The sequence below is a fragment of the Neorhizobium sp. 05N33 genome, from assembly GCF_056397445.1.
On record NZ_JBFTNK010000003.1, the window covers coordinates 112,987 to 224,345 of the forward strand.

Sequence of the window (111,359 nt, forward strand, 5' to 3'; positions counted from 1 at the left end):
GCTACGCGCAGATCACCGGCTGGACATGGAAGGCCATCGTCTGGGGACCGATCGATGCGGCCCAGGCGAGTATCCTGACGACGTGGCGGCAGTTGATTGCCGGCGGCGCGATCTTCCTTGCCGTCGGAATGCTGATTGCATGGCTTGTCGGCCGCCAGCTTCGCATCCCGATCCGGCAGATCGCCGAAATGGCCGAGCGGATCGGCAAGGGCGAGATCGTCTCTCCGGTGGAGACGAAGATCCGCGAAGCCAACCAGGTCGCGGTGGCACTTTCGAATGCCTCGTTCGACCGCAGCGAGGCGGAAGACCGTATTCACCTCATCCTGCATGAACTGGTGCACCGGACCAAGAACATCCTGACGCTGATCCAGGCGATGATGCGCCAGCTGGCGCGCCAGGACACTACGATGGAGGAGTTCCAGAAGGCAATCAGCACGCGTCTACAGGGTCTGGGCAAATCTATCGAGGCGCTGGCGAAGGAGCAATGGGCGGGGGTCTCGATCCGGCGGGTCATCGAAATCCACATGAGCACGTTCGCGGACGCGGCCGACCGGGTCGAGCTGCAGGGCACAGATTTTATCCTGAAGGCCGAAGCGGTCCAGAACCTTGGCCTCATCCTCCATGAGCTTGCGACCAATTCGGTGAAATACGGCGCGCTCTCGGTGCCGCAGGGCAAGGTGCTCATCGCCTGGAAGGATCTGGCCGAGGAGGATGACGGTGAAAGCCGGCTGGAGCTCGTCTGGGAGGAGAGAAATGGCCCCGCGGTCCATGAGCCTTCCCGCACCGGGTTCGGCACGACGATCATCAAGCGCCATGCGGCGGCGGCTTTTGCGGGCCGTGTCGAGATCGACTTCCGCACCGAGGGGCTTTGCTGGACCTTGAACGCACCACGCTCCGCCTTCGAACGAGGCGAGGGCGCCGAAAATCTCAAGGACATCGCTATCTAGCTGCTTATCGTAGCGAGTACCGGAACGAAGGCGCGGGCCTCGCCGTTTGATCGGCCATGGACGCTATGCTCACCACGATCGACATCGATCAAGACTCCCTCAGGACAATCGGCCTTACTTATGTCAGCGATACGGAGCCCGGCATCCGACGGCTCAAGCGCGGCAAGGGCTTCACCTACCGCCTGCCGGACGGCACCTTGCTTGCCGATCCGGAACATCGCCTGCGGATCGCGTCGCTCGGCCTGCCGCCTGCCTATGTGAATGTCTGGATCTGCCTTGATCCGCGCGGACATCTGCAGGCGACGGGCTACGATTCGCGCGGCCGCAAGCAGTATCGCTACCATCCCGACTGGCAGAGTTTCCGCAGCGAACGCAAGTTCGATCAGCTCGTCCGGTTCGGCGAGGCCTTGCCGCGCATCCGCCGCAAGGTGAAACGCGATCTGGAACTTGGCCTCGACACGTCCGATGCGGTGATCGCCGCGCTGGTGGCCCTGATGGATGCGACCCATCTGCGGGTCGGCAACCGTCTCTACGCCAAGAAAAACAAGACCTACGGCGCGACTACGCTCCTGAAGCGCCACATGACGCTGTCGGGCGAGTCGATCATGCTGCGCTTTGTCGCCAAGGGCGGCAGACGCGTCCAGCACACGCTGAAGCATCCCCGTCTGCAGCGCATCCTGGAAGAGATCGCCGACCTGCCGGGCCGGCAGCTGTTTTCCTGGCCGGACGAGCAGGGTGTGCCGCATCCGATCGATTCGGGCCGGCTCAACGCCTATCTCGCCGAGGTCGCGGGGTTCGCCGTCTCGGCCAAGACGTTCCGCACCTGGGGTGGCAGTCTCTCCGCCTTGATGGCAGCCTGGGAGGTGGCGGAGGAGGGCGGGCGCCCGAAGATCAAGGCGATGTGCAAGGCGGCGGCGGAAGTTCTGCACAATACGCCGGCGGTCTGCCGCTCAAGTTACATCCACCCGAGCATTCTCGCACTCTCGGAGGATGTCTCGCCGCTGGAAAAGGTGATGAGGGATAAGGCCGCGCTGACGCGGCCGAAGGAGTTGCGCGTCAACGAACGGCGGCTTCTCGCTTTTCTAAAGGAAGTCTAGGCTTCCGCGTCGGCCGCCCGCGAGGAGGTTGCGGGCGGCCGGAGCCGAGCTGACGTCAATTTACGCTGCCCGGCGATTGTGGCGCCCTTCCTGGACCTCCTCGACAATCTTCGCCACGAATTGCGGCAGATCTTCGGGTGAGCGCGAGGTGATGATGCCGTTGTCGACCACCACCGCCTCATCCTTCCAGGATGCGCCGGCATTGCGGACGTCGGTGCGGATCGAATGATAGGACGTCGCCTTGCGGCCGCGAAGTGCATCGGCCTCCACCAGCAACCATGGGCCGTGGCAGATCGCCGCGACTGGCTTGCCGCTTTTCACGAAGTCGCGCACGACCTTCATCGCATCTTCATTGTCACGCAGGATGTCGGGGTTGATCTGGCCGCCCGGCAGCACGAGGGCATCGAAATCCTCCGCCTTGACGTTCTTGGCCTGCAGATCGACCGAGACGCTATCGCCCCAGTCCTTTCTGTCCCAGCTTTTGATCTCTCCCGCCTTGATGGACGCGATCTTGACAGCGGCGCCGCGGTTTTTCAGTTCCTCCAGCGGGACGCGCAGTTCCGATCGCTCATAGCCGTCTGCCGCGAGAATCAGGATGTTGGCGGACTCGATGGTGGTCATACTGGTCTCCTTTGGTGGACAGTTCTGTTGTTCGCAAAGTCTCGACCGGGTTTAAAGCCGGCCGGTCGAGAGATCCCGGCCGTTGATGGAGGCGGGGACGCTGATTTCTTCTCGGGGCGATTTGGGTAGCGGAAGGACGACGGCCTCGGGTACGACGACCTGCAGTTCTTCCGGATGGGCCACGGCGAAAGTTTTCTTCTGCTGAGTGCCGGTGAGCCTGTTTCTGAGCATTTTTAGAAAGTGTCTCATGGTTTTCTCCCGTCGCGAATGCTGGGCTATTGCCCGTTCACACGGGAGCAAACCCGTCGTCCAAGGATTCGTTCCATCTTTTTCACAGCCGGTTACACAAAGTTATCACGGGGCCGGAACAAATTTCGGGATGGTACGTTTGGTGCCGAATTTTTCGCCCGCTCCTCTCCCGAAGTGGTCGACCTCTCCTGACGGTGCTGCGGGACGTGCTGCTTTCCCTTTCTCCCCATCCGTTTTACGGTGACGGCCGAGACGAGCCGCCTCGCCGTGGACGCTTGCGCCGTTGCGAACACAGGGGCTGTCGCCCTGCATGCCGGACGGCGCCGCGCTGGGGGCCTTTGTGGAGGAGTGGCCGATGACGATCCGCTGGAAATATCTCGCGATCCTGGTGATCGTGGCGCCGCTGCTGGGGCTCGGGTTCGCCTGGTCCGGCCTGATGAGCGTCAAGGCGAGCACCGGTCATTGGGGAATGACCGACTGGTTCCTACACTGGGTGATGCGCAATTCGATCCGGACTGCGGCTCTCTCCATCGAAGCGCCGCCGCTCGACAATCCGGCATTGCTGCCGCCGGCGGCCGGGCATTTCGAGACCGGCTGCGCGATCTGTCATGGCTCACCGGCGCAGGGGCGCTCCGGCGCCGTGCTCGCCATGCTGCCACCGCCGCCGGACCTGAAGACAGTGGTTTCCACCTGGAGCGATACGCAGCTCTTCGAGATCGTCAAGCACGGCGTACGTTTCACCGGCATGCCGGCCTGGCCCGCGCAGGTGCGCGACGACGAAGTCTGGGATATGGTAGCGTTTCTGCGAAAGCTGCCGGGCATGGACAGCGGTGCCTATCTGCAGGCATCCGGCCTTCACGGTATCGGGACCGCGGGCGAAGTCTCACCGTTGCCGATCACCTGCGAAAGCTGCCATGCGGAAAAGCGGCTCAACGGCAACAGCATCATTCCGCGACTGACTGGCCAGTCGGAAGCCTACCTGCTCAACAGCCTGCGCGCCTATGCGCACGGTGAAAGGGCGAGCGGCATCATGAAGGTTGCGATCGGGACTTTGCCCGACGAGAGCCTGCCGGAGCTTGCAAGCTATTATGCCAAGCAGGCGAGGCCGCCGCGACCCGCTGCGCCTTTGGACGCACAGCTCGTGGAAAAGGGCCGCGAGATTGCGGAAAGGGGAAGAGCGGCAGACAAAATTCCCGCCTGCCTCAGTTGCCACGAAAAGCCCGGCGGCAATCCTGCCTATCCGCGCATCTCAGGTCAAAACGCCCCTTATCTGGAGCGCCAGCTCCGCCTCTTCCACGCAGGTGTCCGAGGCGGGTCTTCCTTCAGCCACCTGATGACGGAGGTGGCAAAAAAATTGAATGAAGAAGATTTTGCTGCTCTCGCGGCCTTCTTTGCCAGCCGCGAGAGCAGTGGGCCCTGACCTCAAGGCCGCTCTCCTCCCCAGGAGTTCAAAAAAACTCAGACCGGGATGACCATCATGTAACAGGCGGCGATCACCAGCACAAAGCCTGCCGCTTCTACCCATTCTCTGACCATCGTCGCCTCCATCGCTTCGGTCGTGAATGAACGAGAAAGTCGTATTGTAGTTCCACGAAATGGCCATAAACGTGGCGGGATCGCCCTAAATGTGAAATCGCTTGGTTAACAGGGCGTTGTCATTTGTCCGCTTCCGCTCGGGCGCGGGCAGCGTCGAGGATCGAACGAACCTCGCGGGCAGCGGCATTCTCGATCGCGAAGGCTCCTTCCGGCAACAGGCCCGGGTCCTCCTCATTGTCCTTGAAGGTGGCGTCATCGCGCAGCCGTCTGAGGAACGAGGTGATGGTCACTTCGCCGCCGATCATGGCGGACAAGAGCTCGATGAGCACTTCGCGATGCGCATTTAATCGCCCTTCCAGTTCCTGGGGTGTCAGCGTCGACATGGTTTCCTCTCCTTATCCGTACCTCGCCTCTTCAAGGAGATAGTGGAACCTTTCGCAGAGGGAACAATCGCTGTGACCGAAAGTTCATCCTTCAGCGAGAACACGGAGGAAGACCATGGCAGAATTTGCCAGATCGGACGGTAATCAGGATCGGCGCGATGTACGCGACCGGCTGATCCTTGCCCTTTACGCCCAGCTGAAGGCCGAACGGCAGACCCGCGAGGCATTGGAATATGTCATCCGCAATGGGGCTCTGGCGCCTGAAGTGCTCGAAGCCATTGCCGGCGACCCTATTCCGGCTGCAACCGCCGAGGATGTCGCCGCAGTCGAAAAGGTGATCGCGCTCGATGCGCATCGCCGGCAGGCCGCATTCCGAAAGTCCCATGGAGAAGACAAGACATGAAGCGCTTCGTTGTGGCGCTGTCGGCTGTCGCGCTTTTGAGCGCCTGTAGCGACAGTGGCGAAAAACAGAGCGATCCGATCAACAACACGCCGCCGTCGGAACCCAATAACACGGCGCCCACGGATCGCAGCCCTTCACCGCAGACCGGTACAGGTGGCCAAAGTCCGGCGACGTCGCCATCCGGCACCACCAATACGACGCCAGGAAGCCCGCCGCCGGCACCCGGATCGGGCAATCCATAGTTTTCCCGGAGCCGAAGGAACGAAATGCTGTGTCGCACCATTATGACGCCAGTCTTTCAATTGGGTGCGACATGGATACGAAATCGAACCATTTTGTCATCGAGCCCGGCTCCTGGCTTCAGCTCGGCGCCAACTTTGACGGCGAGGGCGTCAATTTCGCGATTTTCTCGGCCCATGCGGAGCGCGTCGAGCTGTGTCTCTACGACCCAAGCGGCAAGATAGAGATCGCCAGGCTGGAGCTCCCGGAATACACTCATGAGATCTGGCACGGTTATGTGCCGGGACTGAAGCCGGGCGCCCTCTACGGCTTCCGTGTCCACGGCCCCTACGATCCGGAAAACGGTCATCGCTTCAACCCGAACAAGCTGCTGATCGACCCCTATGCACGCGAACTCGTCGGCAAGGTCGATTGGAACGAGGCACATTTCGCCTACGATCTTTTGCACGAAGACAAAGATCTCACTTTCGACGAGCGCGACAGTGCGCCGTTCATGCCGAAATGCCGGGTCATCGATCCGAACGAATTCGATTGGAAGGACCAGAACCGGCCGAACATCGCTTGGCCGGCAACGACCGTCTATGAAGCCCACGTGAAGGGCTTCACCCAGCTCAACCCAGGCATTCCGAAGGACCTGCGCGGCACATTCGAGGGCATGGGGCACAAGGCCTCGGTGGATTACATCAAGAGCCTCGGCATCACATCGGTCGAACTGATGCCGGTCCATTATTTCCCCGACGATCAGCATCTCCTCGACAAGGGCCTGCATAATTTCTGGGGCTATAACACGCTTGGCTTCTTCGCGCCGGCATCGCGCTATTATGGCCCCAGAGGCATCCAGGGGTTCCGCGACATGGTGCGGTCGTTTCACGACGCGGGCATTGAGGTCATCCTCGACGTGGTCTACAACCACACGGCGGAAGGCAACGAGCTCGGGCCAACGCTGGCGTTCAAGGGGATCGACAACTTCTCCTACTACCGGACCATGCCCGACCAGCACCGCTATTACATCAACGACACCGGCACCGGGAACACGGTGAATACCTCGCACCCGCGCGTGCTGCAGCTGATCATGGATTCCCTGCGCTACTGGACCGAGAGCATGCATGTCGACGGGTTCCGTTTCGATCTCGGTACGATCCTCGGCCGCGAACCGGAGGGTTTCGACGAGCGCGGCGGGTTCTTCGATGCGATCAGTCAGGATCCGGTGCTCTCCAGGGTAAAACTGATCGGCGAGCCGTGGGATATCGGCCCCGGCGGTTACCAGGTCGGCGGTTTCCCGCCTGGCTGGGCGGAGTGGAACGACAAGTACCGCGATACGGTGCGTGAATACTGGAAGGGCACTAATGTCTCGACGGATTTTGCCGCCCGTCTGCTCGGCTCCGGCGATCTCTACGACCAGCGCGGCCGTCGGCCGTGGGCGAGCGTCAACTTCATCGCCGCCCATGACGGTTTCACCCTGAACGATCTCGTCTCCTACAACGACAAGCACAATGAAGCGAATGGCGAGGACAATAACGACGGCCACAACGACAACCGCAGCTACAATTATGGCGCCGAGGGTCCGACCGAGGATGAGGGCATCAATGCGGTGCGCGATCGCCAGAAGCGGAATTTCCTCGCCACCCTGTTCTTCTCGCACGGCACGCCGATGCTGCTCGCCGGCGACGAATTCGGCCGCAGCCAGATGGGCAATAACAACGGCTATTGCCAGGACAGTGAAATCTCCTGGGTTCATTGGGAGGACCTGCCGGAGACCTGCGAAGAGCTTCGCGAGTTCACCCGCCAGATCATCAGGCTGCGCCGCGAACAGCCCTTGCTGCGTCGGGAAAACTGGCGCGACGGCCTGGACATCAAATGGTTCAACGCCGGCGGCGGTTTTCAGACGCCGGAGCAGTGGGACGAGGGCTCCACGCTCGGCCTCCATATCGGCCGGACCGATCTTCGGGAAGAGGAGGGCATCTGGCACGACGTCCTGCTGCTCTTCAACCCGTTCGAGGGCAATGTGCCCTTCCGCATCCCGCAGTTCGGCGAGGGCGGCTGGGTGCTTGAACTCACCACCTCCGACCTTTCCAAGCGCGGCCTGGTGATCACCAAGGAGAAGGATTTCGAGCTCGAAGGCCGCAGCCTGGCGCTGTTCCGGAGACCGTAACGCCTTCAACTTGCTCCCATAGACAAGAAGAACCCGGCTCTCAGGCCGGTTTCTTCTTGTCAGCTGGTTGGTTGGGACCTTAAAGCGTCGCGCGGCGGATATCCGAGCTTGTCGAGACAACATGTCCGGATTTCAGCACAAGATTGGCATAAACGGCGGCATATTGCTGGGCGCTACGTTCCCAGGAGAATTTCGCCTTCATGCCCTGGTTCTGCAGGCGCGCCCACATTTTCGGATCGGCATAGGCGTGCAGCGCGCGGCGAAGCGCCAGCCGCAATCCATCGGTCGTCACCGGATGGAACTGAAATCCGGTCGCAACGCGGGCGGACATCGCCGCGTCATTGGCATCTATGATGGTCTCGGAGAGCCCGCCGGTGCGGGAGACGACCGGTACGCAGCCGTAGCGAAGCGCATAGAGCTGCGTCAGGCCGCAGGGTTCAAAGCGTGAGGGCTGGACGATCGCGTCCGATCCGCCGTGGATCAAATGCGCCGTTGGCTCGTCATAGCCGAAATGAACCGCCATCCGGCCCGGAAAACGCGCGGCGGTGTCGGCGAGCGCCCGCTCGATTTCCCGATCACCCTGCCCGAAGACGATCACCTGACCTCCGTGGCGAATGATCTCGTCCGCCGTATCGGCAAACATGTCGAAGCCCTTCTGCCATGTCAGCCGACTGACGGCGGAAAAGAGAGGGCCTTCCCGACCGGCATCCAGCCCGAATCTTTCGAGCAGAACGGCGCGGTTCTCGCGCTTGCGGCGCAGTGTGCCGACGTCGTAATTGCGCGGCAGGTGCGGGTCGGTCGACGGATCCCAGATATCGAGGTCGATGCCGTTGACGATGCCGCGCAGGTCGGAGACGCGGGCGTTCAGGACCCCGTCCATGCCCATGCCGAAGCGTGGCGTGAGTATTTCGCGCGCATAGGTCGGGCTGACGGTGGTGATCGCATCGACTGTCTGCAGCCCACCCTTCAGGAAGCTGATATCGCCGAAATATTCCATGCGGTTCATGGAATAGGCCTCCGGCGGCAGGCCGATGCTCATCAGTACGCCGGCAGGATACTGCCCTTGGAAGGCAAGGTTGTGGATGGTTAGCACCACGGGCGTCCTGCAGCCGCGCTCGCGCATGTAGACCGAGGTCAGCGCCGACTGCCAGTCATGGGTGTGAACGAGGTCCGGAACCCATCCGGGGAGCACTCCATCGGCGATTTCCGCCGCGGCAAGGGAAAGTGCGGCGAAACGTCTCCAGTTGTCCGGATGGTCGACGCCGTCTTCGTCGACATAGGGGCCGCCCGGCCGATCGTAGAGAGCTGGCGCATCGAGCACGAAGAGGCTGAGGCCTTCGACCCGGGTGTGGAGGAGCGAGGCTTTTTCGCCCAGCAGATTTTCGAAGGTGACGAGCGGCATGGCGCTCTTCAGCTGCTGCATGACCTGCGGATAACCGGGGATCAGAGACGTCGTCTCGATGCCGAGGGGAGCAAGTGCCTTGGGCAGGGAACCTGTCACATCTGCAAGCCCACCTGTCTTCACAAGAGGAAAGATTTCGGACGTGACCGAAAGAATCCTCATTCCCGGAAGCCCCCGCTTTCCATAACCTGTCTTGATCCCCTGATCCATTGCGCTCCGCTCATCTCGACGGGGTTCGTCGAATGGGACGTAAGCGTTCATCATGCGTGCCTCAGCCATCTGCCAGTCTCACCCTCAAGAACGTTTCGGCCTTGGCCAACGTTCCCCGACAGAGTCGAGCCACGGCCAAGTTCAGACGCAAAAGCCATTTCGATTTTTCCAGGGTAAATAAGTCTGCGGCCGCGATGATGTCAGTCGCCGCGACCAATAACGATAGTGATGAAGTTGGGTGACGGGCGGCGTCAAGCGCCAGCCGGAACCTTCTTGGAGCGCTTCTTGGCCGGTTCGACGGCTTCCGGCATGGCAACGGCCGGTGCCTTGGACGTTGTCTTCGCCGGAGAAGCCTTGGCTGCGGCCGTTTTCACGGCCGGTTTCGGAGTTGCAGCCTTCGCCGCCGCTTTCGGCGACTTCGCGGCGGTGGCTGACTTGCCGCGCGACCCTGCCGCAGGCTTCTTAGAAGCGGTCGGCCCGAGCGTCGCATATTCCAGCTTGGCCCGCTCCCAATGCTCCCTATCCTTGCCTGAGGGATAGCCTTCTTCTTCCCACAAAATGTAGGCCCGCTTTCTGATCCAGACTTCTTCGGATTCCGCCATTCTTGTCTCCATTCGCCCAAGCGCCGAAACGTGTGCGGCGCAGAAAAGTTCCCTGGTAAAAACGAAAAATCGCAACCCGGCCGAGACGCGGCCAACACTTGAAAAAAACTTCCCCGGAGGCGGAACTTTTGGCTGTCAAATATACTTATGGCCGCCGGGAAGGAGACACATCCAATGGGAAAGTACTGCGATATCGTCCCACACGCAACCGGCTGGGTCTATGTCATCGACGGCGTTCAGTCTGCGTCCTATTATCACACCTATGAGCTCGCCATGGAGGCTGCCAAAGCACATGTGGCACGCGACCGAAGCGGGCGGGTGGAGATTTTCCGGCGGCAGGCGCTGAACGGCGAAATGTTGCCGGTTCCCCCAATGCAAGGGAACCCGGACCCGTCGGCACTAAGGCGATCTTTCCCGGCTTGAGAAGGCCGGAAGGGAGGAAAAGCCCCGGATCGTCTCCGGGGCTTTTTTCGGGTCGATGAAAAGGCGCGGCCGGCGCCGCGCCTCTCATGGGATCGCGAATGTCACGCAGCTTTCTGGGCCGCGGTGTTCACTGCGGTCTTGGCGAGAGCCGTCAGGGCCTCGTCGGTCTTGCTTTCCTCGGCGAGCGTCTGTTCGAGAAGCGTTACGGCGTCCCGGTGACCGAGCTGCTGGGCCCAGGCACGCAGGGTGCCGTAGCGGCTGATCTCGTAATGTTCGACGGCTTGCGCTGCGGCGAGCAGCCCGGCGTCGAGAGCTGGCGTGCCCTTGAACTCGTCAAGGATCTCCTCGCCTTCTTCGATGATGCCGTCGATCGCGGGGCAGGTCTTGCCCTGGGCCCGCTTACCTATAATCTCGAAGACCTGCTTCAGGCGATCGATCTGACCTTCGGTTTCGTCCCTGTGTTTCTCGAATGCTGCCTTCAGCTTCGGATCCTGGGCGCCGCGTGCCATTTTCGGCAGCGCTTTCACGATCTGGCGCTCGGCGTAATAGATATCCTTCAGGGTTTCATGAAAAAGGTCGTCGAGGGTCTTACTGGCCATGGGTCTCTCTCCTTGTTGATGGGTGTTCTTATGGGGGGATTGCGAGACACCTAACGAGCGGAGCGCCTCGCGGGTTCCACGGAAATCAATGCCTTTCGGGGGCAATTCGAAGATTATTGCGGCAGCCGACGACACCCTCGATGTCGAGAACGACGTCTTCGGCACGGGTTTTGTCGGCAAGCTGAGCGACGTATCCCTCCAGCGTCACCTCGCCGTTCTCCACCGAGACCATCATGTTGGTCGGGTCGAGAAAGGCATCCTGGGTCAGGTGCTCATTGACGTCCTGTGCGATCAGATCGTCGGGTCGGTCGTAACCGTTCGGTGCCTTGCCGATCTGCTTTTCCTGTTCCGATCCCTCGGCGAAGATATTGGCTTCGCCCTGAAGATAACGGCTCGGGCGGCTTTCTGCCGGGCCCTCCCATCGAGGCCATTGCGAGGTCTCGCCGGGACGGCCAGCTTTCGGCTGCTCATTCTTCATCGGCTTTCTCCTTTTCAGGGGCATGATCGCCCGCAGCGGAGGAACCCACGGTTGCCGGAAAAGTTCCATGCGACTTGATGGAACCGGAACGCCCGAAACGCGTTTGGACCGTCAACTAGAAAAATGTTTACGACGGGAGAGACACATGCAGGACAGGCTGAAGATCTATCGGCTGGTGCCGACTGCTGCGCCACATGATCCGAACTGGCAGAACTCGCCACCGCATGGCGAGGTGGTGGTCAGGGCAAAGACCGCTGGCGATGCGCGCCTCGTGGCGAGCCAGGCGGAACTTGATTTCATGGAAATCGACGCTTCCCCCAGCGAAGGCAATTCGACGGAGATGGCGAGCGCCTTCCGTAGCGACAAGCTCTATACGGTGATCGAAGACAGCAGCGGGCGGTTTGCGCCGAATGGGCCGCGGTGCGTCATTGGCGGCCGTGTGCGCACGGACAACCTGATTTCCACCCAGCTCTGATGCTTGGGGCAGAAGTGCCCAAGAGGAAAAATAAAAAAATATCAGTCGGTACGATCGTCGATCTTTTCGGTGAGGGCCTTCTGCAGCGCTCGTGCCAGGTCAAGCAGCCGATCAGGAACCTCTTCCTTCTCGATCTCGGTCAGAAGGACCGAAACCTTGCGGCTGACCCGCCGTCCCATCCTGATGTCCTGTTCCGCAACCGGAGTGTCTTGTTTCGCCATCCCGACCTCTGACGTAATCACTACCGGCATCCGTTGCCGAAACAATAGGCGCCCGCCATAACGCTACATTAGCCTTCCATACATCAGGAAGGCTAACTTCGGATATCCCGAAAAAGTCACAGAGGACAAATGAAATAAGACGACTCCCTATCCAGGAAGCCGCCCAATTTGTTCCATAAGTTTTTCAGAAAGATCAGTGCCGGGGCGGTTTCGGCGTGCCGGAGGGGATCGATGTCACCGTGCTCGACACCGGATCGCTTGCCGGAAAGGTATTTTCCAGGCCTTCGTTGAGCTGTTCATCCAACTCCTTCTTTTCGCCGCGCTCGCGAGCCGACTGCTCGGCTTTTTTGTGCGAGTCTTTCTGCGCGGGGTTCGGGGTGCTGCTGGTGCTCATCTCGTTTGTCTCCTTGGCCTGTTTCGTCATGAAAACGGTTTGGTGCGAAAGTTTGTTCCGGAACCAAGCGGAGGCAGCGCGGGTTATCGGGCAAACGAAGGAGTTTTGTCGTGGCCCCGCGCGTATTCTGGAAAGGTTATCTGAAGCTCTCGCTCGTCACCTGCCGGGTGACGATGACGCCGGCGGTCTCCGAAGGCGCCAAGGTGCGGTTCCACAATATCAACCGCAAGACCAATAACCGCGTCCTCAGCCAGTATGTCGATGCGCAGACAGGCGAGGCGGTCGAGGATGACGATCAGGTCAAAGGGTATCCGAAAGGCGAGGACGACTACGTTCTTCTCGAAGACGAAGAGATCGAGGATGTCGGGCTCGAAAGCACCCGCACGATCGATATCGAGACTTTCGTGCCGGCCAGCTCGATCGGCTGGATCTGGTATGATCGACCGCATTATCTGGCGCCCGACGACGAGGTGAGCGCCGAAGCCTTCGCGGTGATCCGGGAGGCTATGGCGAAGACCAATACTGGCGGCATTGCCCGGCTCGTCATGTATCGTCGCGAGCGGGCGGTTTTGCTGTTGCCGAAGGACAAGGGGATCGTCGTCTGGACGTTGCGTTACGGCGACGAAGTCCGCGACGCCGACGAATACGCGGCCGAGAAACCGAAGGGGAGCGCCGGTTCCGAACATCTGGCGATGATGAAGAAGATCATCGACGAGCGCACCCAAGCCTGGAAGCCTTCAATGGCGGACGACCCGGTCCAGGATAGGCTGCTCGAAATCATCGCCGAGCGCAAGAAGAGCCGGAAATCCAGGAAGAAAGTCGAGGAGAAGGGACCCGAGCGCAGCAGCAATGTGATCGATATCACCGCGGCGCTGAAGAAGAGCCTGGAAGCGGAGCGGAAAGCGCCGAGGAAGTGAGGCGTCTCATCCCCGCTTCTACCGTTTCTTTGCCCTGAACTCGATCGGGGCTTCCGCCTTGCGAAAATCTCCCCACGGATCGCTCGTCTGCTGGGCGATGCGCGCCGGGGCGTTGATGACCGTGAAATAGTTGGGGCCGATCGCGCCGCCGAGTTCGTCCCACTCGACCGGCATGGAAACCGGTGCGCCGGGGCGGGCACGGGTGGAATAGGGGGCGACGGCAGTATTGCCGCGACCGTTGCGCAGGTAATCGATGAGGATCTTACCGCTTCGCTTCGACTTGGTGATCGTCGAGACATATTTGGCGGGATCGTCGCCGGCCATGCCGTCGGCGAGCGCCTTCATCGCCGCCTTCACTTCCGGCCATTCTGCCTTTGGTTTGACCGGTGCGACGACATGCAGGCCCTTGCCGCCCGAGGTCTTGACGAAGGCCACCAGCCCCATGTCCTCGAAACGACGCTTCACCTCATGAGCGGCAGCGATGATATCGGTCCAGGAGACGCCTTCGCCCGGATCGAGGTCGATATTGACCATGTCCGGCTTTTCCCAGTCGTCGAGGGTCGAGCCCCAGGGGTGGATTTCCAGCGTCGCCCCCTGGACGAGGCCGAGCAACCCGTCGAGGTTGCGGATGGTGATATCCTCTTCCGCCGGATCGGTGGGGTCCTTCACAAGCACGGCGTTCTTGGTCATGCCCTTCCAGCCATGTTTCTGGAAGAAGAGCGGTTTACCGATCCCATCCGGCCCACGCACCAGCGCCAGCGGGCGGTTGACGACGAAGGGCGCCATCAGCCGCCAGACTTCGGTGTAATAATCTGCAAGCCCGGCCTTGGTCACACCGGCATCTGGCCAGTAGACCCGGTCCGGATGGGTAAGATTGACTGTCCGTTTCGGTGGCTTCGGTTGTTCCGCTGCATTCACAGGTCCGCCCTCCCGGACGATATCCTTCGGATCCTTGTCTTCGCGCAGGCCCCGGAAGGCCGCGTGACGGATATGCGCATCCGCCGTCCAGCCGCGAAACTCCACTTCCGCCACCAGTTCGGGCCGCACGAAAACGACGTCCTTCTTTTCCACCGCTGCGAGCTTTTCGTCAAACGGGCTTTCGCCAGTCTGGATCTCCTGGAGGCGCTTGAAGAGCGATTGCGCCATGGCATTCGAATAACCGGTGCCGACGCGACCGGCATGCCGCAGTTTTCCCTTGTCGTAATATCCCATGACCAGCGATCCGATCGCCGTCCTCGAAACGGAGGAGGGGACAAATCCGGCGATCACGAATTCCTGTCGAGCCGAACATTTCGACTTCACCCAGTCGCGGCCGCGGCCAGGGCGATAGGGCGCATCCGATATCTTGGAAATGATGCCTTCCAGGCTCAGCCGGCAGGCATGTTTCAGAACCAGACCGCCTTCGTCGCTAAAATGCTCGCTGAAGCGCAAGGCCGGGCCGGTGCCGATCAGCAATGTTTCCAGCGCCTCCTTGCGCTTCAGAAGCGTCGCGCCGGTCAGGTCGTAACCGTCGAGATGCAACAGGTCGAATGCGTAGAAGGTGAACCGGTCGTCCCGGCCTTCGCTCAGGTCCTGCTGGAGCAGGGAGAAATCGGTGGCGCCGGAACCGGCCTCGACCGCTACTTCCCCATCGATAATCGCATCGGCCGGGCTAAGCTTTCCGAATTCCGCGATGATCTCGTCTCCGAACTTATGCGTCCAATCGAGCCCGGTGCGCGTCAACAGCTTTACCTTGCCATTTTCGATACGGGCCTGCAGGCGATAACCGTCGAGCTTAATCTCGTGGACCCAGCGTTTGCCGGAGGGCGCGCTCTTCACCAGGGTCGCAAGCTGCGGTTCGACGAAATCCGGGAGTTCGGCTTTCCTGGCGCCCTTAATCTTCGAGGCAGCGATGTCGGATTTTTCCGGTCCGGGATCGGATTTCGTCTTCGTCTTCGGTTTGGCCGTACTCTTTCCCGCCGGCGCCTTGCGGCCCCAGATTTCGTCCAGCGTCTTGCCCGATTTCACCGAAAGTGGCATCTCGTCGAGAATGTCCTTGTCGCCCTCGGCGCGGGCGAATTCGTCCTCGCCTTTCACCAGCAGCCAGTTCTCGCGTTTTTCGCCCTCTCTGCGGGCCATGCGGATCAGGTGCCAGCGGCCCTCCAGCTTCTCGCCCTTCAACTCGAATTCCATATGGCCTTTCTTATAACCCTTGTGTGGATCGCCGATCGGATCCCAGGTGCCGCGGTCCCACAGCAGCACCGCACCGGCGCCGTAATTGCCTTTGGGGATCATGCCTTCGAAACCACCGTAATCGAGCGGATGGTCTTCCACATGCACTGCCAGCCGCTTTTCGCCGGGAACGAAACTTGGGCCCCGGGTCACGGCCCAGCTTTTCAGCACGCCGTCCAGTTCCAGCCGGAAATCGTAATGCAGCCGGGTGGCGTCGTGCTTCTGGATCACGAAACTGTTGCCGGATGCCTTGGCCTTGCGGCCGCCGGAGACTTTTCCTTGAGGCTCCGGGGACACCTTGAAATTCCGCTTCTGATTATAGGTTTCGAGCGCCATGATCAGCTCGCCTTTCTCTGCGGGGCGGCAGTCTTACGAGGTACGGTTTTCTTGGCTGACTTCTTCGGTGCGGTCTTCTTGCCGCCGCCGGCGCTCTGTCGCAGTGCGTCGAGCAGGCTGGAAACCTTCTTCGGTTCCGGCTTCGGCTGCTTCCTGAGCTTGCGGCCCTCGATCTTCGCCTTGATCAGCTCGGCAAGTGCTGCCTCATAGCGGTCGTCGAACTCGCTCGGGTCGAACTCACCGCGTTTGGTGTCAATGATGTGTTCGGCAAGATCGAGCATCTCGCCCTCGATCTTGAAGCTCTTGATATCGGAGAAGATTTCCTTCGCCGGCCGGACCTCGTAGTCGTAGTTCAGTGTGCTGGCGATCAGGCCTTTTTCGCTGGGGCGGATCAGCAGTGTCCGCAGCCGCCGGAAGAGCACGGTGCGGGCGAGTGCAGCGACGTTCTTCTCCTTCAGCCCCTTGCGGATCAGCTCGAAGACTTCCGCGGCCGGTTTGTCGGCCGGCGCCAGGTAATAGGGTCGATCAATGAAGATGGTGTCGACGCCGTCGCAGGGAATGAAGGTTTCGAGCTCCAGCGTCTTGTCGCTCTCGGGTACTGCGGCCTTCACCTCGTCGGGCTCCAGAAAGACATATTGCCCGCTTGAAACCTCGTAGCCTTTGACGATGTCCTCGCTTTCGACCTGCCTGCCGGTGTCGGCATCGACCATCTGGCGGTGGACGCGGTTGCCCGTCTCCCGATTGATGATGTGAAAGCTGACACGGTCGGATGTCGAGGCGGCGGTATAAAGCGCCACCGGGCAGCTTAGTTCGCCGACCTTCAGATAGCCTTTCCAGTTTGCACGCGGTGCCATTCCGAACTCCCGGCAGAACTCCGTGAAAGCCCTATCAACAGGCCTGCCGGCCCGTTTGTTCCCTTGAGCGGTGCGCGGTTTTCGTCAGGAAGATGAACAGGGCGTCCATCTTGGCGGAACCAAATACGCGAGGCGTGCGTTTGCCCCCGTCATTCCAGCCATGAAGACTTCGGAGAGGTAGGCAACGGTGTCTGAATCACAGTTGAATGGTGATCCTGCACGTGCAGACATAGTAAGGCTTATCCCGGCTCTCCGCGCATTTGCCCGTACTTTCTGCCGCAATCCCAGCGATGCAGACGACCTGGTGCAGGAGACGTTGATGAAGGCGCTCGCCAATCTCGACAAGTTCGAGCCGGGCACCAAGTTGAAAAGCTGGCTTTTCACCATCATGCGCAACACCTTTTATTCGCGGGCCAAGGTACTTGGTCGCGAGGCGCCGGGGATCGAGGAGAACATTTCCGGCGATACGCCGGTCGCAGCGAGCCAGGAGGTTGCTGCTCGGGCGCAGGAAGTTCAGCGGGCGCTCCAGAAATTGCCTCCGCATTATCGCGAAGTGCTGACGCTGGTGGCGATCCTGGGCGAAAGTTACGAGGCGACGGCGGAGATATGCGATTGTGCGGTGGGCACGGTGAAAAGCCGCCTCAACCGGGCACGGCATCAAATTCTGCAGGAATTGGGAGAAGAAACGAACTGAGCTGCCTCATCCGGCAGCTTTTATGCTTTGGAGGTCGCCGTGAAGTTCACTTTGATCGCGGCGGCGATCGTTCTTGTGACGATCGCCCCGGTTTTCGCATTCATCTAGCAGATCAGGCCGGATCCTGGTCGAGATCCGGGTAATGCCGGAATATGCCCGACTCGTTGAAGGCGAGCCGGCGTTTCGACTTCAGATAGGCCACGATATTCGGACGCTCGGCGACCGCGTCGCGTAGTTTGGCGACATGGGGGTAATCATTATCGAAATTTTTCATCGCACGCGGGAAGGCATAGGCGAGACCTTTGGCGAGCTGGAAGAGCGACAGGTCGGCGTAAGTCAGGGTGTCGCCCACCGCATGGCCGCTCTTGGTAGGGTTTGCGGCGATGATACGGTCGAAATAGCCGATGAATTTCGGCACCCGGTGTTTCAGGAAGGCCTTGGAACGCGCCTTGGCCTCCTGCCTCTGATCCTCGTAGTAGTCGGCGGTGCTGATCGGGTGGTGCGTATCATGCACTTCCGCGAGGAAATCGGTGACCGTCAGCTGGAGGCCGTGGGCGAAGAGGCGGGATTTCTCGTCTTCCGGCACCAGATTCAGCTTCGGCCCGAGGTAATTGAGGATGTTGGCGACATGGGAGACGATCAGGTCGCCATCCTTGAGAAAGGGCGGTGCGAACGGCATGTCGTAACCGTGCTTGCCGTGCATATAATCCATCATTTTCGCAGTGCCGCGTTCGCCGCGGACTACGTCCACATAGTCGGCTCCAGCCTCTTCCAGCGCCAGCCGCACGAATTCACCGCGGCCCTGAAGGCCGTCCCAGTAATAAAGTTCGTAAGTCATAGTCACTCCAGAAATTCTGCGATCTTCTTCAAGTCTTCGACGAAGCAGGCCCGGTTGAGCTCTGCGTCCGGCTGATCCAGCGTCCTCAGCAGCGCCGAAGGATGGATGGTCACCAGTACCGGCAGGCCGTCCGGCGATCTCAACATCGTGCCGCGATCACGGGTCACTTTCGCCTGTCTTCCCAGCAAGGCATAAAGCGCTGTCGCGCCGAGCGCTACGGCAAGTTTCGGTTTGACCAGGCGCAGCTCCGCTGCCAGCCACCAGGCGCAGGCCTGGACCTCGCCGGTATTGGGTTTGGCATGGATGCGGCGCTTGCCGCGTGGAGTGAACTTGAAATGCTTCACCGCATTGGTGACGTAGCAGATATCGCGTTCGACGCCGGCTTCCTCCAGACAGCGATCGAGGAGCTTTCCCGCCGGCCCGACGAACGGCTTGCCCGCCTGATCCTCCTTGTCTCCCGGCTGCTCGCCGACAAAGAGCACCTTGGCCTTGGGCGGCCCCTCTCCGAACACGAGATGGGTGGCGTTCCTATAGAGGTCGCAACGCGTGCAGCTTTCCGCATCCTGCTCGACGTCCGGCAGTTTTTCGCCCTCCGCGCCCGATGTCTCGAAGGCTGGGCCTTTGCGCGATGTCAGCATGTTCGCACTCCTTGTAGACGGTTTAGAACCGGCTCGCCCGTCTGACTGTTCCTTTAAATTTGCATGGCGCGAATATGGGTTGGAACTTTTGCACAAAGGTTGGGTTGAAGGCTCGTCTGGTTTGGCAACGTTTTTCGCTCGAGATTTTCAAGTTTGGCAGGATTTTGAACATGGCTATCAGGATTACCGCGATCGTTTTTATTTTGATCGGTTTGGCGTTGGCCGTCGGCGGCGGACAACTGGTACTGCTCGGAGGCAGCGCCTATTACATTATCTGCGGTCTCGGCTTCGTGGTGACCGCCATCCTGCTTTTCCTCCGGAATGCCATGGCGCTCAGGGTCTATGCAGTTGTCGTGCTCGCTTCGCTCGCCTGGGCGATCTGGGAGGTCGGGCTCGACTGGTGGCAGCTCGGCCCGCGTGGCGGACTGATCATCCTCTTCGGTCTCTGGCTCCTGACACCCTGGGTTCGCACCCCGCTCGGCTTTTCGAGCCCGACCGGCATGCGCTACGGCGCCAGTGCCCTGCCGCTCGGTATTTCGCTGATGATCGCGATCGTCGTCGCCATAGTTTCGATGTTCCTCGATCCGCTCGACCGGAGCGGCGAGCTGCCGCAACAGTCGGTCGCTGCCGCTCCGCCGATGGGCGGCAACGTGCCGCCCGGCGAATGGCATCAGTATGGACGGACGCCCTATGGGCAGCGTTATTCGCCGCTCGACCAGATCAAGGTCGACAACGTCGCCAAGCTCACGGAAGTCTGGCGCTACCAGGCCGGGGACGTGAAACGGCCGGACGATGTGGGCGAGACCACTTATCAGGTGACGCCGCTCAAAGTCGGCAATTCGCTCTATCTCTGCACCCCACACAATCTTGCGATCGCGCTCGATGCGACGACCGGCAAGGAGAAGTGGAAATACGATCCGAATTCCGGCATGAACCCGGATCGCCAGCACCAGACCTGCCGCGGCGTCAGCTATTACAAGGATGCCGCCGCAGCGGCCGGCAGCCCGTGTGCGGAACGGGTCTATCTGCCGACCTCGGATGCGCGGTTGATCGCCCTCGATGCCGCGAACGGCCAGGTCTGCACCTCCTTTGCCGACAACGGAACGCTGCAGCTCACCAGCGGCATGCGGTACAATCCGGCCGGCTACTATTATTCGACCTCTCCACCAGCGATCGCCGGCAACAAGATCATCATCGGTGGTGCGGTCAACGACAACTATTCCACCCAGTCGCAATCCGGCGTCATCCGCGCCTTCGACGTCAATACGGGACAGCTGATCTGGAACTGGGATTCGGGCAATCCGAGCCAGACCCAGCCGCTGCCGCCGGGTCAGACCTACACGACCAATTCGCCCAACAGCTGGTCGGTGTTCAGCGTCGACGAGGAGTTGGGGCTTGTCTATGTGCCGCTCGGCAACCAGGTGCCGGATCAGCTCGGCATGGGCCGCAGCGAGAGCGTGGAGAAATATTCCTCCTCGATCGTCGCGCTCGATCTCAATACCGGTGCCGACCGCTGGGTGCGCCAGACGGTGCATCACGATCTCTGGGACATGGACGTGCCTGCCCAGCCGGTCCTCCTCAACATCTCGAGGCCGGACAATACGGTCGTGCCGGCTCTGGTCGGCCCGACCAAGCAGGGCGACATATACGTGCTCGACCGCCGCAGCGGCGAGCCGATCATCCCGGTCACCGAGGAACCGGCACCGGGAGGTGCGATCCCGGAAGATCGTACTGCGCCGACGCAGCCCACCTCAGCCTTGTCCTTCAAGCCGAGACCGCTCGAAGAACGGGACATGTGGGGCGTCACCATGTTCGACCAGATGGTCTGCCGCATCTGGTACCATCAGTACAATTATCTTGGCCGCTACACGCCGCCGTCGCTGAAGGGCTCGATCATCTATCCGGGCAATTTCGGCACATTCAACTGGGGCAGCGTCGCGGTCGATCCGGAACGGCAGGTGATGTTCGGCATGCCGACCTATCTCGCCTTCACCTCAAGGCTGGTGCCGCGTGCGGATATCCCGCCGAAGGCACAGGATCAGAAGGGCAGCGAACAGGGCCTCAACCGCAATGACGGCGCACCTTACGGCGTCTACATGGGTCCGTTCCTCGGGCCGCTGCAGATCCCCTGTCAGGCGCCGCCCTGGGGTTACGTCTCCGGCGTCGACCTGCGCACCGGCCAGATCGCCTACAAGCACCGCAACGGCACGGTCTATGACATGACGCCGCTGCCGCTGCCCTTCAAGGTCGGGGTGCCCGGCATCGGCGGGCCGATGATCACCAAGGGTGGCGTGGCGTTCCTTGGCGCTGCCGTCGACAACTATCTGCGCGCCTACAACCTCACCAACGGCCGCGAGCTCTGGAAGGCGCGGCTGCCGGCCGGCGGCCAGGCGACGCCGATGACCTATGCGGTCGACGACGGCCGACAGTTCGTGGTGATGGTGGCCGGCGGACACGGTTCGGTCGGCACCAAGCCCGGCGACTACGTGATCGCCTATGCGCTGCCGCGATAGACGCAGCCAAACGAAAGGCCCGGCCGTCCGACGCCCGGGCCTTTCCATTCACCATTTATCGGGAGTTTACATCGGGCGGTTGAAACGGAGTTCGTTGCGCACGGTGGTCACGCCGGCGACGTTCAGGGCCACTTCCTCGGCTCGTGCGATCTCGCTTTCCAACTGGACCGTCCCGCTCAGCGTTATCTCGGAACCGCGGGCGATGACGGCGACGTCGCTTGCATCGACGCCGCCAGCGGAAGCCAGGGCATCGGAAACCGCCCCTTCGAGCGTCGCGCTTGGAGGAAATTCTACTTCGACCTCAGGGGGCGTCTCGTGAAAATGCTGATGCTTCAAGACCATTGTCGTACTCCGTTCTGACACGGCACGACAACGCGCGGCGAGGGCGATTGGTTCAGCGTCCGCCGGCGAGAACCGTGACGATGATCTCCTGAAGCTGGTTCTGCGAGAAGGGTTTGGGCAATCGCGGCAGCCGATTGTCGCCGCCTGTCGGCAATTCCGCGTAACCGGTCGCCAGCACCACCGGCAGGCCCGGTCTCTCTTCGCGGATGACGGCGGCCAGTTCGGAGCCGGTCATACGCGGCATCGAATGATCGGTGATGACAAGATCGATGTCATGGGCGCCGCTTCTCAGCTCCTTCAGGGCGTCGGTGCCGCTATAGGCCTCGATCACGGTGTGGCCGAGATCTTCCAGCATCAGCGTCGTGTTCATCAGGACCAGGGCATCGTCATCGACGGCGAGAATTGTCAAGCGTCCTCTGGGAGTTGCGGCGGGCGAGGGCATGGTCTGCTCCGAAGACTGCGGACAGTCGTTTGCATCGGCCACAGGCAGATAGAGCGAAACCGTCGTGCCCTTGCCTTTTTGGCTTTCGATTTCGAGTTTGCCGCCTGACTGTTCGGTCAGGCCCTGCACCATGGAAAGTCCGAGCCCTGTCCCCTTGCCGACACCCTTGGTGGTGAAGAAGGGTGTCGTTGCGCGGATGAGGGTTTCCTCGTCCATGCCTTCGCCGCTGTCGGCGACAGCCAACCGCACATAACGGCCGGGTTTCAGCCTCTCGGTATTCTTGTCGGCGAAATACTCCTCGGCGCTGATGACGATCATGCCACCGCCCGCCATCGCGTCTCGGGCGTTGACGACGAGGTTCAGAAGCGCGGTCTCGAGCTGAACCGGGTCGCTCGTGACATGCGGCAGGTTTTTGGCAAACCGGGTTTCGACGGATGCGGAGGCGCTGAGTGAGCGCTGAACGAAATCCATCATGCCGCTCACGAGTGCCGGCACGTTGATGGCTTGCATATTCAATTCCTGGCGCCGGGAGAACGCGAGCATGCGCTGGGTCAGGGCAGCACCCCGTTCGGCGCCCTGAATGGCATTGTCCAGCAGTGGCGTCAGCGCCGGATCGTCGGGCAGGCGTTTTTTCAGAATTTCCAGGCTGCCCAGCACGGCCATCAGCAGATTGTTGAAGTCGTGGGCGACACCACCGGTCAACTGGCCGATCGCTTCCATCTTCTGGGATTGGAAAAGTTCCTCACGTGCCTGGGTAAGAGCCTTCTGCGCCTCGACTTTTTCGGTGATGTCGCGCGTGATCTTGGCGAAGCCGAGGAGCGTGCCTTCCTCGTTGCGGATCGCATCGATGATCACATGTGCCCAGAAACGCGTGCCATCCTTGCGCTGCCGCCAACCTTCCTTCTCGAGTCGTCCCTCGCGCCGCGCGGTCTCCAGGCTTCGGTTTGGTTCGCCGCGCTCGCGGTCCTCCGGAGTATAGAACTGCGAAAAATGCTGGCCGACGATCTCGTCCGCCGTATAGCCCTTGATGCGCGTGGCACCGGAGTTCCAGTTGCTGACGCGGCCATCCGGGTCGAGCATGTAGAGAGCATAGTCCGTGACACCCTGGACGAGGATCTGGAATTTCTCTTCGCTCAATCGGAGTTCCGTCTCGGCCCGTTTCCGTTCCGTCAGATCGCGGGTCACCTTGGCGAAGCCGAGAAGTTCGCCGGACCTACTCCAGATCGGGTCGATGATGACGTGGGCCCAGAAGCGGCTGCCGTCCTTGCGGACGCGCCATGCTTCCTTTTCGAAGCGGCCTTCTGTCGCAGCCGTCCGCAACGCGTGTTCGGGCGCCCGCGCCAATCTGTCTTCAGGCGTATAGAAGCGGGAAAAATGCTCGCCCAGGATTTCCCATGCCTCGTATCCCTTGACGCGCTGGGCGCCGGGATTCCAACTCGCGATCTTGCCCTCCGGGTCAATCATGTAAATCGCGTAGTCGGTGATGGAGTCGACGAGCAGACGGTAACGTTCCTCGTCAAGCAACGAAACGTCATAACTTTGCGGCACGCTCATTAATTATCCCCGTCCCACGACGTTTTTGCCCCTGGCGTGATGCAACAACGAACTTCGTAGCTCTGCAGCACGCTCATCGCTGGTCCCTGGTCCACGAAGCTTATGATCTAACGCGACTTAATGCCTAAATCCCATTTTGGTTCCCTGTTTCGCAGATTTTTATCCGGCGTCGAATGGGGCGGTCGTGTGGCAGGGGTTGACTGATGACGGATTTCCGTTTACGAATGACGAAAGATGAAAATCGTCACACATAAAACGAAAGCCATCAGCGGTATGGATACCAACGAAAATACCCTGGACACGTCGCGCCAAGACAATGTCGGCCGTATTCTCGACGCGGCGGAACGGCTGTTCAAGCATTACGGCTATACGAAGACGAATGTGGCGGATATCGCGCGCGATCTCGGTATGTCGCCCGCCAATATCTACCGCTTTTTCTCGTCCAAGGCGGATATCCATCAGGCCTTGGCAAGCCGTATGCTGGACGGCAGCTATCAGGCGGCACTCGCCAATGCGAAGCGGCCAGTGAGCGCCACGGAACGGCTGCGCAATCACGTCCTGCAGCAGCACCGCTTCACGCTCGAGACCATGCTCGACGAAAAGAAGGTGCATGAGATGGTGGTGATCGCCATCGAGCAGCAATGGCCGGTCATCGAACAGCATCTCGAACGCATCCGTGTCGTCATTGCGGGTCTCATCAAAGATGGCATCGAAGCCGGTGAGTTCCGCGAACAGGATCACCAGCTCGCATCCGAATGCTTCATGTCGTCCATGGTCGTGCTTTGTCATCCGCAGCTCATCGCGGATTGCCTTCTGGAGAGCCGGATCGGCAAGCCCGAGGACCTCGTGGAATTCGGCCTCAGGGCCCTCAGATAATTCGCCTGAAATAGTTCCGGGGCGCCAAGGGGGCGTCTTGATCGAAAACCCGCCACCAGGAGTGCGGAACCATGTTTTTCGTAAAGACCAGACGTAATGTCTCGTTTCTCGTCAAAGGCCTTTTAGTCGCGACCGCGTTCGGCGCGCTGACGGCCTGCTCGCAAGAGAAGAAAGTCGAAGCTCCGGAAATCGTCCGCCCGGTGAAGGTGACCGAGGTTGCCGCCGCCGATCACGGCCGCAAGCTTCAATATTCCGGCTCAGTCAAGGCGCGCACCGAAATGAACCTCGGCTTCCGCGTCGCCGGCAAGATCACCGAGCGGCTCGTCGATGTCGGTCAGCGTGTTCGCCCCGGCGACGTGCTCGCAAAGCTTGACGCCGTCGATTACCAGCTCGCGGTGCGCCGCGCCGAGGCCGATCTCGCCTCCGCCCAGAAGCAGGTGGAAATCTCCGGCCTCGCCCGTCGGCGGGCCGAGACGCTTGCCGAAAAGAGCATTTCTTCCCAATCGCAGCTCGAACAGGCGCAACTGGCCAATGACCAGGCCGTTTCGCAAAAGGAATCGGCCCAGTCGGCACTCGACCAGGCCCGCAACCAGGTCGCCTATACGGAATTGAAGTCCGACCAGAACGGCATCGTCACCGCGGTCAGCGCCGATATCGGCCAGGTGGTCGCGTCCGGCACCCCGGTCCTCTCCGTTGCGGTCGAGGGCAGCAAGGAAGTGCAGATCGCCGTTCCGGAAATGGACGTCGCTCAGTTCAAGCCGGGCAAGACGGTGAAGGCCCGTTTCTGGTCGGCCACCGATCTCGTGCTCGACGGTAAGGTCCGCGAAGTGGCCGGCAGTGCCGATGCCCAATCGCGCACTTTCGCGGTTCGCGTCAGCCTGCCTGCGGATACACGGGTGCTGCTCGGCATGACTGCGACGATCGAGGCGGACGAAGACAATGCTGTCGCCACCTATGCCGTTCCGCTTGCCGCGCTTTCCAAGAAGGACGGCCAGTCCGTCGTCTGGATCGTCGACCGCGGCAAGGGCACCGTCAGTTCGCGTGCCGTTAAGGTCGCCGATTTCTCCGATGACGGCGTTCGTGTCGCCGACGGCGTTGCCAAGGGCGACCTCGTCGTCTCGGCCGGCACGCAGTTCATGAAGGAAGACATGAAGGTCAAGCTGCCGGAAAACGTCGCCTCACGCTTCGGCAGCGTCAGCAGCCTTACCACCGCTTCGCTCGCGCCCTGATCGCCCGGCTTAAAGGACCCAAGACCATGAGCTCCTCTCATCAGGCCAATCCCCCGGAAAAGGCCCGGTTCAACCTGTCCCGCTGGGCGATTGCCCATCCGAGCATCGCCCGTTTTCTCTTCGGCCTCATCATCGTCATGGGCGCACTCGGCGTCATGAACATGGGGCAGAAGGAAGACCCGGACTTCACCTTCCGCGTCATGGTCGTGCAGACCGTCTGGCCCGGCGCCTCCATTCAGGAGATGCAGGACCAGGTCGTCAACAAGATCGAGCGAAAGCTGCAGGAAACCCCGCATCTCGACTGGGTCAAGTCCTACACCCGCGCCGGCGTGGCGATCACCACGATACAGATCAAGGGCGACACCAATACCGCCCAGGTCAACGACGCCTTCTATCAGGTTCGCAAGAAGGTCGGGGACATCGCCCAGGATCTGCCGGCCGGCCTGCTCGGTCCCTATTTCAACGACGAGTTCGGCGATACCTACATCACCCTCAACTCGATCAGCGGTGAAGGCTACAGCTATCCTGAACTGAAGCAGTTCGCGATTCAGGCCCGCGACATGCTGCTCGCCACACCCGGCGTCGAAAAGGCGGTCATCCTCGGCGACCAGCCGCAGAAGATCTTCATCGACGTTTCGTCGAAGGCGCTCGCCGAGCGCGGCCTCACTGTCCTCAACATCCGCGATGCGTTGTCCGGCCAGAACAATATCGATCCCGCCGGCAACGTTCAGACCGCCGATCGGTCGGTGCGGATCGCGGTCGAAGGCGGCGTCACCACGCCGGAAGACATCCGCGAACTACGCCTCAAGGCCGGCAGCCAGGTGATCCGGCTCGGCGATATCGCCACCGTCACCGCCGGCCTCGAGAACCCCTACCAGCGCAAGTTCCGCTTCAACGGCCACGACAGCGTCCAGCTTGGCGTCGTCATGGCCAAGGGCTTCAAGGTCACCGATGTCGGCCATCAGGTCGAGGCGACCTATGAGCGCTTCGAACAGACGCTGCCGGTTGGCGTATCTGTCCAGCAGGTCTCCAACCAGCCGGAAGTCGTCACCGAAGCGGTCGGCGAATTCACCCAGGCCCTGCTGGAAGCTCTCGTCATCGTCCTCATCGTCTCGCTGATCTCGATCGGCTGGCGTTCGGGCATCGTCATCGCCATCACCATTCCGCTGGTTCTGTCAGCTACGTTCGCGATCATGTTCTACATGGGCATCGAGCTGCAGCGCATCTCGCTCGGCGCGCTGATCATCGCGCTCGGCCTGCTCGTCGACGATGCGATGATCGTCGTCGAGATGATGGAACGGAAGCTGGAGGAGGGGCTCGCACGCCTCGATGCCGCCACCTTCGCCTATTCATCCACCGCCTTTCCGATGCTCACCGGCACATTGATCACCACTGCCGGCTTCATCCCGGTCGGGTTCGCCGATTCCACCGCCGGCGAATACGTGCGCACGCTGTTCTACGTGGTGGGCATCGCGCTCGTCGTGTCGTGGTTCGTGGCCGTCTATTTCACTCCCTGGCTCGGCTACATGATCCTCAAGCAGCGGGCGCACGCAGGCACCCATCACGATGCTTACGACACACGGATGTATCGTGGTGTCCGACGTGCGGTCGGCTGGTCCGTGCGTCACAGGGCGATCGTGCTGCTCCTCACCCTCGGTGTCTTCGCGGGCAGTCTCTGGTCCTTCCAGTTCATCCCGCAGAGCTTCTTCCCGCAGTCCTCGCGGCCGGAAATCCTCGTCGATCTGTGGCTGCCGGAAGGCACGGCCATCGAGGAAGTGGAACGCCAGGCAAAAGCCCTTGAAGACAAGATCCTGCCCGACCAGGACAAGACCTTCGTCGCGACCTATATCGGCGAAGGCGCCCCGCGCTTCTTCCTGCCGCTCGACCAGCAGCTCCGCAACCCGAACTACGCGCAGCTCCTCATCATGTCGAAGGACGTGGATGCCCGTGAACGGCTGATCGTCAAGCTCAGGGGTATCCTCGCACAGGACTTCCCGACCGTACGCGGCAAGGTCGATCGTCTGTTCCTCGGCCCGCCGGTCGGCTGGCCCGTCCAGATGCGTGTCACCGGTCCCGACGCGGCGGAAGTCCGCCGGATCGCCGACCAGGTCAAGGAACGTTACCAGCAGCAGCCGCTGTTCGGCGCCATCCACGACGACTGGATGGAACCGGTGACGGCAATGAAACTGGTCATCGACCAGGATCGCGCCCGCGCTCTCGGCGTCACCTCCCAGCGCGTCCGCCAGATGCTGCAATCGGCTACCGCCGGTGCGCCGATCAGCGACTTCCGCGATGGCGAAGAGACGGTCTCGATCGTTGTCCGCGAGCCGGATGCCACCCGCAACCTGCTCTCGGCCGTCCAGTCGGTCTACGTGCCGACGGATTTCGGCGGCTTCGTGCCGGTCTCGCAGATCGCCAAGGTCGTGCCGGTTCTCGAACAGGGTATCGAGTGGCGCCGCGACCGCCTGCCGACGATTACCGTCAAGGCGACGCTGCCAGACGGCGTCGAACCGACCCAGGTGTCGCTCAACCTCTACAACAGCATGGCCGATCTGCGCGCTAGCCTGCCCGCCGGCTACCATGTCGACATCCAGGGCGGTGCGGAGGATGCAGCCGAAAGCCAGAACTCGATCGCTGCCAAGGCCCCGATCATGCTTCTGGTCATCCTCGTGCTGCTGATGATCCAGCTGCAGCATTTCGGCAAGGCGATGATGGTGCTGGCAACCGGTCCGCTCGGCATCATCGGCGCCGCCATGGCGCTGCTTCTGACCGGCGCGCCGTTCGGCTTTGTGGCGATTCTCGGGGTCATCGCGCTGCTCGGCATCATCATCCGCAATTCGATCATCCTGGTCGACCAGATCGACCAGGACATCGCAGCCGGTATGGAGCGGATGGAGGCGATCGTCGGCGCGGCCGTGCGTCGTTTCCGGCCGATCATGCTGACGGCGCTGACAGCCGTGCTGGCGCTGTACCCGATCTCGCGCGGCGTGTTCTGGGGGCCGCTCGCTTATGCGATGATGGGCGGCATCCTGGTTGCCACCGTGCTGACCATCTTGGTCCTCCCGGCCGCCTATGCGCTGTTCTTCGGCCGCGAGCCGAAGAAGGCCAAAACCGACGACAGGACGCCCGCCAATCAGGGCGACCTTTTCGACAGCCGCGACGACGACCTGCCGATGGCAGCGGAGTGACGGCGAGCGCCTTCCTCGGGAGCCTGGTAACTCCTGAGGAAGGCGTGCTGATTGGCCCGGACGGACTGGAAGATATAGTCCGTCACCATCCGCACGCGCGGGATCTGGCTCAGGTCTCGATGGCACATCAGCCAGTAGCCGCGTCTCAGCTCCACCTCTTCCGGTAGCACGATTTCGAGGTCGGGCTGGACGCGGGTGATGAAATGCGGCAGCACGCAGAGGCCGAGCCCGTTCAGCGTCGCGGTCAATTGCGCAAAAATGCTGGAGCTCTGGAAGCGCGCCTTGATGCCCGGATGGACGTCGCCGAGATAGTCTAGCCCTGGCGCGAAGATCATGTCCTCGATATAGCCGATGAACGGATGCGACAGCAGATCCTGCCGGCTGCGGATCGGACCCACCTTGGACAGGTAGGATTTCGCCCCATAGACGTTGAGGCTGTAGTCGGTAAGCTTTTCCGTAAGATAAGGCCCTTCCTTCGGCGGATCGAGCGAGACGGCGATATCGGCTTCTTTGCGCGACAGCGACATGATCTGCTGGATCGTCACCAGTTCCAGCGAGATGTTCGGGTGGCTTTCGCAGAAGCTGCGGATCTTGTCGGCGAAGAAGAAATTCGCAAACCCTTCCGGGGTGCTTAAGCGCACCACGCCGCGCTGTGCCGTGGTGCCCGAGGCGACATCCGCCTGCAGCCGGTCCGCCTCGGTCTCGATCCGTTCCGCGGTCTCGATGAACCGCTGGCCCATGCTGGTCAGGACATAACCACGTGGATTGCGCTCGAACAGCTTGACCTTGAGTGCGAATTCCAGCCGGTCGATACGCCGGGACACGGTGGCGTGGCTGGTGCGCAATTGGCGGGCTGCGGTGGACAGCTGGCCGCTGCGCGCCACTGCCAGAAAATATTGAAGATCGTCCCAGGTGAAGTTCTGATTGTTGCTCAATACGTTCCCGTCTGTTCAAAAATGCACAGATGCTGTTTGCAATTAATTACAGAGACCTGCTTGCGTCAACGGCGGTTTTCCTGAACCATGCAATCCGGAGCAGCCGCTTTGAGGAGAACGGCTCACCAATTTTGAACAGACCTCTGGCCAAATTTTCTGGGCACATTCTCTGGGAGGAGAAATCATGCACAAGACAATTCTGACATCATTTGTAACATCCCTGGCAGTGCTTCTCGCAAGCAGCGCGGCACTCGCGCAGAGCGCGCCCGGGGGCGTGTCCGACAACAAGGTCAAGATCGGCATCCTGAACGACCAGTCGGGCGTCTATTCCGAGTTCGGCGGCAAGTCGTCGGTCGAGGCGGCCAAGATGGCGGTCGAGGATTTCGGCGGCAAGGTTCTGGGGCAGCCGATCGAGATCGTCGATGCCGACCATCAGAACAAGCCGGACATCGCCTCCAACATCGCCCGCCAGTGGTACGACACGCAGCAGGTCGATGCGATCATGGAACTGACGACCTCGTCTGTCGCGCTCGCCGTGCAGGCGATCGGCAAGGAAAAGAAGAAGATCGACATCGTCACGGGCGCGGCGACCACCGATCTGACCGGCAAGGCCTGCACCCCGTATGGCTTCCACTGGGCCTATGACACGCATGCGCTCGCGGTCGGCACCGGCGGCGCGCTCGTCAAGCAGGGCGGCGACAGCTGGTTCTTCCTCACCGCCGATTACGCCTTCGGTTATTCGCTGGAACAGCAGACCGGCGATTTCGTGAAGTCTTCCGGCGGCAAGATCGTCGGCGCGGTCCGCCATCCGCTTGCCACCACCGATTTCTCGTCCTTCCTGCTGCAGGCCCAGTCTTCCGGTGCCAAGGTCATCGGTCTTGCCAATGCCGGTCTCGACACGGCGAACGCCATCAAGCAGGCGGCGGAGTTCGGCATCACCGCCGGCGGCCAGCGGCTTGCGGCACTGCTCTTCACACTCGCCGAAGTGCACGGCCTCGGCCTGCAGGCGGCACAGGGCCTGACCCTGACGGAAGGTTATTACTGGAACCTCGACGACAAGAGCCGGGAGTTTGCGAAAAAGTTCTTCGCCCGCACCAAGAAGATGCCGAACATGGTCCATAGCGGCACCTATTCGGCGGTCACGCAGTATCTGAAGGCAGTCCAGAAAGCCGGCACCGACGATGCGGATGCCGTTTCCAAGGCGCTGCACGAAATGCCGGTGGACGATTTCTACGCCCGCGGCGGTACGGTCGCCAAGAACGGTCGGATGATCCACGACATGTACCTGCTGCAGGTCAAGAAGCCGGGCGAAAGCAAGGAGCCCTGGGATTATTTCACGGTGCTGGCCACCATCCCCGGCAAAGAGGCCTACATGGATCCCGCCAAGAGCGGCTGCGATCTGGTGAAGTAATGGCGGTCGCCGCGACATCAAGACAAGAAGAGCCGCGGGTGGTGTTATCCGCCCGCGGCCTCTCGAAGAGCTTCGGCGCCTTCATGGCGGTGAAGAACGTCGATCTCGACGTCCGTCACGCGCGTGTCCACGCCTTGATCGGCCCGAACGGCGCCGGCAAGACCACGGTCTTCAACCTGCTCACCAAGTTCCTGCAGCCGACGGCGGGTTCGATCACGCTTCTGGGCACGGACATCACCAGAACGCAGCCGGACAGGATCGCGCGGATGGGGCTGGTGCGGTCCTTCCAGATTTCGGCGGTCTTTCCGCATCTGACGGTGCTCGACAACGTGCGCGTCGCGCTGCAGCGGCCGAACGGTCTTTCGACACAGTTCTGGCTGCCCGTCTCCTCGCTCGATCGGCTGAATGCGCGGGCCGACGAATTGATCGAGTCGGTCGGCCTGAAGCGCGAACGCAATGCGCTCGCCGCCGACCTTTCCTATGGCCGCAAGCGCGTGCTGGAGATCGCCACGACGCTGGCGCTCGATCCCAAGGTGCTGCTGCTCGACGAGCCGATGGCCGGCATGGGGCAGGAGGATATCGGCACCGTCTCCAACATCATTCGCGAGGTGGCAAAGACCCGTGCGGTGCTGATGGTCGAACACAATCTCTCCGTCGTCGCCGACATCTGTCACCATGTGACGGTGCTCCAGCGCGGCGAAATCCTTGCCGAGGGCGACTATGCCACCGTTAGCCAGGACCCGCGGGTCCGCACCGCCTATATGGGCACGGAGGAGGCTTGATGGCACCGTTGTTGCAAGTTTCCAACCTCAATGCCTGGTACGGCGAAAGCCATGTCCTGCACGGCGTCGACATGACCGTCGGGGAGGGCGAGACGATCACCATTCTCGGTCGCAACGGCGTCGGCAAGACGACGACGCTCAGGACCATTGTCGGCATCATCCGCGAGCGGAAGGGCGAAATCCGTTTTGCCGGCAAGGACATGCTCGGCGTGCCGCTGCATCGCACGGCGCATAACGGCATCGGCTTCGTACCGGAGGAGCGCGGTATCTTTTCGACGCTGACCGTCGAGGAAAACCTGATGCTGCCGCCGGTGGTGGCCGAAGGCGGCATGTCGCTCGAGGAGATCTACGAGCTCTTCCCCAACCTCCAGGAGCGTCGCTCCAGCCCCGGCACCAAGCTCTCCGGTGGCGAGCAGCAGATGCTGGCGATCGCCCGCATCCTGCGCACCGGCGTCAAGCTGCTGATCCTCGACGAACCGACCGAAGGCCTGGCGCCGGTCATCGTGCAGCGGATCGGCGAGGTGCTGAAGACGCTGAAGGAACGCGGCATGACGGTGCTTCTGGTGGAGCAGAATTTCCGCTTCGCGAGCCGCGTCGCCGACCGGTTCTATCTGATGGATCACGGGCGGATGGTCGCGAATTTCCCGGTGGCTGAGCTGCCGGGCAAGATGGACATGCTGCATAAAGTGCTGGGAGTGTGACGTTATGACGATGATCTTCGGCATACCGCTTCAGGCCTTTCTCGGGCAGCTCCTGATCGGCCTGATCAACGGGTCCTTCTACGCGCTTCTGAGCCTCGGCCTTGCGGTCATCTTCGGTCTTCTGCGCGTCATCAACTTCGCCCATGGCGCGCAATACATGCTCGGCGCCTTTGCGGCGATGCTGATGCTGGAATATTTCGGCATCAACTATTGGGTCGCGCTGATCCTCGGGCCGATCGTCGTCGGTCTGTTCGGAGCCGTCATCGAACGGACGATGTTGTCGCGGCTCTACAATCTCGATCCGCTTTATGGCCTGCTCTTCACGTTCGGCCTGGCGCTGGCCATCGAGGGCACGTTCCGGTATCTCTATGGTGCGGCGGGCCAGCCTTATTCGGTGCCGGCGCAGTTGGCCGGCGGCACCAACCTCGGCTTCATGTTCCTGCCCATCTATCGCGGCTGGGTGGTCGTCGTGTCGCTGGTCGCCTGCATCGGCACATGGCTGCTGATCGAGAAGACCAAGCTCGGCGCCTATCTGCGCGCCGCTACGGAAAACCCGGTCCTGGTCCAGGCCTTCGGCGTCAACGTGCCGGTGCTCCTGACGCTTACCTACGGGCTGGGGGCAGCACTCGCCGCCTTTGCCGGCGTGCTGGCTGCGCCGATCTACCAGGTCTCGCCGCTGATGGGATCGAACATCATCATCGTCGTTTTCGCGGTGGTCGTGGTCGGCGGCATGGGCTCGATCATGGGCGCCATCCTCACCGGCTACATGCTGGGCATTGCAGAAGGCCTCACCAAGGTGTTCTATCCGGAAGCATCCAATATCGTGATCTTCGTGATCATGGCGATCGTGCTTCTACTCCGGCCAGCCGGCCTTTTCGGACGGGATGCGTGAGATGAGCGAGATGACCCAAACCGCTGCCAAGCCGCGTATCGAACGGTCGGCCACCGCTTCCAGAACCTATGCGATCTTCCTGATTATCGGTCTCGTGGCCCTGATCCTCGCGCCGATGTTCTTCTACCCGATCTTCCTGATGAAGCTCTTGTGCTTCGCGCTGTTTGCCTGCGCCTTCAACCTGCTGCTCGGTTATACCGGGCTGCTCTCCTTCGGTCATGCGACCTTCTTCGGGGGCGCGGCCTATTTCACTGCCCATGTGGTCAAGGAATGGGGCTTTCCGCCGGAACTCGGCATTCTGACCGGCGTCGCGGGCGCTGCGTTGCTCGGCCTGATCATGGGGTTCTTCGCGATCCGCCGGCAGGGCATCTATTTCGCGATGATCACGCTGGCTCTGTCGCAGATGTTCTTTTTCTTCTGCCTGCAGGCGAAGTTTACCGAGGGCGAGGACGGCATCCAGTCGGTGCCGCGGGGCCATCTGTTCGGCTTCATCGATCTCTCGGGCTCAACCAACATGTATTACTTCGTGCTTGGTGTGTTCCTGATCGGCATGGTGATCATCTGGCGGTTCATCAACTCGCCCTTCGGCATGATCCTCCGGTCGATCCGCGAGAACGAGCCGCGCGCGATCTCGCTCGGCTACTCTGTCGCCCGCTATAAGCTCGGCGCCTTCGTGATGTCGGCGGCGCTGGCCGGCCTTGCGGGTGGACTGAAGGCGCTGGTCTTCCAGTTCGCGACGCTGACGGATGTCGCCTGGCAGATGTCCGGCGAAGTGATCCTGATGACGCTGCTTGGCGGGATAGGCACGCTGATCGGGCCGATCTTCGGAGCCGGCCTGGTGGTCACGCTGCAGAACTATCTGGCGACGTCGCAATTTCCGGTAACGATTGTCACCGGCGTGATCTTCATGGTCTGCGTCCTCGTCTTCCGGCGGGGCATTATCGGAGAATTCTACGCCTCCCGGCTCGGCCGGAAGCTCGGTTTCGAGCATAGACGATAAGATAGAGGGAGGGCGCAGGGATGCGGCTGCGGACATGGTTCGCGGGGCGCATTTCCCTGGAGCATGAAGCATGGAAAATTACGACTACATTGTCATCGGGGCGGGCAGCGCCGGCTGCGTCCTCGCCAATCGGCTATCGAAGGATCCCGGCAACCGTGTACTGATCCTCGAAGCGGGCGGCAACGATAACTATCACTGGGTGCATATTCCGGTCGGTTACCTCTACTGCATCAACAATCCGCGCACCGACTGGTGTTTCACGACCGAGAAGGAAGAGGGGCTGAACGGCCGATCGCTCTCCTACCCGCGCGGAAAAATCCTCGGCGGCTGCTCGTCGATCAACGGCATGATCTACATGCGCGGACAGGCTTACGACTACGACATGTGGCGGCAGATGGGCTGCACCGGCTGGGGCTGGGACGACGTCCTGCCGATCTTCAAGAAATCCCAGGATTTCTACAAGGGTGCCGACGACATGCACGGCGCCGGCGGCGAATGGCGCATCGAAAAGCAGCGTCTTCGCTGGGCGGTGCTCGACAGTTTCCAGAAGGCGGCGGAAGAGGCTGGAATCCCGATCGTCGACGATTTCAATCGGGGCAACAACGAAGGCTCCAGCTATTTCGACGTCAACCAGCGCTCCGGCATCCGCTGGAACACCTCGAAGGCCTTCCTGCGCCCGGCGATGAAGCGGCCGAACCTCACCGTGCTGACCAAGGCGCATGTCCGGAGGCTGATCATCGAAAACGGCGAGGTGAGGGGCGTAGAGTTCCAGCACGATGGGGTGGCGAAGAAGGCCTATGCGAAACGGGAAACCGTGCTCAGCGCCGGCGCGATCGGCACGCCGCATATCCTCGAACTCTCCGGGATCGGCCGCGGCGATGTCCTGCAAAACGCGGGCGTCGAGGTGGTCAAGGAAGTGAAGGGCGTCGGCGAGAACCTGCAGGACCACCTGCAGCTCCGCCTTGTCTACAAGGTGACCGGCGTTCCGACGCTCAACGAAAAGGCGTCGAGCCTGATCGGCAAGGCCTCGATCGGGCTGGAATACGCCTTCCGGCGCTCCGGGCCGATGTCGATGGCGCCGAGCCAACTCGGCATCTTCACCAAATCCGGGCCGGACAAGGAGACGCCGGACCTCGAATACCACGTCCAGCCGGTGTCGCTCGACAAGTTCGGCGAACCGGTCCACTCCTTCCCGGCAATGACCGCGAGCGTGTGCAATCTTCGTCCCGAGAGCCGCGGGTCGGTGCATCTGAAAAGCCCGGATTTCGCCGCAGCACCCGGCATCCATCCAAATTACCTGTCGACCGCCGCCGATCGCGACGTCGCCGTCAAATCAATTAGGATCACCCGCGAGATCGTCAAAAAGCCGGCCTTCGCCCGCTACCACCCGGAAGAGTATAAACCCGGCCCGTCCTACGAGACCGATGCGGACCTCGAAAAGGCGGCCGGCGACATCGGCACGACGATCTTCCACCCGGTCGGCACCGCGCGTATGGGATCCGATCCGGACAGCGTCGTCGATCCCCGGCTGAAAATGCGCGCAGTCGGAAGGCTGCGTATCGCCGATGCCTCGATCATGCCCAATATAGTCTCCGGCAACACTAACTCGCCGACGATCATGATCGCCGAAAAGGCGGCCGAGATGATCCTGGCGGACAATCGGTAGACCGGAGAAACGCATGTCCGACACACCTGTCCAGAGCGACGAAGTCCTCATCGACCGTATCGGTTCGGCCGCCATCATTCGGCTCAACCGGCCGAGGGCGCTGAACAGTCTGAACTTCGCCATGGTGCGGGCGATGAAGCAGGCGCTGGAGGAATTTGCCGGCAATCCGGAAACCTCCTGCGTCGTCGTCAAGGGCGAGGGGGAGCGCGGCCTCTGCGCTGGCGGTGACATCCGTGTCATCTACGAGAGCGGCAAATCGGACGATCCGGAGGTCACCCGGTTCTGGCGGGAGGAGTTTCCCCTCAACTACATGATCTCTCGTTACGAGAAGCCGTATGTGGTGCTGATGGACGGCATCGTCATGGGCGGCGGCGTGGGGATCGCGTCGCATGGGAAACACCGGATCGTCACGGAACGCACCCGTCTCGCGATGCCGGAAACCGGCATCGGCTACGTGCCGGATGTCGGCGCCACCTGGCTGCTTCCCCGCGCGCCCGGGGAGACGGGCACCTGGATGGCGCTGACGGGCGAGGTGATCGGCGCGGCGGACGCCATCTATACCAGTCTTGCCGATGTGAACGTGCCCTCGGAGGGGCTTGCCCCGCTTGTCGAGGCGTTGGGAGAACTGAAGGGCGGGGCATCCGACGAGCAGGTGAGGGCTGTGATCGATCGCTTTGCCGTCATGCCCGGCGAAAGCCAACTCGAAACCCATCGAGACCTGATCGACCGGGGTTTTCGCTTCGACACGGTCGAGGAGGTTGTGGAAGCCTTGAATAGGGAGGATGATGAATTCTCCATCAGGACGCGCGACATCATCGCCAAGCGATCGCCGACCAGCCTCAAGCTCGCGCTTCGGCTCATCAGGCGCGGCCGCGAAAGTTCGAGCCTCGTCGAATGCCTGGAGCGGGAATTCACCGCCGGCGCCGAAATCCTGCGTAACCACGATTTTTACGAGGGCGTGCGCGCCGCGATCATCGACAAGGATCGCAATCCGAAATGGTCTCCGGCAACGCTGGAGGAGGTCGGCGATACGGATCTCGACCGCTATTTTGCTGCGCGGCATCCGGTGCTGTTTCCGGATCACAGACTTTAAAGCAACAATGAGGAGGGGAGGAAGACATGAGCAAGATCGCTTTCGTGGGACTTGGCAATATGGGCGGGCCGATGGCCGCCAATCTTGTGAAAGCCGGCCATGAGGTGCGCGGCTTCGACCTGTCGGAAGCGTCGGTAAAGGCAGCCGCCGAGACGGGCGTGAAGGCCTCTGGCGCGCTGGCGGAAGCCGTCAGCGATGCGGAATGTGTCATCACCATGCTGCCCAAGGGCCAGCATGTGGTCGCCGTCTGGACCGATCTCACCACGCTCATCCCCGAGGGTACCTTGGTCATCGACTGCTCGACCATCGACGTGGAAAGCGCCCGAAAGGCACATGAACTGGCGAATGTGATGAACTGCATCTCGCTCGATGCACCCGTCTCCGGCGGCACCGGCGGTGCGGCCGCCGGCACGCTGACCTTCATGGTCGGCGGTTCGGAAAAGGCGTTCGCCCTGGGCAAGCCGATCCTCGAGGCGATGGGAAAGAAGATCGTCCATTGCGGCGACGCCGGCGCCGGCCAGGCGGCGAAAATCTGCAACAACATGATATTGGGCATATCGATGATCGGCGTCTGCGAGGCATTTGGCCTGGCGGAAAAGCTCGGTCTTTCGCACCAGGCGCTGTTCGACGTCGCCTCCACCTCGTCCGGCCAGTGCTGGTCGCTCACCACCTATTGCCCGGTGCCGGGCCCGGTGTCGACCTCGCCGGCGAATAACGACTACAGGCCGGGTTTTGCGGCAGCGCTGATGCTGAAGGACCTGACGCTGTCGCAGGAGGCCGCAAGACAGTCTGGTGCAGCCACGCCGCTCGGTGCCCACGCGGCCGAGCTTTATGCCGAGTTTGAGCGGACCGGGCACGGCGCGGACGATTTTTCCGCCATCATCCAGATGCTGCGGGGTAAGGCGGGCGGGACGAGCTAGGCCGATTGATCAGTCCGGCGATGTTTGTTTCCTCTGCGCAAAGAGAGTAGATTCCCGTCCTCTGGCCAATCGGTTCAGGGCTTGTGATGGAGGCAGACATGGGACGCCAATACATCGATTGCCGCGAATTTCCGAGCGAGATGAAATGCACCGTTGCGATCTCGGCGGACAACGCGGATGAACTCGTCAATGCAGCCGTGCAGCATGCCATTTCCGTGCATGGTCACCACGACACTCCTGAATTCCGCACGGAGATTAGGAAGGCTATCCACGAGATGGATGTCCCGCACGTCGTCGCCTGATGATGCTGCGACAGGGCTTGCCGATACTTCCGGTGCTGCCTCTTTCAATGAAGCGGCACCGGTCCGGATGACGCGCGAAAAGCTCCGCCGTTCATGGCGAATAATGGACAAAATTTCTAACGCCGTACCAAAGGAAAGTCCGCGGTTCCTCGCCGTTTGCTGGGCGTACCGGTAGTTTCACCGGCACAATCCAACACCGGAGACTTGTATGAACCGCCTCTTGATCCTCGGCACCGCATTTATTGCGCCCTTGGCGGCGCTTTTTGTTACCCCCGCGCTGGCCCAGTCTCCGACGAAGCTGCTCAACGCCTCCTACGACGTTTCGCGCGAGCTGTTCGTCGCCGAGAACGAAGCCTTCATCAAGAGTCATCCGGGCGTCACCATCGACCAGTCGCATGCAGGCACCTCGAAGCAGGCCCGTTCGATCGCCGAAGGCCTTGAAGCCGACGTCGTGACCTTCAACCAGTCGACCGACATCGATTTCCTTGCCAAACAAGGTTTCGTTGCCAAGGACTGGACCAAGGCATTCCCGAACAATGCCTCGCCCTTCTATTCCTTCCCGTCGTTCCTGGTGCGCGCGGGCAATCCGAAGAACATCAAGGATTGGGGCGATTTGGCTCGCGCCGACGTGCACGCCGTTTTCCCGAACCCGAAGACCTCGGGCAACGCGCGCTACACCTATCTCGCCGCCTACGCCTGGGCCAAGGAAGCCTATAAGGGCGACGAAGAGAAGATCGATGCCTATATCACCAAGATCTTCGACAACGTGCCGGTCTTCGATACCGGCGGCCGCGCCTCCACCACGACCTTCGTCGAGCGCGAAACCGGTGATGTGCTGATCACCTTCGAGGCCGAGACCCGCGGCATCGTCAAGCAGTACGGCGCCGACAAGGTCCAGAGCATCATCCCGTCGGTCAGCCTTCTCGCCGAGTTCCCGGTTGCGGTCGTCGACAAGGTTGCCAAGAAGCACGGCACGGAAGCCCTCGCCAAATCCTATCTCGACTTCCTCTATACGGAAGAAGGCCAGCGGATCGCTGCCCAGTTCGGCCATCGCGTCCAGAACGAAAAGGTCGCCGCCGAGTTCAAGGACCAGTTCCCGGCGATACGCCTCGTCAAGGTCGATGACGTCTTCGGCGGCTGGGACAAGATCCAGAAGGATCACTTCGCCTCCGGCGGCACTCTCGACAAGCTGTACGGCAGCCGCTAAGCGCAGACTGGACTTCAACCAAGCCTCGCCCGGCGAACGAAAGTTCGCCGGGCTTTGCCGTGAAAAGAGGATACGACCGCTTGAGACGCAATGTCCTGCCCGGGTTACGCCTGTCGCTGGGGGTGACGCTGTTTTATGTCGGGCTGATCGTGGTCCTGCCGCTGGCAGCTCTGGTCTTCAAGGCCGCGAGCCTCGGCCCCGAGGACTATTGGCGGATCGTCTCCTCGTCGCGGGCGCTTGCGAGCTACCGCGTTACCGTGCTCTCGGCGCTCGGCGCCACTGTCTTCAACCTGTTCTTCGGCCTGGCGCTCGCCTGGGTGCTGACGCGTTATCGGTTCCCGGGCTGGCGGATCGTCGATGCCATGGTCGATCTGCCCTTCGCGCTGCCGACGGCGGTGGCCGGCATTGCCCTGACGGCACTTTTCACCACCAACGGCTGGTTCGGTTCCATCCTCGCCGACCTCGGCATCAAGGTCGCCTATACGCCGCTCGGGATCATGATCGCGATGTGCTTCACCTCGCTGCCGTTCATCGTGCGCACCGTGCAGCCGGTGCTGGAAGATCTCGATCCGGCGCTGGAAGAGGCGGCGCAGTCGCTTGGCGGCTCAGACTGGCAGATTTTCCGCAAGGTCATCCTGCCGCTTCTGACCCCGGCGCTGCTCGCCGGCGTGTCGCTGTCCTTTGCCCGCTCGCTCGGTGAGTTTGGTGCGATCATCTTCATCGCCGGCAACCAGCCGATGTCGACGGAGATCACCGCGCTTCTCGTCTTCATCCGGCTGGAGGAATACGATTACCAGGCCGCCGCCGCCATCGCCTCGGTGCTGCTGATTGCGGCCTTCGTCATGCTCGCGCTCACCAACTGGATGCAGTCGCGGGCGCTTCGCTACACGGTGAGGGGGTGACCATGGGTGCGACCCGTACAGGCAGGAAGCCGCCGCGCGTCGGCGACCAGCCGCTCTTCCGCCGGATGCTGATCGGCATCGTTCTGGTGATCGTCGCCCTACTGATCATCGCGCCGCTGGTGGTCATCGGGGTAGAGGCTTTCTCAAAGGGGTGGGCTGTCTATCGCGACACGATCCTCCATCCCGACACGCTGCATGCGATCGGGCTGACGGTGTTTGCCGCGATCGTCGCCGTGCCGGTCAATACCGCTTTCGGTGTCGCGGCCGCCTGGTCGATCACCAAGTTTGATTTCTGGGGCCGGCGTTTCCTGCTGGTCGTCATCGAGATCCCGTTTTCGGTCTCGCCGATCGTCGCGGGTGTCGCCTATCTCTTCGTCTACGGCCTGCAGGGCGTCTTCGGTCCGACACTGGATGAATACGGGGTCAAGATCCTGTTCGCGATCCCCGGTATCATTCTCGCTTCGATGTTCGTCACCGCACCCTTCGTCGCCCGCGAGCTGATCCCGCTGATGCAGGCGCAGGGCCGCGATCTCGAGGAAGCCGCGACCTCGCTCGGCGCGTCCGGCTGGCGGACCTTCTTCTCGGTGACGCTGCCGAACATTAAATGGGCGCTGCTTTACGGCGTCGTGCTCTGCAACGCCCGCGTCATGGGCGAGTTCGGGGCGGTCTCGGTGGTCTCCGGCAATATTCGCGGGCAGACCAATACGCTGCCGCTGCATATCGAGCTGCTCTATCACGACTACCAGGCGGCAGGCGCCTTTGCCGCGGCCTCCATCCTGGCGCTCATCGCCGTCCTCACCATCATCGCCAAGGTGGCGCTGGAGCGCCAGGGAGCCGGCCGCGCCCGTCGCCCGGCTCTGGTCGCCAGTCCCGCGGAGAAAACCTCATGAAAATCCGCCTCGAAAACGTCGTCAAAACCTTCGAGACTTTTCGCGCCGTGCGGGATGTCTCACTCACGATCGAAAGCGGCGAACTCGTCGCTCTGCTCGGCCCGTCCGGTTCCGGCAAGACGACCATCCTGCGCATGGTCGCCGGCCTAGAATATGCCGATGGCGGCCACATCTATTTCGGCGATCAGGACGCCACCGACATTCCCGTGCGCGATCGCGGCGTCGGTTTCGTCTTCCAGCATTACGCGCTGTTTCCGCATATGACGGTGGCGGAAAACATTGCCTTCGGCATGAAGGTCTCGAAAGTAAAGCGCGAGAAGGCGGCGATCGAGGCGCGTGTCGTTGAATTGCTGAGATTGGTGCGCCTGGAAGGCCTCGGCGACCGGTTCCCGGCGCAGATTTCCGGCGGCCAGCGGCAGCGCGTGGCACTGGCCCGGGCGCTGTCGGTCGATCCCAAGGTGCTGCTGCTCGACGAGCCGTTCGGCGCCCTCGATGCCAATGTGCGCCACGACCTGCGCCGCTGGTTGCGCGAAATCCACCGCGAGCTCGGCATCACCACGATCTTCGTCACCCACGACCAGGAGGAGGCGCTGGATCTCGCAGATCGCGTCGTCATCCTGAAAGACGGCCACATCATCCAGCAGGGAACGGCGGAAGAAGTCTGCCGCAATCCGCAATCCGCCTTTGTGATGAAGTTCCTCGGCGATGCCAACGTACTCGCCGCAGAAGTCCGCGACGGCAGGGCCTATGCCAGCGGTGCTGCGATCGACGTGTCCGGCATGGCGGACGGCAAGGCGGAACTCTATGCCCGCCCCGCCGATCTCGACTGGTCCGCGCAGGGACCGGGCATTCCGGCCAGCATCACCCGCGTGCTCGACCGCCCGGACGGGCGGCGGGTGCTGGCGACCACGGAGACCGGCGATCAGCTGGAATTCGACGTCGAGCCGGAGCGGGCAGTCAAGGCGGGCGAGGGTGGTTTTGTGACTTTGCGCAGGGCGAAGGTGTTTGCGCTGGGTTGATGGGTTTCTTCGACAAGCAGTAGATTTTGGCGACATACGTCTGCGCCACCCCCTCATCCGACCCTTCGGGCCACCTTCTCCCCGCTGGGGAGAAGAGGTTATGAGGCACTGTCTCTGGCTCTCTCTCTATCGAAGAGGGAAAAGGCGCTGACGCCCCCGTTCATCCTCTCCCCTCGGGGAGAGGTCCACCGAGCGAAGCGGAGGCGGGGTGAGGGGGCCGCACCCGCCAACCTGGCCGAAAAAGCTTAAGCCAGAAGCTCGAACGCATCCTCGGCCAGCACCTCGCCATTGACCACCAGCTCGACCGGATGCCGGCCGGCATAATGGACGCGTGTGGTGAAGTCGCGGATGGCGCGGCTGATCGTGAGTTCACAGCTCTCGCCGGCACCCAGCGTGATCTCCTTCCACTTGAAGACCTTCTTTGAGGTGCCGCCTGCCTTCTTCACGTAGTGGACCGCATAATCGATGACGAGCTTCTGCGGCGCCGACGCGGTCGACACCACCCTGGCCGATATCTTCACCGCGCCCCCGAGTTTCAGCGACGATGGTGTCACCGCGAGACTCTCGATCTTCACCTCTGCCTTGTGACCGGCGCCGAAGACGTGGAGCGCTCGGGCGTCGCCCTTCTTGATCAGCGTGCGCAGCGCCTGTTTGATGATCCAGGCCGTTCGCGGGTCGTCCTTCGGCCAGTCGGTGATCCTGTCGAACACCCAGGCAGGATGGTCCTTGGTGATGTCGTTCAGATGGTTGGCGACGGATTTGCGGACGTAAAGGCTCGGGTCGCTCTTCAGGTTTTCGAGGATCGGCGCGACAGGCGAGGGGTCAGCAATCAGTTCTTTCAGCTGGAACGACCAGGGCAGGCGCGGCCGGCAGCCTTCGCTCGAAAGCCGGCGCACGTGTTCGTTGTCGTCCCGCGACCAGCGCTCCATCACTTTCAGCGTCCGGCCGAGGTCCTTCAGGAGGAAATGTCGGATGGCGAATTCCGACGAGCCGAAGCGGGTGAAGAAGGCGAGCGCATCCATCGACAGGTCGAAATGGTCATGGCCGTGGAGCGCCACATATTCCGGCAGCACAATCGAGGCGAAGCCGTGGTTGATGCGGGGTGCCAGTGCCCGCAGGATGTCGATATTCTTTTCGATCCCGCCGGGCAGGACTGCGTGGTAGGCGACGGCGATCTGACGCAGGCGCTGCATGATGCTCAGATCGTCGAGACCGGTGGAAGTGAGCGTCAGAAAGCGCTCCCCGTCGAAGCCGGGATGGATGGCCTTGGTCTCGGCCGCAAAATGCTGGAGGCGATCGCGGTTAAAGATTTCCTTCAGGAGCGGTGCTGCTTCAGTCTCGGCCATGGCGCTTCATCCGATGTTCACTGTTTGTTTTTGGTATTCGACTCGAATGACGCGGGCAAGCGCAAAAGAAAACGCGGGTCGATGCATCAGCACCGACCGGCGTCGAGAACGCGGGTCTAAAAAACCTTCAGGTCAGCTCATCTGGCTGACGAAGCGGGTTTCGAGATAGGCTTCGGTGGCTTCCGAGCCGCCTTCCGTGCCGTAGCCAGAGTCCTTGATGCCGCCGAACGGCACTTCCGGCAGGGCCAGACCGTTGTGGTTGATGGTCAGCATGCCGGCTTCCACCTGGCGGCTGAGCGCGTGGGCGGTCTTCACCGAGCCGGTGAAGGCGTAGGAGGCGAGGCCGAAGGGCAGCCGGTTGGCTTCCGCGATCGCGTCGTCGTAATGCGAGAAGCGGTTGATGATCGCGATCGGGCCGAAGGGCTCGTCGTTCATGATCTTCGCCGATGTCGGGACTTCGGAGAGGACCGTCGGCTCGAAGAAGTGGCCCTTGTTGCCGATGCGGTGGCCGCCGGTCTTCAACTCGCCGCCATGGGTGATGGCGTCCTGAATCAAAGCCTCCATGGCCGGGATGCGGCGCTCGTTGGCGAGCGGACCCATGGTCACGCCGTCTTCCAGGCCGTTGCCGACCTTGATCGCCTGTGCCGCCTTGACGAAACCGGCGGTGAACTTGTCGGCGATGCTGTCCTGCACGAGGAAGCGGGTCGGGGCGACGCAGACCTGGCCGGCATTGCGGAATTTTGACATGGCGGTGACTTCGATCGCCTTTTCGAGATCGGCATCGTCGAAGATCATCACCGGCGCATGGCCGCCGAGTTCCATCGTGGCACGCTTCATGTGCTTGCCGGCGAGGGCTGCCAGATGTTTGCCGATCGGGGTGGAGCCGGTGAACGAGATCTTGCGGATGACCGGATGCGGGATCAGGTATTCGGAAATCTCGGCCGGAATGCCGTAAACGAGGTTCACGACGCCTGCGGGCACGCCGGCATCGATGAAGGCTCGGATCAGCTCGGCCGGCGAAGCGGGCGTTTCTTCAGGCGCCTTGACGATGATCGAGCAACCGGTCGCAAGAGCTGCGGAGAGCTTGCGGACCACCTGGTTGAGCGGGAAATTCCAGGGCGTGAAGGCGGCGACTGGGCCGACCGGCAGCTTGATCGCCATCTGCGAGACGCCGCTCATGCGGGCCGGGATGATCTGGCCATAGGTGCGGCGGGCCTCTTCGGCGAACCAGTCGATCGTATCGGCGGCCCCCATGACTTCCATCTTCGACTGGGCGAGCGGCTTGCCCTGTTCGCGGGTCATGTAATAGGCAATCTGGTCTACGCGCTGGCGCAGCAGATCGGCGGCCTTGCGCATCAGTTTCGAACGGTCGAAGGGCGAGGTATCGCGCCAGATCCTGAAACCCTTTTCGGCGGCTTCCAGCGCCAGGTCCAGGTCCGCCTTGCGGGCATGGGCTATTTTCCCGATCACTTCTTCCGTCGCGGGATCGGAAACATCGATGGTTTCGCCGCCGATGGCATCGCGCCATTCGCCGTTGATGAAAAGCTTGACGTCGGGATAGCTGTGCATGGTGTCCACTTTCATTTCAAGGCTGAAAACGCCCTTTTGGGGCGTGGGAGAAGGTGCGGGGATGTCGGCCTGTGACCTAAAATAATTGACAGGAACAATCAACGTTCATATGGCAACATTCATAGGGAGCCGGATGAAATCTGGGCTTCTCTTTTCCTAAAGATAGGGTGGCGTGCAGGCACTTACCACCTCGCAGCGCTCGGTTCCGACGTTACGATATCGGTGCGGCTGACGGCTGTCGAAGAGGAAGGCGTCGCCCTTTTTGAGGATGCGCGTCTGGCTGCCGACGGTCAGTTCCAATTCGCCGGCGACGACCACGCCGCCTTCTTCGGCATCATGCTGCAGCATGGTCTCGCCGGTATCTGCGCCGGGCTCGTAGAACTCGTGGAAAATCTGGATGCTGTGGGATTTGGCGTCGCCGACCTGTAGCAGCGTCAAAGCGCCGGTCGAAAGCGGCGTCAGTTCCTCGGCACGGTAGAACACCTGGTCGACCGGCGGCAGCGTCAGCGCGAAAAAGTCGGTCAGCGGATAGTTGATTGCTTCGAGGATCTTCTTCAGCGAGGCGACCGAAGGGCTCACCTTGTTCTTCTCGATCAGCGACACGAGGGAATGTGTGACGCCCGCCTTGACCGCCAGCGCCCGCTGCGACAGGCCGTGCTGCTTGCGCACCAGACAAAGACGCTCGCCGACATTGAAACCGCCACCGGCCCCTTCCGCCGCATTTTCCATGGCGTGCATTCTTCAAAACGACCTTTGTTTCATTTCCTCGCCGCCGATCACGGCAGCGTTTCACTGATACACCGAAGGCGGGAATTTCTCCAATGACGAAAAACGGCGCGGTTGGTGAGGGATGCAACTTTTTTCGGCTGGATGTCGGATTACCGAAAGCACGTACGTCTTTGAGTTATGGTCGCCATCGACGGCCGCTTAACCAGGATTGAAAGGGAGAAATGCAATGGCGAAGAACACGATCTGCTTATGGTTTGACAAGGACGCCGAGGAGGCTGCCCGCTTCTATGCCGAGACTTTTCCGGACAGCAAGGTCGGCGCCGTAACCCGCGCGCCCGGCGATTACCCGGACGGCAAGCAGGGGGATGTGCTGGTGGTAGAATTCACCGTTGCCGGAGTGGCATGCATCGGCCTGAACGGCGGCCCGATCTTCAAGCACAACGAAGCGTTTTCCTTCCAAATCTCGACCGAAGACCAGGAAGAGACCGATCGCTACTGGAACGCCATCGTCGGTAACGGCGGCCAGGAAAGCGAATGCGGCTGGTGCAAGGACAGATGGGGCGTCTCCTGGCAGATCACGCCACGTGTCCTCATCGAAGCCCTTGCTGTCGGCGGCGGCGAGGCGAAACGTGCCTTCGAGGCGATGATGACCATGAAGAAGATCGACGTCGCGGCAATCGAAGCTGCCCGGCGGGGCTAAGGGAGACAACCAATGGACAAAAATGTGAGCGTTCGCCGCACAGCGGTCGAACGGAGGTCCGAGCGTGAACTCGTCGTGACGCGCAGCTTCGACGCCCCGGTCCGCCTCGTATTCGATGCATGGACGAAGCCCGAATTGTTCAAGCAGTGGTGGGCGCCGAAATCCAGCGGCGTCCCGCTTCTTGCCTGCGAGATGGATGTCCAAGCCGGAAGAGGCTATAGCGTCACGTTCGGACCGGACGCCGCAAACTCCATGACCTTCTTCGGAAAATATCTCGAAGTATCGCCGCCCTCGCGCCTCGTCTGGACCAATGACGAAAATGAAAACGGCTCCGTCACCACGGTCACTTTCGAGGAGGAGGAGGACGGCAGGACGCTGCTGGTCCTGCATGAACTTTATCCTTCCAAGGAAGCGGCCGACGAGTCTTGTGCCGGCATGGAAGGCGCGCTGCCCGAACAGTTCGGGCAGCTGGATGAACTTCTCGTCACCCTGGACGCGCGCGTGTGAACCCGCGACCGCCATTCGGCTGAGACGCCGAGATATAAAAGCCCGGCGCGCTAGGAGCGGCCGGGCTGATTGTCGAAGCGTAGCTTCCGCTTAGAAAAACGCCTGGATGCCCGTCTGGGCGCGGCCCAGGATCAGCGCGTGGACGTCGTGCGTGCCTTCGTAGGTGTTCACCGTCTCCAGGTTTTGCGAATGGCGCATGACGTGATACTCGATCTGGATGCCGTTGCCGCCGTGCATGTCGCGGGCTTGCCTCGCGATATCCAGCGCCTTGCCGCAATTGTTGCGCTTGACGATGGAGATCATTTCCGGGGCCATCTTGTGCTGGTCCATCAGCTGGCCGACGCGGAGCGAAGCCTGCAGGCCAAGGGTGATTTCGGTCTGCATGTCGGCGAGCTTCTTCTGGTAGAGCTGCATGCCGGCGAGCGGCTTGCCGAACTGCTTGCGGTCAAGACCGTACTGGCGGGCGCGGAACCAGCAGTCTTCGGCGGCTCCCATAACGCCCCAGGAAATGCCGTAGCGGGCACGGTTGAGGCAGCCGAAAGGACCCTTGAGACCGGAAACGTTCGGCAGGATTGCATCGTCGCCGACTTCGACGCTGTCCATGACGATCTCGCCGGTGATCGAGGCGCGCAGCGACAGCTTGCCGCCGATCTTCGGCGCCGACAGGCCCTTCATGCCCTTTTCGAGCACGAAGCCGCGGATCTCGTTGTTGTGGGCTTCCGACTTCGCCCAGACGACGAAGACGTCGGCGATCGGTGCGTTGGAGATCCACATCTTCGAGCCGCGCAGGCGGTAACCGCCTTCGATCTTTTCGGCGCGGGTCTTCATGCCGCCCGGATCGGAGCCGGCATCCGGTTCGGTCAGACCGAAACAGCCGATCAGCTCGCCGGAGACGAGGCCCGGCAGATATTTCTTCTTCTGCTCGTCGGAGCCGTAGGCGAAGATCGGATAGATGACCAGCGAGGACTGCACGCTCATCATCGAGCGGTAGCCGCTGTCGATACGCTCGATCTCGCGGGCAACGAGGCCGTAGGCGACGTAGGAGGCATTGGCGGCGCCATATTCTTCCGGCAGGGTCACGCCGAGCAGGCCGGTCTGGCCCATCAGCTTGAAGAGGCCCTTGTCGGTCGTCTCGTCGAGATAGGCCTCCTGGACGCGCGGCAGGAGTTCAGCCTTGGCGAAGGCGGCAGCCGCGTCACGGATCATCCGCTCCTCGTCGGTCAGCTGCTCTTCGAGAAGAAAGGGATCGTTCCAGGAAAAAGCCAAGGGTCTGCCTCCGGTTTGAAATCTGGCAAATTGAAGTTTAAAGAATTATCGCCAGCACGGCGCCCGAGAGCAAGCACCGTTTACTCATCAGGCCATGATCTATAGTAATAGGCAATGGTCAGCCTCTCGCGAAAATTATTGCCTTCCACCTCCGCGCTCGCGGCCTTCGATTCCGTCGCCCGGCTCGGTAGTTTCTCAGGTGCGGCGGAAGAGCTGTCGCTGACGCAAGGGGCGATCAGCCGGCAGGTTTCCGGCCTGGAGGAGCAGCTGGGGATCCAGCTTTTCGACCGTACCAGCCGCGGCGTCAGCCTCACTTCGGCGGGGGCGGATTATGCCAAGGTGGTGGCGAACGCACTGTCGCAGATCCGCTCCGCCTCGCTGCAGGTCATGACCAAACGGCATAGCGATCAGCTCAACCTCGCGATCCTGCCGACTTTCGGTACCCGTTGGCTGATGCCGCGCATCCCGCAATTCGTTGCAAGGCATCCGGAGATCACCCTCAATTTCGCCACCCGCATCGGGGTCTTCGATTTCGACCGCGACGGCATCGACATGGCGATCCATATCGGCCAACCGGACTGGCCGGGCGCGGAATGCACCTTCCTGATGGAGGAAATGGTGGCGCCGGTCTCATCGCCGGCATTCCTCGCTTCGCACCCGATCAAAAAGGCCGAGGACCTGATGCGCCTGCCGCTGCTGCACATGGCCTCGCGGCCAGGTGCCTGGAGCCACTGGTTCGAAAGCCTTGGCATCACCGGAACGCCGTCACAGGGCATGCGCTTCGAGCAGTTCGGCAACGTCGCTCAGGCCTGTATCGCGGGCCTCGGCGTTGCGCTGATGCCGCTTTTCCTGATCGACTCGGAACTGGCGAGCGGCCAGCTTGTGGAAGCGTACCCCCACCAGGTGACGAGCCCCAGCGCCTACTATGCGGTGGCGCCTGTGAGCAAGAGGGATTTCCGGCCGGTGGTGGCGTTTCGGGCGTGGCTGATCGAGGAAGTTGGTCGGTATCGGGAAGAAGTCGTGGGGTGGTAGGGGCAGCGCGTGGAGCCCCTCCCCCTTGTGGGGAGGGGTTGGGGAGGGGACTTCGCTCCGTATTCAGGCCCCTCCCGCCTGCCGGCCACCCTCCCCACAAGGGGGAGGGTTAAAAACGCCGCGCCGCCTCGGTTAAAGCTTCGGCCGCTTATCCAACCAATCCGTGGCCGCTTCATAAGCCAGCGCAATCTCCAGCACCGCCTTGTCGGCGCGCGGGCGGCCGATGATCTGGATGCCGGCGGGCAGGCCGTCTGCGCCGAAGCCGGCGGGCATGGCGGCGACCGGAAGGCCGGCCATCGAGGCCGGGACCACCACTTCCATCCAGCGGTGATAGGTGTCCATCGTCCGGCCGCCGATCTCCTTCGGCCAATGGGTTTCAGCGTCGAAGGGGAAGGCCTGGGCAGACGGCAGGATCAGGTAATCGTACCGGTCGAACACGGTCAGCAGGTATTGATACCAGGCACTGCGGCGTTTCGAGGCGAAATGCACCTCGCGCGCCGTCATGTCGAGCCCGCGCTCGATTTCCCAGATGATCTCGGGCTTCATTTGGGCGCGCTTTTCCGGATCGTCGTAGTTGTCGCGCATGCCGCTCGCGGTCAGCCAGCTGCGCAGCGTCGTCCAGGAGCGCCAGAGGTTGTCCATGTCGAAGTCCGGAACGAATTCGTCCACCGCGCAGCCGATTCGTTCGAAGACCGGAAGCGTCGCCCGGCAGAGTTCAAGCACGCCGGGTTCGAAAGGCAGGTAACCGCCGAGATCGCCGAGCCAGGCGACGCGGGCGCCTGAAAAGTCGCGGCTGTCATCTGGCGTCAGGTCCTCGGTCGGCAGGGATAGCGGATCGCGCGGATCGTAACCGGCCTGGGTCGAAAGCAGGGCGGCGATATCGCGCACCGTGCGGCCCATGGGACCCAGAACGGAGAGCTGGCCCATGAAGTTTTCCAGCTTCAGGGAGGAGGGGACGCGACCGAAACTCGGGCGGAAACCGACGACATTGTTGAAGGCTGCGGGGTTGCGCAGCGAGCCCATCATGTCCCCGCCATCCGCGACCGGTAGGAGATGTGCCGAAAGGGCCGCCGCCGCGCCGCCGCTCGAGCCACCGACGGTTTTGGTCAGGTCGTAGGGGTTCCTGGTGATCCCATGCACCGGATTATAGCTCTGCGAGCCAAGCCCCTGTTCCGGCGTGTTGGTCTTGCCGATGATGATCGCGCCGGCCGCGCGAATGCGCTCGACCATCACCTCGTCCTTCTCAGGCACGAAATCGGCAAAGATCGGCGAGCCATAGGTGCAGCGGATGCCCTTCACTTCGCAGAGATCCTTGATGGCGATCGGCATGCCATGCATCCAGCCGCGCGATTTACCTGAAGCAAGTTCGGCGTCACATTCAGTGGCTTCCGCCATAAGCTCGTGCCGGCTGCGCAGGCTGACGATCGCGTTGATTGCGGGATTGAGCCTGTCGATCCGTTCGAGATAGGCCGTCATCACTTCGGCGCAGGAGGCCCGGCCGTCATGGATTGCTGCCGAAAGCGCTGTGGCGGAAAGGCCGATTATCTCGTCGTCCTGCATCATTGTTTCCTCATGAATACTAAAGGATTTCCACAGGTCGGGGCGGGGAAGTCAAGGCCGCATGTGGGGATGTTGGGCTGACATTTACAAACGACTCGACAAAGGCCTTTGAGCAAAGTATGCGTGCTTAAACGTTTAATCAGAGCATGATATGGCTTCACCCCGTCCCGGACCGAACATGAGCGCCATCGCTGCCGCCCTCGGCGTGTCGGCGGCGACCGTGTCGAATGCGCTTTCCGGCAAGGGACGCGTGTCGCCGGAGCTTATCGAGAAGGTTCGGGCCAAGGCAAGCGAGCTCGGTTATGTGCCGAGCCTGACCGCCCGGGCGCTGCGCACCGGGCGCACCGGCGTGCTCGGGCTTGTCCTCCCGGATATCGCCAACCCGCTCTTCCCGCAGATTGCCCAGGCGATCGAGAACGCCGCCTCGAATGCCGGCTACGGCGTGCTCATCGCCGACTCCCGCGGCGATATCGCGGCGCAGACCGAGGCGATCGGCAGGCTTCTGGAACGTGGCGTCGACGGCATGGTCATCGTTCCCCGGCGCGGCACGTGGATCGCCGATGTCGGCTGCCCCGTTGCCGTGATCGATACGCCCTCCACGCCCGGCAATACCGTTTCGGCCGACCATTGGGACGGCGGCAGCCAGATGGGCCGCCACCTTGCGGAGCTTGGCCACCGCAAGGTGCTGCTGATCGGCACCAGCGCCTCCTCGAACGTGCAGAACGACCGTATCGGCGGGCTGAAGGCCGGCCTCGGCGCGCGGGTCGAATGCGATACGCTGTGGATCGAGAAACTCGAGGCGGTTTCGGGCGAAGGCTGTCCACTGGGTTTGGCGGACAAGGCCAGGGCGGGTTTTACGGCTTTTGCGGCTGTCTCCGATCTTTCGGCGCTTCGGGCGCTGACGGAACTGCAGCGCGCCGGCATCGGTGTACCGGAAACGGTCAGCGTCACCGGTTTCGACGACCTCATCTGGTCGGCGGTCGTCACGCCGGCCCTTACCACCGTGCGTATGGACATGGTGACGATCGCCGACCTGGCGATTGCCGCGCTCATTCGTGCGATCGAGCCCGAAGGAGAGGCCGAAAACGGAGCCGAGGAGGTTTCGACCGGCAACGTCACCTCCGAGACCGACCGGGTCCCGATGCAGCTCATCGTGCGCCAGTCGGCGGCCGTCCCGCAGGCCGGTGGCATTTCGAATTTGCATGCCCAAACCCCCAACAAGCCGACGGCAGGAGAAATCACATCATGAACAAGGTCATTCTTGCGTCGGGCGCCGCCCTGATGCTTACCATGGGTGCCGCGCAAACCCCGGCCCTCGCCCAGGAAAAGACGCTGACGATTTCCGTCTATGCGCTGGCCCAAGACGAATACAAGCAGATCGTCTACGATCCCTTCCAGAAGATCTGCGGCTGCAAGCTGGTCGTCGAGACCGGCAACAGCGTCGAGCGCCTCGCCAAGATGGAGGCCAACAAGGCCAACCCGGTCGTCGACATGGCCGTCATCTCGATGGCGGATGCGCTCGCTGCCTCGCGCGCCGGCCTGATCGACAAGGTCGACACCTCCAAGCTTTCGAATTTCGGCAAGCTCTATGACATTGCCAAGGATCCGAACGGCGACGGCATGAGCGTCGGTTACACGTTCTATGCCACCTCGATCGCCTACCGTTCGGACAAGATGAAGATCGACAGCTGGGCCGATCTGCTGAAGCCGGAATATGCAAGCCATGTCGCATGGCCGAATGTCACCACCAACCAGGGCCCGCCGGCGCTCTACATGCTGGGCCTGTCGCTTGCCAAGGACACCCCGGACCTGAAGGCTCCGATCGAAGCGGTTGGCGCCAAGAAGGGCGAGATCGTCACCTTCTACGAAAAGTCGTCGCAGCTGGTGCAGCTGATGCAGCAGGAAGAAATCTGGGCAGCGCCGATCGGCCGCTTCACCTGGGCTCCCTTCACCAAGCTCGGCTTCCCGATCGCCTGGGCCATGCCGAAGGAAGGCCAGACGGGCGGCATGAACGTCATGACCGTCACCAAGGGCTCCAAGAACCGCGATCTCGCGCTGCAGTTCATGGATTTCTGGCTCTCGACCGAAGTCCAGACCAAGCTCGCCGAAAAGCTGATCGACAGCCCGTCCAACAAGGACGTCAAGCTTTCCGAAGCGGTCGCCAACAACCTCACCTATGGCGAGGAAACGGCAAAGAGCCTGAAGCTGATCCCGTCCGCCGTCGCGCTCGACAACCGTGCCGGCTGGATCAAGACCTGGAACGAGAAGGTCGGCCAGTAAGGGCCAACGCAACCACGGAATAGCCTCCCAAGGCTGAGGGATACGGGCAGCGCGCGAATGCCTGTCCGTATCCCGACTAGTTGAACAGGATCGAACCACCATGTTCCAGAACAGGGCTGAAGCGCTGGCACTTGCGCTGCCGGCCGCGATTTTCACGGCGGCGGTGTTTCTCGTGCCTGTCGTGATCCTGCTATCGGATGGATTTCGCGTGCCGACCGGCGGCTGGACGATTTCCGCCTATACGGACTTCTTCTCCAATTCGCTGAACCAGACGGTCTTCCTGCGCACGCTCCGGCTCGGCGCCCTCGTTACCATCGCCTCGGCCGCGATCGGTTATGCGGCGGCGTTCGCGATCGTCAGCCTGGAACCCGGCGCCAAGGGCAAGGTCACAGGCCTTGTGGTGCTGCCGCTGATGATCTCGCCGGTCGCCCGCACCTATGCCTGGATCGTCATCCTCGGCCGCACCGGCATCGTCAACCAGGCTTTCCAGGCGCTTGGCATCACCGAGGCGCCGCTGCGCATCCTGTTCTCGGAGACGGCTATTTTCATCGGCCTCTTACAGCTCTTCCTGCCGCTGATGATCATCTCGCTGATCTCCGCGCTCGAAAACATGCCCAAGGATGCCATTCCGGCGGCACGCGTACTCGGCGCCAACTGGTTCCAGGTGTTCTGGAAGGTCGTGCTGCCGCTCACCAAGGAAGGCCTCGTGATCGGCGGCACGCTGGTCTTCACCGGCTCGCTGACCGCCTATATCACTCCCGCGATCCTCGGCGGTTCCAAGGTCCTGATGCTCGAAACGCTGCTCTACCAGCAGGTCGCGGTCTCCAACAATTTCGTCGCGGCGAGCGTCATCGCCTTCATCCTGATCGTCATGAGCTTTGCCGCCAACATCCTCCTCAAGCGGGTCGCCACGGCGCGCAACAAGCAGAGGAGCCAGGCATGACGCTGCGCAGCCTCTTCATCCCGATCACGCTTCTCCTCGTGATCGCCTTCCTGATCGGGCCGTTCCTGATCATCGTCGCCGCTTCCTTCTCGGCCGGCGAAACGCTCGCCTTCCCGCCGCAGGGATTTTCGCTGCGCTGGATCGCCAAGGTGTTCACGGTCGAGAGTTTCCGCGCCTCGTTCGGCATGTCGCTGTTTTTGGCGATCGGCGGCACGGCGGCGGCGCTTGTCCTCGGCATTCTGGCCTCCTATGCGCTGTCGCGCTACAAGCTGCCGGGAGCGGAGATCGTCCGCACCATCGTCTCCGCGCCGATCATCGTGCCGGGCATCATCGTTGGCCTGGCGCTGCTACGCTACATCGTCGTGCCGTTCCAAGTCGGAATCACGCTGGCGCTGTTCCTCGCCCACACGGCGCTGGTCCTGCCTTATGCGGTGCGCGTGGTCTCCGCCAGCCTCGACAACCTGCGCTCCGACATCGAGGAAGCGGCCGTGCTGCTCGGGTCCTCGCGGCTCGGCGCCTTCTTCCGGGTGGTGATGCCGAACATCCGCGGCGGCATCATGTCGGCCTTCATCCTCGGCTTCGTCACCAGCTTCAACCAGGTGCCGGTATCGCTGTTCCTCTCAGGGCCGGGCGTACGCACCCTGCCGGTCGACATGATCGCCTATATGGAAATCGTCTTCGATCCTTCCGTCGCAGCGCTCTCCTCGCTGCTCGCCTTCCTCTCCATCGGCATCGTTTTTATTGCCGAACGTTTCCTGGGGTTCTCCCGCTATGTCTGATGCGTCCTATCTCTCGCTCGAAAAGCTGACGCTCGCCTATGGCGATTCCGTCGCCGTCGCGAACCTCGATCTCGATATCCGCAAGGGCGAGCTGATCGCGCTGCTCGGCCCTTCCGGCTGCGGCAAGACGACGACGATGCGGGCGATCGCCGGCCTGCTGCCGGTCAAAAGCGGCCATGTGCGCCTCGACGGCACCGACATTACCCGGGTGCCGGCCAACAAACGCGCCGTCGGCCTGATGTTCCAGTCCTACGCGCTCTTCCCGCATCTCTCGGTCTACGAGAACGTCGCCTTCGGGCTGAAGCTCAAGGACATGCGCGGGACCGAACTCGATACCAAGGTCCAGTCCGGCCTGAAGTCCGTCGGTCTGTCGGCCTTCGCCAACCGCAAGCCGGCCGAGCTTTCCGGCGGCCAGCAGCAGCGCGTGGCGCTCGCCCGTTCGATGGTGATGGAACCGAAGGTGCTGCTGCTCGACGAGCCGCTGTCGAACCTCGACGCCCGCCTGCGTCTGGAAATGCGCACCGAACTGCAGCGCGTCCAGAAGGAGACGGGCGTGACGATGATTTTCGTCACCCACGACCAGGCCGAAGCTTTGGCGCTCGCCGACCGCATTGTGGTCATGAAGAGCGGTAAGATAGAGCAGATCGGTTCGCCGGAAGACATCTACAACCGCCCGACATCGTCCTTCGTGGCGGACTTCGTCGGGTTCGAAAACATTTTCCCGCTCGAAAATGGAAAGATGAAGACCAGTGCGGGTCTCATCGATCTCTCGGGTAAGGCCCCTTCAGCGGCGGGTCTTGCCTGGCGGCCGCGTATGGTGACCCTGGGGACAGGTCCTTTCCAGGGCACCGTGCGCGGTACATCCTTTGCCGGCGACGCACGCGAATACCTGCTCGACACCTCCTTTGGCCCGATCAAGGCGGAGGTGGAGGCGAGCCAGCCAGCGCATGCGCTGGGTGATGCTCTTGCCTTCGACCTGCCGGCCGAAAAGGCCGCGCCGCTCTCGCGATTCGTGTAGGATCCGCCGACATGGGTATCTGGATCGACACGGACATGGGTTTCGACGACATCGCTGCGATCATGGTCGCAGCGCATGCGGGGCTCGGCGTCGACGGCGTTTCGCTGGTCTTCGGCAACGCGCCCATCGAGCATGTCCGCCGTAATGCAGCCGGCGCGGCCTCCGCTTTCGTCTGGCCCTTCCCGGTCCATGCCGGACGCGCTGCACCGGTGCTGGCAAAAATGGAGACCGCGACAGGGATATTAGGCCAGACCGGTATCCCGACCGCGGGCCGGGCCTTACCCGAAGCGCCGGATGCATTTCATACAGATGCCTTCGAAGCGCTCTGTTCCTGGCTCGAAAAGGGCAAAGGTGATGGTGAAGAGGGGGGCAAACGCCGCATCATGGCGCTTGGACCGCTCACCAATATCGCGGCAGTGGCGCTTGCCCGGCCGGATCTTGCAGCCAAGATCACCGATCTCACCTGGATGGGCGGCGGGGTCACCACCGGCAATCATACCGCATCCGCCGAGTTCAACGCCTTTGCCGATCCGGAAGCGCTGGCGATCGTGCTCGCTCACAAGATCCCGTTGCGGATGGTCGATCTCGATCTCTGCCGCAAGGTGCTCTGCGCGCCGGACGACGTCGCGCCGATCCGGGCTGCCGGCGGGCGCAATGCGGAACTGGTTGCCGATCTGCTCGCCGGGTTCGTGGCGATCGCTACCAGCCGTGGTCGCCCGGCCATGGCGCTTTACGACGCGGTCGCGGCCGTCGCCTTTGCCTTTCCGGAACATGTCACCTGGCGCGAAGCGCGCATCGATGTCGAACTGTCCGGCACGCTGACGCGCGGCCGCACCGTGGTCGAGACGCGCACCGGCCGAGGCGAATTCAACGCGGTCTATGGCGTCGAGATCGACGTCGGGAAGGCGAGAGCCATCATTCTTGAAACACTGCGGGCAGAGGCAAGCTGGTGAAGAGTATCATCTCGAGCGTACAGGAATTTACCGAACCGGGCTTGCGTGACCGTGCCGTCACCGCGGCACGCGGCGATGCGCCGTTCGACATCCTGATATCGGGCGGCACGCTGGTCGACATGGTGACGGGCGAGCTGCGCCCGGCCGATATCGGCCTCGTCGGGCCGGTAATCGCCAGCGTCCATGAGACCGGCTCCCGCTCGGATGCGGCCGAGATCATCGACGCTGCGGGCATGTTCATCTCGCCCGGTCTCATCGATACGCATATGCATATCGAAAGTTCGATGGTGACGCCGGCGACCTATGCGGGCGCCGTGCTGCCGCGCGGGGTGACGACCGTCGTCTGGGACCCGCATGAATTCGGCAATGTCCACGGGACCGAAGGTGTGGCCTGGGCACTGGAGGCGGCGAAGCCGCTGCCGCTGCGTGCCGTCGTTCTGGCGCCGTCCTGCGTGCCGTCGGCGCCCGGTTTGGAAATGGCCGGGGCCGATTTCGACGCGGCGACGATCGAGGAAATGCTGTTCTGGCCGAAGATCGGCGGGCTTGCCGAGGTCATGAACATGCGCGGCGTCATCGACCGCGATCCGCGTATGAGCGGCATCGTGCAGGCGGCGCTGGTGTCCGAAAAGCTGGTCTGCGGCCATGCCCGCGGCCTGGCTGGGCCGGACCTTGCGGCCTTCATGGCGTCGGGCATCACCTCCGACCACGAGCTCGTCTCCGCTGCCGACCTGATGGCCAAGCTGCGTGCGGGGCTGACGATCGAGATGCGCGGATCCCACGATCATCTGCTGCCGGAATTCGTCGAGGCGCTCAACACCCTTGGTCGCCTGCCGCAGACGGTGACGCTCTGCACCGACGACGTCTTTCCGGACGATCTCGTTCAGGGCGGCGGCCTCGACGACGTCGTGCGCCGGCTGGTGCGTTATGGCATGAAACCGGAATGGGCGCTGCAGGCAGCCACGCTTAATGCTTCAGTCCGTATCGGCCGCGCCGACCTCGGCCTGATCGCCGCCGGTCGCCGCGCCGATATCGTCCTCTTCGAGGATCTCACGGATTTCCGTGCCCGCCACGTCTTTGCCAGCGGCACGCTGATTGCGCGTGACGGCGTCATGACGGTCGAACTCCATGACGCCGACCCCTGCATTCTGCAGGATTCGGTGAAGCTCAAGCCGCTTCAGACGCAAGATTTCAAATTGCCCGCAACGGGCCGCAAAGTCAGGCTCGCGACGATCGATCGTCCGCGCTTCACGAACTGGGGGCAGACGGATGCGGATGTCGTCGATGGTTACGTGGTACCCCCGGAGGGCACGACGTTGATCGCCGTGACCCACCGCCACGGCCGGGCCGACAGCCGCACCCGTCTTGGGTTCTTGACCGGCTGGGGCACTTGGAAGGGCGCATTCGCCACCACGCTTGCCCATGACAGCCATAACCTCACCGTCTTCGGGTCCGACCCGGCCGACATGGCGGCCGCCGCCAATGCGGTGATCGAGGCCGGCGGCGGTATGGCGGTGGCAACCGGCGGCAAGGTCGAAGTGCTGTTGCCGCTGCCGCTTTCGGGCCTCGTCTCGGAGGCGCCGATGGCGGAGGTGGCCGAAGGTTTCCAGAAAATCCGCACCACCATGGACGGTCTCGTCGATTGGCAGCCGCCTTATCTCGTGTTCAAGGCCTGTTTCGGCGCGACCCTTGCCTGCAATCCCGGCCCGCACCAGACCGATCGCGGCATTGCCGACGTCGCCACCGGCACGCTATTGGAATCGCCGATCCTCGAAATTCTCGAATAGGAAAAGCGAATGCAGCCGCATGATTTCTGGCAGGACGTCCATCCGGCAGGTTCGTTCGACCGGGCAGGGCCGTTTTCCGGCTTCTTCCCGGCAACGCTCGGTGACGGCAGCCAGATCAGGCTGCCGATCCGGCCGCTTGCAGACGGGGAGCACGCGCTCGCCTCTTTGATCATCAACCAGGCAAGTTTCGATGTGCAGGACGCGCTTGCCGCCGACCTTGCGCCGAAGATCGCGGCCTTTCGCCCGGAAGTGATCGTCGGCCTGCCGACTTTGGGCCTGACGCTTGCGGCGGCCGTCGCCCGCGCGCTCGGCCACTTGCGCTACGTGCCGCTCGGGACCTCGCGAAAGTTCTGGTACGACGAAAACCTGTCGGTGCCGCTCTCTTCGATCACCACACCCGAACAGCAGAAGCGCCTCTATGCCGATCCCCGCATGCTGCCGCTGATCAAGGGCAGGCGCGTGGCGCTGATCGACGACGTGATTTCCAGCGGCACCTCGATCGTCTCCGGGCTGACGCTGATGGCCTCGCTCGGCATCGAGCCGGTGGTCATCGGTGCGGCCATGCTGCAATCGGAGCGCTGGCGCGACAAGCTCGATGCGTTCGGCGCAGAATGGCGGCCGCGTGTGACAAGCGTTTTCAGGACGCCGCTGCTGAAGAAGGCGAGCGAGGGAAGCTGGACGGCCTGACGCGTTTTCCGGCTTGCGAAAGAGGAGCGGCTGGCTAGGATCGGCGCATTGCTCACCTTGGAACTTTCACAAGAAAATCGGGAATAGACTTCATGGAACTGGTGTTCGACGGCCATAACGACGTGCTCCTGCGGCTCTGGCGGAACATGAAGGCGGGTGGCAACCCGATTGCCGAATTTACAAACGGCACCCCGAACGGCCATATCGACGGGCCGCGTGCCAAGGCCGGCGGTCTCGCCGGCGGCCTCTGCGCCATCTATATCCCGTCCGGCGAACTGGTTCTGAAGGAACCCGATCAGAACGGTCACTACGTCACGCCGCTGTCCGTCCCGCTCGATCATCTCCCGTCGCTGACGACCGCGCTCGAAATGGCGTCGATCGCGCTTCGCCTCGACCGCGCCGGCGCCTGGCAGCTCTGCCGTTCGACCTCCCACATCCGCAAGGCGATGGACGCCGGCCGTTTCGCCGCCGTCATGCATATGGAAGGCTGCGAGGCGATCGATGCGGATCTCGACAATCTCGAAGTCTTCTACGCCGCCGGCCTGCGTTCGCTTGGGCCCGTCTGGAGCCGCCACAACATCTTCGGCCATGGCGTGCCCTTCGCCTTTCCGATGTCGCCCGACACCGGTCCCGGCCTGACCGACCACGGCTTCGAACTGGTCAAGGCCTGCAACACGCTCGGCATCCTGATCGATCTCGCCCACATCACCGAAAAGGGGTTTTGGGATGTCGCCCGGACTTCCGACCAGCCGCTGATCGCCAGCCATTCGAACGCGCATGCGCTGACGCCGGTCGCCCGCAACCTCACCGACAAACAGCTTGATGCCGTCAAGGAGAGCGGCGGCCTCGTCGGTCTCAACTACGCCGTGACCATGCTGCGCCGCGACGGGCGCGACAATGTCGCCACGCCGCTTTCGGACATGGTGCGCCATATCGACCACCTGGTGCAACGCATGGGCATCGATCACGTGGCGCTTGGATCGGACTTCGACGGCGCCTCGATTCCCGAAGAAATACATGATGCTGCGGGCAATCAAAATCTGGTTGCGGCGCTCAAGGGAGCGGGCTACGCTGACGCAGAGCTGAAAAAGCTATGCCGGGAAAACTGGCTCAGAGTTTTGGGGAAGGCCTGGCACGAATAGGCTTCTTTCCAAAGGTCCAACGAACAAAAACAGGGGAATACAGAATTATGATCAATACACTCAACAAGCGGCTCCGCGTGTTGTCCACGAGCGCGGCGCTGTCGCTGATGCTGCTCGCCGCACCGCAGGCCTTCGCGGTGACGCCGAAGGACACTCTCGTCATCGGGCTTGCCTTCGACGACATCATCACGCTCGATCCGGGCCAGGCTTTCGAATTTTCGGCCGGCGAAGTTGGCGGCAATTCTTACGACCGCCTCGTCCGTCTCGACATCAACGACACGTCGAAGATCACTCCCGACCTCGCGGAAAGCTGGACCGTTTCCGACGACGGCCTGACCTATACGTTCAAGATCAAGTCGGGCCTGAAGTTTGCTTCGGGTAACCCGATCACCGCCGAAGACGTTGCTTATTCCTTCGAGCGCTCGGTCATGATCGACGGCCCGCCGGCCTTCATCCTTAACCAGTTCGGCCTCAAGAAGGATACCGTCAAGCAGAAGGCGGTTGCCAAGGACGCGAATACCTTCGTGCTCACCGTCGACCAGTCTTATGCGCCATCCTTCGTGCTGAACTGCCTGACCGCGACCGTCGCCGCCGTTGTCGACAAGAAGGTCGTCATGGAGCACGTCAAGGATAACGACTACGGCAATGCCTGGCTGAAGACCAATTTCGCCGGCTCCGGCCCGTATAAGGTTCGCGAATGGCGCGCCAACGAAGTCGTCGTGATGGAGCGCAATGATAATTACTGGGGTGAGAAGGCCAAGCTCGCCCGGGTCATCTATCGCCACATGAAGGAAAGCGCGGCCCAACGTCTGGCGCTTGAGAACAACGACATCGACGTCGCCCGCAATCTTGAGCCGAACGATATCGACGCCGTCACCAAGAAGGGCACGACGGTCACCAGCGCCCCGAAGGGCTCGGTCTTCTATTTCAGCCTCAACCAGAAGAACCCGAACCTCAAGAAGCCTGAAGTCGTCGAAGCGATGAAATATCTCGTCGACTACGACGCGATCGGCGCGACGCTGATCAAGGGCGTCGGGGAGATCCACCAGACCTTCCTGCCGAAGGGCATTCTCGGTTCGATCGACGATAAGCCCTACAAGCTCGACGTCGCCAAGGCCAAGGAACTGCTTGCCAAGGCAGGCCTGAAGGATGGCTTCACGGTCACCATGGACGTGCGCAATACGCAGCCGACCACCGGTATCGCCGAATCGATTCAACAGACCTTCGCCCAGGCCGGCATCAAGATGGAAATCATTCCCGGCGACGGCAAGCAGACGCTGACCAAGTACCGCGCCCGCACCCACGACATCTATATCGGCCTGTGGGGCGTCGACTATTGGGATCCGAATTCCAATGCCGAGACCTTCACGTCGAACCCGAACAACGCTGACGATGGTACCTCGAAGACGCTCGCATGGCGCAACGCCTGGGATATTCCGGAACTGACCAAGGAGACCAAATCGGGCTTCGTGGAACGTGATTCCGCCAAGCGTGCGGCAATTTATGCGGACCTGCAGAAGAAGGTGCTGGCGACCGGTCCCTTCGTGCTCGTCTACCAGCAGACGGAAGTCGCCGGCGTCGGCAAGGGTGTGAAGAACTTCAAGCTCGGCCCGACATTCGATACCAACTACGTGTTCTCGGTTTCCAAGGATTAAGCCTGAGAGGCCAGTTCCTTGACCTTACCCGAAACATCCGTGGCGACACGGCGCAATAGGCGCCGTGCATCGTCTGCCCTGGCCTCCGTCCTGCGTTTCGTGGTGACGGTGGTCACCACCATATTCGGCCTCCTGGTCGTCACCTTCTTCATCGGCCGGGTCATCCCCATCGACCCGGTGTTGGCGATCGTCGGCGACCGGGCGCCGGCCCATCTCGTCGAGCGAACCCGGATCGAGCTGGGGCTCAACCTGCCGCTCTACCAACAGTTCGTCATCTATACAAAACAGGCGCTTTCCGGGAATCTCGGCACCTCGGTGCTGACCAGCAATCCGGTGCTCGAAGATATCAAGCGAGTTTTCCCCGCCACCATGGAGCTTGCGACGATCGGTACGCTGATCGGTGCGATCCTCGGCATTCCGCTCGGTGTCCTGGCGGCTGTCCGGCGCGGCAGCATCGCGGACCAGATCGTCCGTGTCATCGGCCTGATCGGTTATTCAGTGCCGATCTTCTGGCTGGGTCTTCTGTCGCTCTTGCTCTTTTACGCGCAGCTCAGATGGGCGGCTTTCCCCGGCCGCGTCGACATCGTCTACGAATACAGTTTTACGCCGCAGACAGGCTTCTACCTTCTCGATGCTGCCATGCAGGGCCAGTGGGAGGTGGTGTGGGACCTGTTCCGGCATATCGCGCTGCCCGGGGCGCTGCTCGGCTATTTCTCGCTCGCCTATATCAGCCGCATGACCCGCTCCTTCATGCTGAACGAACTCAGCCAGGAATATGTGGTGGCGGCGCGGGCGAAGGGTCTGTCGGAAACCCGGATCATCTGGTTCCACGCGCTGCGCAATGCCGCGGTGCCGCTGGTGACGGTGATTGCGCTGTCCTACGCAAACCTGCTCGAAGGTTCGGTGCTGACCGAGACCATCTTCTCATGGCCGGGGCTTGGCCTCTACATCACCAACTCGCTGCAGAATGCCGACATGAATGCGGTGCTCGGCGGTACGCTGGTGATCGGTTCGGTCTTCGTTGGCATCAACATTTTCTCCGATCTTCTCTATCGGACTTTGGACCCGAGGACGCGTAGCCGATGAGTGCCACCGGAACCTCTCTTAAACCCTATAGCCGCGAATGGCTGCTCTCCGACCGGCCGACATCGCGCAAGCAGGCGCGTTTCGGTCGGGCATACATCGTCTGGCGCCGGTTTGCCGAAAACCGGCTGGCGCTGGTCGGGCTGGCCATCATCCTGGTGCTTATATTTGTTGCCGCATTGGCGGGCGTTCTGGCCCCGCACAATCCCGTTGTCGGCGACCTGCGCAATTCCCGCCTCTTGCCGCTCGGTTCGGCGGGTTATCTGCTCGGCACCGACGACCAGGGCCGCGATATCCTCTCGCGCCTCATCTACGGGTCGCGACTGACGCTGCTGGTCGTCGTGCTGGTGGCGATCATCGCAGCCCCGATCGGGCTGATCGTCGGTACGGTCTCGGGTTATGCCAGCGGCTGGGTTGATGCGGTGCTGATGCGGATCACCGATATCTTCCTCGCTTTCCCGAAACTCGTGCTGGCGCTGGCGCTGGTGGCAGCCCTCGGTCCAGGCATCGAGAACGCCATTCTCGCGATCGCCGTCACCTCCTGGCCGCCCTATGCCCGCATCGCACGGGCAGAAACGATGACCTTCCGCAATTCGGAATTCATCTCGGCGGTGAAGCTGATGGGCGCTTCGCCCTTCCGCATCGTGCTGCGCCACGTCATGCCGCTCTGCGTCTCATCGCTGATCGTGCGTGTCACGCTCGACATGGCCGGCATTATCCTCACCGCCGCAGGCCTCGGCTTCCTCGGTCTCGGCGCCCAGCCGCCGCTTCCCGAATGGGGCGCGATGATTGCCTCGGGCCGCCGCTTCATCCTCGATCAATGGTGGGTCGCCGCCATGCCGGGTTTTGCGATCCTGATCGTCAGCCTCGGCTTCAACCTGCTCGGCGACGGCCTGCGCGATGCGCTCGATCCGAAGGAGGCAGGCCAATGACGGTGTCAGTCAAGCCGCTCCTGACGGTCGAGGATCTGCGTGTCACCTTCCCGACCCGTACCGGCGACGTACAGGCGGTGCGGGGCGTGTCCTTCGCGCTCGGCCGCGAACGGCTCGGCATCGTCGGCGAATCCGGCTCCGGCAAGTCGCAGACCGGGCGCGCGATCATGGGCCTGACCCCCGGCCACGCCAGGATCAGCGCACGAAAGCTGGCTTTCGGCGACCGGGATCTCCTGACCATGCCGGCCCGCGAGAGGCGCGACCTGCGCGGCAAAAAGGTGGCGATGATCCTGCAGGATCCGAAATATTCGCTGAATCCGGTAATGACGATCGGCCGGCAGATCGTCGAGACGCTGAAGACACACGAGAAGATCTCAAGCTCGGCGGCCAAGGCGCGGGCGCTCGCCATGCTGGAGGCGGTGCAGATCAGCGATCCGAAGCGGGTCTTCTCGCTCTATCCGCACGAGGTTTCCGGCGGCATGGGGCAGCGGGCGATGATCGCCATGATGCTGGTCTGCGGTCCGGAACTGCTGATCGCCGACGAGCCGACATCGGCGCTCGACGTCACCGTGCAGCTCGAAGTGCTGGATATCCTCGACAAGCTGGTGGCCGATCGCGGCATGGGGCTGATCTTCATCTCCCACGATCTCAGGCTCGTCTCTTCCTTCTGCGACCGCGTCATCGTGATGTATGCCGGCCGGATCGTCGAGGAACTGCCGGCTGCCAATCTCGCCGATGCGCAGCATCCCTATACGCGCGGGCTCTTGAACTGCCTGCCGACCATCGGTTCCGACCGGCATCCGCTGCCCGTCCTCGACCGCAAGCCGGAGTGGGCGCTATGACATCGGCTCTTTCCATCCGCGACATGGTCGTCACATATGATGAGTTTGCGGCACTCGATCATGTGAACTTCGATATCGGCACCGGCGAATCCTTCGGCATCGTCGGCGAATCCGGTTCCGGTAAATCGACGCTTTTGCGTGCAGTCTCGGGTCTTGCGTCGTTCGACCAGGGCACGCTCAGCGTCAACGGCCGCCCCTATTCCGGACGCAGGCGTGACAAGGAATTCTACCGCACCGTCCAGATGGTGTTCCAGGACCCTTATGGCTCGTTGCACCCGCGCCAGACGGTCGACCGGCTGCTGCTGGAACCGCTGGTCATCCACGGTTTCACCGATATCGAGACGCGCATCAACCGGGCGCTGGACGAGGTGGGTCTCGGGTCTGGCTTCCGGTTCCGTTATTCGCATCAGCTTTCCGGCGGCCAGCGACAGCGCATCGCGATCGCCCGGGCGCTGATCCTGGAGCCGAAGATCCTACTGCTCGATGAGCCGACCTCGGCGCTGGATGCCTCGATCCAGGCGGAAATCCTCAATCTGCTCGAACAGGCGCGCCGCGACCGCAACCTCACCTTCGTGATGGTCAGCCACGATCTCGGCGTCATCAGCCACATGTGCGAGAGGCTGGCCGTGATGAAAAACGGCAAGGTGGTCGAGACGGTGCCGCGGAAAGCGCTGGAAAACCGCGAATTTTCCGCCGATTATACCCGCCAGCTGCTCGTCGCCAGCGAAGGTTTTCGTCGCGGCTGACGAGCGTCGTGATTTTATATATGTCAGTGTCCCGGAACCGCTCTCCGATTTCGGGCGACATGTTTCAGCCGGCAGGATCGCATGCAGCTTCGGGCGCTTATGTATTTCGACGAACTGGTCCGCACCAATTCGATGCGGGCGGCGGCCGAGAATCTCAACGTCGCTGCCACCGCCGTCTCCCGGCAGATCGAGAACCTCGAGCACTATTTCGGCACGCCGCTCGTCGAGCGCAGCAATCGCGGCATCAAGCTGACCGCCGCCGGCGAACTGCTGGCGGCGCGGGCAGGGCGGACGTTGCGCGAACTCGAACATGTCCACCAGCTGATCGACGACTTGCAGGGCCTGCAGCGCGGTAAGGTGGTGATCTATGCGAACGGCGCGACGGTCGCCAACCTGATCGCGCCGGTGCTTGCGGAATTCAGCCTGCGTTATCCGAAGCTGCGGTTCGAGGTGGCGATCACCAGCGCTCGCGAGGCGGTCGAGGCGCTCGCCGCCGCCGAGGCAGATCTGGTGGTGACGCTGTTTGCACCAAAGATATCCGGGGTGAAGGTGCGACTGCGCTCCGAGATCACCTATGACGTCATCATGGCCGCCGACCATCCGTCCGCCGGTGCCAGGGAACTGACATTGCGCGATCTTGTCCACATGCCGCTCGCTCTTCCCGACAAGAATTTCGGCGCGCGACAGGCCTTTGAGGAACTGTTCGCCAAGGACGGGCTGGAGCTCGATCCGGTCTTCGTCACCGGTTCACTGGAGATGCTGAAGGAACTGGTGTTGCGCCGCGCGGCGGTCACACTGCTGCCGGCGCTTGCGGTGCAGCGCGAAATCGATGCCGGCCAGCTTGCGGCGGTGCCGATCGCCGCCGGCAAGGCGGTGCGCACGCCGATCGATCTCTGCGTCGCGCCGGACCGCCAGCTCTCGTTCGCGGCGAGCAAGCTCGTCGATTTCATCGAGCGCTTCATGCGCGGCGCCGATACGCGCAAATCGGCACCCAAAAGGGCAAGCGCCTAATTGCTTCCTGTGTAGCGTTTTCGGCTACACAGAGAACACAAAATTCTGCATTGTGTGTGCACCTGCGAAATGACACACTTTTGGCAATCGACGATCCCGCAGGTGCCGATCAGGCGGGTCTCGTTCCAAAAAGGGGATGACGGATGGGCAGGATGACGTTTCTGGGCTCTGCGACCATATTGAAGAGTGCAGCTTTTGGCCTTGCGATAAGCGCGGGCCTGCTTCTGGGCCAGACAGGCGCCGAGGCGGCGGCAAAGACCGCGATCACAGTCGGCATGGCGATCGAGCCGGCTGGGCTCGACCCGACGGTCGCAGCACCCGTCGCGATCGGCCAGGTGACCTGGCAGAACATTTTTGAAGGGCTGACGACCATCGACAAGGACGGCAAGATCAAGCCGCAGCTTGCCGAAAGCTGGCAGATCTCGCCGGATGGCTTGACCTATACGTTCAAACTCCGCCAGGGCGTCAAGTTCCATAACGGCGTTGCATTCGACAGCGCGGTTGCCAAGTTCTCCATCGATCGCGCTCGCGGCGCAGACTCGGTCAATCCCCAGAAGCGCTATTTCGCCTCGATCGACACGGTCGAAACACCGGATGCGGCGACGCTGGTGCTGAAGCTCAAGCAGCCGGCTGGCAGCCTGCTTTACTGGCTCGGCTGGCCGTCCTCGACCATCGTCGAACCGAAATCGGCCGCCGACAACAAGACGACCCCGATCGGCACCGGCCCGTTCAAGTTCGTCAGCTGGTCGAAAGGCTCCAGGGTCGATCTCGCCCGGAATGCCGACTACTGGAACAAGGCCGTCTCCCTGAAGCTCGATACAGCGGCCTTCCGTTTCATCAGCGATCCGCAAGCCCAGGCCGCGGCGCTGAAGGCCGGCGACGTCGATGCCTTCCCGGAATTCGGTGCGCCCGAACTGATCAAGTCCTTCGAGGGCGACAAGCGGCTGACGACCGTGATCGGCAATACCGAGCTCAAGGTCGTCGCCGGCATGAACAACACCCGCAAGCCGTTCAGCGACAAAAAGGTGCGCCAGGCTCTGATGATGGCGGTCGACCGCGCCACCGTCGTCGAGGGCGCCTGGTCCGGTTTCGGCACGCCGATCGGCAGCCATTACACGCCGAACGACCGCGGCTACCAGGACCTGACCGGCGTCTATCCCTATGATACGGCCAAGGCGAAGGCGCTGCTTGCCGAGGCAGGCTTCCCGAACGGCTTCACCTTCACCATCAAGGCGCCGCAGATGGCCTATGCGCAGCGCACCTCGCAGGTGCTGCAGGCGATGTTTGCAGAAATCGGCGTGACAATGAATATCGAGACCACCGAATTCCCGGCGAAATGGGTGGCCGACGTGCTGAAGGCCGCCGATTACGACATGACCATCGTCGCCCATGCGGAGCCGATGGACATCGACATTTATTCCCGCGATCCCTACTACTTCAACTACAAGAACCCAGCCTTCAACGACGTGCTGAAAAAGGTCGAGATGACTTCCGATGCCGCCGGACAGGAAAAGCTCTACGGCGAGGCGCAAAGCATCCTCGCCAACGACGTGCCGGCGCTCTTCCTGTTCGTCATGCCGAAGCTCGGCGTATGGGACGGCAAGGTGAAGGGCCTGTGGGAAAACGAACCGATCCCTTCGAACGTCCTGACGGATGTTCATTGGGTAGAGTGAAGTTTCACGCGATGAATTGGAGTAGGGTGCGTGGGGCATACCGATCTCCCCCCTTGAGGGGGAGATGCCCGGCAGGGCAGAGGGGGGTGACCTCCTGGCATATTCTTGAGCCATTGGGTTTGCCGCATCGTCGCCACCCCCCTCTGTCACCTTTGGTGACATCTCCCCCTCAAGGGGGGAGATCAGCGGGAGCGTGCGGCACCGGCATGGGGACCCGCCGATGATCTCCATCCTCTTCCGCCGTATTCTCAGCCTTGCCGTCACGCTGCTGATCGTCTCGTTGCTGATCTTCACCGTCATGGACCTGCTGCCCGGCGATCCGGCGGCGATTATGCTCGGCACGTCGGCAAGCCCGGAAACGCTCGCGGCGCTGCAGAAACAGCTGGGTCTCGACCAGCCGCTCCCCGTGYGTTACCTCGCCTGGCTCGCCGGGGTCTTCCGGGGCGATCTCGGGCAGTCCTATACCTATGGCGTGCCGGTCGCGGGGCTGATCGGCGAGCGGCTCATCGTCACCTTGCCGTTGGCGCTGATCGCAATCGTGCTCTCGGTCTCGATCGCCATTCCACTCGGCGTTCAGGCAGCGCGCAAGCACAACGGCGCCTTTGATTTCGTCGCCGGCCTGTTCTCCTATATCAGCATTGCGGTGCCGGCCTTCTGGGTCGGGCTGCTGCTGATCATCCTGTTCTCCACCATGCTCGGCTGGATGCCGGCGGGCGGGTTTCCCGGCTGGGACGCAGGGTTTCTTGCCGGCCTCAAGGCGCTCCTCCTGCCGGCCGTGGCGCTCGCCCTGCCGCAGGCCGGCGTGCTGACGCGCGTGGCGCGGGCCGCGGTTCTGGAGGTGATGAACGAGGATTTCGTGCGCACCGCCCGTGCCAAGGGCCTGAGCGAGGGCATCGCCATCTGGCGGCACGCCGTCCCAAACGCGCTGGTGCCGGTGTTCACCATGCTCGGCCTGCAATTCACCTTCCTGATCGCCGGCGCGGTGCTGGTCGAAAATGTCTTCAACCTGCCGGGCCTCGGGCGGCTTGCCTATCAGGCGCTCTCCCAGCGCGACATCATCGTCATGCAGGATGTCGTGCTGTTCTTCGCGGCCCTGGTGATCCTGATGAATTTCCTAGTCGATCTCGCCTATCTGGTCGTCGATCCGCGCCTGAGGGCCGGTGCGCAATGAGGAAACTGCTTCGCCGCCCTGTCTTCCTCATCGGGCTCGTCATCACGCTTGCGTTGTTTGCCGTAGCGCTGCTGTCGCTCGTCTGGACGCCGTTTCTGCCCACCAAAATGAACATCGTCCACAAGCTGAAGGCCCCGCTCGATTTCGGTCTCCTCGGCACTGACCAGTTCGGCCGCGACGTTGCCTCAATGCTGATGGTTGGCGCCTGGAACTCGCTGTCGACCTCCATCCTTGCCGTGCTTCTTGGCGCAAGCGTCGGCACCGCGGTCGGCGTTGTCGTCGCCATGCGTCGCGGCTGGCTGGAACTCGTCGTGATGCGCGGCTGCGACATCGTCTTCGCCGTTCCGCCAATCCTCTCGGCGATGATGCTCGGCGCTTTCATAGGATCGGGCCGGTTCACGGCGATCATCGCCATCGGTGTGTTCATGGTGCCGGTCTTTGCGCGGCTCGCGCTCGGCGCTGCCCTGCAGATCTGGACGCGGGATTATGTTACCGCCGCCGTCAGCATGGGCCGGCCGAAAGCCAAGATCACGCTCGTCCATGTGCTGCCGAACATCTCCAACCAGATCATCGTGCAGGTGACGATCCAGCTCGGCCTCGCGATCCTCACCGAGGCGGGCCTCTCGTTCCTCGGTCTCGGCATGCCGCCGCCGACGCCCACCTGGGGACGGATGCTGGCCGATGCGCAGACTTTTCTCGGCCAGGCGCCGTGGCTGGCGCTGATGCCCGGACTTGCGATCGCGCTCGCGGTACTTGGCCTCAACATGCTCGGCGACGGCCTGCGCGACCTCCTCGATCCCCGCGACAATTCCTGATTTCGAAACGAAGATATTGCGATGAATGACCTCCTGAAACTGACGATCCGCGAACTGCTTGACCTTTATTCGGCCAGGAAGCTCTCGCCCTTAGAATACTGGCTGGCGGTCGAGGACCGTGTCGCCGCCTTCGAGCCGCATATTCAGGCGCTCTATCTCTACGATCCGGACAGCGCCAGGGCGCAGGCCGCGGCCTCTACCCAACGGTGGACAAAGGGAGCGACGCTTGGGCCGCTGGACGGCATCCCGGTGACGCTGAAGGAGCTGATCGCCACCAAGGGGCAGCCGGTGCCGCTCGGCACGGCGGCCGTCGAACTGGTGCCTGCCGCCGAAGACGCACCGATCGCCGCGCGCTGCCGCGAAGATGGCGCAGTGATTTTTGCCAAGACCACCTGCCCGGACTACGGCATGCTGTCCTCCGGCCTGTCGAGCTTCCATCACCTCAGCCGCAATCCTTGGGATCTCACCCAGAACCCTGGCGGATCGAGCGCCGGAGCGTCGGCCGCCGGTGCCGCCGGTTTCGGACCCCTGCATATCGGCACGGATATAGGTGGTTCGGTGCGGTTGCCGGCCGGCTGGACGGGGTTGTTCGGTTTTAAGCCGAGCCAGGGCCGTATCCCGGTCGATCCCTATTATGTCGGCCGCTGCGCGGGGCCGATGACCCGCACGGTCGAGGATGCGGCCTTTTCCATGGCGACGCTGTCGCGTCCGGACTGGCGCGACGGCACGTCGCTGCCGCCCAACGACTTCGACTGGCTTAATTTCGATATCGACGTGAAGGGCATGAAGATCGGCCTGATGCTCGATGCCGGCATCGGCCTTGCAGTCGAGGACGAGGTTCGCGATGCGGTCGTGGCCGCTGCCAAGCGCTTTGAGGATGCGGGGGCGATCATTATTCCGGTCGAACCGGTCATGAACCGCATCATGCTCGACGGGCTCGACAGTTTTTGGCGCTCGCGGTTCTGGGGCGATATCGAGAAAATGCCGGAAGAGCGCCGGGCGCTGATCCTGCCCTATATCTACCAATGGGCGGAAGGCGGGACTTACATTTCCGGCGTCGAGGCGGTGCGCGGCTTCAACCAGACGATCGAAATGCGCAAGGCCTGTGGAAGGCTGTTCACGACCGTCGACGCAGTGATCTCGCCGACCAATCCGATCGTCTCCTATCCGGCGGAGTGGGCTTCGCCCACCAACGATCCGGCTTTGCCCTTCGAACATATCGGTTTCACCGTACCGTGGAACATGTCGGAACAACCGGCCTCGTCGATCAATTGCGGCTTTTCGAAAACCGGCATGCCGATAGGCCTGCAGATCGTCGGCCCGCGCTATGACGACCTGCTGGTGCTGAAACTCTCCAGGGCCTTCGAGCAATGGACCGGGGGCATTTCGGCCTGGCCGGAGCCGCCGGCCGCCTGACTCCTCCGAACCTTTCCGGCTATTTCCGCCTGGGTGCAACCGCGCCGGGGAACAATCGCGTTGTTGCTGCGTTCACCGGCGGCGACAGGAAGCGTGAAGCGGGTAGCGTGCGTCGCTCGCTCGGGAGACCGTCCCCGTTCCACGTTTTCGACGCCGTTTGATTCCGCGCAAAGCCTTCCGCGGCTCGCGTCCTCTAAGGTTCGCAAAACAGGAGATCGATATGCCCGCAGCCAACCCCACGACCGACTTCACCCGCAATGGCACCGGCCAGAACTCGGCAACCAGCAAGGACGTCGAAGCCCAGATCCAGCAGCTCCGCGACGATATCGCTGCACTGACGCGCAGCATTGCTGCCGTGGGCAACGAGAAGGCCAGCGAATACAAGGGTAAGGCCCGCCGGGTCGCCAACGATGCCGCCGACGCTTCGATGCATATGGTGGAAGCCGCCCGCGATCAGGCTCTGTCGATGGAAAAGGACCTGGAACGCCAGATCCGCACAAACCCTATCCAGGCCGTCGCGATCGCCGCCGGCGTGGGATTTCTCTTCGCGCTGCTGACGCGTCGCTGACGATGACAGGACTTGGTCCACTTTTGGCTTCACTCGCCGCGATGGATATCGCGGCGTTGACGCGCAAGCTCAAAAGAAATGCGATCCTCTATGCTTTCGTGCTGCTTTTCCTGCTGACGGCCTATGGACTGTTAGTGGCAGCGCTCGCAGTCTATCTCGCCGGCATATGGGGACCGCCGATGGCGCTGCTTGCAGTCGCCGGTGGCGCGCTCGTCCTGGCATTGATCATGTATCTCTGCGTCGTTATCGCCAATGCTTCCGAACAGCGCCGCAAGCGGGAAGCCGCGGCCTCCAACAGTTCCAAGGCGTTGATGATAACAGCGGCTCTGACGGCATTGCCGCTGCTGGTCAAATCACGTCCGCTGCTGCTCGTCGCGGTGGTCGGCGGTCTTGGCTTCCTCGCGGCGAAGTCCATGGGTGGTCCGGGCCGGCGACATTCCGAGCCCGCCGAATAAGCAGGTCTCGTCGCGCGACCAGCTGAACGGTCGCCTGCCGCGCGCAGGCGACCGTATTCCGCGTTGTGCTGGGGCCTGCTCTCGACGAAAGCGGGCTTCGCGAACAATAGCAGGCGGTTTGCGACCGCCCTGTGTCTTTTGTAAATGACTGGGCGTTCTTTCGATGGTCTAGCCGAATTTCGTTGTCGAATCTCGGGCGGACTTAATTGTTGCGAATCCTCGTTGTCGATCGGGAGTTCCTGGTGGCCATGGAAGTGGAGGCCGTGCTCACCGAGGCGCTTGCCTGCGAGGTCCATGTCGCCACGCCACACACCTATATGGTGGAACTGGAAAGCGGCTGGTTCGACGTTATCGTCATCGATTCGAGGCTGATTGGTGGAGAGGCTGGGCTTCGGCTGAGAGCTTCAGGCTCGGGTCTGGTGTTCACCACGCTCAGCGTCGAGGACATGGATGGTCTGAAGGGCTGGGACGGAATAAGTGTCGTCGCCAAACCGTTCAACGACCGCCACCTCGTCGAAGCCGTCAAAAACGCCGCCCAGGTGTGAGCGGCGTTCTCTCAGATTTTTCAGGATCAGCTGCCAAAAGCACGTGACGTGATCGCCGCATCGCCTGCATCGGGGCCGTAGTCGCCCTCGCCGGAGACGCCCAGCAGCTCCTGCAGACGGGCGCGGGCGCGGCTGACGCGGCTCTTGATCGTGCCGACGGCGCAGCCGCAGATCGCAGCCGCCTCCTCATAGGCGAAACCGGCGGCACCCACGAGGATGATCGCTTCGCGCTGATCGTCAGGCAGCTTGTCGAGCGCCTTGCGGAAATCCTGCAGGTCGAGCCTGCCGTACTGTTCCGGATGGACCGAGAAACGCTCGCTGAACAGGCCGTCGCTATCCTGCACCTCGCGTCCGCGCTTGCGCATCTGGCTGTAGAATTCGTTGCGCAGGATGGTGAACAGCCAGGCCCGCATGTTGGTGCCTGCGGTGAAGCTGGTCTGGTTCGCCCAGGCTTTCATGATTGTATCCTGCACGAGGTCGTCCGCCTTGTCGTGCCGGCCTGTCAGGGATACCGCGAAGGCACGCAGATTAGGCAGCGACGCGAGAAGGTCGCGCTTGAAGCCGCGATCGTCGCTCTCGTCTTCCTTGCTCATTTTGCGTTCACCGGTTTGGCGTTCTTCTCAGCCTGTTCCAGGCGCTCGAGAAGATCGAGAAAACGATCCGGAATCCCTTCTTCCTGTACCGCGTCGTAGAAGTCCCGTAACTTGCGGGATATGGATGCATTCGGCGGCACCGCTCCGGGTCGGACTTCTTGGGATTGGATTGCTGTCATCTCTTCTTTTTTTCTGTTGTCGTCACTCATCACGCGGGCAGCCTGTTGCGATATCGTCGGGCAAAGGAATTCCTGGCGGCAAAAAAAGTTCCACTCTTGCGGAACTTTTTTTCAAGGCCCACGTTCATAAGAGGTCAATTGCCCACCGGGCACCGAGGGAGATTTTGTATGTCACTCACCACACGCGTTGCGTCTCACCTTCCATATCTGCGTCGGTATGCTCGCGCCGTCACCGGATCACAGACCTCGGGAGACGCCTATGTTGCCGCGGTCCTGGAAGCTTTGATCGCAGACGTTTCGATATTCCCCGAAACGTCCAAGGACCGTGTTTCGCTCTATAAACTCTTTGTTACAATTTTTGGTTCCACGAACATTGAGATTCGCCCGATCGAATCGCCGTTTGCCTGGGAGCAGCGCGCGGCAGCCAATCTCTCGATGCTTCCCTCCCAGTCGCGGCATGCGTTCCTGCTTGTCTCGGTGGAGGGTTTCAGCATCGAGGAAGCCGCGGAGGTCCTGGATGTCAGCCCCGCTGAAGTGAACCGCCTGCTCGACGACGCGACCCGCGAAATCTCGCGGCAGGTCGCGACCGACATCATGATCATCGAGGACGAGCCGCTGATCGCGCTCGACATCGAACAGATGGTGCAGGATCTCGGCCACCGCGTCACTGGCATCGCCCGCACCCATAAGGAAGCGGTGTCGCTCTTCCAGTCCTCGCACCCGAAAATGGTGCTCGCCGATATCCAGCTCGCCGACGGCAGCTCCGGGATCGACGCGGTCAATGAAATCCTGAAGTCTTCGAGCGTGCCGGTGATCTTCATCACCGCTTTCCCGGAGCGGCTTCTGACCGGCGAACGCCCGGAACCAGCCTTCCTCGTTACCAAGCCCTTCAACCCGGACATGGTGAAGGCGTTGATCAGCCAGGCGCTGTTCTTCAACGAAGCCGTGAAGGCCGCCGCTTGATCCCATGGGCGGCAGGCGAGCGGACCAGGCCGGAACAAAATGCAACGGGTAGCGTTCTGGCGCATCCGAAGAGGAAGGCCCATGTTGTATTATGCTCTTGTCTGCCTGCTCGTCGCGATCTTCACCGGTGCGCTCGGCTTCAGCGGCATTGCGGGAACGGCAACCGGCCTCGCACAGCTTCTGTTTTTCCTGTTTCTCGCACTGTTGCTGATATCGCTGGTGGTCGGGTTGTTCCGGCGTGTTTGACGTCCTATAAAAGTCGGATAATCATACTCATAAATCCAGGTATCTCTGCGCACAGCAGGTGCCCGGTTTCCCCCGCAAGCCCGCAGACGGAGTGAGTAACTTGGTGAATCCCCTGACATGGCAGCAGGCTGGTCAGAGTGATGACAAGTTACGCGAATTTTTCATGCCGGCGCTGGTGGACCTTGGCGCCAGCATCATGATCCAGGACGCWGGCCGCAATTATCTCTTCGTCACTCATCTTCCGGAGGTCTGGGCGGTCGAGCACGTCAGGACACCCACCGATGTCAGCCTGTTCGGCGACGAGGTCGGGGCAAAGCTCGCGACCCTCAAGGACGGCATGACGGAAGCGGGTCGCAAAGGCCATATCGAGATTACCATCGGCACCGAGCAGATCTACGAGTTCCGTGTCCAGACGGTGGAATTTTCCAATGGCGGACTGCATTTCGTCACCACCATCATCGACCGTTCCGAGGAACGTCATCGCGAGCGGCTGCTGCGTGCGCTGCTGCGCGAGGTCAGCCACCGTTCCAAGAACCTGCTCGCCATCATCCAGAGCATTGCGCTGCAGACGGCCCGTTATTCAGGCTCGCTGGAACTGTTTCTGCACAAGTTCCGGGGGCGGCTTTATTCACTCTCGCAGAGCCAGGACCTGATCACCGATTCCAGCTGGCGCGGCGCCTATTTTTTCGAACTGGTGCAGCAGCAGACGGAAAAGTACCTGCCCGAAAACAAGCATCTCGTGCGCGTCCACGGGGACAACATCCTTTTGACGCCGAACGCCTCGCTGCATATCGGACTGGCGCTGCACGAGTTGATCGTCAACGCGGTCAGCCACGGTTCGCTATTGCGCAGCGGCCGGGTAATCAATGTCACCTGCACCCGCATGCACCTCAACGGCCATGATTCGCTGGAGATGATCTGGGACGAAGTGCTGGATGCCAGCCGGAGCTCCGAAGATACCGAGGATTCATTGAAGGCGCATTTCGGCAGCACCGTGCTGGAGCGTGTCGTTCCGGCCTCCGTCAACGGCAAGGCGCAATACGTCATCTCCAACGATCGCATCAGCTATCGGCTGGTATTCCCGCTGGAGAGCGGCGGGGATTGAAGAATAGTCGTTGGTGAGAAGCTTTCCGGCTCATTGATGCCCCGCGACGTAAGTCTTTCCGAAAAGCTCGCTCGCAGCGCCATTATTCACCATGCCCCACAAAACTGAGCTGGCCCGGTTCCGGTTGACGGAGCCGAGCCAGTTCGTCTCTTCGAGGGGGATTGAAGAGTATGTCCGAAGGCTTTGTAGGGCGGGGGACGGGGGGTCGCCTTCGAACACTCACATAACGGGCGCCTCGGGAATAGGTTCCGGCAGTTCCAAATTTTTTTGAGTTTTTTTCAGCGGTCGTCTTTCCGACTGGCGAATGAAGAATGGCGGCTTTGCAGCCGCCATTCCGATCGGGTCCGTGTGGCGGGCTCAGTGTTTCAGCGCTCTCGGATCGAGCGCGTCGCGGATCGCATCGCCCATATAGTTGACGCTGAGTACAGTCAGCGAGATCGCCAGGCCCGGCCAGAGCACGCGCGAGGGTGTCAACTGCAGGAAGTTGGCGCCGTCGAACAACAGCCGTCCCCAGGTCGGGAAATCCGAGGGAAAGCCGAGACCCAGGAAGCTCAGTGCCGATTCCGTGATGATCGCCGAAGCGATGCCCAATGTCGCCGAAACCATGATCGAGCTCAGCACGTTGGGCAGGATGTGCCTGAGGATGATGCGATACTCCCGCATGCCGCTCGCCTTCGCCGCCAGGATGAATTCCTGGCTTTTGACGGCCAGCACATCGCCGCGCACGATACGGGCGGTGTGCATCCAGCTGGTGATCCCGATCACGAAGACGATCAGGATGAAGATGCCGGTTTCGGGTCCGAATGCCGCCCGCAAGGTATCGCGAAACAACATCAGGATGACGAGCAGCAGCGGCAGGAGCGGTAGCGCCAGGAACAGGTCGGTGATGCGCATCAGCGGACCGTCGAGCCTGCGGATATAGCCGGAGACTACCCCCACCAGCGTTCCGAGGAAAAGCGCCAGCAACATCGCCGTGATGCCGACCGCAAGCGAGATGCGGCCGCCGGCGAGCACCTGGGCAAGCATGTCCTTGCCGAGGTTGTCGGTGCCGAACGGATGTGCCCAGGAGGGCCATTGGTTCTTGTCGCGGATATTGATGGCGTTCGGGGCCACCCGGTGGATATACGGACCCACGAACACCGCCAGCACGATGAACGTGAAGACGATCAATCCGACTACTCCGCCCTTGTGGGAACGGAACTGGCGCCAGATGTCCGCGAGCGCCGACCTGGTGGGAGTTGCCGCCTTGGCGGGCGGGGCGGTTGTAAGCGTCGCATCAGTCATAACGGATCCTCGGGTCAAGAATGCCGTAAAGCACGTCGGCGATGAGGTTGAAGAGCACGATCAGCACCGCGAAGATGAAGGTCAGGGTCTGGACGAGCGGGATATCGGCCCCCTGAACCGCGATGATCAGCAATTGGCCGAGGCCATTCACGCGAAAGATCTGCTCAGTGATGATGGCGCCCGAGAAGATCGTCGGCACGCCGAGTGCGATCACGGTGACGACCGGGATCAGGCTGTTGCGCAGCACATGGATGAGCAGAACCGACTTTTCCTTGACGCCCTTGGCACGCGCGGTGCGCACGTAGTCCTGGTGCAGGTTGTCGAGCATCGAGGCCCGCACGAAACGGGTGATCTGCGAGGCGTTGAAGAGCGACAGAACGGTGACCGGCAAGGCCATCTGCTTGATCTGCTGCAGGAAGCTCGAGAAGTCGTTGACGACCAGGTTGGTGTCATAGACCGACGGGAACCATTGCAGCCAGGAGGAGAAGATGACGACCAGCAGCACGCCGGTGAAGAAGGTCGGCACCGAGTATCCGACCATCGACAGGAACGTGCCGATCTGGTCGAAGATCGAATACTGCTTGTAGGCGGAGATGACGCCGATCGGAACGGCGATCATCACCCCGAACACATAAGCGAGACCAACAACCCACAGCGTCTGGGGCAGGCGCTGGACGATCAGGTCGACCACCGGGCTGCGGGTCGCCCAGGACAGCACCCGCATGCGGGTACCATCGCCGAATTGCCAGCCGGTCAGGCGTTCGAGGATGTTGAGTGGTTCGTTGATGAAGAATTGCTGCAGCCAGTAGAGGTAGCGGAAGAAGAATGGCTGATCGAGGCCGAGCGATGCGCGGATCTGTTCGCGGACCTCCGGCGGGATCGTCAACGGCAGGTCGCCGGTCGGATCGTTGGGGGCAAGATCGAGTAGCGCGAAAATGACGAAGCTAATGATCAGCAGCGTCGGGATTGCGAAGAGCAATCGTCGCAAGGTGTAGGTGAACATCAATAAGTCTCCAGACTAGCGCGGAGAAGAAAATGCGGGCGCCGGGCCTGCCGCAAGGGCAGGCCCGGCGATCGGCATCACTTCGTGCGCGACCAGTCGGCGACGTTCCACAGCTCGCTATCCCAGGCGTTCATCTTCACGCCGGCGAGCTTGAGAGAATGCGAGGAGACGCTGCCGCGGTGGACGAGCGGGATATGCGCGCCTTCTTCGGTCAGCATGTCGTTGAGCTGCTTGGCAAGCGCTGCGCGCTTGTCGAGCTCGGCGGTCTTCGAAAGTTCGCCGAGCAGCTTGTCATAGGCCGGGTTGCAGTAACGCGGAATGTTCTGGCCCTGCCAACCGTTCGCCGGGCCGGGAACCTTGTCGCACAGCCATTCTGCGAGATACTTTTCCGGATCGGTGCCGTCGAAGTTGTTGGTGTACATTTCGACGTCGGCATAGAACTTCTGGAAGGTGTCCGGGCTTGCCGGATCGCCGCCGAAGAAGACCGAGGCGCTGGCGTTGCGCAGTTCGGCGCCGACGCCAATCTGCGACCACATGTCCTTCACCAGTTCCTGGGTCGCCTGGCGAACCGAGTTGGTGGAGGTCGCATAGAGGTAGGAGAGCTTCACGCCGTTCTTGGCACGGATGCCATCCGGGCCTTTCTTCCAGCCGGCATCGTCAAGCAGCTTGTTGGCGGCCACAAGATCCTGCTTCAGGCACCAGTTGTCGTTCTTGGTGGAAGCGACGGCGGCCGGTGCGGGAACGATGTTGCAGGTCGCCTTGCCGGCTGCGCCGTATCCTGCCTCGACGATGATGCTGCGGTCGATGGCGAGCGAAAGCGCGCGGCGGACTGCCGGGTCGGAGAGCGAAGGATGCGGGCCGGCGTCCTTGGTGGAGCGTTTTGCGCCAAGCGACGGATCGGCATTGTAGTGGTTGAGGTTGATACGTTCGACCTGGGTGCCGAATGCCGTTTCCAGCTTGCCCTTGCCGGCAGCGACCATCTTGGCGAGGATTTCCGGCTCTACCTGCATGTTCCAGGCATAATCGTATTCGCCGGTTTCGAGAACGGCGCGCGCCGCCGACGCAGCGTCGCCACCGCCCTTGAGGGTCACTGTTGCGAAGGCAGGCTTTGCCGCGTCGCGGTAATTGGTGTTGGCGGTCAGCGTGATGACGTCGTTCGGCTTGAATTCCTTGACGACGAAAGGACCGGTGCCGATCGGGCCGAAGTTGGCCGAGGTGCAGCCCGGAGCCTTGGCGCCGACGCAGTTTTCGAACTGCTTCTTCTGGATGACCGGCGACTGGGCGCCGACGAAAGCGCTGTAGGGATAGGGCTTCGGTTCGGTAAAGGTGATCTTGACCGTCTGCGGATCCGGAGCCTCGACGCTCTTGACGCCCTCGTACTGGGCGGCCTGAGCGCAACCGCCGTCCGGCGCGATGCAATATTTCCAGGTGAAGATGACGTCGTCAGCCGTAAAAGGCGTGCCGTCCGACCATTTGACGCCCGGCTTGATCTTCCAGGTCATGCTGAGCAGGTCCTTGGCGACGCCGCCGTTCTCGACGGTCGGGATCTCGGTGACCAGCATCGGCACGAGACTACCCTTCTCGTCGTAGCGGGCGAGCGGCTCGATGACCATCGAGGACGCGTAGACTTCCTTGGTGCCGCCGGAGAGGTAGGGGTTCATCGTCGAAACGGCCTGCCAGAACAGGATCTTCAGATCCCCGTCCGTGCCCCGTTCGGCATGCGCGGCGGCGCCGGCGAAGGTGAGGGCGGCAACTGTGCCGGCCAAAAGAAGTTTGAGGTTTTTCATGCTGCTATTCCCCTTGTCGTTCTCTTATGAGTTGTGGTTGGGCCTGCCGGTCGAGCCGGCTTTTTGTGCCTCGGGACTGCGAAGTCGCCTTCCTCAACTTATTGACTTCGCAGCGTATTTCCTGTCGGTTCCTCCTCCGAAACTACCTTAAGAACAAGTTACATCCTGCCGCTTTTGGCGAGCATGATCAAATTTTGAGCCATCTAAGCATAGGCCTATTTTCCGTTCAAGCCGGAAAATTGAAGCTTGCAAAATCGTGTCTTCGCGTCGCAATATCCGCCCGACATCCACCCTTGGCAGAGTGGAAATATGAAAAAAACAACGGGGTTATCACTATGCCGGTCATCAATCGCGTCGCCGAAATGCAGGATCAGGTCGCTGAATGGCGGCGCCATCTGCACGAGAATCCTGAGCTGCTCTACGACGTCCACGAGACCTCGAGATTCGTCGCGGAAAAGCTGCGGGCCTTCGGCTGCGACATCGTCGAGACCGGCATCGGCAGGACCGGTGTCGTCGCAATCATCAAGGGCAGCCAGGGCGATGGTCCGGTCATCGGTTTCCGCGCCGACATGGATGCGCTGCCGATCCTCGAGACCTCCGGCAAGCCCTGGGCTTCCAAGACGCCCGGCAAGGCGCATTCCTGCGGCCATGACGGCCACACCGCCATGCTGCTGGGTGCTGCGCAATACCTTGCCGAGACTCGCAATTTCAAAGGTTCGGTCGCGCTGATCTTCCAGCCGGCGGAGGAGGGCGGCGCGGGCGCACTGGCGATGATCAACGACGGCATGATGGAGAAGTTCGGCATCAAGGAAGTCTACGGCATGCATAACGAGCCGCGGCTTCCGGTCGGCAGTTTCTCCACCCGCAAGGGCGGCATCATGGCGGCGGCCGACACGTTCGAAATCACCGTCCACGGCCGCGGCAGCCACGCCGCGCAGCCGCACAATTCGATCGATCCGATCCTGGTGTCCTCACATATCGTGCTGGCGCTGCAGTCGATCGTCTCGCGAGAGACCGACCCCCTGAAGTCGCTGGTCGTCACCGTCGCCTCGATCCACGGCGGCGAGGCGAGCAACGTTATTCCCGCCTATGTCAAGATGACCGGGACGGTGCGCACGCTGCTGCCGGAAACTCGCGATTTTGCCGAGAAGCGCCTGAGCGAAGTGGCTCAATCAACCGCGATCGCCCATGGCGCGACGGCTGATGTCATGTATCGCCGCGGTTATCCCGTCACCTTCAACCACGACAACGAGACGGATTTTGCCATCGAGATCGCGGCCAAGGTTGCCGGTCCCAAGTCGGTGCTGACCGGCATGGCGCCGCATATGGGCGCGGAGGATTTTTCCTACATGCTGGAGAAGCGCCCCGGCGCCTTCATCTTCATCGGCAACGGCGATACCGCCAACCTCCACAATGCTGCTTATGACTTCAACGACGAGGCTATTCCTTTTGGCGTCAGCTACTGGATCACGCTCGCCGAAACCGCGCTCGCCGCCTGATCCGAAGGAGATTTCCATGCTGCTTTCCGGCACTTCCATGGAACAGGGCGGTGGTTCGGTGACCCCGGTCCTGTCTGTCCGCAATCTTTCCACCTCGTTCCGGGTGAACGACGAATGGCGCACGGTGGTGCGCAACATCTCGTTCGACGTGGCGCCGCGCGAGACGGTGGCGATCGTCGGCGAATCGGGCTCGGGCAAGAGCGTCACTTCGCTGTCCATCATGCGGCTGCTGCCGAAGAATTCGAGCAGGATCGAAGGCCAGGTCTTCCTCAACGGCCGCGAATTGCTGTCGCTGCAGGAGGAGCAGATGCGCCGCGTGCGCGGCAAAGACATCTCGATGATTTTCCAGGAGCCGATGACCTCGCTCAACCCAATTTTTCCAATTGGCAAGCAGATCGCCGAGGCGCTGACGGTTCATACCGACATCAGCAATGCCGATGCGAAGAAGGAAGTCATCCGCCTGCTCGAAAAGGTGCGCATCCCCAACGCCTCGTCGCGTTTCGACGAATATCCGCACCAGTTTTCCGGCGGCATGCGCCAGCGCGTCATGATCGCCATGGCACTGGCGGCGAGACCTAAGTTGCTGATCGCCGACGAACCGACCACCGCGCTCGACGTCACCATCCAGGGCCAGATCCTCGACCTCATCAAGGTGCTGCAGGAAGAGGAGGGCATGTCGGTCCTCTTCATTACCCATGACATGGGCGTGGTGGCCGAAGTCGCCGACCGCACCATCGTCATGTATCGCGGCGATGCGGTGGAGACGGGCGAGACCAGTGACATCTTCCACCGCGGCCAGCATCCTTATACCCGCGCGCTGCTGTCCGCCGTGCCGCGTCTAGGCTCGATGGGCGAGCGCAAGCTGCCGCTGCGCTTCCCGATCGTCGATATCAAGACAGGCGAACAGATGCTGCTTGCCGACGTCACCGACACGGTAGGCAAGGGCAAGACGCCGATCCTCGACGTCAAGGACCTGACCACCCGGTTCGACATCCATTCCGGCCTGTTCGGCCGCAAGTCCGGCGCGGTCCATGCGGTCGAAAAGGTCTCCTTCGATCTGTTCCCGGGCGAGACCCTGTCGCTCGTCGGCGAATCGGGCTGCGGCAAGTCGACCACCGGCCGATCGGTCACCCGTCTGATCACGCCGACCAGCGGCGAGGTCACTCTCGATGGTTATGAGGTGATGAAACTCGACCAGCCGACGCTGCGCCAGATGCGCCGGTCGATCCAGATGGTTTTCCAGGACCCGTTCGCCTCATTGAACCCGCGCATGAGCGTCGGTTCGGCTGTCATGGAGCCCTATGTCGAGCACAGCCTCGGCACCAAGCAACAGGCCCGCGACAAGGCGGCGAGCCTGATGGAGAAGGTCGGCCTTTCCGCCGACATGATGAAGCGTTTCCCGCACGAGTTTTCCGGCGGCCAGCGCCAGCGCATCGCGATCGCCCGCGCCTTGATGCTCGACCCGAAGATCATCGTCGCCGACGAAGCGGTCTCGGCGCTCGACGTGTCGATCAAGGCCCAAGTCTGCAACCTGCTCCTCGACCTGCAGCAGAGCCTCAACCTCGCCTTCCTGTTCATCAGCCACGACATGGCCGTCGTCGAGCGTGTCAGCCATCGGGTCGCTGTGATGTATCTCGGCGAGATCGTCGAGATCGGCCCTCGGGCGGCAGTGTTCGAAAACCCGCAGCATCCTTATACGAGGAAGCTGATGTCCGCCGTGCCGATTCCGGACCCGTCCCGCCGGCGGATCAAGCGCAATATGTCGACCGACGAGATCAAGAGCCCGATCCGCCCGGTCAACTACGTGCCGCCAAAGCGGGAATATCGGGAGGTGAGTGCGGGGCATGTGGTGCAGGTGGCGTAAGGGTTTCCACGCTGCGATTGATCGCTGAATTTGCCGGTTGCCCGGATTTCTGGTATCTTCCGAGATGCCTGCAATCCGGGCGATTTGCCAATCCCTGGCACGAGGATACGTTCGTTCATGAGCGATAAGGACACGATCCGGCAGCGCACCCTTGAGGCGGCGCATCTCCAGGCGATCGAAGGGAATCCCCTCGACGCGGAGCAGATCGCGATGTTCGAAATGTTTGACCGCGAGGGGTGGTCGCCGGAACGCCAGAGGGCTTATATTCTTGAGCGAGCCCGTGCTGCCGCCGCACAGCAAGCGGCGGAATGAGCGACGATCCTTACGTCTATCCAGGAACTGGTGTTCTCCGAAACAAGCTCGGCCTAACCGACGCCGACAAGCTCGACTATTACGAGCGCGAAATCGCGACCATGCGAGCCCGCGAAGGTATCCCGCAAGGCGACTTTGATCTCAAGCATCTGAAGGCAATCCACCGCCATCTCTTCCAGGATATATTTGAATGGGCGGGACAGGTTCGCACCGTCGAGCTTTCCAAAAGCGAAAGCCAATTCCAGTTCCGGCAATATATCGAAACCGGAATGGCAGATGTTCACCGCCGCATCGCGATGTCCGATTTTCTGCAAAATCTGGAGCGATCGGTGTTCGCGGCGGAGGTAGCCCGGATCATCGGTGATGTGAACTACGTCCATCCTTTTCGCGAGGGGAACGGCCGCACCCAGCTGCAATATCTGAAACAGCTTTCGGAGCAGGCAGGCCATTCGCTTGACCTGACGAAGATCGATGTGGTGGGATGGCTGGAGGCGTCGAAGGAGGCTCACCGCGCTCGATACGATCTCATGGGGCAGGTGATAGACGATGCGCTACGCATGACGTGAGGGGGTGGCGGTCACAAGGGTCCCCTCGGGTTATACCGTAAAGGCTGCATCGCTCCGCCCCGTTCTTCCACCCGTTTGACAGACCATCCGAAACCATGGCAGCAACAGGTGGAGGAGAATTTCTGCCATGGCAAAACGGTCTGACACGCAAGGGCGGCTCGACGATGCGGCGCGGGCCGGCTGGCTCTATTACGTCGCGGGGCGGACCCAGGACGAGATCGCCGCGGCCATGAGCATTTCGCGGCAGTCGGCACAGCGGCTGGTGTCGCTTGCGGTTGCTGAACGGCTGATCAAGGTGCGCCTCGACCACCCGATCGCCGCCTGCCTGGAACTCGCCGAGGCGTTGCGCAAGAAATACGATCTCAAACATGTCGAAGTGGTGCCGAGCGATCCGGCAGGGAGTTCCAGCACCGTCGGGATCGCCGAAGCCGGCGCCGCCGAGATCGAGCGCTGGCTGAAGCGCCCGGACCCGATCGTCATCGCGGTCGGCACGGGCCGCACGCTGAAGGCCGCCGTTGACCAGCTGCCGCCGATGGAATGTCCGCAGCACCGGATCGTGTCGCTGACCGGCAATATCGGGCCGGACGGATCGGCCGCCTTCTATAACGTCATCTTCTCGATGGCGGACGCGATCAAGGCGCGGCATTTTCCTATGCCGCTGCCGGTTCTCTGTTCCTCGGCCGAAGAGCGCGAAACCCTGCACGACCAGGCGCTGGTGCGCTCGACGCTCGAACTCGGCGCGCAGGCGGACGTTACCTTCGTCGGCATCGGCGAACTCGGACCGGACGGCCCGCTCTGCGTCGACGGCTTCCTCGGCAAGGAGGAAATGCAAAAACTCGTCCGAGAAGGTGCTGCCGGCGAGATCTGCGGCTGGGTCTATGACAACCAGGGCAAGCTTCTCGCCAACTCCATCAATGACCGCGTCGCCAGTGTGCCGATCCCCTCGCGGGAGACCTCCTCCGTCATCGGACTGGCGCTGGGGCGCAAGAAGTTTCAAGCGATTTCCGCCGCGCTCAAGGGCAATATCATCAACGGTGTGATCACCGATGAAGCGACTGCGGAGCAATTGCTCGGTCGTTGAGCAAAAATTATCCGTAACCAGATCAACGACATGACCTATGTCTGCTGCGCTGCAGCGACGAATGGCGATTGACTTTTTACGCCGTTTAACGAGTAATTGCCCATGAGCAAAGCGAATGCTCGTTACTCATCTTCTGGGAGGAAGATATGACATTGAAGACGATTTTGCTGGGCGCCTGCTCGGCGCTGGCGCTTGCCGGCCTTTTCTCCACCGCGGCTTCGGCTGAAACCCTCACCATCGCGACGGTCAACAACGGCGACATGGTCCGCATGCAGGGCCTGACTTCCGAGTTCACCAAGGCGAACCCGGATATCCAGATCAACTGGGTCACGCTTGAAGAAAACGTGCTGCGTGAGCGTGTCACCACCGACATCGCCACCAAGGGCGGCCAGTACGACATCCTGACGATCGGCAATTACGAAGTTCCGATCTGGGCCAAACAGGGCTGGCTGCTCGAGCTGAACAAACTCGGCGACAAATATGACGCCAACGACATCCTGCCGGCGATCAAGGGCGGTCTGACCGTCAACGGCAAGCTCTATGCGGCGCCGTTCTACGGCGAGTCGGCGATGATCATGTATCGCAAGGACCTGTTCGAGAAGGCCGGCCTCAAGATGCCGGAAAACCCGACCTGGGAATTCATCGGCGATGCGGCTCGCAAGATCACCGACCGCAAGACCGACGTGAACGGTATCTGCCTGCGCGGCAAGGCCGGCTGGGGCGAGAACATGGCCTTCATCACGGCGCTCACCAATTCCTTTGGCGGCCGCTGGTTCGATGAAAAGTGGAACCCGCAGTTTGACCAGCCGGAATGGAAGGCTGCGCTGCAGTTCTATGTGGACCTGATGAAGGATGCCGGCCCGTCCGGTGCTTCCTCGAACGGCTTCAACGAAAACCTGACGCTGTTCCAGCAGGGCAAATGCGGCATGTGGATGGATGCCACGGTGGCCGCCTCCTTCGTCTCCAACCCGAAGGATTCCAAGGTTGCCGACAAGGTGGGTTACGCGCTCTTCCCGGTGAAGGGCGAGATGAAGAACCATGGCAACTGGCTGTGGTCGTGGAACCTCGCGGTCCCGAACTCCTCGAAAAAGGCTGACTCGGCGCAGAAGTTCATCTCCTGGGCAACCAGCAAGGAATACACCCAGCTCGTCGCCTCCAAGGAAGGCTGGGCCAACGTTCCTCCGGGCACCCGCACCTCGCTCTACAACAACGAAGACTACAAGAAGGCTGCTGCCTTCGCGGTTCCGACACTTGCCGCGATGAACGCTGCCGACATCACCAAGCCGACCGTCAAGCCGGTGCCCTATACCGGCGGCCAGTTCGTGGCGATCCCTGAATTCCAGGCGATCGGCACGAATGTCGGCCAGTTGTTCTCGGCAGTCGTCGCCGGCCAGTCCACGGTCGCCGATGCGCTTGCCCAGGCCCAGACGGCTACGACGCGCGAAATGAAGCGCGCCGGTTATCCGAAGTAAGCTCCAGAGCCACGGCTGTCCGGCATCCTGCGCCGGACAGCCGGATCTTGGCCTGGATCATCCGCCTTGAAGATTTGAGATGGGCCGGTGATCAGGCGAGGCAATCCGGTAACAACCAGATAACAACAAAAAGCTGCATCCTGCGTCCGTCTCCTTCCCCAAAAGAAAAAGGCGCGGGATAACTGGAACGACTACGTTCCATGGGAGGGCGTCTGATATGGCAACGCAAAATACCAAGACGTTGGCGCGCCTGATGATGGCGCCCTCCGTTCTGCTTCTTCTCATCTGGATGATCGTGCCACTGGCGATGACGCTGTGGTTCTCGTTCCAGAACTACAATCTGCTCGATCCGTCCAATGTCAGTTTCACGGGTCTGTTCAACTACCAGTTCTTCTATACCGACCCCGCCTTCTTCCAGTCGATCTGGAACACGCTGGTCATCGTCGGCGGCGTGCTCTTGATCACCGTCATCGGCGGCATCGCCATCGCGCTGCTTCTCGACCAGCCCATCTTCGGGCAGGGCATCGTCCGCATCCTGATCATCTCGCCTTTCTTCGTCATGCCGCCGGTTGCGGCGCTGGTGTGGAAGAACATGATCATGAACCCGAGCTACGGCGTATTTGCCGATATATCGAGGTTCTTCGGCCTTCGCCCGGTCGACTGGTTCGCGCAATATCCGCTGTTTTCGATCGTCGTCATCGTCGCCTGGCAATGGCTGCCGTTCGCAACACTCATCCTGCTGACCGCGCTGCAGTCACTCGACGGGGAGCAGAAGGAAGCGGCGGAGATGGATGGCGCCAACTTCCTCAACCGCTTTATCTACCTGGTGGTGCCGCATCTCGCGCGGTCGATTACGGTCGTCATCCTCATCCAGACGATCTTCCTGCTCGGCGTCTATGCGGAAATCCTGGTCACCACCAATGGCGGCCCCGGTTACGCCTCCACCAACCTCGCCTTCCTGATCTACCGCACGGCGCTCCTCGGGTATGACGTGGGCGGCGCCTCGGCAGGCGGCATTATCGCAGTCGTGCTCGCCAATATCGTCGCCTTCTTCCTGATGCGCGCCGTCGGCAAGAACCTGGACCGGTAGGAGAAAGATCATGGCACGCAACGTTACGACAAGACACAAGATCACCGCCACCGCCGCCGCCTGGATCGTCGCGCTGATCATCTTCTTCCCGATCCTCTATACGCTGATCACCAGCATCAAAACCGAGCCGGAAGCGATTGCGGGTTTCAGCCTGTGGCCCTCCGGCACGTTCGAGAACTACATTACCGTCCAGACCCAGCGCGATTACCTGAAGCCGTTCATGAATTCGGTGATCCTGTCGGTCGGCTCCACTATCCTGGCGCTGATCATCGCGATCCCGTCCGCCTGGGCCATGGCGTTCTCGCCGACCAAGCGGACCAAGGACATCCTGATGTGGATGCTGTCCACCAAGATGATGCCGGCGGTCGCAGTCCTGGTGCCGATCTATCTTCTGTTCCGTGATTTCGGCCTGCTCGACAGCCGCATCGGCCTGACCGTGATGCTGACGCTGATCAACCTGCCGATCGTGGTGTGGATGCTTTATACCTACTTCCGCGAAATCCCCGGCGAGATCCTGGAAGCGTCGCGGATGGACGGAGCGGGGCTCTGGCAGGAGATCGCCTACGTGCTGACGCCGATGGCGGTGCCGGGCATTGCCTCGACTCTGCTCCTCAACATCATCCTCGCCTGGAACGAGTCGTTCTGGACGATCCGGCTGTCGACCACCAATGCGGCACCGCTGACGGCCTTCATCGCCTCGTTCTCCAGCCCGCAAGGCCTGTTCTGGGCAAAGCTCTCGGCCGCCTCGACCATGGCGATCGCGCCGATCCTCATCCTCGGATGGTTCTCACAGAAACAACTCGTTCGCGGCCTCACGTTTGGCGCGGTTAAGTAAGGAAAACGGACATGGGCAGCATCACGCTCCAAAAAGTGTCGAAAGTGTTCGGCGAGGCCAAGGTCATTCCGTCGATCGACCTCGAAATCACTGACGGCGAATTCGTCGTCTTCGTCGGCCCCTCGGGTTGCGGCAAATCCACCCTGCTGCGCCTGATCGCCGGCCTGGAAGATGTGTCCGGCGGCCAAATCCTGATCGACGGCAAGGACGTCACCCAGGCAGCCCCCGCCGAGCGCGGCCTTGCCATGGTGTTCCAGTCCTACGCGCTCTATCCGCATATGAGCGTGCGCAACAACATCGCCTTTCCGCTGAAGATGGCGAAGATGGAGAAATCCGCGATCGACAAGAAGGTGACGGATGCGGCTCGGGTGCTGAACCTCACCGACTATCTGGAACGTCGCCCCTCGCAGCTCTCCGGCGGCCAGCGCCAGCGCGTCGCGATCGGCCGGGCGATCGTGCGCGAACCTTCGGCCTTCCTGTTCGACGAGCCGCTTTCCAACCTCGACGCCGCATTGCGCGGCACGATGCGTCTGGAGATCAGCGACCTGCACCATCAACTCAAGACGACGATGGTCTACGTCACCCACGACCAGGTCGAAGCGATGACGATGGCCGACAAGATCGTGGTGCTGAACCGCGGCAATATCGAGCAGGTCGGCTCGCCGCTCGAACTCTACAAGAGCCCGCGCAACCTGTTCGTTGCCGGCTTCATCGGTTCGCCGCACATGAATTTCGTCGATGGCGCCTATGCGCAGTCGAAGAATGCCAAGACCGCCGGCATCCGGCCGGAACACTTGAACCTTTCCAAGGACAACGGCATCTGGCGCGGTACCGTGAAGGTCGCCGAACATCTCGGCGCCGACACGTTCCTGCATCTCGATGTCGAGGGCATCGGCCAGATCACCGCACGCTGCGACGGGGAGTTCGGCGCCTATCACGGTGACACGGTCTACATGACGCCCGATGAGGCCAAGCTCCATCGGTTCGACGACAAGGGCCTCGCCCTGAAGGCCTAACGGGCCATATCGGAGTAAAGACAATGACTGTGAAGCTTTCGCTGGCGAGCTTGAGTGACGCTGCGGCCACCGCCGCCGTGCCGGCCTATGATCCGAAGAGCCTGACTGCCGGCATCTTGCATTTCGGCGTCGGCAATTTCCATCGCGCCCACCAGGCAATCTATCTCGACGACCTGTTCAATACTGGCAAGGCGCATGACTGGGCGATCGTCGGTGCCGGCGTGATGCCATCGGACGGCGCCATGCGTGACAAGCTGAAGGCCCAGGATTTTCTGACCACCGTCGTCGAGCAGGACAACAACAGGACCGCCGCCCGCGTGACCGCGCCGATGATCGACATCATCGCTCCTGGCGATGTCGCGACCGTGATCGAGACACTGGCAGACCCGAAAATCCGTATCGTTTCGATGACGATCACCGAAGGCGGCTATTTCATCGACGCTTCCGGCCGGTTCAACCCCGCCCACCCGGCGATTGCCGAGGACGGTCGGAACCCTTCGAGCCCGAAGACCGTCTTCGGCCTGATCCTCGCCGGCCTCAAGGAGCGCAAGGCGCGGGGGATTGCCCCATTCACCATCATGTCCTGCGACAACATTCCCGGAAACGGCGAAGTGACGGAGAACGCCGTCATCGGGCTCGCCAAGCTTTCCGACCCGGACTTCGCCCACTGGATCCACGAGAACGTCGCGTTCCCGAGCTCGATGGTCGACCGCATCACGCCGGCGACGGGTAGCCGCGAGATCGATATCCTCAAAAACGATTTCGGCATCGACGACAACTGGCCGGTGTTCTGCGAAGAATTCAAGCAGTGGGTGATGGAAGACAAGTTCCCCGCCGGCCGGCCTCGGCTGGAAGAGGTCGGCGTCCAGTTCGTACCCGACGTGGCGCCCTATGAGCTGATGAAGCTGCGCATCCTCAACGGCGGCCATGCGGCGATCGCCTATCCGGCCGCTCTTCTCGACATCCATTTCGTGCACGAGGCGATGGAGCACAAGCTGATCCGCGGCTTCCTCGAAAAATTGGAGAAGGACGAGATCATTCCGGTCATCCCGCCGGTGCCGAATACCAACCTCATCGACTATTACAAGCTGATCGAGCGGCGGTTTTCCAACCCGAAGATCGGCGATACCATCCCCAGGCTGGCGCAGGACGGTTCCAACCGGCAGCCGAAATTCATCCTGCCGTCCACCGCCGACCGGCTCGCCAAGGGACAGGACATCATCGGCCTGTCGCTGGTTTCGGCACTGTGGTGCCGCTATTTCGCAGGCACGTCCGACAGCGGCAAGGAAATCGTCTTCAACGACACCAGCGCCGACCGCCTGAACGCCGCCGCGCTGAAAGCCAAGGATAACCCGGACGCCTTCCTTGCGCTTGGCGATATCTTCGGCGACGTTGCGAAATCCGAGCTGTTCCGCACCCGCTTTGCGCATGCGCTGAAGACGCTCTGGGAGCAAGGGACGGCAAAGACGCTGGAGCTCTATCTCGGCGGCAAGCTGGTCAAATAGCGGGGAATGGACGTGCAACAGGCGGCGGGACCACTGGTGATCTTCGATTGCGACGGGGTCCTTGTCGACAGCGAACCCGTCTCCGTGCGCGTGCTGGTCGATGCGCTGCGCCGCAAGGGCGTCGAGATGGATGCGGCGGAGGCCTATCGCCGCTTCCTCGGCCGCAGCCTCGGCACCGTCACCAAGACGATGCGCGAGGAATTCGGCGTCGAGGCGGACGATACGTTTCTCGAAGACATGCGCCGCGATCTCTACGCCCGCTTCCGCGCTGAACTGCAGCCGATGCCTGGTATAACCGAAGCGCTGGATGCCTTGAATTTCCGCCGTTGCGTCGCCTCGTCCAGCCAACCGGAGCGCATCCGCCTGTCGCTGACGCTGACCGGCCTGATCGACAAGCTGGAGCCGAACATCTTTTCCGCCGCCATGGTCAAGCGCGGCAAGCCGGCGCCGGATCTCTTCCTGCATGCGGCGAGCGAAATGGGGGCCGATCCCAAGAACTGCATCGTCATCGAGGACAGCCCCGCCGGCATCCAGGCGGGTCACAGCGCCGGCATGTCAGTCTTCGCCTTCGTCGGCGGTTCGCATGCGAGCGTTCCCGGCTACCGGGAGAGGATCGATGTGCTTTCCCCGGAAGTCGTGTTTGACGCGATGCCGGATTTGATCCACCTTGTCCAAAAACATTTGGAGGGTCGCAACGGCTCCGTTTCTTCGACCGCGCTTTAGTGCGGTCCTTGGAACTGCCAGGCGACAAGGGACAGGAAACGAATCCGGATGCGTGATCACCTCGTTGCGGTCGATATCGGCACGGGCAGCGCCCGCGCCGGCGTCTTTGATCGCCACGGGCGCCTGCTTGCCAAGGCCAAGTACCCGATCGCGATGTTCCGTCCCAAGCAAAACCACGCCGAGCACGATTCCGAGGATATCTGGGCGGCCACCTGCCGCGCCGTCAGGGAAGCGATGGCGGAGGCCGGCATCGCTGCCGACCGTATCGCCGCGATCGGCTTCGACGCCACCTGTTCGCTCGTCGCCCGCGACCGTGAGGGCAGGCCGCTCACGGTTTCCACGACCGGCAAGGTCAATCAGGACACCATCGTCTGGCTCGACCATCGGGCGATCAAACAAGCCGACCAGCTTTCCGCCACCGGCCACAAGGTGCTCGAATTTTCCGGCGGCTCGCTGTCGCCGGAGATGGAAATGCCGAAGCTGATGTGGGTGAAACGGCATCTGCCGCAAAGCTGGGCGAAGGCGGGTTATTTCTTCGATCTCGCCGATTTCCTCACCTGGAAGGCGACCGGCTCGCCCGCCCGTTCCCGCTGCACGCTGACGGCCAAGTGGAATTATCTCGCCCACGAAAACCCCGGCTGGAGCGCCGATTACCTGGCGCTTGCCGGCCTCGAAGACCTGCTCGCAAAGGGCGGTTTGCCGGATGAGACCGTCGGCGTCGGGACAAGTCTGGGAAGCCTCAGCCGCCAGGCAGCCGAAGAGCTTGGTCTTGATAGCCAGGTGCAGGTAGCGCCCGGCATGATCGACGCCTATGCCGGCGCATTTGGCGTTCTCGGCGGGGTTTGCGGCGGCGCGTCCGAAGGCTTGAAGCTCGAAACCAGCGTGGCGCTGATCGGCGGCACGTCGAGCTGCATCGTCGCCTTCACGAAAGATTCCAAGCCCGGCCGCAGCCTCTGGGGTCCCTATTACGAGGCGATATTGCCCGGCCATTGGTTGGTAGAAGGCGGGCAATCGGCGGCGGGCGCGTTGCTCGACCATATCGTGCTGATGCATGCGGCCGGCGGTGAACCGACGGCGGAGCTGCACGGCCGCATCATCGCCCGCGTCGGCGAGCTGCGCAGCGAGACCGAGGGCGATATCGCTCCGAACCTCCACGTCCTGCCGGATTTCCACGGCAACCGCTCGCCGCTCGCCGACCCGCACGCGACCGGTGTCATCAGCGGGCTGACGCTTGACACCTCCTTCGACGGCCTCTGCCGGCTCTACTGGCGCACCTGCGTCTCGATCGCGCTCGGCATAAGGCACATTCTCGATGCGCTATCGGGCTACGGCTACCGCTTCGAAACCCTCCACGTCACCGGCGGCCACGTCAACAACCTGCTGCTGGTCGAGCTCTACGCCGACGTTACCGGCCGTAAGGTGGTGATCCCGGAAAACCGCGACGCGGTGCTGCTCGGCACGGCGATGGCCGCCGCCGTTGCCGGCGGGGTGTTTGGTTCGTTGTTCGAAGCGGGGCAGGCCATGGATGCAGGCGGGACGGAGCGGCTGCCGGACCCGGCGCGGGCAGAGCAGTACGGGCTGGATTACCGGCGGTTCCTGGCGATGGTCCGGCATCGGGATGAGTTGCGGGGGATGGGGTAGGCTGGAGTGCTTAAATGCCCTTTGCGGGGATTAGATGTTACGGCGCGACGTAATCAGAGAGAGAATATTATCCTTTCAAGGCCTTTTTCAGGCGCTTTTCCACTGCCTTCATGTCTACGTCCTTCGAATACCAAGCCTTTCCGCCTGTGATCTGGTCGAGTTCGTCGAACCAATCAAGCGCGGTTTTGATATGAGAACGGGCAAGGCGCTTGGGCTGTAGCACCTCCATCAGGTCGGTAAGAAATATTACGAGCATCCGCATGCGAATAATTCTAAAATCTCCGTCCCGGTCTAAGTTGTCAAAAAAAAGCGCTGCTTGATGAAACCAGCGAGCGCTATCGGAGCCAACGGGCCTCTTTTGAAGAATTTCGAAAAATGCACCAAAATCTATTAGACAAAGTTCCTTTTGACCGTCTGCCATGCGGCAGCCGATGGCCCGCAGCTCCTCTCTAAAAATCAAACAATCGCGCCATTTGTGAATGTCTGGATGTTGATTGACCCATCCATCTGCGATGGCACTTCGGACATTGCGTAAGGATGATTCGAGAAGATGATTTCGATCGAGCGCTTCGACATCGAGAGTTCCGATATCACGCCGGTACAACTCGATCCATCCCAAAAAACTGCACAGACGATATACGTTACTAACGAACCGATATTGATAATAGTGATTCCCGGCAAGTGCATGGGAGTCTCTACTAATCTCTTTATGTAAAAGATCGATCCCAAATCTCTCTATAGTGCAATTTGGCCGGGATAATCCGTAAAAACGGCCGGAAAGCTCTTCGGCCGCGAGGAAAATTGGAAGCTGATAGCGGCGATAGACAAGAATTAGGGTTTGGTGGGCTTTCCAACGCTCGAATGAGCGTACTGCCAATACGTCTTTCAGATAGAGAGCTATGAGATTGCCGAATATGGTGACGAAGGAGCCAATTACGGTGAAGGTCAAAATTTGCGAAATCTGTATTCCAAACACAGGTTATCCTTCTCGCTGTTTTTGAGCATAAGCAACTTTTGAGAGAATGTATGTTTTCTGCAATTTTACAAGCGTGTGCTTTGTATGGGGCGTGTCAGCATCTGGCTGTTTACGTGACGCATTTCACATCGTAGCAACTGCACGAACATTGACGTTGTTTGGTAGGGATACCGCCCCTCCTTGCTCCCCCGCCCCCGCAAACCTACATGTCTCCCGCCAACCTGGAGACGCCGATGATTTTCGACGCCGCGAGACTTTCGCTCACGAACCTTTTCGCACCCGAGACCCGAGCGGTGTTTTGGAAGACGCTGGGGCTCACCGCCCTCGTGCTGGTCGGTCTCTGGTTCGGCCTGCGCGAAGTCTTCATCCTTTATGCCTGGCCGTGGTTTGCTGCCTTCTTCCCCGATCTGCCGGATTGGGCGAGTTGGCTCACCCTGTTTGCGGCGATCGCTGCCAGCATCGGGCTGGCGCTGGCGCTCGCTCTGCTGATCGCGCCGATCACGGCGCTGATCGCCGGGCTGTTCCTCGACGACGTCGCCGAAGTGGTCGAGAAGCGCGACTATCCAAACGATGCACCCGGCAAAGCGATGCCGCTCGCCCAGGCGATCATCGGCTCGATCCAGTTTCTGGGCGTCGTCATCGTCGGCAATATCGTCGCCCTTTTCCTGCTGTTCATTCCCGGCATCAACCTGATCGCCTTCTTCATGGTGAACGGCTACCTGCTCGGTCGGGAATTTTTCGAATTCGCGGCGATGCGGTTCAGAACGCCTGCGGAAGCACGCGCCTTCCGCTCGAAACATTCATCCACCGTGTTCATGGCAGGCCTTTTGATCGCCTGTTTCCTGGCAATCCCGATCGTCAACCTGCTGACGCCGCTGTTTGCCGCCGGCCTGATGGTGCATCTTCACAAGGCAGTCTCGAAGCGCGATTCCGCGTTCAAGCTTTAGCCGGGCAGGGCGGAAACGCTGTAGAGGGCGGCGAATTCGGCGCTCGGCGGGATCGGCGTGATGATGTCGATCAGTACGCCGTTCGGATCGGCGGTGATGAAATGCCGCTGGCCGAAGTCCTCGTCCCGGATGTCGCGGCGGATCGGCAGCCCGGCCGCCTTCAGGCGCTCATAGACCGCGTCGACATCCTCCACCTCGAAGTTCAGCAACAGTCCGGACACGTGTCCGCGTCCGGCTTCCGGGATCGTCTCGTGGCTGCCGTCGAGAATCGCGAGCTTCACGTGCTCGCTCTCCTTCGATTGGAGATGCACGTACCAGTCAGCGGAAAACAGCGGTTCGAAGCCGAAGTGCTCGGTGTAGAAGGATGCCGTTCCGGCGATGTCGCCGGTCATGATGACGGGGTAGTAGCTGGTCGCTCTCATGGCTTTCGGTTCTTCGGTTTTCTTGATACATTCAGTCTGTATGTTTTATAGATACATTCTGTCTGTATGTAAATTGGGGATGGAGAAATGGGACGCAGCAATCGCGAACGCACCGATGGGACGCGGACGGCCTTGCTGGATGGGGCTCGGGCGCTCTTCGTCGAGAAGGGCTATGCGGAAACCGCTACCCCTGAGATCGTCGCGGCGGCCAAGGTCACGCGCGGCGCTCTCTACCATCACTTCACTGACAAACGGGCTTTGTTCTGGGCGGTGATAGAGCGCGAGGCGAATGACGTCGCGGCGGACATCGAGGCGCGTTCAGCCGAAGCTTCCTCGGCCCGGGAAGCCCTCCTGCAGGGTGCTTCCGCCTATTTCGATGCGATGACTGTGCCAGGGCGAACGCGGTTATTGCTACGGGAGGCGCCGGCCCAGATGGCGAGCGGTCCCGGGAAGGGTGGGGACCCGGCCGAGTCCAGCCTCAAGGCGGGGCTTTCCCATCTGCTTGCCGGCTCCAAAGCGCTGCCGCTTCTCGATCCGCTGACTGTGCTGGTCTCGGCGGCCTTTGAGCGGGCGGCGATCGCCATCGATTGCGGCGGCAATCGCGCGGACTACGAGGCGGCGATTGCGGCTCTACTCGACGGCCTCGCCGATTAGCTGCTGCGGCAGTTCCACAAGCGGCGCCGGCACGTCGACGGTCTTTTCCGGAGAGCGGCAGAGATCGGCGATGACGCAGCGCTCGCATTCCGGTTTTCGCGCCTTGCAGCAATAGCGCCCATGCAGGATCAGCCAGTGATGGGCGTGGAAAAGATACTGGTCGGGGATCACCTTCAACAGGTTTTCCTCCACCTCATCCGGCGTCTTACCCGGCGCCATCAAGAGCCGGTTGGCGATGCGGAAGACATGCGTGTCGACCGCCAGCGTCGGCACGCCGAAGGCCATCGACATCACCACGTTGGCCGTCTTGCGGCCGACGCCCGGCAAGCGGATCAGTTCTTCGCGCGTCCTCGGCACTTCGGAACAGAACTCGTCGATCAGCATGCGACAGAGCGCGATGACGTTCTTCGCCTTGTTGCGATAGAGCCCGATCGTCTTGATATATTGGGTGACCCCTTCTTCGCCGAGCGCCAGCATCTTTTCGGGCGTATCGGCGACCTTGAACAGCGCCCGCGTCGCCTTGTTGACGCCGGCATCGGTCGCCTGGGCGGACAGTGCCACCGCCACCACCAGTGTGAACGGATTTACGTGCTCCAGCTCACCCTTCGGCTCCGGCCGCTGCACCGAAAAGCGCCGAAAGATTTCCTCCATCTCCGCTTTCGAATAGGCGGATTTGAAGCGCTTGGGTTTGGTCGCCGCTTTGGGTGCGGCCCTGCGCTCGGGCGCGTGATTTGACTTTTGCGAAGTGCTGGTTTTGGATCTGATCTTTGGAGTCGCCATATGCCTGTATAGGCATCCCGCAGGAGGGAAATCAACGTGGACGTTTCCGAGGATCAGCCTGTTTTCGCAGCCGAACTGACGCCCTACCGTTCGCTCGGCAGAACTGGCTTTCGGGTCGTGCTGGTGCTGACGGGCGGCATCTGCCTTCTCTATGGCGGCTTTTTCCTGATCACCGGCGCCTATCCGATCGGCTTCTTCTTCGGGCTCGATTTCCTCGGCCTCTACATCGCGCTGAAGATGAGCTACCGCTCGGGCCGCGCGCGCGAGGAAGTGACCATCTCGCGCAGTAACCTGTCGATCCGGAAATTCTCGCCGGCGGGACGTGTGGTGGAGCATCGCTTCAATCCGTTCTGGGCGCGCTTCAACGTCCGCCGCCACGAGGAGTTCGGCATCACCTCCATGTCTGTGACGGGCGAGGGGCGCGGCACCGATATCGGCTCTTTTCTCAATCCGGATGACCGGGAAAGTTTCGCCAAAGCCTTCAAGGGTGCGCTCGCCACGGTCAAACAACGGATCTGAGCGGCGAGAAAACCGGCGATCGGGCAAGAAACGGGTGGTTTCGGCGAAGCCGAAGGCGCATTTGGAGGGCATATCAGTTGCCCAGCGATTGTTTGCGCGCCCACAGCTTCGGCTTCATCGGCGTGCGGCGCTGTAAAGGAGACAAGCCATGAATGCTCTCGCCCAGATCGATTCGCCGCCCATCGACGTGACGCCCGAGGGCTCCGATTACGAAACCGTCCGGCGCGTCATCGAGATGATCACGCTCGACTATCGCGATCAGCCGTCGCTCGACGCGATCGCCTCGGAGCTCGGCCAGTCGCCGACGCAGCTGCAGAAAGTGTTCACCCGCTGGGCCGGGCTTTCGCCGAAGGCCTTCCTCCAGGCCGTCACCCTCAACCATGCCAAGCGCCTGCTCGGCAAGGAGGAACTGCCGCTGCTCGAAGCCTCCTACGAACTCGGGCTTTCAGGTCCGGGACGATTGCATGATCTGTTCGTCACTCATGAGGCGATGTCGCCCGGCGAATGGAAAGCGCGCGGCGGCGGCCTGACGATCCGCTACGGCTTCCATTCGTCGCCCTTCGGCCAGGCACTGGTCATGGCGACCGACCGGGGACTTTCGGGTCTCGCCTTTGCCGATCTCGGCCATGAGCAGGCGGCGCTCGACGACATGATGCGCCGCTGGCCGAATGCCGAATATGTTCCCGACCAGGAGATGACAGCACCCTATGTCGGCCGCGTCTTCGACCGTGCGAACTGGTCCTGCGATCAGCCGCTGAAGGTCGTGCTGATCGGCACCGATTTCCAGGTGCGCGTCTGGCAGAGCCTGTTGAAAATCCCGTTCGGCAAGGCCGTCACCTATTCCGACGTCGCCAACGATATCGGCCAGCCGACCGCCAGCCGCGCGGTAGGTGCGGCTGTTGGAGCGAACCCGATTTCGTTCGTGGTTCCCTGCCATCGGGCGCTCGGCAAGAGCGGGGCGCTGACGGGGTATCACTGGGGGCTGACGCGCAAGCGGGCGATCCTGGGCTGGGAAGCGGGGAATGCGTGAGGGGCCGAACGCTTGAGCTCAGCATTCAGGTTCCATTGCCGGGCCGCAAGCGGCAGATACCAAGTCGCCTGCAAAAGTCATGGGCGGCCTCTGAGGATTGCGGGATTGCCCATTGGGGCATATAAGTGATGCCTGAAATATAATCGTCGAAGGACGCGGTCAGGTGCATGAGCGCAGATACCAGAGATCGAAAAGCTTTCTAGGCGCCAAGATCGTCTTTAATGGCGATCATTCGGCCTTCGACTGCATCGTCAAGGAAATCTCAGCCGGCGGTGCATTGATCAAGATCGAGAACGCGTTGTCCGTGCCGGAAAGCTTCGGTCTCGCCCTGTCAGATGGTCGACGTTTCGAATGCGAAGTCCGCTGGCGGCGGATCAATTCCCTCGGAGTGGAGTTTCTGACCGCTGCTTGATAATCCGTCTGTTGAAGCGCAGCCTGTGTCAGGCCAACCCTTGTGCTCCCTAGGAAGGTTCGTTCAACCTTAACAACTCCTTCGCCGCCGTCTCATCCGTAATCAGCGTATTGCACCCGACCCTGCGGATCGTCGCGCGGATCGCCACCGCGCGGTGCGCGCCGCCGGAGGAGAGCACGATGTGTTTGGCCTGTCTCAGCGTATCCAGATCCACGGACATCACCCGCTCGTTCAGCTTGTGATCCACCGAGCGGCCTTCTTCATCGAGAAAGTTGAACATCGTGTCGCAGACGCAGCCCGCCGCGATCAGCCGATCAAGCTCGGCCTTGGAGATGAAGCCTTCCGACAGCGAGGTCGAATGTGGCCCGATATCGCCGCAGCTCACCACCGCCAGGTCGAGATTTTCGGCGAGATCGTAGATCGTGTTGAGCCCGCATTGCTCGATCAGTGCCCGCTTAGTCTTGACCGAGTCGACCAGAAGCGGCGCCAGGAACATGTAGCATTCGGCGCCCAGCTGGCCGGCGAAACGCCAGGTGTAGTCGATCGGATTGGTCTGGTGGACGGCGACGATGCCGCCGAGCAGCGAGACGACCTTGCAGTTCTCCCGCCGCGGCGGGCGAAAGCTGCCGAGCGAGGCGGTCATCGTGCGGCCCCAGCCGACGCCGATGGTCATGTCGTCCTGCACCACTTCGGAAAGGAATTGCCCGAGCGCCAGGCCGACCGAACTGGCGAGCGCCGCGGCGCTGCTGTCGCGCGGGGCGGGCACGACCACGGCCTCGTCCAGCCCGTAGGCCTTTTCCAGCCGGATCGCCAGTTCGACGCAGGTGTCGATGCCTTCGCTGATCCAGATCTGGACCTCGGAGCGCTTCATCGCCTCGTCGAGCAGGCGGATCACCGTCGAGCGGCTCAAGCCCAGCCGTTCGGCGACATCTTTTTGCGTCAATCCCTGGTTATAATAAAGCCATGCCGCCCGCAGCCGCATGGAGGCGGCTTCGGAATAGGCGGTATGGGTCTCGTGTCTGAGCCTAGCCAACGGGCCTCCCGGGACAATGATGGACAAGCCCCATGATATTTGTTCCAACTGACACATATGTCAATTCCGAAGAACAAATGTCTTGACTTTTTGACCGCCGGCAGGGGATAATTCTTGCCAACGCGCTGGAGGAGCCAAATCGCGCAACAGGCGTTTAGTTCTCCATATATCGAGGAATATTCGGATGACGTCTAAACTAGAGCAGCTTCGTTCCATGACCACGGTCGTTGCCGATACCGGCGACATCGAGGCGGTCGCCCGTTTGAAGCCCGTGGATTGCACCACCAACCCGACCATCGTACTCAAGGCGCTCGGCACGCCCATCTTCGCCGACAAAGTCAAGGAAGCGATTGCCTGGGGCCGCAAACAGTCGGGCAATCCGGACGCCGTCGTGTCCGCCGTCGCCGACCGTCTGGCGATCACTGTCGGTGCCGCCCTGTCCGAGCTGGTGCCGGGCCGCGTTTCGACCGAAGTCGATGCCGACCTGTCCTTCGACACGGAAGCGTCGATTGCCAAGGCTCGCCATATCATCGCCGCCTACAAGGAGCGCGGCATCGAGCGTGACCGCATCCTGATCAAGCTCGCCTCCACGTGGGAAGGCATCCGCGCCGCCGAAGTGCTGCAGAAGGAAGGCATCGACTGCAACCTGACGCTTCTCTTCAGCCAGGCCCAGGCAATCGCCTGCGCCGAAGCCAAGGTGTTCCTGATCTCGCCCTTCGTCGGCCGCATTCTCGACTGGTACAAGAAGTCGACCGGCCAGGATTATACGGCCGAGACCGATCCGGGCGTCGTCTCCGTGCGCGCCATCTACAATTACTACAAGGCGAACGGCATCAAGACGATCGTCATGGGCGCCTCCTTCCGCAACGCGGGCGAAATCGAAGCGCTGGCCGGCTGCGACCGCCTGACGATCAGCCCGGCTCTGCTCGATGAGCTCGACAAGGACACCGGCAAGCTGGAGCGCAAGCTCGTGCCGGAAACGTTCAACGCGGAGCCGTTGCAGTCGCTCGACGAGAAGTCCTTCCGCTGGATGCTGAACGAGGACGCGATGGCGACCGAAAAGCTGTCGGAAGGCATTCGCGCCTTCGCCAAGGACCTCGCGTCGCTGCGCCAGATCGTCAAGAAGGAACTGACCCTCGCCGCAGCCTGATACCAGCTTCCACCGCCGGCATGAAGAAAGGCCCGTCTCGCGACGGCCCTTTCTGTATTGGCAAATGCTCAAGTCCGCGCTCGGGATCAGTCCGGCTTTCTGCTGACGAACAGGCCGGTTTCCTTCTCCACCTCGAGCACGCCGTTGCCGCGCTCGAATGCAGCGGCGATTGCTTCCCGGAACGCGTCCAATTGAGCCTCGTCCGCGCCGTCGCCGTGCGGGTAGGAGGTTAGCGCCAGAAAGACATCCTCCGGCTCGGTGATCCGCATGTGTGCGGGGTGCTGGGAGAAGGCAACATTGCCAAACCGGGCACGCATCAGCTCCTCGGCCCTGTCGTATCCGAAAACGGCCGCGCTCGGATCGAATGGCTCGCTGCCGAACACGGTGGTAAGTTCGTAGATCCCGCGCATGTTGCCCATGCCGTTGGTAGTGACCGCCAGCCATCCACCGGGCTTCAGCACCCGGAACATTTCCGCGATTCCTGCTGCCGGATCGGGCAGGTGGTAGAGCATGTGCATGGCCACCACGAAGTCAAAGCTATTGTCCTCGAAGGGAAGGGAGGAAGCTTCCGCCTGACGGCCCGTGACCGATCCGAAGGGTAGGGACGTACAGCGCGCAAGGGCCTCTTCCACCATTCCGGAAGATTGATCGGCGAGCGTGAGGTCGAGATTTTCAGGTATATCGTTGATGACCGAGGCCCAGAACCAGGCGGGGCCGCAGCCGATATCGAGGACGCGGTCAGCAGGCCTCAGGGGCAGTTGCCGCGCAACCCAGGGAAACCAGCCGGTCTCGGCGATCGTATATTCCCTGTTGAGGCGCCCCCGAGCCGCCAGCTTGCGGCTGTCGGCATATTGAACGGCGTTGCCCGAGGTGATCGACGACATGGTGCCTCCTGCGGCGATGGCGGCCTGGCTTGCGCCACCAATATCATATCCCGGGAGTTTTGCAGTTTTGCAATCACAGGCTAGGTCTCCGGCGGCCGGTGACAGCCGCTGGAGAGGTGTTGCGAAGATCAGGCCGGCTGCGGCACGAGCTTGGCGGTGCCCGGCTTGCGCAGCAGCAGGACGGAAACCGCGGCGATCATGCACATCACGCCGGCGATCTGCAGGGCCGGCATGTAGGTGTTGAAACCGCTCTTCAAGTAGCCTGCGCCATAGGCCGCGGTGGCAGCGCCCAGCTGGTGCCCGGTGAACACCCAGCCGAACACCATGCCGGCCTTTTCGCGGCCGAATTTATCGGCGGCGAGCTTTACCGTCGGCGGCACGGTGGCGATCCAGTCCAGCCCGTAGAAGACGGCGAAGGCCGACAGTTCATAGAAGCTGAAGCCGGAGACGGAGAGGTAGATCAGCGACAGGCCGCGCAGCCCATAATACCAGAAGAGCAGGATGCGGTTGTCGTACCGGTCGGAAAGCCAGCCGGACATGATCGTGCCGAAGAAATCGAAGATGCCAAGCACGGCCAGCGTGCTGGCGGCGGCCAGCGGCGCCATGCCGAAATCGCCGCAGATCGAGATCCAATGGGTCTGGATAAGGCCATTGGTGGAGAGCCCGCAGACGAAGAAGGTGCCGAACAGAACCCAGAATGTGCCGCTGGCCGAGGCGCTCTTCAGCGTGGTGATCGGCGAGATCAGCGTGGTCAGCAGCTTGTGATCCTGCTTCGGTGACCTGGAGACGGTCGTCTCGCCATAGGCCGGCAGGCCGACGTCGGCGGGATGGTCGCGCATCAGTGCCAGCACGAGGATCATGGCGGCGCTGATGGCGAAGGCGGTCAGCGCCAGTGCCGTGCGCCAGCCATAGGTTTCGCTCAGGTCCGCCAAGAGCGGCAGGAAGACGAGTTGGCCGGTCGCGTTGCTGGCGCTCAACATGCCCATGACGAGGCCGCGACGTTGCGAAAACCAGCGGGAAGCTACCGTTGCGCCAAGCACCATGGCGGTCATGCCGGTGCCGACGCCGATGACGATGCCCCAAAGCGCCACCAGCTGCCAGACCTCGGTCATGAATAGTGAAACGACGATGCCGCTCAGGATCAGCGCCAGCGCGGTCGTGACGACCTGGCGGATGCCGAAATGGTTCATGAAAGCGGCGGCAAACGGAGCAAGCAGCCCGAACAGCAGCAAACGCACCGCCATGGCGGACGAGATGTCGGCGATATCCCAGCCGAACTCCTGATGCAACGGCTGGATCATCACGCCGGCCGAGCCCATGGCGCCGGCGGTCGCGAGCATCGTCAGGAATGTGGTGATGGCAACCACCCACCCGTAGTGCAGGTTTCTGGCCGCCATCCATTGGGCGGCGCGATTGGAGATCATGGTTCTGTCCCTTTCCTGGTCGTTGCCGCTCCGGCAGCGTGTAATTTTCGGGTATATGCCCGCTTTTGAATAAAAATCAGAGAGCCGCCAGCAGCTCCTGCAATTGTCTGGTTTTCTCGGCCCCGAGCCGGGCTTCGATATCGTCCTGGACGCTGTCCCAGAGCGGCGCGCCCTGCTTCAGGATCGCCGCACCCTTCGGCGCCACCGTCAGCATCGCCTCGCGCTGGTCCTCGCCATGGCCGATCGCCACCAGGCCCATACGCTCCAGCACCTTGGTATTACGGCCGACCGTCGAGCGGTCCAGTTCCACCTGGACGGCGAGATCGGTCAGCGAGATCGGCGCCAACCGGTTGATGTTGCGCAGCAGGCTGAACTGCCCGATGTTGACGCCAAGCGGCGCCAGGGCCTCGTCGTAATAGGACGAGACCTTTCGCGAGGCTTTGCGCAGCAGGATGCAGTGGCAGGTGTCGTTCGGCATAGAGCGGGTATATACCCGCGGTTCGATTTGCGCAAGAGGGGCGCATCAAAAGCTGGAACGTTTCGGAATGGCGCAGGCCGACCCGAAGAAAGACCTCCAGGGCACAAAAAGAATGGCCCGGCTTAAAGCTTCCTCAACAAGAATAGGCGACTATCCCGGCACTATTCCATCCTGTTGTTTTGCGTAGATATGGAGTTTGATCATGCCGGAGCTCGGCAAGTGAAGGGTCTGAAGTTCCGGTTTTCCAAGAAGCTCGTCTTCATCCTCATGGGCAGTATCGTCGTTCTCGGCGGTGGCAGCGGTGCGGCCGCTGTGCTCATCGGCACGGACAAGATCCTCGGCCCCTCCTATCTGGAGATCAACGGGCTCGAATGTACCGCGCTGGAGACGGTCAAGATCAAGCGCGATCAGCGTTACTGGATCCGCAAATACGTGGTGAGCGACGGAACCGGCGACGGTCTGGCGCGCATTCGCACGGCCTTGCGTGTCGCCAAGGCGGTCCAGGAAAAGGAAAAGGCGGATCTCGTCCAGGTGGCGATGATCGACAAGGCCGGCCCCCGCGATCGCGCTCAGATGCGCGGCCGTGCGATCGGTGCCCAGGTCGTCTATATTCCGGATCCCAACAAGGCGCCCGAAGGCGCCGACGTGCGGCCCTATTCAGCCTACTACCTCGACGGCGCGGCCAATTCGAACGGCGAATATTACGGCATGCGCATCGACCTGCCGCTCGAGGATGTCGAGACGCTCACCGCACGGCTGACCGACCACGCCGATTGCCTCGAACCTGTCGTCGCGGCGCCGGAAGGCGAGCACGGCGCTTCCGCCGGCCATGGCGAAAAGCCGAAGAGCCACGGAGCAATGAGCGAAAAGCCCGCTTCCGGTCATGGCGAGCCTGCAGCCGACCCGCATGGAGCGCCAGCCGAAGGCCATGGTGACGAAATTGCGGCCAAGGAAAACGGCGGTTTCTTCAGCTCCATCACCGGTATGATCTTCGGCTCGAAGGCGCAAGCGCCGGCAGAAGCCGCACATGCGCCCGAGGGCAATGCCGCCGCCGCTCAAACCCATGCCGCTGCTCCGGCTGCCGCCGCCCATCCGGCTCCGGCCGCCGCTACGCATCCGGCACCTGCAGCACAGAACAAGGTTGCCGCCGGTCAGGGCCAAGGCAAGCAGAAGCCGGCCGCACCTGCCCAGGTCGCGTCCGCCGAACCGAAAAAGCAAGAGGGTGGTTTTCTCGCCTCGATAACCGGCATGTTCTCCGGCAGCGGCGAACAGGGGAAGGCCGACGCACCACAGGCCGCAGCCCAGACCGCCGCCAAGCCAGCAGAGCCCGCGCCTGCGCCACGTACGTCTGCGGAAGGCGGCAAGCGCTGGTCCAAGCAGACCGATGGCGATGCGGTTCGTTCCGACGCCAAACCGCCGGAAACGGCGCATGCGGAAGCAGCCCCGGCCAAGACCGCCGGCTCAACGGACGCGGACGCCGCCGGCGCCGAATGGCTCGCAAAGCTCAGGGGCCAACCGGCTCCAGCCGCACCCGCAAAACCCGCTGAGGCGGCGTCAGCTTCGGATGCGAAGGGCCCGGCTGAGAAGGTCGTGCATTGAGAGGGGAATAAACCGAGCTCTCCGTCGTCATCTCGGGCTTGACCCGAGAATCCAGAGTTCGCACCGCCTAGTCCGTGGATCCTCGGGTCGAGCCCGAGGATGACGACCGTGGCGGCCTAGGTGGCCGTGGTGGCCTTGGTGGCGGAGGCGAACCCTATCAATCCGCCTTCGCCCGGCGGGCCGGGAACAGGATCACGTCGCGGATCGACGGCGAATCCGTCAGCAGCATGACGAGGCGGTCGACGCCGATGCCGAGGCCGCCGGCAGGCGGCATGCCCTGGTCGATCGCATCCAAAAACTCGTCGTCGAGCTGCTTGTCCTTTTCGCCGCGGGCATGCGCCTGTTCGAGCTGCTCGACCATGCGCTTGCGCTGTTCTTCCGGGTCATTGAGCTCGGAGAAAGCGTTGCCTAGTTCCCAGGCGTTGCAATAGGTCTCAAAACGTTCGACGAGGCGCGGTTCGCCCGGGACTTCCTTGGCGAAGGGCGAGATGTCCTTCGGGAAATGCGTCACGTGGCTCGGCTGGATCAGCGTGCCCTCGACCTTTTCCTCGAAGATGAAGGCAAGGCATTCGCCCCAGGTCCAATCCTTCTCGACCGCGAAGCCGGCGGCCTTGGCGGCGGTGCGGGCTTCCTCGTCGGTCTTCATGGCAAGGAAGTCGATACCGGTCGCCTCCTTCACCGCATCGGGCATCGGCACGCGCTTGAACGGGCCCTTGAAGGACAGTTCCTTGTCGCCGAACTTCACTTCGGTCGTACCATGGATGGTCATGGCCAATGTCGAGAACATGCGCTCGACGAGGTCCATGATGTCCTCGTAGTCGGCATAGGCCCAGTAGCACTCCATCATCGTGAATTCGGGATTGTGCCGGGTCGAGACGCCTTCGTTCCGAAAATTGCGGTTGATCTCGAATACCTTGTCTGTGAGGCCCGAGACCAGCGTGCGCTTCAGAAACAGTTCCGGCGCGATGCGCAGGTACATGTCGAGCTTCAGCGTGTTGTGATGGGTCTTGAACGGCTCGGCTGTCGCGCCGCCGTAGACCGAATGCAGCATCGGCGTCTCGACTTCCATGAAGCCGTCGTTTTCCATGAAGCGGCGGATGCCCGAGACGATGCGGCTGCGCTGCTGGAAGCGGAGCTTCGACTCTTCGTTGGTCATGATGTCGAGATGGCGCTTGCGGTAACGCAGCTCGACATCCGACAGGCCATGCCACTTCTCCGGCATGGGGAGCAGCGACTTGGTGAGCATGGTGATGTTCTGGGCGTTGATGGTCAGCTCGCCGCGCTTGGTGCGGCGCACGACGCCTGTGACGCCGATGATGTCGCCGATATCGACCATCGGCAAAAGGTCGCGGGCTTCCTGCGGGGTGGTATCCTTGTGCGAGAAGATCTGCACCTTGCCCGATGCGTCATGGATATCCATGAACATGCCGGAATTGCGCGAGGAATAGACCCGGCCGGCGACGGTGACGATGTCCTGTGTCTCGACGTCCGCTTCCAGGTTTTTGTATTTCTCGGCCAGCTCCGCATTGGTCATCGTCCGGTGGAAATGCGCCGGATAGACATCGCCGATCTTTTCACGCAGCAAAGCGAGTTTCTGGGCGCGCACCTGGGTGGCGTCGGAGGAGAGGGCGGTTTCGGTCGTGTTCTCGGTCATCGTGTTTCGCCTTCTTCGGGCTGTCTTCGTTGGGGTTACCCCCCCTCTGTCCTGCCGGACATCTCCCCCTCAAGGGGGGAGATCGGATGAAGCACTCTCATCGTCCTGTCTTCGTCGCCGCATGCTGAGCATTCGACGTTTGTTGGGCGCAAGTCTGTGCCTCTTGTGATCTCCCCCCTTGAGGGGGAGATGTCCGGCAGGACAGAGGGGGGTATTTCAGAATGCCGTCGTTAGCGACAGCACTCGAGTGTTATTTCCCGTCGCCCACCATGGATGCCACCACTGTCGCTGCAATCTTCAGCCTCTGGCGCACCACGGACCGGCCGAGCAGCGCCATCGAATCGAACAACGGCAGCGAGCGCGACGAACCAGACATGGCGACGAACAGCGGCGGGGTGACGACACGCAGTTTCTTGGCGAGCTTGTCGGCCACGGCGCGCAGTTCAGCGTCGATCGTCTCGACATTCCATTCCAGGATCTTTTCCAGATCCGTCTGAACGGTGGTGAGGATTTCAAGCGTCTCGGCGGGGCTGGTCTTCAGGCCTGCAAACGAGGCCGGCGTCAGGCCGACATCGGAGGACAGCAGGAAGCCGGCAAGGTTCGGCAGTTCGCCGAGCTTGGAAATGCGGCTCTGCGAGTGTTTCAGGCCTTCCGTCAGCCGGCTGTTCTCCATGGCCCATTCCAGCGTGCGGGCGACGAATTCGTCCGGCGTCAGCTTTTCGCGGATCCAGCGGCCGTTCAGCCAGTCGAGCTTCTGGATGTCGAAGATCGCGCCGGCCTTGGAGAGGTTGTCCGGATCGAACTTCTCGATGAGCTCGTCCATGGTCAGCATCTCTTCGCCTTCGGCGATCTGGATGAAGAACAGGCCCAAAAAGTTCATCAGCGCTTCCGGCAGGTAGCCGAGCGCGGAATAATAGGAGATCGAGGTCGGGTTCTTGCGCTTCGACAGCTTCGACTTGTCGGCATTCCTCATCAGGGAGAGGTGCATGAACACCGGCTGCTCCCACTCGAAATAGCGATAGAGCAGGATATGTTTCGGCACCGATGCCAGCCATTCTTCGCCACGCGCCACGTGGGTGATCTTCATCAGATGGTCGTCGATGACGTTCGCCATATGGTAGGTCGGCATGCCGTCGCCCTTGATCAGCACCTGCATGTCGACCGAATCCCACGGGATCGAAACGTCGCCGTAGACGCCGTCATGGAAATCGCAGGAGCCCTCTGTCGGGATCTTCATGCGGATGACCGAGCCTTCACCGGCCGCCATCTTGGAGGTCACTTCCTCGGCCGTCAGGTTCAAGCAAAGACCGTCGTATTTCGGCGGCTTGCCGGCGGCGCGCTGGCCTTCGCGCATCTGCTCGAGCCGCTCGGGCGTGCAGAAGCAGCGGAAGGCATGGCCCTTGTCGAGCAGCTGCTGGGCGTAGGGCTGGTACATGTCCTTACGGTCGGACTGGCGGTAGGGACCATAGGGACCGCCGACATCCGGGCCTTCCGCCCAGGTCAGGCCCGTCCAGCGCAGCGCGTCCAGAACCTTGTCCTCGAATTCTTGCGTCGAGCGCGTCGCATCGGTATCCTCGATGCGCAGGATGAATTCGCCGCCGTGTTTCTTGGCGAAGAGATAGTTGAAGAGCGCGATATAGGCGGTGCCGACATGCGGCTCGCCGGTCGGCGAGGGGGCGATGCGGACGCGGGGCTTCGTGGCGATCATGAAGAATGCTCTATCTGTGGCGGCCGGGAAGGCGCCAAGCCTGTTTTTGAAATGCGGATTGGCGCAGGCTTAGGCCATATTCAGCCGCAAGCGTCAAGGTTTTTGGCCCTGAACCTTACCTTACCGGCCAAACATAGAGCAGTGCCGGCACGCTGACGAGGATGATCAGGAAAGAAAGCGGCAGACCGAGGCGGGGATAGTCGGAGAACTTGTAGCCGCCGGGGCCGAAGACCAGCGTGTTGCACTGGTGGCCGACCGGGGTGAGGAAATCGCAGCCGGCGCCGATCGCCACCGCCATCAGAAACGCCTCCGGCCGAAAACCGAGACTGGTGCTCGCGGCGATCGGGCCCATCAATGCGGAGACGAGTTCAAAGTTCCGGCGCGACTGATCGACAGGGCGCCCGTCCACTGGACAACCGGTGCCGCTTCGATAGGGTGTCGCGGCAAAACGACCAGATTGTTTTAAATGGAGATTTGTCGATGACTGATGTTTTGAACGTGCCGGTGAAGCTGGCCGATGGCCGCGAGACCACGCTTTCGGAATACAAAGGCAAGGTGATGCTGGTCGTCAACGTTGCCTCGAAATGCGGCCTGACCAAGCAGTATGAAGGCCTCGAAAAACTCTACGAAGACAAGCGCGGCGATGGTTTCGTGATCACCGCTTTCCCGGCCAACAACTTCAAGGGCCAGGAGCCCGGCACGGATGCCGAGATCGTCGAATTCTGCCAGCTCACTTACGATGTAAAATTCCCGATCTTCTCGAAGATCTCCGTCAAGGGCGAGGACAAGCACCCGCTCTACCAGGGCCTCACCGGCTCCGGCGTGCCGACCACCGGCGACGGTCCGATGAAGGAAAAGCTGCGGGGCTTCGGCATGGAAGTCGAAGACGGCGAGATCGTCTGGAATTTCGAGAAATTCCTGATCGGCCGCGACG

General features: G+C 61.8%; 110 protein-coding genes and 1 pseudogene (2 of these 111 only partly in view). 75 read left to right on the top strand and 36 right to left on the bottom strand.

Annotation, left to right across the window (positions count from 1 at the left end; translation table 11 throughout):
• Positions 1-947, top strand: the 3' portion of a protein-coding gene (locus tag AC1DLT_RS09295) for an HWE histidine kinase domain-containing protein (RefSeq protein ID WP_477486561.1). 754 nt of this gene lie to the left of the window's left edge; the window shows 947 of its 1,701 coding nt (coding positions 755-1,701); its start codon lies off the left edge, out of view; it ends in the stop codon at positions 945-947.
• Positions 948-1,030: 83 nt separating this feature from the next.
• Positions 1,031-2,044, top strand: coding sequence for a DNA topoisomerase IB (locus AC1DLT_RS09300; RefSeq protein ID WP_477486911.1), 1,014 nt, complete (start codon positions 1,031-1,033; stop codon positions 2,042-2,044).
• 60 nt (positions 2,045-2,104) lie between these two features.
• Here AC1DLT_RS09300 and AC1DLT_RS09305 read toward each other — a convergent pair whose 3' ends face one another.
• Positions 2,105-2,665, bottom strand: coding sequence for a type 1 glutamine amidotransferase domain-containing protein (locus AC1DLT_RS09305; protein ID WP_247031062.1), 561 nt, complete (start codon positions 2,663-2,665; stop codon positions 2,105-2,107).
• A gap of 51 nt (positions 2,666-2,716) precedes the next feature.
• Complete coding sequence (locus AC1DLT_RS09310) at positions 2,717-2,914, bottom strand: hypothetical protein (protein WP_157885169.1); 198 nt, start codon at positions 2,912-2,914, stop codon at positions 2,717-2,719.
• 355 nt (positions 2,915-3,269) lie between these two features.
• Between AC1DLT_RS09310 and AC1DLT_RS09315 the strand changes: the two genes are divergently transcribed.
• Positions 3,270-4,334: a c-type cytochrome gene (locus AC1DLT_RS09315; protein ID WP_038549646.1), complete on the top strand. Its 1,065-nt coding sequence runs from the start codon at positions 3,270-3,272 to the stop codon at positions 4,332-4,334.
• Positions 4,335-4,569: 235 nt separating this feature from the next.
• On the opposite strand, the gene AC1DLT_RS09320 is transcribed toward AC1DLT_RS09315, so the two are convergent.
• Positions 4,570-4,833 carry a hypothetical protein gene (locus tag AC1DLT_RS09320; RefSeq protein WP_038545678.1) on the bottom strand — a complete coding sequence of 88 codons (264 nt, stop codon included), beginning with the start codon at positions 4,831-4,833 and terminating at the stop codon, positions 4,570-4,572.
• Between the two features lie 115 nt (positions 4,834-4,948).
• Here AC1DLT_RS09320 and AC1DLT_RS09325 point away from each other — a divergent pair, with 115 nt between their 5' ends.
• The 3 genes from AC1DLT_RS09325 to glgX all read left to right on the top strand — a co-directional run bounded on the left by AC1DLT_RS09325 (position 4,949) and on the right by glgX (position 7,628).
• Entirely contained in the window at positions 4,949-5,236 is a 288-nt protein-coding gene (locus AC1DLT_RS09325; RefSeq protein WP_477486562.1) for a hypothetical protein, read from the top strand.
• The gene (locus AC1DLT_RS09330; protein WP_157885168.1) at positions 5,233-5,478 is read left to right on the top strand and encodes a lipoprotein; all 246 of its coding nucleotides are present in this window, start codon (positions 5,233-5,235) and stop codon (positions 5,476-5,478) included. The genes AC1DLT_RS09325 and AC1DLT_RS09330 overlap by 4 nt, the downstream gene beginning before the upstream one ends.
• A 71-nt stretch (positions 5,479-5,549) precedes the next feature.
• Positions 5,550-7,628, top strand: a complete 2,079-nt coding sequence (gene glgX, locus AC1DLT_RS09335; RefSeq protein WP_477486563.1) for a glycogen debranching protein GlgX — start codon at positions 5,550-5,552, stop codon at positions 7,626-7,628.
• Between the two features lie 79 nt (positions 7,629-7,707).
• Here the strand turns inward: glgX and glgA are convergent, their stop codons facing one another.
• Together glgA and AC1DLT_RS09345 are read right to left on the bottom strand one after the other, a co-directional pair.
• Complete coding sequence (gene glgA, locus AC1DLT_RS09340) at positions 7,708-9,192, bottom strand: glycogen synthase GlgA (RefSeq protein ID WP_247031058.1); 1,485 nt, start codon at positions 9,190-9,192, stop codon at positions 7,708-7,710.
• Positions 9,193-9,491: 299 nt separating this feature from the next.
• Entirely contained in the window at positions 9,492-9,842 is a 351-nt protein-coding gene (locus tag AC1DLT_RS09345) for a DUF2934 domain-containing protein (RefSeq protein WP_477486564.1), read from the bottom strand.
• Between the two features lie 174 nt (positions 9,843-10,016).
• Here AC1DLT_RS09345 and AC1DLT_RS09350 point away from each other — a divergent pair, with 174 nt between their 5' ends.
• The gene (locus tag AC1DLT_RS09350) at positions 10,017-10,265 is read left to right on the top strand and encodes a hypothetical protein (RefSeq protein WP_051899820.1); all 249 of its coding nucleotides are present in this window, start codon (positions 10,017-10,019) and stop codon (positions 10,263-10,265) included.
• A gap of 101 nt (positions 10,266-10,366) precedes the next feature.
• Here the strand turns inward: AC1DLT_RS09350 and AC1DLT_RS09355 are convergent, their stop codons facing one another.
• Together AC1DLT_RS09355 and AC1DLT_RS09360 are read right to left on the bottom strand one after the other, a co-directional pair.
• Positions 10,367-10,864 carry a YciE/YciF ferroxidase family protein gene (locus AC1DLT_RS09355; protein ID WP_038545669.1) on the bottom strand — a complete coding sequence of 166 codons (498 nt, stop codon included), beginning with the start codon at positions 10,862-10,864 and terminating at the stop codon, positions 10,367-10,369.
• An 85-nt stretch (positions 10,865-10,949) separates the two neighbouring features.
• Positions 10,950-11,342, bottom strand: a complete 393-nt coding sequence (locus AC1DLT_RS09360; protein WP_477486565.1) for a BON domain-containing protein — start codon at positions 11,340-11,342, stop codon at positions 10,950-10,952.
• A 145-nt stretch (positions 11,343-11,487) separates the two neighbouring features.
• Here AC1DLT_RS09360 and AC1DLT_RS09365 point away from each other — a divergent pair, with 145 nt between their 5' ends.
• Positions 11,488-11,817, top strand: a complete 330-nt coding sequence (locus tag AC1DLT_RS09365) for a hypothetical protein (protein ID WP_038545666.1) — start codon at positions 11,488-11,490, stop codon at positions 11,815-11,817.
• A 41-nt stretch (positions 11,818-11,858) separates the two neighbouring features.
• Here AC1DLT_RS09365 and AC1DLT_RS09370 read toward each other — a convergent pair whose 3' ends face one another.
• Both AC1DLT_RS09370 and AC1DLT_RS09375 read right to left on the bottom strand, forming a co-directional pair.
• The gene (locus AC1DLT_RS09370) at positions 11,859-12,038 is read right to left on the bottom strand and encodes a hypothetical protein (RefSeq protein WP_477486566.1); all 180 of its coding nucleotides are present in this window, start codon (positions 12,036-12,038) and stop codon (positions 11,859-11,861) included.
• A gap of 193 nt (positions 12,039-12,231) precedes the next feature.
• On the bottom strand, positions 12,232-12,432 hold the full coding sequence (locus tag AC1DLT_RS09375) for a hypothetical protein (RefSeq protein WP_477486567.1): 201 nt from the start codon (positions 12,430-12,432) through the stop codon (positions 12,232-12,234).
• Between the two features lie 110 nt (positions 12,433-12,542).
• Here AC1DLT_RS09375 and ku (AC1DLT_RS09380) point away from each other — a divergent pair, with 110 nt between their 5' ends.
• Positions 12,543-13,349, top strand: coding sequence for a non-homologous end joining protein Ku (gene ku, locus AC1DLT_RS09380; RefSeq protein WP_477486568.1), 807 nt, complete (start codon positions 12,543-12,545; stop codon positions 13,347-13,349).
• An 18-nt stretch (positions 13,350-13,367) separates the two neighbouring features.
• On the opposite strand, the gene ligD is transcribed toward ku (AC1DLT_RS09380), so the two are convergent.
• Together ligD and ku (AC1DLT_RS09390) are read right to left on the bottom strand one after the other, a co-directional pair.
• Positions 13,368-15,896, bottom strand: a complete 2,529-nt coding sequence (gene ligD / locus AC1DLT_RS09385) for a DNA ligase D (RefSeq protein ID WP_477486569.1) — start codon at positions 15,894-15,896, stop codon at positions 13,368-13,370.
• A gap of 2 nt (positions 15,897-15,898) precedes the next feature.
• Positions 15,899-16,750 carry a non-homologous end joining protein Ku gene (ku, locus tag AC1DLT_RS09390; protein ID WP_247031052.1) on the bottom strand — a complete coding sequence of 284 codons (852 nt, stop codon included), beginning with the start codon at positions 16,748-16,750 and terminating at the stop codon, positions 15,899-15,901.
• Between the two features lie 202 nt (positions 16,751-16,952).
• Between ku (AC1DLT_RS09390) and AC1DLT_RS09395 the strand changes: the two genes are divergently transcribed.
• Complete coding sequence (locus AC1DLT_RS09395; RefSeq protein ID WP_080719211.1) at positions 16,953-17,444, top strand: sigma-70 family RNA polymerase sigma factor; 492 nt, start codon at positions 16,953-16,955, stop codon at positions 17,442-17,444.
• 112 nt (positions 17,445-17,556) lie between these two features.
• Here AC1DLT_RS09395 and AC1DLT_RS09400 read toward each other — a convergent pair whose 3' ends face one another.
• Positions 17,557-18,282, bottom strand: coding sequence for a glutathione S-transferase (locus tag AC1DLT_RS09400; protein ID WP_477486570.1), 726 nt, complete (start codon positions 18,280-18,282; stop codon positions 17,557-17,559).
• Positions 18,283-18,284: 2 nt separating this feature from the next.
• A complete protein-coding gene (locus AC1DLT_RS09405) occupies positions 18,285-18,920 on the bottom strand; it encodes a UdgX family uracil-DNA binding protein (protein ID WP_477486571.1) in 636 nt (211 codons plus the stop codon).
• Between the two features lie 170 nt (positions 18,921-19,090).
• On the opposite strand from AC1DLT_RS09405, the gene AC1DLT_RS09410 reads away from it, so the two are divergent.
• Positions 19,091-21,433 carry a glucose/quinate/shikimate family membrane-bound PQQ-dependent dehydrogenase gene (locus AC1DLT_RS09410; RefSeq protein WP_477486572.1) on the top strand — a complete coding sequence of 781 codons (2,343 nt, stop codon included), beginning with the start codon at positions 19,091-19,093 and terminating at the stop codon, positions 21,431-21,433.
• 66 nt (positions 21,434-21,499) lie between these two features.
• Here the strand turns inward: AC1DLT_RS09410 and AC1DLT_RS09415 are convergent, their stop codons facing one another.
• Positions 21,500-21,775 (bottom strand): BON domain-containing protein, encoded by a 276-nt coding sequence (locus tag AC1DLT_RS09415; protein ID WP_477486573.1) that lies wholly within the window; start codon positions 21,773-21,775, stop codon positions 21,500-21,502.
• A gap of 52 nt (positions 21,776-21,827) precedes the next feature.
• Entirely contained in the window at positions 21,828-23,771 is a 1,944-nt protein-coding gene (locus AC1DLT_RS09420; protein ID WP_247031048.1) for a hybrid sensor histidine kinase/response regulator, read from the bottom strand.
• Between the two features lie 273 nt (positions 23,772-24,044).
• On the opposite strand from AC1DLT_RS09420, the gene AC1DLT_RS09425 reads away from it, so the two are divergent.
• From AC1DLT_RS09425 to AC1DLT_RS09435, 3 genes are all read left to right on the top strand, one after another.
• A complete protein-coding gene (locus AC1DLT_RS09425) occupies positions 24,045-24,647 on the top strand; it encodes a TetR/AcrR family transcriptional regulator (RefSeq protein WP_038549637.1) in 603 nt (200 codons plus the stop codon).
• Positions 24,648-24,718: 71 nt separating this feature from the next.
• A complete protein-coding gene (locus tag AC1DLT_RS09430) occupies positions 24,719-25,876 on the top strand; it encodes an efflux RND transporter periplasmic adaptor subunit (RefSeq protein WP_477486574.1) in 1,158 nt (385 codons plus the stop codon).
• A gap of 26 nt (positions 25,877-25,902) precedes the next feature.
• Positions 25,903-29,064, top strand: coding sequence for an efflux RND transporter permease subunit (locus tag AC1DLT_RS09435; RefSeq protein ID WP_477486575.1), 3,162 nt, complete (start codon positions 25,903-25,905; stop codon positions 29,062-29,064).
• Here the strand turns inward: AC1DLT_RS09435 and AC1DLT_RS09440 are convergent.
• Positions 29,010-29,999 carry a LysR family transcriptional regulator gene (locus AC1DLT_RS09440; RefSeq protein WP_477486576.1) on the bottom strand — a complete coding sequence of 330 codons (990 nt, stop codon included), beginning with the start codon at positions 29,997-29,999 and terminating at the stop codon, positions 29,010-29,012. The two genes, AC1DLT_RS09435 and AC1DLT_RS09440, sit on opposite strands and share 55 nt — an antisense overlap.
• 184 nt (positions 30,000-30,183) lie before the next feature.
• On the opposite strand from AC1DLT_RS09440, the gene AC1DLT_RS09445 reads away from it, so the two are divergent.
• The 13 genes from AC1DLT_RS09445 to AC1DLT_RS09505 all read left to right on the top strand — a co-directional run bounded on the left by AC1DLT_RS09445 (position 30,184) and on the right by AC1DLT_RS09505 (position 42,784).
• A complete protein-coding gene (locus AC1DLT_RS09445) occupies positions 30,184-31,410 on the top strand; it encodes an ABC transporter substrate-binding protein (RefSeq protein WP_477486577.1) in 1,227 nt (408 codons plus the stop codon).
• Complete coding sequence (locus AC1DLT_RS09450; protein ID WP_477486578.1) at positions 31,410-32,192, top strand: ABC transporter ATP-binding protein; 783 nt, start codon at positions 31,410-31,412, stop codon at positions 32,190-32,192. The genes AC1DLT_RS09445 and AC1DLT_RS09450 overlap by 1 nt, the downstream gene beginning before the upstream one ends.
• Positions 32,192-32,893, top strand: a complete 702-nt coding sequence (locus tag AC1DLT_RS09455; RefSeq protein WP_038590018.1) for an ABC transporter ATP-binding protein — start codon at positions 32,192-32,194, stop codon at positions 32,891-32,893. The genes AC1DLT_RS09450 and AC1DLT_RS09455 overlap by 1 nt, the downstream gene beginning before the upstream one ends.
• Before the next feature lie 4 nt (positions 32,894-32,897).
• The gene (locus tag AC1DLT_RS09460) at positions 32,898-33,785 is read left to right on the top strand and encodes a branched-chain amino acid ABC transporter permease (protein ID WP_038545619.1); all 888 of its coding nucleotides are present in this window, start codon (positions 32,898-32,900) and stop codon (positions 33,783-33,785) included.
• 1 nt (position 33,786) lies between these two features.
• Positions 33,787-34,785 (top strand): branched-chain amino acid ABC transporter permease, encoded by a 999-nt coding sequence (locus tag AC1DLT_RS09465; RefSeq protein ID WP_477486579.1) that lies wholly within the window; start codon positions 33,787-33,789, stop codon positions 34,783-34,785.
• 70 nt (positions 34,786-34,855) lie between these two features.
• The gene (locus AC1DLT_RS09470) at positions 34,856-36,451 is read left to right on the top strand and encodes a GMC family oxidoreductase (RefSeq protein ID WP_477486580.1); all 1,596 of its coding nucleotides are present in this window, start codon (positions 34,856-34,858) and stop codon (positions 36,449-36,451) included.
• Between the two features lie 13 nt (positions 36,452-36,464).
• A complete protein-coding gene (locus tag AC1DLT_RS09475) occupies positions 36,465-37,544 on the top strand; it encodes an enoyl-CoA hydratase/isomerase family protein (protein ID WP_477486581.1) in 1,080 nt (359 codons plus the stop codon).
• A 26-nt stretch (positions 37,545-37,570) separates the two neighbouring features.
• Entirely contained in the window at positions 37,571-38,464 is an 894-nt protein-coding gene (gene mmsB / locus AC1DLT_RS09480) for a 3-hydroxyisobutyrate dehydrogenase (RefSeq protein WP_477486582.1), read from the top strand.
• 98 nt (positions 38,465-38,562) lie between these two features.
• Complete coding sequence (locus tag AC1DLT_RS09485; protein ID WP_477486583.1) at positions 38,563-38,766, top strand: DUF1059 domain-containing protein; 204 nt, start codon at positions 38,563-38,565, stop codon at positions 38,764-38,766.
• A gap of 208 nt (positions 38,767-38,974) precedes the next feature.
• The gene (gene cysP, locus AC1DLT_RS09490; protein ID WP_477486584.1) at positions 38,975-39,973 is read left to right on the top strand and encodes a thiosulfate ABC transporter substrate-binding protein CysP; all 999 of its coding nucleotides are present in this window, start codon (positions 38,975-38,977) and stop codon (positions 39,971-39,973) included.
• Between the two features lie 80 nt (positions 39,974-40,053).
• Entirely contained in the window at positions 40,054-40,875 is an 822-nt protein-coding gene (cysT, locus tag AC1DLT_RS09495; protein ID WP_046666499.1) for a sulfate ABC transporter permease subunit CysT, read from the top strand.
• A gap of 2 nt (positions 40,876-40,877) precedes the next feature.
• Positions 40,878-41,765, top strand: a complete 888-nt coding sequence (cysW, locus tag AC1DLT_RS09500; protein ID WP_477486585.1) for a sulfate ABC transporter permease subunit CysW — start codon at positions 40,878-40,880, stop codon at positions 41,763-41,765.
• Positions 41,762-42,784, top strand: a complete 1,023-nt coding sequence (locus AC1DLT_RS09505; RefSeq protein ID WP_477486586.1) for a sulfate/molybdate ABC transporter ATP-binding protein — start codon at positions 41,762-41,764, stop codon at positions 42,782-42,784. The genes cysW and AC1DLT_RS09505 overlap by 4 nt, the downstream gene beginning before the upstream one ends.
• Before the next feature lie 245 nt (positions 42,785-43,029).
• On the opposite strand, the gene AC1DLT_RS09510 is transcribed toward AC1DLT_RS09505, so the two are convergent.
• From AC1DLT_RS09510 to AC1DLT_RS09520, 3 genes are all read right to left on the bottom strand, one after another.
• Positions 43,030-44,130: a DNA alkylation repair protein gene (locus tag AC1DLT_RS09510; RefSeq protein ID WP_477486587.1), complete on the bottom strand. Its 1,101-nt coding sequence runs from the start codon at positions 44,128-44,130 to the stop codon at positions 43,030-43,032.
• Between the two features lie 132 nt (positions 44,131-44,262).
• Positions 44,263-45,699 (bottom strand): NAD-dependent succinate-semialdehyde dehydrogenase, encoded by a 1,437-nt coding sequence (locus AC1DLT_RS09515; protein WP_477486588.1) that lies wholly within the window; start codon positions 45,697-45,699, stop codon positions 44,263-44,265.
• 156 nt (positions 45,700-45,855) lie between these two features.
• Positions 45,856-46,437: a cupin domain-containing protein gene (locus AC1DLT_RS09520; protein WP_477486589.1), complete on the bottom strand. Its 582-nt coding sequence runs from the start codon at positions 46,435-46,437 to the stop codon at positions 45,856-45,858.
• Between the two features lie 217 nt (positions 46,438-46,654).
• Between AC1DLT_RS09520 and AC1DLT_RS09525 the strand changes: the two genes are divergently transcribed.
• Positions 46,655-47,128, top strand: a complete 474-nt coding sequence (locus tag AC1DLT_RS09525) for a VOC family protein (RefSeq protein WP_247031034.1) — start codon at positions 46,655-46,657, stop codon at positions 47,126-47,128.
• A 12-nt stretch (positions 47,129-47,140) separates the two neighbouring features.
• A complete protein-coding gene (locus AC1DLT_RS09530) occupies positions 47,141-47,635 on the top strand; it encodes an SRPBCC family protein (protein WP_477486590.1) in 495 nt (164 codons plus the stop codon).
• Between the two features lie 90 nt (positions 47,636-47,725).
• Here the strand turns inward: AC1DLT_RS09530 and AC1DLT_RS09535 are convergent, their stop codons facing one another.
• Positions 47,726-48,901, bottom strand: coding sequence for an acyl-CoA dehydrogenase (locus AC1DLT_RS09535; protein WP_477486591.1), 1,176 nt, complete (start codon positions 48,899-48,901; stop codon positions 47,726-47,728).
• A gap of 114 nt (positions 48,902-49,015) precedes the next feature.
• On the opposite strand from AC1DLT_RS09535, the gene AC1DLT_RS09540 reads away from it, so the two are divergent.
• The gene (locus tag AC1DLT_RS09540) at positions 49,016-49,933 is read left to right on the top strand and encodes a LysR family transcriptional regulator (RefSeq protein ID WP_477486592.1); all 918 of its coding nucleotides are present in this window, start codon (positions 49,016-49,018) and stop codon (positions 49,931-49,933) included.
• Positions 49,934-50,065: 132 nt separating this feature from the next.
• Here AC1DLT_RS09540 and AC1DLT_RS09545 read toward each other — a convergent pair whose 3' ends face one another.
• Positions 50,066-51,493 (bottom strand): amidase, encoded by a 1,428-nt coding sequence (locus AC1DLT_RS09545; RefSeq protein WP_477486912.1) that lies wholly within the window; start codon positions 51,491-51,493, stop codon positions 50,066-50,068.
• A gap of 151 nt (positions 51,494-51,644) precedes the next feature.
• Between AC1DLT_RS09545 and AC1DLT_RS09550 the strand changes: the two genes are divergently transcribed.
• The 22 genes from AC1DLT_RS09550 to AC1DLT_RS09655 all read left to right on the top strand — a co-directional run bounded on the left by AC1DLT_RS09550 (position 51,645) and on the right by AC1DLT_RS09655 (position 73,991).
• A complete protein-coding gene (locus tag AC1DLT_RS09550; RefSeq protein WP_477486593.1) occupies positions 51,645-52,742 on the top strand; it encodes a LacI family DNA-binding transcriptional regulator in 1,098 nt (365 codons plus the stop codon).
• Entirely contained in the window at positions 52,739-53,773 is a 1,035-nt protein-coding gene (locus AC1DLT_RS09555) for an ABC transporter substrate-binding protein (RefSeq protein WP_477486594.1), read from the top strand. Before AC1DLT_RS09550 ends, AC1DLT_RS09555 begins: the two co-directional genes overlap by 4 nt.
• 100 nt (positions 53,774-53,873) lie before the next feature.
• Positions 53,874-54,716, top strand: coding sequence for an ABC transporter permease (locus AC1DLT_RS09560; RefSeq protein ID WP_477486595.1), 843 nt, complete (start codon positions 53,874-53,876; stop codon positions 54,714-54,716).
• Positions 54,713-55,495, top strand: coding sequence for an ABC transporter permease (locus AC1DLT_RS09565; protein WP_477486596.1), 783 nt, complete (start codon positions 54,713-54,715; stop codon positions 55,493-55,495). The genes AC1DLT_RS09560 and AC1DLT_RS09565 overlap by 4 nt, the downstream gene beginning before the upstream one ends.
• The gene (locus AC1DLT_RS09570) at positions 55,488-56,513 is read left to right on the top strand and encodes an ABC transporter ATP-binding protein (protein WP_477486597.1); all 1,026 of its coding nucleotides are present in this window, start codon (positions 55,488-55,490) and stop codon (positions 56,511-56,513) included. The genes AC1DLT_RS09565 and AC1DLT_RS09570 overlap by 8 nt, the downstream gene beginning before the upstream one ends.
• 11 nt (positions 56,514-56,524) lie before the next feature.
• A complete protein-coding gene (locus AC1DLT_RS09575) occupies positions 56,525-57,466 on the top strand; it encodes a nucleoside hydrolase (RefSeq protein WP_477486598.1) in 942 nt (313 codons plus the stop codon).
• On the top strand, positions 57,463-59,250 hold the full coding sequence (locus AC1DLT_RS09580) for an adenine deaminase (RefSeq protein ID WP_477486599.1): 1,788 nt from the start codon (positions 57,463-57,465) through the stop codon (positions 59,248-59,250). Before AC1DLT_RS09575 ends, AC1DLT_RS09580 begins: the two co-directional genes overlap by 4 nt.
• Positions 59,251-59,259: 9 nt before the next feature.
• Positions 59,260-59,937 (top strand): phosphoribosyltransferase, encoded by a 678-nt coding sequence (locus tag AC1DLT_RS09585; RefSeq protein WP_477486600.1) that lies wholly within the window; start codon positions 59,260-59,262, stop codon positions 59,935-59,937.
• A 92-nt stretch (positions 59,938-60,029) separates the two neighbouring features.
• Positions 60,030-61,079, top strand: coding sequence for a dipeptidase (locus tag AC1DLT_RS09590; protein ID WP_477486601.1), 1,050 nt, complete (start codon positions 60,030-60,032; stop codon positions 61,077-61,079).
• A gap of 47 nt (positions 61,080-61,126) precedes the next feature.
• Positions 61,127-62,734, top strand: coding sequence for an ABC transporter substrate-binding protein (locus AC1DLT_RS09595; RefSeq protein WP_477486602.1), 1,608 nt, complete (start codon positions 61,127-61,129; stop codon positions 62,732-62,734).
• A 39-nt stretch (positions 62,735-62,773) separates the two neighbouring features.
• Positions 62,774-63,820: an ABC transporter permease gene (locus AC1DLT_RS09600; RefSeq protein WP_437179060.1), complete on the top strand. Its 1,047-nt coding sequence runs from the start codon at positions 62,774-62,776 to the stop codon at positions 63,818-63,820.
• Positions 63,817-64,749, top strand: coding sequence for an ABC transporter permease (locus tag AC1DLT_RS09605; RefSeq protein WP_477486603.1), 933 nt, complete (start codon positions 63,817-63,819; stop codon positions 64,747-64,749). Before AC1DLT_RS09600 ends, AC1DLT_RS09605 begins: the two co-directional genes overlap by 4 nt.
• Entirely contained in the window at positions 64,746-65,591 is an 846-nt protein-coding gene (locus AC1DLT_RS09610) for an ABC transporter ATP-binding protein (RefSeq protein WP_477486604.1), read from the top strand. Before AC1DLT_RS09605 ends, AC1DLT_RS09610 begins: the two co-directional genes overlap by 4 nt.
• Positions 65,588-66,337, top strand: coding sequence for an ABC transporter ATP-binding protein (locus AC1DLT_RS09615; protein ID WP_038545525.1), 750 nt, complete (start codon positions 65,588-65,590; stop codon positions 66,335-66,337). The genes AC1DLT_RS09610 and AC1DLT_RS09615 overlap by 4 nt, the downstream gene beginning before the upstream one ends.
• An 81-nt stretch (positions 66,338-66,418) precedes the next feature.
• Positions 66,419-67,348 (top strand): LysR family transcriptional regulator, encoded by a 930-nt coding sequence (locus AC1DLT_RS09620; protein WP_477486605.1) that lies wholly within the window; start codon positions 66,419-66,421, stop codon positions 67,346-67,348.
• 143 nt (positions 67,349-67,491) lie between these two features.
• Entirely contained in the window at positions 67,492-69,021 is a 1,530-nt protein-coding gene (locus AC1DLT_RS09625; RefSeq protein WP_477486606.1) for an ABC transporter substrate-binding protein, read from the top strand.
• A gap of 220 nt (positions 69,022-69,241) precedes the next feature.
• A complete protein-coding gene (locus AC1DLT_RS09630) occupies positions 69,242-70,192 on the top strand; it encodes an ABC transporter permease (RefSeq protein WP_477486607.1) in 951 nt (316 codons plus the stop codon).
• Positions 70,189-71,007, top strand: a complete 819-nt coding sequence (locus AC1DLT_RS09635; RefSeq protein WP_477486608.1) for an ABC transporter permease — start codon at positions 70,189-70,191, stop codon at positions 71,005-71,007. Before AC1DLT_RS09630 ends, AC1DLT_RS09635 begins: the two co-directional genes overlap by 4 nt.
• 21 nt (positions 71,008-71,028) lie before the next feature.
• The gene (locus AC1DLT_RS09640; protein WP_477486609.1) at positions 71,029-72,423 is read left to right on the top strand and encodes an amidase; all 1,395 of its coding nucleotides are present in this window, start codon (positions 71,029-71,031) and stop codon (positions 72,421-72,423) included.
• A 220-nt stretch (positions 72,424-72,643) separates the two neighbouring features.
• Positions 72,644-72,991, top strand: a complete 348-nt coding sequence (locus tag AC1DLT_RS09645) for an ElaB/YgaM/YqjD family protein (RefSeq protein ID WP_038549630.1) — start codon at positions 72,644-72,646, stop codon at positions 72,989-72,991.
• 23 nt (positions 72,992-73,014) lie between these two features.
• Positions 73,015-73,446: a hypothetical protein gene (locus tag AC1DLT_RS09650; protein ID WP_157885166.1), complete on the top strand. Its 432-nt coding sequence runs from the start codon at positions 73,015-73,017 to the stop codon at positions 73,444-73,446.
• 209 nt (positions 73,447-73,655) lie between these two features.
• Entirely contained in the window at positions 73,656-73,991 is a 336-nt protein-coding gene (locus AC1DLT_RS09655) for a hypothetical protein (protein WP_247137541.1), read from the top strand.
• Positions 73,992-74,017: 26 nt separating this feature from the next.
• Here AC1DLT_RS09655 and AC1DLT_RS09660 read toward each other — a convergent pair whose 3' ends face one another.
• Together AC1DLT_RS09660 and AC1DLT_RS09665 are read right to left on the bottom strand one after the other, a co-directional pair.
• Positions 74,018-74,584 (bottom strand): RNA polymerase sigma factor, encoded by a 567-nt coding sequence (locus tag AC1DLT_RS09660; protein ID WP_038545503.1) that lies wholly within the window; start codon positions 74,582-74,584, stop codon positions 74,018-74,020.
• On the bottom strand, positions 74,581-74,763 hold the full coding sequence (locus tag AC1DLT_RS09665; RefSeq protein WP_037078171.1) for a NepR family anti-sigma factor: 183 nt from the start codon (positions 74,761-74,763) through the stop codon (positions 74,581-74,583). Before AC1DLT_RS09665 ends, AC1DLT_RS09660 begins: the two co-directional genes overlap by 4 nt.
• A gap of 168 nt (positions 74,764-74,931) precedes the next feature.
• Here AC1DLT_RS09665 and AC1DLT_RS09670 point away from each other — a divergent pair, with 168 nt between their 5' ends.
• The 3 genes from AC1DLT_RS09670 (at position 74,932) to AC1DLT_RS09680 (ending at position 77,077) form a co-directional block, all read left to right on the top strand.
• Positions 74,932-75,726 (top strand): response regulator, encoded by a 795-nt coding sequence (locus tag AC1DLT_RS09670; protein ID WP_038545500.1) that lies wholly within the window; start codon positions 74,932-74,934, stop codon positions 75,724-75,726.
• A gap of 81 nt (positions 75,727-75,807) precedes the next feature.
• On the top strand, positions 75,808-75,972 hold the full coding sequence (locus tag AC1DLT_RS09675; protein ID WP_007758228.1) for a DUF1328 domain-containing protein: 165 nt from the start codon (positions 75,808-75,810) through the stop codon (positions 75,970-75,972).
• A 103-nt stretch (positions 75,973-76,075) separates the two neighbouring features.
• Entirely contained in the window at positions 76,076-77,077 is a 1,002-nt protein-coding gene (locus AC1DLT_RS09680; RefSeq protein WP_038549628.1) for a sensor histidine kinase, read from the top strand.
• A gap of 357 nt (positions 77,078-77,434) precedes the next feature.
• Here the strand turns inward: AC1DLT_RS09680 and AC1DLT_RS09685 are convergent, their stop codons facing one another.
• The 3 genes from AC1DLT_RS09685 to AC1DLT_RS09695 form a co-directional block, all read right to left on the bottom strand.
• The gene (locus tag AC1DLT_RS09685) at positions 77,435-78,361 is read right to left on the bottom strand and encodes an ABC transporter permease (protein WP_038545496.1); all 927 of its coding nucleotides are present in this window, start codon (positions 78,359-78,361) and stop codon (positions 77,435-77,437) included.
• Positions 78,354-79,364 (bottom strand): ABC transporter permease, encoded by a 1,011-nt coding sequence (locus AC1DLT_RS09690; protein WP_038545492.1) that lies wholly within the window; start codon positions 79,362-79,364, stop codon positions 78,354-78,356. The genes AC1DLT_RS09685 and AC1DLT_RS09690 overlap by 8 nt, the downstream gene beginning before the upstream one ends.
• Before the next feature lie 77 nt (positions 79,365-79,441).
• The gene (locus AC1DLT_RS09695) at positions 79,442-81,151 is read right to left on the bottom strand and encodes a peptide ABC transporter substrate-binding protein (protein ID WP_477486610.1); all 1,710 of its coding nucleotides are present in this window, start codon (positions 81,149-81,151) and stop codon (positions 79,442-79,444) included.
• Positions 81,152-81,486: 335 nt separating this feature from the next.
• Here AC1DLT_RS09695 and AC1DLT_RS09700 point away from each other — a divergent pair, with 335 nt between their 5' ends.
• The 12 genes from AC1DLT_RS09700 (at position 81,487) to AC1DLT_RS09755 (ending at position 94,755) form a co-directional block, all read left to right on the top strand.
• Entirely contained in the window at positions 81,487-82,650 is a 1,164-nt protein-coding gene (locus AC1DLT_RS09700) for a M20 aminoacylase family protein (protein WP_247137539.1), read from the top strand.
• Between the two features lie 16 nt (positions 82,651-82,666).
• On the top strand, positions 82,667-84,514 hold the full coding sequence (locus AC1DLT_RS09705; RefSeq protein ID WP_477483322.1) for an ABC transporter ATP-binding protein: 1,848 nt from the start codon (positions 82,667-82,669) through the stop codon (positions 84,512-84,514).
• A gap of 117 nt (positions 84,515-84,631) precedes the next feature.
• Positions 84,632-84,826 carry a hypothetical protein gene (locus AC1DLT_RS09710; RefSeq protein WP_477486611.1) on the top strand — a complete coding sequence of 65 codons (195 nt, stop codon included), beginning with the start codon at positions 84,632-84,634 and terminating at the stop codon, positions 84,824-84,826.
• Positions 84,823-85,392 (top strand): Fic/DOC family protein, encoded by a 570-nt coding sequence (locus AC1DLT_RS09715; protein WP_477486612.1) that lies wholly within the window; start codon positions 84,823-84,825, stop codon positions 85,390-85,392. The genes AC1DLT_RS09710 and AC1DLT_RS09715 overlap by 4 nt, the downstream gene beginning before the upstream one ends.
• Positions 85,393-85,519: 127 nt before the next feature.
• Positions 85,520-86,473: a sugar-binding transcriptional regulator gene (locus tag AC1DLT_RS09720; RefSeq protein WP_038545477.1), complete on the top strand. Its 954-nt coding sequence runs from the start codon at positions 85,520-85,522 to the stop codon at positions 86,471-86,473.
• A gap of 146 nt (positions 86,474-86,619) precedes the next feature.
• Positions 86,620-87,945 carry an ABC transporter substrate-binding protein gene (locus AC1DLT_RS09725; protein WP_477486613.1) on the top strand — a complete coding sequence of 442 codons (1,326 nt, stop codon included), beginning with the start codon at positions 86,620-86,622 and terminating at the stop codon, positions 87,943-87,945.
• Positions 87,946-88,162: 217 nt separating this feature from the next.
• The gene (locus AC1DLT_RS09730; RefSeq protein WP_247031008.1) at positions 88,163-89,035 is read left to right on the top strand and encodes a carbohydrate ABC transporter permease; all 873 of its coding nucleotides are present in this window, start codon (positions 88,163-88,165) and stop codon (positions 89,033-89,035) included.
• 10 nt (positions 89,036-89,045) lie between these two features.
• The gene (locus tag AC1DLT_RS09735; protein WP_477486614.1) at positions 89,046-89,870 is read left to right on the top strand and encodes a carbohydrate ABC transporter permease; all 825 of its coding nucleotides are present in this window, start codon (positions 89,046-89,048) and stop codon (positions 89,868-89,870) included.
• A gap of 11 nt (positions 89,871-89,881) precedes the next feature.
• The gene (locus AC1DLT_RS09740) at positions 89,882-90,886 is read left to right on the top strand and encodes an ABC transporter ATP-binding protein (RefSeq protein WP_477486615.1); all 1,005 of its coding nucleotides are present in this window, start codon (positions 89,882-89,884) and stop codon (positions 90,884-90,886) included.
• A 23-nt stretch (positions 90,887-90,909) separates the two neighbouring features.
• The gene (locus AC1DLT_RS09745) at positions 90,910-92,391 is read left to right on the top strand and encodes a mannitol dehydrogenase family protein (protein WP_477486616.1); all 1,482 of its coding nucleotides are present in this window, start codon (positions 90,910-90,912) and stop codon (positions 92,389-92,391) included.
• A 6-nt stretch (positions 92,392-92,397) separates the two neighbouring features.
• Positions 92,398-93,114: an HAD family hydrolase gene (locus AC1DLT_RS09750; protein ID WP_477486617.1), complete on the top strand. Its 717-nt coding sequence runs from the start codon at positions 92,398-92,400 to the stop codon at positions 93,112-93,114.
• A 48-nt stretch (positions 93,115-93,162) separates the two neighbouring features.
• Positions 93,163-94,755: an FGGY-family carbohydrate kinase gene (locus AC1DLT_RS09755; RefSeq protein ID WP_477486618.1), complete on the top strand. Its 1,593-nt coding sequence runs from the start codon at positions 93,163-93,165 to the stop codon at positions 94,753-94,755.
• A 67-nt stretch (positions 94,756-94,822) separates the two neighbouring features.
• On the opposite strand, the gene AC1DLT_RS09760 is transcribed toward AC1DLT_RS09755, so the two are convergent.
• Positions 94,823-95,731, bottom strand: a complete 909-nt coding sequence (locus AC1DLT_RS09760) for a hypothetical protein (RefSeq protein WP_477486619.1) — start codon at positions 95,729-95,731, stop codon at positions 94,823-94,825.
• Positions 95,732-95,964: 233 nt separating this feature from the next.
• On the opposite strand from AC1DLT_RS09760, the gene AC1DLT_RS09765 reads away from it, so the two are divergent.
• Positions 95,965-96,678 carry a sulfate transporter family protein gene (locus AC1DLT_RS09765; protein WP_477486620.1) on the top strand — a complete coding sequence of 238 codons (714 nt, stop codon included), beginning with the start codon at positions 95,965-95,967 and terminating at the stop codon, positions 96,676-96,678.
• Here the strand turns inward: AC1DLT_RS09765 and AC1DLT_RS09770 are convergent.
• The gene (locus tag AC1DLT_RS09770) at positions 96,675-97,100 is read right to left on the bottom strand and encodes a VOC family protein (RefSeq protein ID WP_477486621.1); all 426 of its coding nucleotides are present in this window, start codon (positions 97,098-97,100) and stop codon (positions 96,675-96,677) included. The two genes, AC1DLT_RS09765 and AC1DLT_RS09770, sit on opposite strands and share 4 nt — an antisense overlap.
• 87 nt (positions 97,101-97,187) lie before the next feature.
• Between AC1DLT_RS09770 and AC1DLT_RS09775 the strand changes: the two genes are divergently transcribed.
• Positions 97,188-97,754: a TetR/AcrR family transcriptional regulator gene (locus AC1DLT_RS09775; protein WP_477486622.1), complete on the top strand. Its 567-nt coding sequence runs from the start codon at positions 97,188-97,190 to the stop codon at positions 97,752-97,754.
• Here the strand turns inward: AC1DLT_RS09775 and nth are convergent.
• Positions 97,731-98,534, bottom strand: coding sequence for an endonuclease III (gene nth, locus AC1DLT_RS09780; protein ID WP_477486623.1), 804 nt, complete (start codon positions 98,532-98,534; stop codon positions 97,731-97,733). The genes AC1DLT_RS09775 and nth overlap by 24 nt on opposite strands.
• Positions 98,535-98,570: 36 nt before the next feature.
• On the opposite strand from nth, the gene AC1DLT_RS09785 reads away from it, so the two are divergent.
• The 3 genes from AC1DLT_RS09785 (at position 98,571) to AC1DLT_RS09795 (ending at position 100,495) form a co-directional block, all read left to right on the top strand.
• The gene (locus AC1DLT_RS09785) at positions 98,571-99,053 is read left to right on the top strand and encodes a DUF2244 domain-containing protein (RefSeq protein WP_477486624.1); all 483 of its coding nucleotides are present in this window, start codon (positions 98,571-98,573) and stop codon (positions 99,051-99,053) included.
• A 148-nt stretch (positions 99,054-99,201) separates the two neighbouring features.
• Complete coding sequence (locus tag AC1DLT_RS09790; RefSeq protein WP_477486625.1) at positions 99,202-100,083, top strand: methylated-DNA--[protein]-cysteine S-methyltransferase; 882 nt, start codon at positions 99,202-99,204, stop codon at positions 100,081-100,083.
• A gap of 163 nt (positions 100,084-100,246) precedes the next feature.
• A complete protein-coding gene (locus AC1DLT_RS09795) occupies positions 100,247-100,495 on the top strand; it encodes a PilZ domain-containing protein (RefSeq protein ID WP_038545439.1) in 249 nt (82 codons plus the stop codon).
• Positions 100,496-100,544: 49 nt separating this feature from the next.
• On the opposite strand, the gene AC1DLT_RS09800 is transcribed toward AC1DLT_RS09795, so the two are convergent.
• Entirely contained in the window at positions 100,545-101,477 is a 933-nt protein-coding gene (locus tag AC1DLT_RS09800; protein ID WP_437179059.1) for a sugar-binding transcriptional regulator, read from the bottom strand.
• Positions 101,478-101,712: 235 nt separating this feature from the next.
• Here AC1DLT_RS09800 and tal point away from each other — a divergent pair, with 235 nt between their 5' ends.
• Complete coding sequence (gene tal / locus AC1DLT_RS09805; protein ID WP_038545433.1) at positions 101,713-102,678, top strand: transaldolase; 966 nt, start codon at positions 101,713-101,715, stop codon at positions 102,676-102,678.
• 86 nt (positions 102,679-102,764) lie between these two features.
• Here the strand turns inward: tal and AC1DLT_RS09810 are convergent, their stop codons facing one another.
• The 3 genes from AC1DLT_RS09810 to AC1DLT_RS09820 form a co-directional block, all read right to left on the bottom strand.
• Positions 102,765-103,562 carry a class I SAM-dependent methyltransferase gene (locus AC1DLT_RS09810; RefSeq protein ID WP_477486626.1) on the bottom strand — a complete coding sequence of 266 codons (798 nt, stop codon included), beginning with the start codon at positions 103,560-103,562 and terminating at the stop codon, positions 102,765-102,767.
• A gap of 128 nt (positions 103,563-103,690) precedes the next feature.
• Positions 103,691-104,986 carry an MFS transporter gene (locus AC1DLT_RS09815; protein WP_477486627.1) on the bottom strand — a complete coding sequence of 432 codons (1,296 nt, stop codon included), beginning with the start codon at positions 104,984-104,986 and terminating at the stop codon, positions 103,691-103,693.
• Positions 104,987-105,062: 76 nt separating this feature from the next.
• Positions 105,063-105,464: a MarR family winged helix-turn-helix transcriptional regulator gene (locus tag AC1DLT_RS09820; protein WP_247138925.1), complete on the bottom strand. Its 402-nt coding sequence runs from the start codon at positions 105,462-105,464 to the stop codon at positions 105,063-105,065.
• Between the two features lie 219 nt (positions 105,465-105,683).
• Between AC1DLT_RS09820 and AC1DLT_RS09825 the strand changes: the two genes are divergently transcribed.
• A complete protein-coding gene (locus AC1DLT_RS09825; RefSeq protein WP_477486628.1) occupies positions 105,684-107,063 on the top strand; it encodes a hypothetical protein in 1,380 nt (459 codons plus the stop codon).
• A 157-nt stretch (positions 107,064-107,220) separates the two neighbouring features.
• Here the strand turns inward: AC1DLT_RS09825 and lysS are convergent, their stop codons facing one another.
• The 3 genes and pseudogenes from lysS to AC1DLT_RS09840 form a co-directional block, all read right to left on the bottom strand.
• A complete protein-coding gene (gene lysS / locus AC1DLT_RS09830; RefSeq protein WP_038545420.1) occupies positions 107,221-108,717 on the bottom strand; it encodes a lysine--tRNA ligase in 1,497 nt (498 codons plus the stop codon).
• Between the two features lie 250 nt (positions 108,718-108,967).
• Positions 108,968-110,425, bottom strand: coding sequence for a glutamate--tRNA ligase (gltX, locus tag AC1DLT_RS09835; RefSeq protein WP_247135838.1), 1,458 nt, complete (start codon positions 110,423-110,425; stop codon positions 108,968-108,970).
• Between the two features lie 115 nt (positions 110,426-110,540).
• Positions 110,541-110,780: pseudogene (locus tag AC1DLT_RS09840) on the bottom strand (SLC13 family permease); the annotation flags it as partial.
• 125 nt (positions 110,781-110,905) lie between these two features.
• Here AC1DLT_RS09840 and AC1DLT_RS09845 point away from each other — a divergent pair.
• Positions 110,906-111,359, top strand: partial view of a glutathione peroxidase gene (locus tag AC1DLT_RS09845; RefSeq protein ID WP_038545412.1) — the 5' portion only. 89 nt of this gene lie beyond the right edge of the window; the window shows 454 of its 543 coding nt (coding positions 1-454); it begins with the start codon at positions 110,906-110,908; its stop codon lies off the right edge, out of view.

Bases quoted from the DNA above. Each gene is read 5' to 3' on its own strand.
- AC1DLT_RS09410 (WP_477486572.1), top strand. From the start codon at position 19,091: ATGGCTATCAGGATTACCGCGATCGTTTTTATTTTGATCGGTTTGGCG.
- AC1DLT_RS09325 (WP_477486562.1), top strand. From the start codon at position 4,949: ATGGCAGAATTTGCCAGATCGGACGGTAATCAGGATCGGCGCGATGTA.
- AC1DLT_RS09375 (WP_477486567.1), bottom strand. From the start codon at position 12,432: ATGAGCACCAGCAGCACCCCGAACCCCGCGCAGAAAGACTCGCACAAA.
- gltX (WP_247135838.1), bottom strand. From the start codon at position 110,425: ATGATCGCCACGAAGCCCCGCGTCCGCATCGCCCCCTCGCCGACCGGC.
- AC1DLT_RS09645 (WP_038549630.1), top strand. From the start codon at position 72,644: ATGCCCGCAGCCAACCCCACGACCGACTTCACCCGCAATGGCACCGGC.
- AC1DLT_RS09690 (WP_038545492.1), bottom strand. From the start codon at position 79,364: ATGTTCACCTACACCTTGCGACGATTGCTCTTCGCAATCCCGACGCTG.
- AC1DLT_RS09800 (WP_437179059.1), bottom strand. From the start codon at position 101,477: ATGCGGCTGCGGGCGGCATGGCTTTATTATAACCAGGGATTGACGCAA.
- AC1DLT_RS09685 (WP_038545496.1), bottom strand. From the start codon at position 78,361: ATGACTGATGCGACGCTTACAACCGCCCCGCCCGCCAAGGCGGCAACT.
- nth (WP_477486623.1), bottom strand. From the start codon at position 98,534: ATGGCGACTCCAAAGATCAGATCCAAAACCAGCACTTCGCAAAAGTCA.
- AC1DLT_RS09510 (WP_477486587.1), bottom strand. From the start codon at position 44,130: ATGGCCGAGACTGAAGCAGCACCGCTCCTGAAGGAAATCTTTAACCGC.
- AC1DLT_RS09450 (WP_477486578.1), top strand. From the start codon at position 31,410: ATGGCGGTCGCCGCGACATCAAGACAAGAAGAGCCGCGGGTGGTGTTA.
- AC1DLT_RS09715 (WP_477486612.1), top strand. From the start codon at position 84,823: ATGAGCGACGATCCTTACGTCTATCCAGGAACTGGTGTTCTCCGAAAC.
- AC1DLT_RS09525 (WP_247031034.1), top strand. From the start codon at position 46,655: ATGGCGAAGAACACGATCTGCTTATGGTTTGACAAGGACGCCGAGGAG.
- AC1DLT_RS09460 (WP_038545619.1), top strand. From the start codon at position 32,898: ATGACGATGATCTTCGGCATACCGCTTCAGGCCTTTCTCGGGCAGCTC.
- AC1DLT_RS09735 (WP_477486614.1), top strand. From the start codon at position 89,046: ATGGCACGCAACGTTACGACAAGACACAAGATCACCGCCACCGCCGCC.
- AC1DLT_RS09700 (WP_247137539.1), top strand. From the start codon at position 81,487: ATGCCGGTCATCAATCGCGTCGCCGAAATGCAGGATCAGGTCGCTGAA.
- AC1DLT_RS09595 (WP_477486602.1), top strand. From the start codon at position 61,127: ATGATCAATACACTCAACAAGCGGCTCCGCGTGTTGTCCACGAGCGCG.
- AC1DLT_RS09470 (WP_477486580.1), top strand. From the start codon at position 34,856: ATGGAAAATTACGACTACATTGTCATCGGGGCGGGCAGCGCCGGCTGC.
- ligD (WP_477486569.1), bottom strand. From the start codon at position 15,896: ATGGCGCTCGAAACCTATAATCAGAAGCGGAATTTCAAGGTGTCCCCG.
- AC1DLT_RS09545 (WP_477486912.1), bottom strand. From the start codon at position 51,493: ATGCAGGACGACGAGATAATCGGCCTTTCCGCCACAGCGCTTTCGGCA.
- AC1DLT_RS09475 (WP_477486581.1), top strand. From the start codon at position 36,465: ATGTCCGACACACCTGTCCAGAGCGACGAAGTCCTCATCGACCGTATC.
- AC1DLT_RS09555 (WP_477486594.1), top strand. From the start codon at position 52,739: ATGAACAAGGTCATTCTTGCGTCGGGCGCCGCCCTGATGCTTACCATG.
- AC1DLT_RS09420 (WP_247031048.1), bottom strand. From the start codon at position 23,771: ATGAGCGTGCCGCAAAGTTATGACGTTTCGTTGCTTGACGAGGAACGT.
- AC1DLT_RS09570 (WP_477486597.1), top strand. From the start codon at position 55,488: ATGTCTGATGCGTCCTATCTCTCGCTCGAAAAGCTGACGCTCGCCTAT.
- glgA (WP_247031058.1), bottom strand. From the start codon at position 9,192: ATGAGGATTCTTTCGGTCACGTCCGAAATCTTTCCTCTTGTGAAGACA.
- AC1DLT_RS09775 (WP_477486622.1), top strand. From the start codon at position 97,188: ATGGGACGCAGCAATCGCGAACGCACCGATGGGACGCGGACGGCCTTG.
- AC1DLT_RS09815 (WP_477486627.1), bottom strand. From the start codon at position 104,986: ATGATCTCCAATCGCGCCGCCCAATGGATGGCGGCCAGAAACCTGCAC.
- AC1DLT_RS09540 (WP_477486592.1), top strand. From the start codon at position 49,016: ATGGTCAGCCTCTCGCGAAAATTATTGCCTTCCACCTCCGCGCTCGCG.
- AC1DLT_RS09415 (WP_477486573.1), bottom strand. From the start codon at position 21,775: ATGGTCTTGAAGCATCAGCATTTTCACGAGACGCCCCCTGAGGTCGAA.
- AC1DLT_RS09435 (WP_477486575.1), top strand. From the start codon at position 25,903: ATGAGCTCCTCTCATCAGGCCAATCCCCCGGAAAAGGCCCGGTTCAAC.
- AC1DLT_RS09400 (WP_477486570.1), bottom strand. From the start codon at position 18,282: ATGACTTACGAACTTTATTACTGGGACGGCCTTCAGGGCCGCGGTGAA.
- AC1DLT_RS09585 (WP_477486600.1), top strand. From the start codon at position 59,260: ATGCAGCCGCATGATTTCTGGCAGGACGTCCATCCGGCAGGTTCGTTC.
- AC1DLT_RS09485 (WP_477486583.1), top strand. From the start codon at position 38,563: ATGGGACGCCAATACATCGATTGCCGCGAATTTCCGAGCGAGATGAAA.
- AC1DLT_RS09320 (WP_038545678.1), bottom strand. From the start codon at position 4,833: ATGTCGACGCTGACACCCCAGGAACTGGAAGGGCGATTAAATGCGCAT.
- AC1DLT_RS09355 (WP_038545669.1), bottom strand. From the start codon at position 10,864: ATGGCCAGTAAGACCCTCGACGACCTTTTTCATGAAACCCTGAAGGAT.
- AC1DLT_RS09820 (WP_247138925.1), bottom strand. From the start codon at position 105,464: ATGCCGAACGACACCTGCCACTGCATCCTGCTGCGCAAAGCCTCGCGA.
- AC1DLT_RS09445 (WP_477486577.1), top strand. From the start codon at position 30,184: ATGCACAAGACAATTCTGACATCATTTGTAACATCCCTGGCAGTGCTT.
- AC1DLT_RS09665 (WP_037078171.1), bottom strand. From the start codon at position 74,763: ATGACAGCAATCCAATCCCAAGAAGTCCGACCCGGAGCGGTGCCGCCG.
- AC1DLT_RS09345 (WP_477486564.1), bottom strand. From the start codon at position 9,842: ATGGCGGAATCCGAAGAAGTCTGGATCAGAAAGCGGGCCTACATTTTG.
- AC1DLT_RS09745 (WP_477486616.1), top strand. From the start codon at position 90,910: ATGACTGTGAAGCTTTCGCTGGCGAGCTTGAGTGACGCTGCGGCCACC.
- AC1DLT_RS09740 (WP_477486615.1), top strand. From the start codon at position 89,882: ATGGGCAGCATCACGCTCCAAAAAGTGTCGAAAGTGTTCGGCGAGGCC.
- AC1DLT_RS09350 (WP_051899820.1), top strand. From the start codon at position 10,017: ATGGGAAAGTACTGCGATATCGTCCCACACGCAACCGGCTGGGTCTAT.
- AC1DLT_RS09310 (WP_157885169.1), bottom strand. From the start codon at position 2,914: ATGAGACACTTTCTAAAAATGCTCAGAAACAGGCTCACCGGCACTCAG.
- AC1DLT_RS09365 (WP_038545666.1), top strand. From the start codon at position 11,488: ATGCAGGACAGGCTGAAGATCTATCGGCTGGTGCCGACTGCTGCGCCA.
- AC1DLT_RS09575 (WP_477486598.1), top strand. From the start codon at position 56,525: ATGGGTATCTGGATCGACACGGACATGGGTTTCGACGACATCGCTGCG.
- AC1DLT_RS09425 (WP_038549637.1), top strand. From the start codon at position 24,045: ATGGATACCAACGAAAATACCCTGGACACGTCGCGCCAAGACAATGTC.
- AC1DLT_RS09765 (WP_477486620.1), top strand. From the start codon at position 95,965: ATGATTTTCGACGCCGCGAGACTTTCGCTCACGAACCTTTTCGCACCC.
- AC1DLT_RS09640 (WP_477486609.1), top strand. From the start codon at position 71,029: ATGAATGACCTCCTGAAACTGACGATCCGCGAACTGCTTGACCTTTAT.
- cysW (WP_477486585.1), top strand. From the start codon at position 40,878: ATGGGTGCGACCCGTACAGGCAGGAAGCCGCCGCGCGTCGGCGACCAG.
- AC1DLT_RS09660 (WP_038545503.1), bottom strand. From the start codon at position 74,584: ATGAGCAAGGAAGACGAGAGCGACGATCGCGGCTTCAAGCGCGACCTT.
- AC1DLT_RS09755 (WP_477486618.1), top strand. From the start codon at position 93,163: ATGCGTGATCACCTCGTTGCGGTCGATATCGGCACGGGCAGCGCCCGC.
- AC1DLT_RS09590 (WP_477486601.1), top strand. From the start codon at position 60,030: ATGGAACTGGTGTTCGACGGCCATAACGACGTGCTCCTGCGGCTCTGG.
- AC1DLT_RS09675 (WP_007758228.1), top strand. From the start codon at position 75,808: ATGTTGTATTATGCTCTTGTCTGCCTGCTCGTCGCGATCTTCACCGGT.
- AC1DLT_RS09770 (WP_477486621.1), bottom strand. From the start codon at position 97,100: ATGAGAGCGACCAGCTACTACCCCGTCATCATGACCGGCGACATCGCC.
- AC1DLT_RS09505 (WP_477486586.1), top strand. From the start codon at position 41,762: ATGAAAATCCGCCTCGAAAACGTCGTCAAAACCTTCGAGACTTTTCGC.
- AC1DLT_RS09565 (WP_477486596.1), top strand. From the start codon at position 54,713: ATGACGCTGCGCAGCCTCTTCATCCCGATCACGCTTCTCCTCGTGATC.
- AC1DLT_RS09515 (WP_477486588.1), bottom strand. From the start codon at position 45,699: ATGCACAGCTATCCCGACGTCAAGCTTTTCATCAACGGCGAATGGCGC.
- AC1DLT_RS09370 (WP_477486566.1), bottom strand. From the start codon at position 12,038: ATGGCGAAACAAGACACTCCGGTTGCGGAACAGGACATCAGGATGGGA.
- tal (WP_038545433.1), top strand. From the start codon at position 101,713: ATGACGTCTAAACTAGAGCAGCTTCGTTCCATGACCACGGTCGTTGCC.
- glgX (WP_477486563.1), top strand. From the start codon at position 5,550: ATGGATACGAAATCGAACCATTTTGTCATCGAGCCCGGCTCCTGGCTT.
- AC1DLT_RS09305 (WP_247031062.1), bottom strand. From the start codon at position 2,665: ATGACCACCATCGAGTCCGCCAACATCCTGATTCTCGCGGCAGACGGC.
- AC1DLT_RS09810 (WP_477486626.1), bottom strand. From the start codon at position 103,562: ATGTCGTCGATCACCTCGGGCAACGCCGTTCAATATGCCGACAGCCGC.
- AC1DLT_RS09465 (WP_477486579.1), top strand. From the start codon at position 33,787: ATGAGCGAGATGACCCAAACCGCTGCCAAGCCGCGTATCGAACGGTCG.
- AC1DLT_RS09360 (WP_477486565.1), bottom strand. From the start codon at position 11,342: ATGAAGAATGAGCAGCCGAAAGCTGGCCGTCCCGGCGAGACCTCGCAA.
- AC1DLT_RS09710 (WP_477486611.1), top strand. From the start codon at position 84,632: ATGAGCGATAAGGACACGATCCGGCAGCGCACCCTTGAGGCGGCGCAT.
- AC1DLT_RS09530 (WP_477486590.1), top strand. From the start codon at position 47,141: ATGGACAAAAATGTGAGCGTTCGCCGCACAGCGGTCGAACGGAGGTCC.
- AC1DLT_RS09705 (WP_477483322.1), top strand. From the start codon at position 82,667: ATGCTGCTTTCCGGCACTTCCATGGAACAGGGCGGTGGTTCGGTGACC.
- AC1DLT_RS09315 (WP_038549646.1), top strand. From the start codon at position 3,270: ATGACGATCCGCTGGAAATATCTCGCGATCCTGGTGATCGTGGCGCCG.
- AC1DLT_RS09725 (WP_477486613.1), top strand. From the start codon at position 86,620: ATGACATTGAAGACGATTTTGCTGGGCGCCTGCTCGGCGCTGGCGCTT.
- AC1DLT_RS09695 (WP_477486610.1), bottom strand. From the start codon at position 81,151: ATGAAAAACCTCAAACTTCTTTTGGCCGGCACAGTTGCCGCCCTCACC.
- AC1DLT_RS09550 (WP_477486593.1), top strand. From the start codon at position 51,645: ATGGCTTCACCCCGTCCCGGACCGAACATGAGCGCCATCGCTGCCGCC.
- AC1DLT_RS09620 (WP_477486605.1), top strand. From the start codon at position 66,419: ATGCAGCTTCGGGCGCTTATGTATTTCGACGAACTGGTCCGCACCAAT.
- AC1DLT_RS09670 (WP_038545500.1), top strand. From the start codon at position 74,932: ATGTCACTCACCACACGCGTTGCGTCTCACCTTCCATATCTGCGTCGG.
- AC1DLT_RS09560 (WP_477486595.1), top strand. From the start codon at position 53,874: ATGTTCCAGAACAGGGCTGAAGCGCTGGCACTTGCGCTGCCGGCCGCG.
- AC1DLT_RS09790 (WP_477486625.1), top strand. From the start codon at position 99,202: ATGAATGCTCTCGCCCAGATCGATTCGCCGCCCATCGACGTGACGCCC.
- AC1DLT_RS09605 (WP_477486603.1), top strand. From the start codon at position 63,817: ATGAGTGCCACCGGAACCTCTCTTAAACCCTATAGCCGCGAATGGCTG.
- AC1DLT_RS09610 (WP_477486604.1), top strand. From the start codon at position 64,746: ATGACGGTGTCAGTCAAGCCGCTCCTGACGGTCGAGGATCTGCGTGTC.
- AC1DLT_RS09750 (WP_477486617.1), top strand. From the start codon at position 92,398: ATGGACGTGCAACAGGCGGCGGGACCACTGGTGATCTTCGATTGCGAC.
- AC1DLT_RS09615 (WP_038545525.1), top strand. From the start codon at position 65,588: ATGACATCGGCTCTTTCCATCCGCGACATGGTCGTCACATATGATGAG.
- AC1DLT_RS09625 (WP_477486606.1), top strand. From the start codon at position 67,492: ATGGGCAGGATGACGTTTCTGGGCTCTGCGACCATATTGAAGAGTGCA.
- AC1DLT_RS09330 (WP_157885168.1), top strand. From the start codon at position 5,233: ATGAAGCGCTTCGTTGTGGCGCTGTCGGCTGTCGCGCTTTTGAGCGCC.
- cysP (WP_477486584.1), top strand. From the start codon at position 38,975: ATGAACCGCCTCTTGATCCTCGGCACCGCATTTATTGCGCCCTTGGCG.
- AC1DLT_RS09635 (WP_477486608.1), top strand. From the start codon at position 70,189: ATGAGGAAACTGCTTCGCCGCCCTGTCTTCCTCATCGGGCTCGTCATC.
- lysS (WP_038545420.1), bottom strand. From the start codon at position 108,717: ATGACCGAGAACACGACCGAAACCGCCCTCTCCTCCGACGCCACCCAG.
- AC1DLT_RS09455 (WP_038590018.1), top strand. From the start codon at position 32,192: ATGGCACCGTTGTTGCAAGTTTCCAACCTCAATGCCTGGTACGGCGAA.
- mmsB (WP_477486582.1), top strand. From the start codon at position 37,571: ATGAGCAAGATCGCTTTCGTGGGACTTGGCAATATGGGCGGGCCGATG.
- AC1DLT_RS09730 (WP_247031008.1), top strand. From the start codon at position 88,163: ATGGCAACGCAAAATACCAAGACGTTGGCGCGCCTGATGATGGCGCCC.
- AC1DLT_RS09720 (WP_038545477.1), top strand. From the start codon at position 85,520: ATGGCAAAACGGTCTGACACGCAAGGGCGGCTCGACGATGCGGCGCGG.
- AC1DLT_RS09520 (WP_477486589.1), bottom strand. From the start codon at position 46,437: ATGCACGCCATGGAAAATGCGGCGGAAGGGGCCGGTGGCGGTTTCAAT.
- AC1DLT_RS09430 (WP_477486574.1), top strand. From the start codon at position 24,719: ATGTTTTTCGTAAAGACCAGACGTAATGTCTCGTTTCTCGTCAAAGGC.
- ku (WP_247031052.1), bottom strand. From the start codon at position 16,750: ATGGCACCGCGTGCAAACTGGAAAGGCTATCTGAAGGTCGGCGAACTA.
- AC1DLT_RS09405 (WP_477486571.1), bottom strand. From the start codon at position 18,920: ATGCTGACATCGCGCAAAGGCCCAGCCTTCGAGACATCGGGCGCGGAG.